Annotated in this window: 107 protein-coding genes, 1 tRNA gene and 1 pseudogene; 53 read left to right on the top strand and 56 right to left on the bottom strand. The window is 70.5% G+C overall.

What is annotated here, in order from left to right:
• The first annotated feature begins 41 nt into the window (after positions 1-41).
• On the top strand, positions 42-1,091 hold the full coding sequence (locus BIV03_RS06375) for a biotin/lipoate A/B protein ligase family protein (protein ID WP_071295058.1): 1,050 nt from the start codon (positions 42-44) through the stop codon (positions 1,089-1,091).
• A gap of 44 nt (positions 1,092-1,135) precedes the next feature.
• Positions 1,136-1,648 (top strand): hypothetical protein, encoded by a 513-nt coding sequence (locus BIV03_RS06380; RefSeq protein ID WP_139201881.1) that lies wholly within the window; start codon positions 1,136-1,138, stop codon positions 1,646-1,648.
• Here BIV03_RS06380 and BIV03_RS06385 read toward each other — a convergent pair.
• Positions 1,633-3,186, bottom strand: coding sequence for an ATP-binding protein (locus BIV03_RS06385; RefSeq protein WP_071295060.1), 1,554 nt, complete (start codon positions 3,184-3,186; stop codon positions 1,633-1,635). The two genes, BIV03_RS06380 and BIV03_RS06385, sit on opposite strands and share 16 nt — an antisense overlap.
• A gap of 242 nt (positions 3,187-3,428) precedes the next feature.
• On the opposite strand from BIV03_RS06385, the gene BIV03_RS06390 reads away from it, so the two are divergent.
• The gene (locus BIV03_RS06390) at positions 3,429-3,758 is read left to right on the top strand and encodes a hypothetical protein (protein ID WP_139199469.1); all 330 of its coding nucleotides are present in this window, start codon (positions 3,429-3,431) and stop codon (positions 3,756-3,758) included.
• 39 nt (positions 3,759-3,797) lie between these two features.
• On the opposite strand, the gene BIV03_RS06395 is transcribed toward BIV03_RS06390, so the two are convergent.
• Complete coding sequence (locus BIV03_RS06395) at positions 3,798-4,085, bottom strand: GNAT family N-acetyltransferase (protein WP_070416961.1); 288 nt, start codon at positions 4,083-4,085, stop codon at positions 3,798-3,800.
• Positions 4,086-4,154: 69 nt separating this feature from the next.
• On the opposite strand from BIV03_RS06395, the gene BIV03_RS06400 reads away from it, so the two are divergent.
• Complete coding sequence (locus BIV03_RS06400; protein ID WP_071295062.1) at positions 4,155-5,537, top strand: hypothetical protein; 1,383 nt, start codon at positions 4,155-4,157, stop codon at positions 5,535-5,537.
• 55 nt (positions 5,538-5,592) lie between these two features.
• Positions 5,593-6,501, top strand: coding sequence for a site-specific DNA-methyltransferase (locus BIV03_RS06405; protein WP_254790770.1), 909 nt, complete (start codon positions 5,593-5,595; stop codon positions 6,499-6,501).
• Positions 6,502-6,509: 8 nt separating this feature from the next.
• On the opposite strand, the gene BIV03_RS06410 is transcribed toward BIV03_RS06405, so the two are convergent.
• The 9 genes from BIV03_RS06410 to BIV03_RS06450 all read right to left on the bottom strand — a co-directional run bounded on the left by BIV03_RS06410 (position 6,510) and on the right by BIV03_RS06450 (position 16,817).
• Positions 6,510-8,996, bottom strand: a complete 2,487-nt coding sequence (locus tag BIV03_RS06410; protein ID WP_071295064.1) for an MDR family MFS transporter — start codon at positions 8,994-8,996, stop codon at positions 6,510-6,512.
• A gap of 187 nt (positions 8,997-9,183) precedes the next feature.
• Positions 9,184-10,119 (bottom strand): hypothetical protein, encoded by a 936-nt coding sequence (locus BIV03_RS06415; protein ID WP_083403249.1) that lies wholly within the window; start codon positions 10,117-10,119, stop codon positions 9,184-9,186.
• Positions 10,120-10,131: 12 nt separating this feature from the next.
• On the bottom strand, positions 10,132-11,751 hold the full coding sequence (pgm, locus tag BIV03_RS06420) for a phosphoglucomutase (alpha-D-glucose-1,6-bisphosphate-dependent) (protein ID WP_071295065.1): 1,620 nt from the start codon (positions 11,749-11,751) through the stop codon (positions 10,132-10,134).
• 153 nt (positions 11,752-11,904) lie between these two features.
• Positions 11,905-12,150 carry a hypothetical protein gene (locus BIV03_RS06425; protein ID WP_071295066.1) on the bottom strand — a complete coding sequence of 82 codons (246 nt, stop codon included), beginning with the start codon at positions 12,148-12,150 and terminating at the stop codon, positions 11,905-11,907.
• Between the two features lie 118 nt (positions 12,151-12,268).
• Positions 12,269-12,931, bottom strand: a complete 663-nt coding sequence (locus BIV03_RS06430) for a class I SAM-dependent methyltransferase (RefSeq protein WP_071295067.1) — start codon at positions 12,929-12,931, stop codon at positions 12,269-12,271.
• Positions 12,928-13,560 (bottom strand): DUF2064 domain-containing protein, encoded by a 633-nt coding sequence (locus tag BIV03_RS06435; RefSeq protein WP_071295068.1) that lies wholly within the window; start codon positions 13,558-13,560, stop codon positions 12,928-12,930. Before BIV03_RS06435 ends, BIV03_RS06430 begins: the two co-directional genes overlap by 4 nt.
• Positions 13,557-14,303 carry a glycosyltransferase family 2 protein gene (locus BIV03_RS06440; protein ID WP_071295069.1) on the bottom strand — a complete coding sequence of 249 codons (747 nt, stop codon included), beginning with the start codon at positions 14,301-14,303 and terminating at the stop codon, positions 13,557-13,559. The genes BIV03_RS06435 and BIV03_RS06440 overlap by 4 nt, the downstream gene beginning before the upstream one ends.
• Before the next feature lie 547 nt (positions 14,304-14,850).
• Entirely contained in the window at positions 14,851-15,921 is a 1,071-nt protein-coding gene (locus BIV03_RS06445; protein ID WP_071295070.1) for an NAD(P)-dependent oxidoreductase, read from the bottom strand.
• Positions 15,918-16,817 (bottom strand): MTAP family purine nucleoside phosphorylase, encoded by a 900-nt coding sequence (locus tag BIV03_RS06450; RefSeq protein WP_254790772.1) that lies wholly within the window; start codon positions 16,815-16,817, stop codon positions 15,918-15,920. The genes BIV03_RS06445 and BIV03_RS06450 overlap by 4 nt, the downstream gene beginning before the upstream one ends.
• A 119-nt stretch (positions 16,818-16,936) precedes the next feature.
• Between BIV03_RS06450 and glp the strand changes: the two genes are divergently transcribed.
• The 7 genes from glp to BIV03_RS06485 all read left to right on the top strand — a co-directional run bounded on the left by glp (position 16,937) and on the right by BIV03_RS06485 (position 22,737).
• Complete coding sequence (gene glp / locus BIV03_RS06455; RefSeq protein ID WP_071295071.1) at positions 16,937-18,166, top strand: gephyrin-like molybdotransferase Glp; 1,230 nt, start codon at positions 16,937-16,939, stop codon at positions 18,164-18,166.
• Entirely contained in the window at positions 18,163-18,657 is a 495-nt protein-coding gene (gene moaC / locus BIV03_RS06460) for a cyclic pyranopterin monophosphate synthase MoaC (RefSeq protein WP_071295072.1), read from the top strand. The genes glp and moaC overlap by 4 nt, the downstream gene beginning before the upstream one ends.
• A complete protein-coding gene (locus BIV03_RS06465; protein WP_071295073.1) occupies positions 18,654-19,166 on the top strand; it encodes a molybdopterin-binding protein in 513 nt (170 codons plus the stop codon). The genes moaC and BIV03_RS06465 overlap by 4 nt, the downstream gene beginning before the upstream one ends.
• Positions 19,163-19,606, top strand: coding sequence for a molybdenum cofactor biosynthesis protein MoaE (locus BIV03_RS06470; RefSeq protein ID WP_071295074.1), 444 nt, complete (start codon positions 19,163-19,165; stop codon positions 19,604-19,606). Before BIV03_RS06465 ends, BIV03_RS06470 begins: the two co-directional genes overlap by 4 nt.
• A 34-nt stretch (positions 19,607-19,640) precedes the next feature.
• Complete coding sequence (locus BIV03_RS06475; protein WP_071295075.1) at positions 19,641-20,285, top strand: hypothetical protein; 645 nt, start codon at positions 19,641-19,643, stop codon at positions 20,283-20,285.
• A 22-nt stretch (positions 20,286-20,307) separates the two neighbouring features.
• Positions 20,308-20,706, top strand: coding sequence for a PLDc N-terminal domain-containing protein (locus tag BIV03_RS06480; protein WP_071295076.1), 399 nt, complete (start codon positions 20,308-20,310; stop codon positions 20,704-20,706).
• A gap of 159 nt (positions 20,707-20,865) precedes the next feature.
• On the top strand, positions 20,866-22,737 hold the full coding sequence (locus BIV03_RS06485) for an ABC-F family ATP-binding cassette domain-containing protein (RefSeq protein ID WP_071295077.1): 1,872 nt from the start codon (positions 20,866-20,868) through the stop codon (positions 22,735-22,737).
• A gap of 6 nt (positions 22,738-22,743) precedes the next feature.
• Here the strand turns inward: BIV03_RS06485 and BIV03_RS06490 are convergent, their stop codons facing one another.
• The 4 genes from BIV03_RS06490 to BIV03_RS06505 form a co-directional block, all read right to left on the bottom strand.
• The gene (locus BIV03_RS06490) at positions 22,744-23,184 is read right to left on the bottom strand and encodes a VOC family protein (RefSeq protein WP_071295078.1); all 441 of its coding nucleotides are present in this window, start codon (positions 23,182-23,184) and stop codon (positions 22,744-22,746) included.
• A 10-nt stretch (positions 23,185-23,194) separates the two neighbouring features.
• Positions 23,195-24,520: a D-alanyl-D-alanine carboxypeptidase/D-alanyl-D-alanine-endopeptidase gene (gene dacB / locus BIV03_RS06495; protein WP_254790774.1), complete on the bottom strand. Its 1,326-nt coding sequence runs from the start codon at positions 24,518-24,520 to the stop codon at positions 23,195-23,197.
• 123 nt (positions 24,521-24,643) lie between these two features.
• Positions 24,644-25,138 carry a MarR family winged helix-turn-helix transcriptional regulator gene (locus BIV03_RS06500; protein ID WP_070416944.1) on the bottom strand — a complete coding sequence of 165 codons (495 nt, stop codon included), beginning with the start codon at positions 25,136-25,138 and terminating at the stop codon, positions 24,644-24,646.
• 60 nt (positions 25,139-25,198) lie between these two features.
• Positions 25,199-26,101: an NADP-dependent oxidoreductase gene (locus tag BIV03_RS06505; RefSeq protein ID WP_071295080.1), complete on the bottom strand. Its 903-nt coding sequence runs from the start codon at positions 26,099-26,101 to the stop codon at positions 25,199-25,201.
• A gap of 160 nt (positions 26,102-26,261) precedes the next feature.
• Here BIV03_RS06505 and BIV03_RS06510 point away from each other — a divergent pair.
• A tRNA-Gln gene (locus BIV03_RS06510) sits at positions 26,262-26,333 on the top strand.
• 242 nt (positions 26,334-26,575) lie between these two features.
• On the opposite strand, the gene BIV03_RS06515 is transcribed toward BIV03_RS06510, so the two are convergent.
• Together BIV03_RS06515 and BIV03_RS06520 are read right to left on the bottom strand one after the other, a co-directional pair.
• The gene (locus tag BIV03_RS06515; RefSeq protein WP_071295081.1) at positions 26,576-28,390 is read right to left on the bottom strand and encodes a hypothetical protein; all 1,815 of its coding nucleotides are present in this window, start codon (positions 28,388-28,390) and stop codon (positions 26,576-26,578) included.
• Positions 28,387-29,367: a hypothetical protein gene (locus BIV03_RS06520; RefSeq protein WP_175475743.1), complete on the bottom strand. Its 981-nt coding sequence runs from the start codon at positions 29,365-29,367 to the stop codon at positions 28,387-28,389. Before BIV03_RS06520 ends, BIV03_RS06515 begins: the two co-directional genes overlap by 4 nt.
• Before the next feature lie 373 nt (positions 29,368-29,740).
• Here BIV03_RS06520 and BIV03_RS06525 point away from each other — a divergent pair, with 373 nt between their 5' ends.
• Complete coding sequence (locus tag BIV03_RS06525; protein WP_071295083.1) at positions 29,741-30,310, top strand: helicase associated domain-containing protein; 570 nt, start codon at positions 29,741-29,743, stop codon at positions 30,308-30,310.
• Positions 30,311-30,315: 5 nt separating this feature from the next.
• On the opposite strand, the gene BIV03_RS06530 is transcribed toward BIV03_RS06525, so the two are convergent.
• Positions 30,316-31,218, bottom strand: a complete 903-nt coding sequence (locus BIV03_RS06530) for a hypothetical protein (RefSeq protein WP_139201883.1) — start codon at positions 31,216-31,218, stop codon at positions 30,316-30,318.
• A 439-nt stretch (positions 31,219-31,657) separates the two neighbouring features.
• Between BIV03_RS06530 and BIV03_RS06535 the strand changes: the two genes are divergently transcribed.
• Entirely contained in the window at positions 31,658-32,149 is a 492-nt protein-coding gene (locus BIV03_RS06535) for a hypothetical protein (protein WP_071295085.1), read from the top strand.
• Between the two features lie 1,054 nt (positions 32,150-33,203).
• Here BIV03_RS06535 and BIV03_RS06545 read toward each other — a convergent pair.
• The 3 genes from BIV03_RS06545 to BIV03_RS06555 form a co-directional block, all read right to left on the bottom strand.
• Complete coding sequence (locus BIV03_RS06545; RefSeq protein WP_071295087.1) at positions 33,204-34,040, bottom strand: hypothetical protein; 837 nt, start codon at positions 34,038-34,040, stop codon at positions 33,204-33,206.
• Positions 34,037-34,696 (bottom strand): DedA family protein, encoded by a 660-nt coding sequence (locus BIV03_RS06550; RefSeq protein ID WP_254790776.1) that lies wholly within the window; start codon positions 34,694-34,696, stop codon positions 34,037-34,039. Before BIV03_RS06550 ends, BIV03_RS06545 begins: the two co-directional genes overlap by 4 nt.
• A 92-nt stretch (positions 34,697-34,788) precedes the next feature.
• Positions 34,789-35,589, bottom strand: coding sequence for a hypothetical protein (locus BIV03_RS06555; RefSeq protein ID WP_071295089.1), 801 nt, complete (start codon positions 35,587-35,589; stop codon positions 34,789-34,791).
• 158 nt (positions 35,590-35,747) lie between these two features.
• Here BIV03_RS06555 and BIV03_RS06560 point away from each other — a divergent pair, with 158 nt between their 5' ends.
• From BIV03_RS06560 to BIV03_RS20095, 3 genes and pseudogenes are all read left to right on the top strand, one after another.
• Positions 35,748-36,914: a HAMP domain-containing sensor histidine kinase gene (locus BIV03_RS06560; protein ID WP_175475745.1), complete on the top strand. Its 1,167-nt coding sequence runs from the start codon at positions 35,748-35,750 to the stop codon at positions 36,912-36,914.
• Positions 36,911-37,570 carry a response regulator transcription factor gene (locus tag BIV03_RS06565; RefSeq protein WP_071295091.1) on the top strand — a complete coding sequence of 220 codons (660 nt, stop codon included), beginning with the start codon at positions 36,911-36,913 and terminating at the stop codon, positions 37,568-37,570. Before BIV03_RS06560 ends, BIV03_RS06565 begins: the two co-directional genes overlap by 4 nt.
• Before the next feature lie 67 nt (positions 37,571-37,637).
• A pseudogene (locus BIV03_RS20095) lies at positions 37,638-37,760 on the top strand (low molecular weight phosphatase family protein); the annotation flags it as partial.
• Here BIV03_RS20095 and BIV03_RS06570 read toward each other — a convergent pair.
• Positions 37,743-38,717: an arsenic resistance protein gene (locus tag BIV03_RS06570; RefSeq protein ID WP_071295092.1), complete on the bottom strand. Its 975-nt coding sequence runs from the start codon at positions 38,715-38,717 to the stop codon at positions 37,743-37,745. The pseudogene BIV03_RS20095 and the gene BIV03_RS06570 sit on opposite strands and share 18 nt — an antisense overlap.
• A gap of 95 nt (positions 38,718-38,812) precedes the next feature.
• On the opposite strand from BIV03_RS06570, the gene BIV03_RS06575 reads away from it, so the two are divergent.
• Both BIV03_RS06575 and BIV03_RS06580 read left to right on the top strand, forming a co-directional pair.
• Complete coding sequence (locus BIV03_RS06575) at positions 38,813-39,214, top strand: MerR family transcriptional regulator (protein ID WP_071295093.1); 402 nt, start codon at positions 38,813-38,815, stop codon at positions 39,212-39,214.
• Positions 39,215-39,291: 77 nt separating this feature from the next.
• Positions 39,292-39,735, top strand: a complete 444-nt coding sequence (locus BIV03_RS06580; protein ID WP_071295094.1) for a hypothetical protein — start codon at positions 39,292-39,294, stop codon at positions 39,733-39,735.
• 47 nt (positions 39,736-39,782) lie between these two features.
• Here BIV03_RS06580 and BIV03_RS18680 read toward each other — a convergent pair whose 3' ends face one another.
• Positions 39,783-40,370 carry a uracil-DNA glycosylase family protein gene (locus tag BIV03_RS18680; protein WP_083403252.1) on the bottom strand — a complete coding sequence of 196 codons (588 nt, stop codon included), beginning with the start codon at positions 40,368-40,370 and terminating at the stop codon, positions 39,783-39,785.
• Entirely contained in the window at positions 40,367-41,524 is a 1,158-nt protein-coding gene (locus BIV03_RS06590; protein WP_071295096.1) for a TDT family transporter, read from the bottom strand. The genes BIV03_RS18680 and BIV03_RS06590 overlap by 4 nt, the downstream gene beginning before the upstream one ends.
• Positions 41,525-41,593: 69 nt before the next feature.
• On the opposite strand from BIV03_RS06590, the gene BIV03_RS06595 reads away from it, so the two are divergent.
• Positions 41,594-42,520, top strand: a complete 927-nt coding sequence (locus tag BIV03_RS06595) for a LysR family transcriptional regulator (RefSeq protein ID WP_083403253.1) — start codon at positions 41,594-41,596, stop codon at positions 42,518-42,520.
• On the opposite strand, the gene eno is transcribed toward BIV03_RS06595, so the two are convergent.
• From eno to BIV03_RS06625, 6 genes are all read right to left on the bottom strand, one after another.
• Complete coding sequence (gene eno / locus BIV03_RS06600) at positions 42,505-43,839, bottom strand: phosphopyruvate hydratase (RefSeq protein ID WP_083403254.1); 1,335 nt, start codon at positions 43,837-43,839, stop codon at positions 42,505-42,507. The two genes, BIV03_RS06595 and eno, sit on opposite strands and share 16 nt — an antisense overlap.
• A 136-nt stretch (positions 43,840-43,975) precedes the next feature.
• Entirely contained in the window at positions 43,976-44,461 is a 486-nt protein-coding gene (locus BIV03_RS06605; protein ID WP_071244473.1) for an inorganic diphosphatase, read from the bottom strand.
• Between the two features lie 32 nt (positions 44,462-44,493).
• Positions 44,494-44,865: a CrcB family protein gene (locus BIV03_RS06610; RefSeq protein WP_071295098.1), complete on the bottom strand. Its 372-nt coding sequence runs from the start codon at positions 44,863-44,865 to the stop codon at positions 44,494-44,496.
• Complete coding sequence (locus tag BIV03_RS06615; RefSeq protein ID WP_175475747.1) at positions 44,862-45,365, bottom strand: CrcB family protein; 504 nt, start codon at positions 45,363-45,365, stop codon at positions 44,862-44,864. The genes BIV03_RS06610 and BIV03_RS06615 overlap by 4 nt, the downstream gene beginning before the upstream one ends.
• Positions 45,362-46,108 carry a 2,3-diphosphoglycerate-dependent phosphoglycerate mutase gene (locus tag BIV03_RS06620; RefSeq protein ID WP_071295099.1) on the bottom strand — a complete coding sequence of 249 codons (747 nt, stop codon included), beginning with the start codon at positions 46,106-46,108 and terminating at the stop codon, positions 45,362-45,364. Before BIV03_RS06620 ends, BIV03_RS06615 begins: the two co-directional genes overlap by 4 nt.
• Complete coding sequence (locus BIV03_RS06625) at positions 46,105-46,611, bottom strand: universal stress protein (RefSeq protein WP_071295100.1); 507 nt, start codon at positions 46,609-46,611, stop codon at positions 46,105-46,107. The genes BIV03_RS06620 and BIV03_RS06625 overlap by 4 nt, the downstream gene beginning before the upstream one ends.
• A gap of 295 nt (positions 46,612-46,906) precedes the next feature.
• On the opposite strand from BIV03_RS06625, the gene BIV03_RS06630 reads away from it, so the two are divergent.
• From BIV03_RS06630 to BIV03_RS06640, 3 genes are all read left to right on the top strand, one after another.
• Entirely contained in the window at positions 46,907-47,416 is a 510-nt protein-coding gene (locus BIV03_RS06630; protein WP_139201884.1) for a hypothetical protein, read from the top strand.
• Between the two features lie 108 nt (positions 47,417-47,524).
• Entirely contained in the window at positions 47,525-48,124 is a 600-nt protein-coding gene (locus BIV03_RS06635; RefSeq protein WP_071295102.1) for a DUF305 domain-containing protein, read from the top strand.
• Positions 48,125-48,224: 100 nt separating this feature from the next.
• Positions 48,225-49,421 (top strand): permease, encoded by a 1,197-nt coding sequence (locus tag BIV03_RS06640; RefSeq protein WP_217637350.1) that lies wholly within the window; start codon positions 48,225-48,227, stop codon positions 49,419-49,421.
• Between the two features lie 142 nt (positions 49,422-49,563).
• On the opposite strand, the gene BIV03_RS06645 is transcribed toward BIV03_RS06640, so the two are convergent.
• The 9 genes from BIV03_RS06645 to BIV03_RS06685 form a co-directional block, all read right to left on the bottom strand.
• A complete protein-coding gene (locus tag BIV03_RS06645; protein ID WP_071295103.1) occupies positions 49,564-50,166 on the bottom strand; it encodes a hypothetical protein in 603 nt (200 codons plus the stop codon).
• 100 nt (positions 50,167-50,266) lie between these two features.
• Positions 50,267-50,917 carry a hypothetical protein gene (locus BIV03_RS06650; RefSeq protein WP_139201885.1) on the bottom strand — a complete coding sequence of 217 codons (651 nt, stop codon included), beginning with the start codon at positions 50,915-50,917 and terminating at the stop codon, positions 50,267-50,269.
• Between the two features lie 406 nt (positions 50,918-51,323).
• Entirely contained in the window at positions 51,324-52,349 is a 1,026-nt protein-coding gene (locus BIV03_RS06655; protein ID WP_071295105.1) for a hypothetical protein, read from the bottom strand.
• Entirely contained in the window at positions 52,349-52,597 is a 249-nt protein-coding gene (locus BIV03_RS06660; protein ID WP_139201886.1) for a hypothetical protein, read from the bottom strand. Before BIV03_RS06660 ends, BIV03_RS06655 begins: the two co-directional genes overlap by 1 nt.
• Positions 52,594-53,445: an antitoxin VbhA family protein gene (locus tag BIV03_RS06665; protein ID WP_139201887.1), complete on the bottom strand. Its 852-nt coding sequence runs from the start codon at positions 53,443-53,445 to the stop codon at positions 52,594-52,596. The genes BIV03_RS06660 and BIV03_RS06665 overlap by 4 nt, the downstream gene beginning before the upstream one ends.
• A 52-nt stretch (positions 53,446-53,497) precedes the next feature.
• Positions 53,498-53,773: a hypothetical protein gene (locus BIV03_RS06670; protein ID WP_071295108.1), complete on the bottom strand. Its 276-nt coding sequence runs from the start codon at positions 53,771-53,773 to the stop codon at positions 53,498-53,500.
• Positions 53,773-54,828 carry a hypothetical protein gene (locus BIV03_RS06675; RefSeq protein WP_139201888.1) on the bottom strand — a complete coding sequence of 352 codons (1,056 nt, stop codon included), beginning with the start codon at positions 54,826-54,828 and terminating at the stop codon, positions 53,773-53,775. Before BIV03_RS06675 ends, BIV03_RS06670 begins: the two co-directional genes overlap by 1 nt.
• Positions 54,794-55,111, bottom strand: coding sequence for a hypothetical protein (locus BIV03_RS06680; RefSeq protein ID WP_058741009.1), 318 nt, complete (start codon positions 55,109-55,111; stop codon positions 54,794-54,796). The genes BIV03_RS06675 and BIV03_RS06680 overlap by 35 nt, the downstream gene beginning before the upstream one ends.
• Complete coding sequence (locus BIV03_RS06685; RefSeq protein ID WP_071295110.1) at positions 55,104-55,697, bottom strand: hypothetical protein; 594 nt, start codon at positions 55,695-55,697, stop codon at positions 55,104-55,106. The genes BIV03_RS06680 and BIV03_RS06685 overlap by 8 nt, the downstream gene beginning before the upstream one ends.
• A gap of 408 nt (positions 55,698-56,105) precedes the next feature.
• Between BIV03_RS06685 and BIV03_RS06690 the strand changes: the two genes are divergently transcribed.
• Together BIV03_RS06690 and BIV03_RS06695 are read left to right on the top strand one after the other, a co-directional pair.
• The gene (locus BIV03_RS06690; protein WP_071295111.1) at positions 56,106-56,906 is read left to right on the top strand and encodes a hypothetical protein; all 801 of its coding nucleotides are present in this window, start codon (positions 56,106-56,108) and stop codon (positions 56,904-56,906) included.
• A 36-nt stretch (positions 56,907-56,942) separates the two neighbouring features.
• Entirely contained in the window at positions 56,943-57,500 is a 558-nt protein-coding gene (locus tag BIV03_RS06695) for a hypothetical protein (protein ID WP_139201889.1), read from the top strand.
• A 194-nt stretch (positions 57,501-57,694) separates the two neighbouring features.
• On the opposite strand, the gene BIV03_RS18685 is transcribed toward BIV03_RS06695, so the two are convergent.
• Together BIV03_RS18685 and BIV03_RS18690 are read right to left on the bottom strand one after the other, a co-directional pair.
• A complete protein-coding gene (locus BIV03_RS18685) occupies positions 57,695-59,503 on the bottom strand; it encodes an ATP-dependent helicase (protein WP_083403255.1) in 1,809 nt (602 codons plus the stop codon).
• On the bottom strand, positions 59,500-61,257 hold the full coding sequence (locus BIV03_RS18690; protein WP_083403256.1) for an ATP-dependent endonuclease: 1,758 nt from the start codon (positions 61,255-61,257) through the stop codon (positions 59,500-59,502). Before BIV03_RS18690 ends, BIV03_RS18685 begins: the two co-directional genes overlap by 4 nt.
• Before the next feature lie 355 nt (positions 61,258-61,612).
• On the opposite strand from BIV03_RS18690, the gene BIV03_RS06710 reads away from it, so the two are divergent.
• Complete coding sequence (locus tag BIV03_RS06710) at positions 61,613-63,364, top strand: hypothetical protein (RefSeq protein WP_368086572.1); 1,752 nt, start codon at positions 61,613-61,615, stop codon at positions 63,362-63,364.
• A 353-nt stretch (positions 63,365-63,717) separates the two neighbouring features.
• Complete coding sequence (locus BIV03_RS06715; protein ID WP_175475751.1) at positions 63,718-64,665, top strand: hypothetical protein; 948 nt, start codon at positions 63,718-63,720, stop codon at positions 64,663-64,665.
• A gap of 188 nt (positions 64,666-64,853) precedes the next feature.
• Here the strand turns inward: BIV03_RS06715 and BIV03_RS06720 are convergent, their stop codons facing one another.
• A complete protein-coding gene (locus tag BIV03_RS06720; RefSeq protein WP_071295117.1) occupies positions 64,854-65,234 on the bottom strand; it encodes an ester cyclase in 381 nt (126 codons plus the stop codon).
• A gap of 145 nt (positions 65,235-65,379) precedes the next feature.
• Between BIV03_RS06720 and BIV03_RS06725 the strand changes: the two genes are divergently transcribed.
• The 4 genes from BIV03_RS06725 (at position 65,380) to BIV03_RS06740 (ending at position 68,866) form a co-directional block, all read left to right on the top strand.
• On the top strand, positions 65,380-66,198 hold the full coding sequence (locus tag BIV03_RS06725) for an enoyl-CoA hydratase/isomerase family protein (RefSeq protein ID WP_071295118.1): 819 nt from the start codon (positions 65,380-65,382) through the stop codon (positions 66,196-66,198).
• A 153-nt stretch (positions 66,199-66,351) separates the two neighbouring features.
• The gene (locus tag BIV03_RS06730) at positions 66,352-66,807 is read left to right on the top strand and encodes a MarR family winged helix-turn-helix transcriptional regulator (RefSeq protein ID WP_254790778.1); all 456 of its coding nucleotides are present in this window, start codon (positions 66,352-66,354) and stop codon (positions 66,805-66,807) included.
• Positions 66,804-67,577 (top strand): SDR family oxidoreductase, encoded by a 774-nt coding sequence (locus BIV03_RS06735; RefSeq protein ID WP_071295120.1) that lies wholly within the window; start codon positions 66,804-66,806, stop codon positions 67,575-67,577. The genes BIV03_RS06730 and BIV03_RS06735 overlap by 4 nt, the downstream gene beginning before the upstream one ends.
• Before the next feature lie 11 nt (positions 67,578-67,588).
• A complete protein-coding gene (locus tag BIV03_RS06740; RefSeq protein ID WP_071295121.1) occupies positions 67,589-68,866 on the top strand; it encodes an FAD-binding oxidoreductase in 1,278 nt (425 codons plus the stop codon).
• On the opposite strand, the gene BIV03_RS19490 is transcribed toward BIV03_RS06740, so the two are convergent.
• Entirely contained in the window at positions 68,859-69,689 is an 831-nt protein-coding gene (locus BIV03_RS19490; protein ID WP_175473757.1) for a helix-turn-helix transcriptional regulator, read from the bottom strand. The two genes, BIV03_RS06740 and BIV03_RS19490, sit on opposite strands and share 8 nt — an antisense overlap.
• 150 nt (positions 69,690-69,839) lie before the next feature.
• Between BIV03_RS19490 and BIV03_RS06750 the strand changes: the two genes are divergently transcribed.
• Together BIV03_RS06750 and BIV03_RS06755 are read left to right on the top strand one after the other, a co-directional pair.
• Entirely contained in the window at positions 69,840-71,180 is a 1,341-nt protein-coding gene (locus BIV03_RS06750) for an MBL fold metallo-hydrolase (protein ID WP_071295122.1), read from the top strand.
• A 42-nt stretch (positions 71,181-71,222) separates the two neighbouring features.
• Positions 71,223-73,424: a helix-turn-helix domain-containing protein gene (locus BIV03_RS06755; protein ID WP_071295123.1), complete on the top strand. Its 2,202-nt coding sequence runs from the start codon at positions 71,223-71,225 to the stop codon at positions 73,422-73,424.
• Between the two features lie 31 nt (positions 73,425-73,455).
• Here the strand turns inward: BIV03_RS06755 and BIV03_RS19065 are convergent, their stop codons facing one another.
• A complete protein-coding gene (locus BIV03_RS19065; RefSeq protein WP_071295124.1) occupies positions 73,456-74,307 on the bottom strand; it encodes a helix-turn-helix domain-containing protein in 852 nt (283 codons plus the stop codon).
• 121 nt (positions 74,308-74,428) lie between these two features.
• Here BIV03_RS19065 and BIV03_RS06765 point away from each other — a divergent pair, with 121 nt between their 5' ends.
• From BIV03_RS06765 to BIV03_RS06780, 4 genes are read left to right on the top strand one after another with little or no spacing between them, the layout of a single operon-like run.
• Positions 74,429-76,636, top strand: a complete 2,208-nt coding sequence (locus BIV03_RS06765; RefSeq protein WP_071295125.1) for a helix-turn-helix domain-containing protein — start codon at positions 74,429-74,431, stop codon at positions 76,634-76,636.
• Between the two features lie 60 nt (positions 76,637-76,696).
• The gene (locus tag BIV03_RS06770; RefSeq protein ID WP_071295126.1) at positions 76,697-77,440 is read left to right on the top strand and encodes an ABC transporter ATP-binding protein; all 744 of its coding nucleotides are present in this window, start codon (positions 76,697-76,699) and stop codon (positions 77,438-77,440) included.
• Complete coding sequence (locus BIV03_RS19495; protein ID WP_071295127.1) at positions 77,437-78,771, top strand: hypothetical protein; 1,335 nt, start codon at positions 77,437-77,439, stop codon at positions 78,769-78,771. Before BIV03_RS06770 ends, BIV03_RS19495 begins: the two co-directional genes overlap by 4 nt.
• Before the next feature lie 20 nt (positions 78,772-78,791).
• Positions 78,792-81,536 carry an AAA family ATPase gene (locus tag BIV03_RS06780; RefSeq protein WP_175475753.1) on the top strand — a complete coding sequence of 915 codons (2,745 nt, stop codon included), beginning with the start codon at positions 78,792-78,794 and terminating at the stop codon, positions 81,534-81,536.
• 16 nt (positions 81,537-81,552) lie between these two features.
• Here the strand turns inward: BIV03_RS06780 and BIV03_RS06785 are convergent, their stop codons facing one another.
• A complete protein-coding gene (locus BIV03_RS06785) occupies positions 81,553-82,428 on the bottom strand; it encodes a helix-turn-helix domain-containing protein (RefSeq protein WP_071295128.1) in 876 nt (291 codons plus the stop codon).
• Positions 82,429-82,610: 182 nt separating this feature from the next.
• Between BIV03_RS06785 and BIV03_RS06790 the strand changes: the two genes are divergently transcribed.
• On the top strand, positions 82,611-83,159 hold the full coding sequence (locus BIV03_RS06790; protein WP_139201892.1) for a hypothetical protein: 549 nt from the start codon (positions 82,611-82,613) through the stop codon (positions 83,157-83,159).
• Between the two features lie 80 nt (positions 83,160-83,239).
• Here BIV03_RS06790 and BIV03_RS06795 read toward each other — a convergent pair whose 3' ends face one another.
• Complete coding sequence (locus BIV03_RS06795) at positions 83,240-84,274, bottom strand: zinc-binding alcohol dehydrogenase family protein (RefSeq protein WP_071295130.1); 1,035 nt, start codon at positions 84,272-84,274, stop codon at positions 83,240-83,242.
• 230 nt (positions 84,275-84,504) lie between these two features.
• Between BIV03_RS06795 and BIV03_RS20230 the strand changes: the two genes are divergently transcribed.
• Together BIV03_RS20230 and BIV03_RS19500 are read left to right on the top strand one after the other, a co-directional pair.
• The gene (locus tag BIV03_RS20230) at positions 84,505-84,633 is read left to right on the top strand and encodes a hypothetical protein (protein WP_261645759.1); all 129 of its coding nucleotides are present in this window, start codon (positions 84,505-84,507) and stop codon (positions 84,631-84,633) included.
• On the top strand, positions 84,630-84,788 hold the full coding sequence (locus tag BIV03_RS19500; protein ID WP_175473759.1) for a hypothetical protein: 159 nt from the start codon (positions 84,630-84,632) through the stop codon (positions 84,786-84,788). Before BIV03_RS20230 ends, BIV03_RS19500 begins: the two co-directional genes overlap by 4 nt.
• 59 nt (positions 84,789-84,847) lie before the next feature.
• Here the strand turns inward: BIV03_RS19500 and BIV03_RS06800 are convergent, their stop codons facing one another.
• The 3 genes from BIV03_RS06800 to BIV03_RS06810 form a co-directional block, all read right to left on the bottom strand.
• The gene (locus BIV03_RS06800; RefSeq protein ID WP_071295131.1) at positions 84,848-85,726 is read right to left on the bottom strand and encodes an aldo/keto reductase; all 879 of its coding nucleotides are present in this window, start codon (positions 85,724-85,726) and stop codon (positions 84,848-84,850) included.
• A gap of 44 nt (positions 85,727-85,770) precedes the next feature.
• Positions 85,771-87,939 carry an MFS transporter gene (locus BIV03_RS20030; RefSeq protein WP_217637351.1) on the bottom strand — a complete coding sequence of 723 codons (2,169 nt, stop codon included), beginning with the start codon at positions 87,937-87,939 and terminating at the stop codon, positions 85,771-85,773.
• A 122-nt stretch (positions 87,940-88,061) separates the two neighbouring features.
• Positions 88,062-88,880: an alpha/beta fold hydrolase gene (locus BIV03_RS06810; RefSeq protein ID WP_071295132.1), complete on the bottom strand. Its 819-nt coding sequence runs from the start codon at positions 88,878-88,880 to the stop codon at positions 88,062-88,064.
• Between the two features lie 204 nt (positions 88,881-89,084).
• On the opposite strand from BIV03_RS06810, the gene BIV03_RS06815 reads away from it, so the two are divergent.
• Together BIV03_RS06815 and BIV03_RS06820 are read left to right on the top strand one after the other, a co-directional pair.
• Positions 89,085-89,489 carry a heme-binding protein gene (locus BIV03_RS06815; RefSeq protein ID WP_071295133.1) on the top strand — a complete coding sequence of 135 codons (405 nt, stop codon included), beginning with the start codon at positions 89,085-89,087 and terminating at the stop codon, positions 89,487-89,489.
• A 79-nt stretch (positions 89,490-89,568) separates the two neighbouring features.
• Positions 89,569-90,090, top strand: coding sequence for a hypothetical protein (locus BIV03_RS06820; RefSeq protein ID WP_071295134.1), 522 nt, complete (start codon positions 89,569-89,571; stop codon positions 90,088-90,090).
• 14 nt (positions 90,091-90,104) lie between these two features.
• On the opposite strand, the gene BIV03_RS19510 is transcribed toward BIV03_RS06820, so the two are convergent.
• Positions 90,105-90,251 (bottom strand): hypothetical protein, encoded by a 147-nt coding sequence (locus BIV03_RS19510; protein WP_175473760.1) that lies wholly within the window; start codon positions 90,249-90,251, stop codon positions 90,105-90,107.
• Between the two features lie 68 nt (positions 90,252-90,319).
• On the opposite strand from BIV03_RS19510, the gene BIV03_RS06825 reads away from it, so the two are divergent.
• From BIV03_RS06825 to BIV03_RS06845, 5 genes are all read left to right on the top strand, one after another.
• Entirely contained in the window at positions 90,320-91,894 is a 1,575-nt protein-coding gene (locus BIV03_RS06825; RefSeq protein WP_071295135.1) for a sodium:proton antiporter, read from the top strand.
• Positions 91,895-92,020: 126 nt separating this feature from the next.
• Positions 92,021-92,902 (top strand): alpha/beta fold hydrolase, encoded by an 882-nt coding sequence (locus tag BIV03_RS06830; RefSeq protein WP_071295136.1) that lies wholly within the window; start codon positions 92,021-92,023, stop codon positions 92,900-92,902.
• 12 nt (positions 92,903-92,914) lie between these two features.
• On the top strand, positions 92,915-93,652 hold the full coding sequence (locus BIV03_RS06835; RefSeq protein WP_071295137.1) for a hypothetical protein: 738 nt from the start codon (positions 92,915-92,917) through the stop codon (positions 93,650-93,652).
• A gap of 11 nt (positions 93,653-93,663) precedes the next feature.
• A complete protein-coding gene (locus tag BIV03_RS06840; RefSeq protein ID WP_071295161.1) occupies positions 93,664-94,326 on the top strand; it encodes an NAD(P)H-binding protein in 663 nt (220 codons plus the stop codon).
• Between the two features lie 46 nt (positions 94,327-94,372).
• Positions 94,373-95,065: an SDR family oxidoreductase gene (locus BIV03_RS06845; protein WP_071295138.1), complete on the top strand. Its 693-nt coding sequence runs from the start codon at positions 94,373-94,375 to the stop codon at positions 95,063-95,065.
• A 55-nt stretch (positions 95,066-95,120) separates the two neighbouring features.
• Here the strand turns inward: BIV03_RS06845 and BIV03_RS06850 are convergent, their stop codons facing one another.
• From BIV03_RS06850 to BIV03_RS06865, 4 genes are read right to left on the bottom strand one after another with little or no spacing between them, the layout of a single operon-like run.
• Entirely contained in the window at positions 95,121-95,414 is a 294-nt protein-coding gene (locus BIV03_RS06850; protein ID WP_071295139.1) for a putative quinol monooxygenase, read from the bottom strand.
• 15 nt (positions 95,415-95,429) lie between these two features.
• A complete protein-coding gene (locus BIV03_RS06855) occupies positions 95,430-96,149 on the bottom strand; it encodes an SDR family oxidoreductase (RefSeq protein ID WP_071295140.1) in 720 nt (239 codons plus the stop codon).
• Positions 96,146-96,553 (bottom strand): heme-binding protein, encoded by a 408-nt coding sequence (locus BIV03_RS06860; RefSeq protein ID WP_071295141.1) that lies wholly within the window; start codon positions 96,551-96,553, stop codon positions 96,146-96,148. Before BIV03_RS06860 ends, BIV03_RS06855 begins: the two co-directional genes overlap by 4 nt.
• A gap of 46 nt (positions 96,554-96,599) precedes the next feature.
• Positions 96,600-97,628, bottom strand: a complete 1,029-nt coding sequence (locus BIV03_RS06865; RefSeq protein WP_071295142.1) for a zinc-binding alcohol dehydrogenase family protein — start codon at positions 97,626-97,628, stop codon at positions 96,600-96,602.
• Positions 97,629-97,770: 142 nt separating this feature from the next.
• On the opposite strand from BIV03_RS06865, the gene BIV03_RS06870 reads away from it, so the two are divergent.
• Positions 97,771-98,148, top strand: coding sequence for a helix-turn-helix domain-containing protein (locus tag BIV03_RS06870; protein ID WP_254790780.1), 378 nt, complete (start codon positions 97,771-97,773; stop codon positions 98,146-98,148).
• 116 nt (positions 98,149-98,264) lie between these two features.
• Here BIV03_RS06870 and BIV03_RS06875 read toward each other — a convergent pair whose 3' ends face one another.
• Together BIV03_RS06875 and BIV03_RS06880 are read right to left on the bottom strand one after the other, a co-directional pair.
• Positions 98,265-99,716 carry an amidohydrolase family protein gene (locus BIV03_RS06875; RefSeq protein ID WP_071295144.1) on the bottom strand — a complete coding sequence of 484 codons (1,452 nt, stop codon included), beginning with the start codon at positions 99,714-99,716 and terminating at the stop codon, positions 98,265-98,267.
• Complete coding sequence (locus BIV03_RS06880) at positions 99,713-100,327, bottom strand: nuclear transport factor 2 family protein (RefSeq protein ID WP_071295145.1); 615 nt, start codon at positions 100,325-100,327, stop codon at positions 99,713-99,715. The genes BIV03_RS06875 and BIV03_RS06880 overlap by 4 nt, the downstream gene beginning before the upstream one ends.
• A gap of 101 nt (positions 100,328-100,428) precedes the next feature.
• On the opposite strand from BIV03_RS06880, the gene BIV03_RS06885 reads away from it, so the two are divergent.
• The 4 genes from BIV03_RS06885 to BIV03_RS06900 all read left to right on the top strand — a co-directional run bounded on the left by BIV03_RS06885 (position 100,429) and on the right by BIV03_RS06900 (position 105,776).
• Positions 100,429-101,172, top strand: a complete 744-nt coding sequence (locus tag BIV03_RS06885) for an IclR family transcriptional regulator (protein WP_071295146.1) — start codon at positions 100,429-100,431, stop codon at positions 101,170-101,172.
• Positions 101,173-101,296: 124 nt separating this feature from the next.
• Positions 101,297-104,020 carry an AAA family ATPase gene (locus tag BIV03_RS06890; protein WP_083403262.1) on the top strand — a complete coding sequence of 908 codons (2,724 nt, stop codon included), beginning with the start codon at positions 101,297-101,299 and terminating at the stop codon, positions 104,018-104,020.
• A gap of 138 nt (positions 104,021-104,158) precedes the next feature.
• Positions 104,159-104,875, top strand: a complete 717-nt coding sequence (locus BIV03_RS06895; protein WP_071295148.1) for an alpha/beta fold hydrolase — start codon at positions 104,159-104,161, stop codon at positions 104,873-104,875.
• 64 nt (positions 104,876-104,939) lie between these two features.
• Positions 104,940-105,776: an alpha/beta fold hydrolase gene (locus tag BIV03_RS06900; protein WP_071295149.1), complete on the top strand. Its 837-nt coding sequence runs from the start codon at positions 104,940-104,942 to the stop codon at positions 105,774-105,776.
• Positions 105,777-105,823 lie beyond the last annotated feature (47 nt).

Consider the following 105,823-nt stretch of genomic DNA (forward strand, 5'->3'; position numbering starts at 1 on the left):
CCGCCCCGCGCCTCCCGTCCGACGCGGCGTAGGCTCGTGGTGTGCACGGTGAGTACAAGGTCCCGGGAGGCAAGCTGGTCGTCGTCGACCTCGAGGTCGTCGACGGGGTGATCGACCAGTTCCGGCTCGCCGGGGACTTCTTCCTCGAACCGGACGACGCGCTGCCGCTCATCGACGCCACCGTGGACGGGCTGCCAGCCACGACCGACGCCGCGGGCATCGCCGCCGCCGTCCGTGCCGCATTGCCGGAGGACGCCGTCCTGCTCGGGTTCACGCCCGAGTCCGTCGGGGTCGCCGTCCGCCGTGCCCTGTCGCGCGCGTCGACCTGGCGTGAGTACGACTGGGAGATCATCCACGAGGGGCCGATCAGCCCGAACGAGCACCTCGCGCTCGACCAGGTCCTCACGGAAGAGGTCGGGGCCGGTCGCCGCGGCCCGACCCTCCGCATCTGGGAGTGGGACCAGCCGGCCGTCGTCATCGGGTCGTTCCAGTCCCTCAAGAACGAGGTCGACCCCGAGGGCGCTGCGAAGTACGGCGTCGAGGTCGTCCGTCGGATCTCCGGCGGCGGCGCGATGTTCATGGACGCCGGCGCGATCATCTCGTACTCGCTGTACGTGCCGACCGACCTCGTGCAAGGCATGACCTTCGCCGACTCGTACGCCTACCTCGACGAGTGGGTGATCGAAGCGCTGAAGTCCCTCGGCATCGAGGCCTACTACCAGCCGCTCAACGACATCTCGTCGACCAAGGGCAAGATCGGCGGCGCAGCACAGAAGCGGCTCGGCACCGGATCGCTGCTGCACCACGCCACCATGAGCTACGACATGGACGGCGAGAAGATGGTGCAGGTGCTCCGCATCGGTCGCGAGAAGATGAGCGACAAGGGGACGACCTCGGCTGCGAAGCGCGTCGATCCGCTGCGCTCGCAGACCGGCCTCACCCGTGCGGAGATCATCGACCGGCTCATCGCGACCTTCACGAAGCTGTACGGGGCGCACGAGGGGCACGTGACCGCGGACGAGCGGCTGCGGGCGCAGGAGCTCGTGGCGTCGAAGTTCGCGACGCGGGAGTGGCTCGAGCGCGTCCCCTGATCGGGCGGCTGTCGGCCGCACACGGCACCCCCTAGGGTCGGCAGGTGCGCAGATCACCCCGTCCGTTGTCGGTACTCGTCGGAGTCGGCCTCGTCGCGACCGCCCTCGCGGGGTGCTCGGACGGTGCGCCGGACAACGCCTCGAGTGACGCACAGTCCGGGCTGCAGCGGTGGACGTCGCTGATGGAGACGGCGATCACCGACCCCGAGCACGGTCGCGGTGGGGCCGGGGGCGCCGGCGAGGGCATGGTGACCCTCGAGAACGTCCCGGCCGGCGACTGGGACCTGCTGCTCGCGTGCAACGGTGTCGACGGCGAGTACTTCCGCGCGACGGCCGGAGCCGACGTCGCGGACGTGCTCGGGCGGACGGACGCTCCGTGCGGGGCCACGACGCGGATGTCGATCACCGTGCCGGAGCCCGGCGGACTGACGCTCCGGGCGCGACCGCTCAGCGATGCGCCGGAGGCGGTCCGACGGGGTGACGTGGTGACGTACTGGTACGTGGGCGTCGTGCCGAAGGGGTTCGAGGCCGGACAGCGGACCTACGACCTGGGCTGATCGTCCTCGTCGTCGTCGTCGGCGGGGGCGCGGAGGACGAGGTCGATGCCTCCCGACGACTGGCCCGGGCGGAGGAAGGCCTGGTTCACGGGCGCGACGTACGAGCCACTGAAGGTGACCTCGTGCTCGGCGTCGTCCTCCTCGTCGTCGTCGGGCTCGTCGGTGTCGTCGGCGGAGCGGGTTCCGAGCAGCTTCCGGGTCAGGGCGCTCCGCTCGGTGAGCAGCGAGTCGAGCGCTGCACGCAGGTCGACGTCGGCGGGCTCGGCACCGCGCAGGGCCGCACCGAGGACGCTCCGACGCATGAGCTCCTTGGCGAAGGAGCCCGTCGTGCCCTCGGCACGCTCGGCCGCCTCGGCGAGGGCGGCCTCGGAGAAGGGCAGTGAACCGGCGTACCGGCGGAAGAGCCGGACGCGCTCGGGCAGGGCGGGGAGCGGGATCTCCACGGCGAGGTCGACCCGGCCGGGACGGTCCGCGAGGGCGCGTTCGAGCACGGACACCCGGTTCGTGGTCATCACGAAGGCGACGTCCGCGTCGCCGTCGAGCCCGTCGAGGGCGTCGAGCACCTCGAACAGCAGCGGCTGCGGGGAGCTGTGGCGTTCCATCGCGACGAGGTCGATGTCCTCCATCACGACCAGTGACGGCTGGAAGGTCCGGGCGATCTCGGCCGCGGCACCGATCGCCGCGATGCTCGAGCCGGTGAGCAGGATCGCGGTGACCCCGGTCGTCCGGGTGAGGAGGTGCCGGATCGTGAGCGTCTTGCCCGTCCCGGGAGGGCCGTAGAGGAGCACACCGCGCTTGAGGTGCTGTCCGGCCGCGAGGAGGGCCGCACGCTGCTCGCCGATCCCCACGACGTGGTGGACCACCTCGTCGAGCACGCCCGCGCCGAGGACGACGTCGTCGGCGTCGACCTCGGGCCGGCGGAGGAACGTCGCCCCGGCATCGGACCCGTACTCGGACTGCACGAACGACAGGACCTGCCCGCGCAGGACGCTGCGCTCGATCATCAGGGCACGGAGGCGGAGCAGGAACGCGGTGGCGGCGTCCTGGTCGGGCGACAGGATCTCGAGGCTGGCGCGGCCACGGCCGTACTCCGGCTTGGCCGACCGCTGGACGACCGCGACCGGAGCGCCGTCGAAGGTGAGGAACCGGAGGCCGAACGACACGACCCGACGGGTGGTGTCGGCACCGGTGGCCCGGGTGGCGTAGCTCACGGGGCCGGGCGCCCACCGCATGTGGGGGTTCGCGATGAACTCGCTGACGGAGCTGTGGAACCGGCTGTCGTCGCCCGCGATGCCGACGAGGGCGTCGGGGTCGGTGCCGGCGAGCTCCTCGAGGGCGATGTCCGCGTCGACGAGGCGGTGGTCGGGGAACTCCTCGGTGACCACGGGGACCGACTGCGGGTCGACGCCGAGGTGGGCGCCGATCCGTTCACCGATCGGTGTGGTCACCGCCTGCTGTTCGGCGGCGGCGAGTTCGTTCGCCTTCTCGATGTAGCGGGCGAACGCCCGCATGAGGTCCCGGTCTGCGTCGTCGAGCACGTCGCCATCCTGGCACGCAGCGCTGGAACGCGTCCGGCCGCCCGGTCCGCACGTGGTCGGCCGCCCGGGCGGTCGGGGACACTGTGGGGTTCTGGCCGCACGTGGTCGGCCGCCCGGAGAGGGGGGTTCCGGACGGCCGCAGGACCAGTGTGGGTGTCGTCCTGAAGAACGAGCCATGTGGATCGTGAGAATCCTCCGCGCGGCGGATGTCCCCGTCCGATCGCCGACGTAGCGTCGTGTGCGTGAACTGGTTGATCCTCCTGGGGGCGGTGGCCGCCGCGGCCGTCGTGATGTGGATCGCCGATCGCGTGGGGTGGATCGACCTGTCGAACAAGGCCACGCGCAGCGGCGGATCCGGCGGTGTGGTCTCGATGATGGACGAGGTGTTCGCGCCGACCCGTCACGAGACGCAAGCGGAGTACGAACGGCAGTCGCGCCTCCCGAGGGAGGCACCGACGCCGGCGGACGACGACCACGACCTGCTCAGCGGGAGTGTCCTGATCAAGGTGCCGGCGGTGCGCAGCGCCGGTCGGCACGCGGTGCGGGCCGGGACGCACGACCGGTCGTACTGACGACTCGTCCTGGCGGGAACCGGCAACGCGCGGGCCGCGTCAGCGGGTCGTGAGCTCCTGGTAGTCCGGGTGCCGCTCGATCCACGCCGCGACGTAGCTGCACTGCGGGACGACCCGTCGCGAGGACCCCGAGCGGACGTCGTCCAGCGCGTGCTCGACGAGGATCGAGGCGTGACCACCGCCGCGGTGCGCGGGGTCCACCTCGGTGTGGACGAAGCGGATCTCGTCGCCGTCGACCTCGTACGCCGCGAAGCCGATCACCTCGCCGTCCTCGACGAGGGAGTACTGCTGCTTGTCGGTGTCGTTCCGGACCTCGGGTGTCGCCATGGAGCAGACGCTACGCCCCTCCCGAAGAAGGGCCTGTGTGCGCGCTGGACGCCGGGCTAGGGTCTGATCGTGCAGCACGAGACGACCCCGCCGTTCCGCTTCCGGACGCCTCCCGGGTGGCCGACACCCTTCGCTGAGTGGGTGGAACTGCACCAGGCCGCCGAGCCCGCACCGGGGTGGTCGCCCGCACCGGGGATCCCGCCCGCACCCGAGGACTGGCGCTTCTGGGCCCCGGTCCCGCGGTCGTTCCGGGGCTTCGTGCCGGCCGCAGCCCGCCGCCTCCGCGTCGCCCAGTGGATCGGCCTCGTGGTGGCGCTCCTCGCGCTCGCCGCGGTCATCGTCGTCGCGGCGCTCGGTGGTCTGGCCGTGGTCGGACTCCTGCCGCTCGTGGCCGGGATCGCGGTGCTGGTGGTGTGCTCCGCGCGGGCGGGCGAGCTCGCTGACCGGACCGCGGCCTCGATCCGGGACGATGCGGCGGTGTGGCGGCGGACGGAGGTCCCGGCGCGGGCACGGGCGGCGTTCCCGGAGCTCGACGAGGACCGAGCCGTGGCTGCCTGGGAGGCGGCGGCGTGGGGGCTGCCCACCGTGCGGCCGTTCGCCGTGGCGGACACAGCACCGAAGCGTTCGCCGTTGCGCCACCGCACCCGTACGGTCGTCGCCGTGACCGCCGGTGCCGCCGCGCTCGTGCTCGTCGTCGGCGCGACGACGGCCGTCCACCCCGTCGTCCGTGCGCTGCAGAGCAACGGGCAGACGCTCGCGTACGGACTCCAGGACACCGCACCCGACGGCAGCGTCCCGGACGACAGCGGCCCGGACGACGACGCACCGGACCAGAACGCACCGGACGCGGGGGACCCGGCGCCGTGGACCTCGGACGACGGCACGGTCACCGCGTCGTTCATCGGCGACGACGAGACGTGGGATGCGACCTGCGGAGCGATCGACTTCGCGGACGGCTGCTGGTCGTGGCAGATCGACAGCGAGTGCGACGGGCCGGCGCGGGTCACGGTCGGATTCTCCGCCACCGAGGGCGGTGACGACGTGCGCACCGACACCCGCACGGTCGTGCTGACCTCCGGGCGACCGCTCGTCCTCACCGAGCAGGGGTCCGAGGAGTGGGGCGGCATCCGCGACGTCACCTGCTCCACCGCACCGGAGCACGCCGTGGCGCTGACCCGGAGCCCGCTCGACTCCGACGCCGAGGACGCCGACGGCTCGTGGCCGGACGGCTGCGTCGACTACGGTTGCGCCGGGTGGGAGGTCACCCCCGAGGCGTCCTGCGACTCGGCGACCGTGCAGTTCTCCGTCGACGAGGAGGTCGCGACGCTGCCCGGTCCGCACGACCTCGTGGTGGCGACGGCACTGCGCGCGGGCGAACCGGTGGACGTCTGGGCGGGCGGCGCGTGGCTGCCGGACGACGACGCGACGATCTCCCAGGTGACCTGCGGCTGAGCCCGGCCCGCGGGCTCCGCGGGGACGAGACGCCGCGTGGACCAGAATGGTGCACGTGCACAGCGGCGACGATCGAGGACCGGACCGGGTGGTCCTCGGCGACAACCTCGACGTCCTGCCGACCCTGGCGGACGGCTCGTTCACGCTCGTGTACCTCGACCCGCCGTTCAACACCGGCCGCTACCAGCGTCGGCACGCGAGCGCCGCAGTCCGCGAGCCGACGGTCGGCGACGAGGCCGCAGCTGCCGATCGCCGACGTGAGCGGGTGACGGGCTTCCGGGGGAGCTCCTACGAGCGCGTCCGCGGCGACCTCATGCGCTTCGACGACCGGTTCGAGGACTACTGGTCGTTCCTCGAACCGCGGCTGCTCGAGGCGTGGCGGCTCCTCGCCGAGGACGGCACCCTCTACCTCCACCTCGACTACCGCGAGTCGCACTACGCCAAGGTCCTGCTCGACGCCCTGTTCGGCCGGGAGTCCTTCCTCAACGAGATCGTCTGGGCGTACGACTTCGGTGCGAAGTCCCGGTCACGTTGGCCGACGAAGCACGACACGATCCTCGTCTACGTCAAGGACCCGTCGCGGTACTGGTTCGACTCCGAGGCGGTCGATCGTGAGCCCTACATGGCGCCGGGACTCGTCACACCCGAGAAGCGCGAGCGCGGCAAGCTCCCGACGGACGTGTGGTGGCACACGATCGTGTCCCCGACCGGCAGGGAGAAGACCGGCTACCCGACGCAGAAGCCCGAGGGGGTTCTGCGCCGCATCGTGCAGGCGTCGTCGCGCGAGGGCGACTGGGTCCTCGACTTCTTCGCCGGCAGCGGGACGACAGGCGCGGTGGCCCGCGCGCTCGGCCGGCGGTTCGTGCTCGTGGACGACAACCCGGTCGCGGTCGACGTGATGCGCCGACGACTGCCGGGGGCGTCGTTCGACGTGGTCAGCCCGTCGGACGCATCGACGGGCTGACCACGTCGCTACTCGGCTGAGTGACGCCCGTGCCCGTGCTCGTCGGGCCTGGAGGCGCGGCTCGCCTCCGCAGCGTCGCCGCCGGTGGTGTCCGTGGTCGCGTCCGTTGCGGCGTGCGCGGCTCGGGTACGGATCGCGCCCGTGGTGGTGGGCGGCTCGTCGACCGGCGCGGCGGCGGAGTGCGCGCCGTGCGTGGTCGCGTCGGGCAGCGGTGCGCGGGTGCCGTCGAGGGAGACGGTGGAGGCACCGCCGGCTGCTCCGGCCGACCGGGTCGTCGACTGCCCGACACCGACACCGACACCGACCGCGGAACCGGCCGAGCGTGGCTGCGAGACCACGTCCGGCGAGGTCGGGACGACCGCCATCGAGCCGGTGTCCGGCGAGACGAGCGATCCCGTCCGGGCGGCTGCGTGCTGGGCGTCCACGGTCAGGCGGTCCGCGTCGGCGGTCGCCCGCTCGTTGTCCGCGCGCTCGGTGTTCGCCTGCTCCTGCAGTGCCGAGACCTTGCGGAGCGGCGGCACGCGGAAGAACCAGGTGAGCACGAAGGCGAGCAGGATCACGGCGAGGCCGACGTAGTAGACGACCACGGCGGAGTCGCTGAACCCGACGAGGAACGGCCGGGTGAGGCGCTTGTCCGCGCCGTTGAGGAACGACGTGTCGCTCGTCGACGAGCTGGTCGAGGAACTCGCGCTCGAGTCACCACTCTTGAGCTGCTCGACGAGCGTCGGAGCGACCTCGTCGACGACGTTCTGGCGCTGGTCGGCGTTCGAGTAGTCCACCTGCAGCGTGCCGTCCACGACCTCGGCGTTCGCCTTCGACGCGGCGGTCTCGAGTGCCTGCTGCTCGGCCGCGGGCTTCGCGGCGGCGACCTGCTGGGCGATGACCGTGTCCGCCGAGGCCTCGGGGACCGTCCCGGCCGCGACCTGCTGCTGGACGGCAGCGGTGACCTGCTTCGTGACGGCGGCGTCCGCGGCCTCCTTGGCCTGGGCGGCACCCTTGTCGAGACCGTCCTGGACGTTCTGCTGCACCGGGTCGACGATCTTGTTCCAGATCTGGTCCATCACGCCCTTGTTGTCCGACGCGTTCGCGACCGACGGGGTGAGTGCGGCGTTCAGGGCGCTCTTCAGGTCGCCCTCGTTCTGCATCGCCGTCGTGATGTTCGTCGGCATGAGCGTGAACAGGACGGACAGCAGTACGGCGGTGCCCATGGTGCCGCCGATCTGGCGGAAGAACGTGGCGGCGCTCGTCGCGACGCCGATGTCCCGCGGGCTGACGGAGTTCTGCGCCGCCAGGGTCAGGGTCTGCATGAGCTGCCCGAGCCCGAGGCCGATGCCGAACATGCCGAGCATCAGGAACCAGAGGGGGCGGTCGGCGGTGAGGAACGTCAGGACGGTGAACCCGATGGCCGTGAACGCCGTGCCGGTGATCGGGAAGACCTGGTAGTTGCCGGTCCGCGAGATGATCTGGCCCGAGGCGATCGACGAGATCATCAGACCGAGCACCATCGGGAGCATCGCGAACCCGGACTCGGTCGGCGTGACGCCCTTCACGATCTGCAGGTACAGCGGGATGGTGAGCATCGCGCCGAACATGCCGAAGCCGACGAGGACGGACAGGATCGCCGACATCGAGAACACCCGCGAGCCGAACAGCTTTAGCGGCAGGATCGCGTCGTCGCCCATCGCCCGTTCGACGATGATGAACGCGATGAGCCCGAGCGCACCGATCGCGTAGCAGGCGAAGGCGCCGGGGGAGTCCCAGCCCCACTCGCGGCCCTGCTCGGCGATGAGGAGCAGCGGCACCAGGGTCACGATGACGAGCGTCGCGCCCCACCAGTCGATCCGGGGCTTGCCGCGGTCGCCGAACTTCGGCAGGTGCAGGAACGTCAGCACCATGAAGAGCGCGATGATGCCGATCGGCACGTTGATCAGGAACACCCAGCGCCACCCGGCGATGAACAGCAGCTGATCCGCCCCGGCGAAGACGCCGCCGACCAGCGGGCCGATGACGCTCGAGATGCCGAAGACCGCCAGGAAGTAGCCCTGGTACTTGGCGCGCTCGCGCGGGGCGAGCATGTCGCCCATGATGGCGAGCGGCAGGGACATCAGACCGCCGGCGCCGAGGCCCTGCAGCGCGCGGAAGCCGGCGAGCATGAGCATCGAGGTCGAGAACGACGCGGCGAACGACCCGACGATGAAGATGCCGATCGCCGTGAGGAACAGCGGACGCCGGCCGAAGATGTCGGACAGCTTGCCGTAGATCGGTGTCGTGATCGTCGACGCGATGAGGTAGCCGGTCGTCACCCAGGCCTGCTGGTCGAGGCCGTGCAGGTCGTCGCCGATCGTGCGGATCGCGGTGCCGACGATCGTCTGGTCGAGGGCACCGAGGAACATCCCCGCCATCAGGCCGTAGATGACCAGCAGGATCTGCCGGTGGTTCATCACGGCGTTGGACGAGGTGGTGGGTGCCGCGGGTGCGGTCGCGGTCTGGGTCATGTGCAGGGTCTCCCGGAAACTTTGCGCTGGCTGCAAAGTTACATCTGCCGCAAGGTGAAGGGTCGCGCCGGAGTGGGTTCCTGAGTGGATCGGCAGCACCGGCACCGGTTTCGGTGGCGTCTGTCGGAACGTCCTCGCGAGCGCTCCCGACGCCGTCACAGTACGCCCGAGCGTGACGTGCGGTGCGTCAGGACGCTGCGGCGGCCTGTTCGAGGGCTTCTTGGAACCGCTCGTCCACCTCGATGCGCATCGCGCCCGTCTCGTCGTCGAAGCCGGACACCGCGCTGACCCGGCCGTTGCGCGAGAAGTACAGCAGGGGGCTCAGCACCCCGCCGGGCAGGCCGTGCTCGCCGTCCGTGAGCACCTGCACGACCAGGCCGGCGAGCATCTGCACCGAGGTGATGCTCGACGCGTCACGGATCGGGACGGCGAGCAGGAGGTGCCGGTGCGGGATCGCGAACACCGTGCCGAACCCCGCTGCACCGAAGAGCGCCGGGAGGTTGACCGCCTTCGACGCGACGAACAGGGACTCGCCCTCGACGATGAACACCCCGGGGGCGATCTCGGCGTGCTCGTCCACCGGTTCGTCGTCGGTGCCCAGCTGCCCGAAGGCGAAGAGCTCGTCGATGCCGAGGGCGAGCCGCGGCAGGGTCGGACCCGACAGCGTGCTCACCATCGTCGGGTAGTCGACGCACAGCCCGAGCACCAGCCCGGGAGCGAACGGTCGGGCGTAGTCGAGGTCGGTGGGGTCGGACGGGCCGGCGCCGAGGCCCGTGCCGCCGTCCGCGCTGCGGTCCGGCAGGATCCGCAGTCGGATGCGCTGCCGCAGCTCGTCGGCGCCGAGCTCCTCGGGTGCCGGCTCGCTGTACGCCTGGATCATCCGGTCGAAGTGCTCGGCGACCATGTCGGCCTGCACGTCCGGGGCCTCACCGTGCACCTGCGCCGCGAGGTTCTCGAGCAGGAAGACCCGGCCGTCGGTGCCGACCAGGCGAGCCTGCTCGCCGGCCGGCACCTCGACCGTGGTCTCCATGCCGCGCTCGGCGAGGGCCCGTTGGGCGAGCACCACGAGCGTCGGGGCGGGCTCGTCGCGCCGACCGTCCTGCTTCCGGCCGAACCACCCCATCCGCGCGGGACCTCAGGCCCCGAGTGCGGCGTCGACGATCTCCTTGGCTTCGCGCTGCACCTGTTCGAGGTGCTCCTGCCCGACGAAGCTCTCGGCGTAGATCTTGTAGACGTCCTCGGTGCCGGACGGGCGGGCCGCGAACCACGCCTTGTCGGTGACGACCTTCACGCCGCCGACGGCCGCGTCGTTGCCCGGAGCCTTCGACAGCTTCGCCGTGATCGGGTCGCCCGCGAGGGTCTCGGCGGTGATGGCGTCACCGTCGAGCTTCGACAGGCGGGCCTTCTGCTCCTTGCTCGCGGCGGCGTCGACACGCTGGTAGACCGGGGCGCCGAAGCGTTCGGTCAGCTCGTCGTAGAGCTGCGACGGGGTCTTGCCGGTGACCGCGATGATCTCCGACGCCAGGAGAGCCAGGATGATGCCGTCCTTGTCGGTGGTCCACGCGGTGCCGTCCTTGCGGAGGAACGACGCGCCCGCCGACTCCTCGCCGCCGAAGGCCACGGAACCGTCGATCAGGCCCGGGACGAACCACTTGAAGCCGACCGGGACCTCCCACAGGCGGCGACCGAGGGACTCGGCCACGCGGTCGATGATGCTCGACGACACGAGGGTCTTGCCGATCGCGGCGTCGTCGCGCCAGGCCGGACGGTGCGCGTAGAGGTACTCGATCGCCACGGCGAGGTAGTGGTTCGGGTTCATCAGGCCGCCGTCGGGCGTGACGATGCCGTGCCGGTCGGAGTCGGCGTCGTTGCCGGTGAGGACGTCGTAGTCGTCCTTGCGCGCGACGACCGAGGCCATCGCGCTCGGGCTCGACGGGTCCATCCGGATCTTGCCGTCCCAGTCGAGCGTCATGAACGACCAGGTGGGGTCGACGTCGGGGTTGACCACGGTGAGGTCGAGCCCGTAGTGGTCGCGGATGCGGTTCCAGTAGGGGAGCGACGCACCACCCAGCGGGTCGGCGCCGATCTTCACGCCGGCACGCTTGATCGCGTCGATGTCGATGATGTTCTCGAGGTCGGCGACGTAGGCGCCGAGGAAGTCGTAGCGGTCGGGCGAGGCGTGCTCGGTGCGCTGGACCTCGGCGTTGCCGCCGGCGATGATCGCGTTCGCGCGCTCGGCGATCCAGCTCGTCGCGTCACTGTCCGCCGGGCCACCGTGCGGCGGGTTGTACTTGAAGCCGCCGTCGCGGGGCGGGTTGTGGCTGGGCGTGATGACGATGCCGTCCGCCGTGTCCGCGTTGCCGGCACGGTTGTACGCGATGATCGCGTGGCTGAGCGCCGGGGTGGGGACGTAGCCGTTCTCGCTGTCGGCGAGGACGTGCACGCCGTTGGCGGCGAGGACCTCGAGCGCGGTGCGTTCGGCGGGGCCGGACAGCGCATGCGTGTCACGGCCGATGAAGAGCGGGCCGTCGGTGCCCTGCGACGTGCGGTACTCGACGATCGCCTGCGTGATCGCGGCGATGTGGGTGTCGTTGAACGCGGAGTCCAGCGAGGAGCCGCGGTGGCCCGAGGTGCCGAAGACGACCTTCTGCTCGGGGACGGAGACGTCCGGGACGCGCTCGTGGTACGCGGCGATGAGGGCGTCGAGGTCGACGAGGTCGTCTGCAGTGGCAGGGGTGCCGGCGCGGTCGTTCATGCGTCCATCCTGGCATCGCGCGGGTCGGCACGCCCAGGAACGTCGCGCCTGTGGACGACGAGCGCGCCTGTGGACGAGGAGCGAGCGGCCGTCCGCACCGGGGAGAAAGGGGGACACCCCGGGTGGACGACCGCTCGCGGTACGGGGACGGCGTCAGGCCGTGCGGAACGAGCCCGTCGCGGTCCGCAGCGAACCGGTGGCCGTGCGCGTCGAGGACGTCGCGGTGCCGGGCCGACGGGACTGCGTGTCGACGAAGCGGCCGAGCGCACGACCGATCCCGGTTCCGGTGTAGGTGCCGATCGGTCGCCAGGCGGCGTCCACCGCGTAGGCGCCGAGCTCGTCACGGTTCTCGAGGCCGGTCACGTACGCGCCGCCCAGGGGGTTCTGACGGTTCTGCATGGATGCTCCTCGTCGTCGTGCCGAGGGTCGTCGGTCACCGGGCCGGCGACCGCGACGCCGTCGGCTTGATGACCACCACACTACCTCCTTCTTTTGCATGACACAAAAGAAGGAATGCTCAGGCGAGCAGCTCGCAGAAGGTCCGGCCCTCGGCGGTCCAGCTCTGCTTCGCCACGAGGCCAACCGTCTCGGCGTGGTCGAGCAGGGCGTCGACGCCCACCTCGGCCCACGGGAAGCCCGCGCTCTGGTGGCCGTCGGCGTCCACCACGCGGGCGGTGTACACCCGGTCGGCGGTGCGGTCGACGTGGGTCTCGACGACCACGCGGCCGCCGACGCGCACGATCTCGCGGCACCGGGCGAGCAGGGCCGCCGGGTCGCCGCCGATGCCGATGTTCCCGTCGATCACGAGCGCCGTGTCCCAGTGCCCCTCGTCGGGGACGGTGTCGAAGACCGAGCCCTGGATCGCCGTCCCGCCGGAGCGTCGGGCGATCGCCACGGCGTCGGCGGAGACGTCCACGCCGAGCGACGGGATGCCGAGGGTGCTCGCGGCGACGAGCATCCGCCCCGGCCCGCAGCCGATGTCGATCACCGGCCCGTCCGCACCGTCGAGGAGCGACCGGTCGATGCGGTCCGCCGCGGCGCTCCAGCGGCCGACGTCGAGCGTGACCGCCCGGTCCGGTCGGGAGGTGTCCGTCAGCCGGATGCGACCGTCGGTGCGGAGCGCACGCGCGTACGGTTCGCCACCGCCGGCCCCGAAGGAGACGGGTGCTTCCATGGTCATCGGAGTGCCCCCGTGGTCTCGGCCTGCAGCGCGGCGGCGAACGCGGAGTCTGGTACGAGGTCGGCGACGCGCTCGGCGTCCGGCACGGTGTCGACGTCGAGCAGGACCCCGAGGGTGCCCGCGTCGAGGCCGGCGTCGATCAGGCGGGCGAACTGGACCGCACCGGTGTCGTCCTGCGACATCGGCACGCCGCGGAGCAGGTCGCCGTCCGGGTCGCGCAGGTAGAGGGACCAGAACCCGCCGTCCTCGGCCGGGCCGAACCAGGCGTCGCGCTGCGGCTCGTCGAACACCGGTGCGACGTCGGCCGGCCCGAACTGCGGCGTGTCCATGCCGACGAGCAGCGTCGGGCCCTCGACGGTGTCGAACAGTGCACCGAGCCGCTCGTCGAGGCCGCCCGTGGTCTGGTGGATGACGTCGAAGCCCTCGGCGCCGGTCGGCAGCACCGTGCCGTCGTAGAACAGCACCCGTCGGGCGGCGGGCAGCGCACGGACGGTCGCCAGCGTGTCCGCGAGGCTCGCGGCGGCGACCCGTGCGGCACCCTCGGGGGTGAGCGCCGGCGTCAGGCGGGTCTTGACCCGGCCGGGCAGGCACTCCTTCGCGACCACCGCGACGGTGATGTCGGTCGTCATGAGTGGACCTCCTCGGAGTGGGTGGGACCGGCCACGTGGCGGACCGGAGCGGGTGCGACGACGGTGGGTCGCGCCTCCCGTCGGTACTCGCGCAGCAGACGCGACATGTCCTTGACGGCGTTGACGGTGCCGCGGAGCGTGCCGGTGACCTTGCTGTCGCCGATGCGCTGCGCGTACCCGATGTCGGACTCGTCGACGCGCCACCCGGCGGCGTGCGCCGCGAGGACCATCTCGAGCGGGTAGCCGCTTCGGCGGTCCCGCAGGTCGAGGGACACCAGGTCCGCGCGACGCATCACGCGCATCGGGCCGAGGTCGCGCAGCCGGTACCCGGTCGCGCGACGCATGAGGACCGCGAGGACGCGGTTCGCGAACCGGGCGTGCGGTGCCCAGGCGCCGGGCGTGGTCGGCACGCGGCGTCCGAGGGCGAGGTCGGTGTGTCCCGTGGCCACGCGGGCGACGAGCGGGACGAGCTCGGCCGGGTCCATCGAGGCGTCGGCGTCGCAGAAGGCGACGTACTCGGCCGTGGCGGCGGCGACCCCGGCGGCGCAGGCCGAGCCGAAGCCCTTCACCGGTTCGGTCACGACCAAGGCGCCGTGGGCCCGGGCGACGTCGGCGGAGCCGTCGGTCGAGCCGTTGTCGACGACGATCGCGCGGTAGCCGCGCGGGAGTCGGCCCAGGACCTCGGGGAGGGCATCGGCCTCGTCGAGACAGGGGAGGATGACGTCGACGTTCATGTCGCCCATTCGGTGCGGAGCGTCGGAACGACTGGTGTCGGCTCCCGCCGCGCGCGTCGGCGGGGCGGGGCGGTCGGTCTCGTGGGCCGGCTGTCGTTCCATGCCTACGACACAACACGCGATGCGCGGTCGGGGTACAGGATCGGCGTCCCCCGATGGACGTTCCGCGCACTCTCGGTGGCGGGCCACCCCTGATCGGGGGACACCGGGGTGGGGCGTCCGACGGACGCGTCACGCGGTGGACGTGCCGGCCTGGAGGCGCGGCGCCGGTTTCGGGGACCGGCGCCGCGCCTCCAGGCGGTCGCGCTCCTGCCCGCTGGCCCGCCTGCCCGCCCGCCTGCCTGCCCGCCCGCCTGCCTGCCAGCCCGCCTGCCAGCCAGCCCGCCCGCCGGCCAGCCCGCCCGCTTGCTCGCCGAGCGGGCACGAAACGTCCCGTTCGCGGCCGCTGTGCGGCCGGTTCCGCCCGCTCGCCGAACGCGAGCGGCGAGTCGTGCCCCCTCGGCCGCTCAGCCCGGGCGACGCATTCCGCCCGCTCGCCTGCTGACGGCGGCGCGGCCTACTGCACCGCGGCGCGCAGCGGCGCCGTCGCGAACTCCCGCATGCCGCGCTCGAAGTCGACCTCGGCACGCCACCCGAGCTCGGCGGCGATCCGGTCCGACGACGCCGTCACGTGCCGGACGTCCCCGAGCCGGTACTCGCCCGTGACGACCGGTCGCGGCCCCTCGGGACCGGCGATCGCGGCCGCCATCTCGCCGATGGTGTGCACGACGCCGGAGCCGACGTTGTACGCACGGAAGGTCTCCGCCGGGAGCTCCGCCGTCGCGGCGATCGACGCGGCGTTCGCGCCGGCGACGTCGTCGACGTGCACGAAGTCGCGACGCTGGCGGCCGTCCTCGAAGACGCGGGGGGCCTCGCCGCGGGCGAGCGCCGAGCGGAACAGCGAGGCGACCCCGGCGTACGGCGTGTTCGCGGGCATGCCCGGCCCGTAGACGTTGTGGTACCGCAGGGCGATCGCGCGGCCTCCGGTGGCACGGGCCCACGACGACGCGAGGTGCTCCTGCGCGACCTTCGTCTGCGCGTACACGTTGCGGGGGTCGAGCGCGGCGGACTCGTCGATCAGGCCGGGCAGGAGCGGCGTGCCGTCCGGCCCGATCGGGTCGAACTCACCGGCGTCGAGGTCGGCGCGGCGACGTGCGGGCGGGCGCACGGGCTCGCCGGCGGCGGTCGTGTACGACCCCTCGCCGTAGACGACCATCGAACTCGCGACCACGAGCCGGCCGATGCCGTGGCGGTCCATGCCGGCGAGGACGTGGGCCGTGCCGGCGTCGTTCGTCGAGACGTAGTCCGGGGCGTCCTGGAAGTCGACGCCGAGGCCGACCTTGGCGGCCTGGTGGCACACCACGTCCACGCCGTCGAGGGCTGCGTCGAGGGCGACCCGGTCGCGGACGTCACCGTGCACGAACTCGATGCCCTGCTGCTGGTGGGCGGTGACGACCTCGGCGGGGTCGCCGTGCACGTCGTCGCGGAGGGAGTCGAGCACGCGCACCTCGTGGCCCTCGGCCCGGGCGCGGCGGACGATGGCGGAGCCGATGAAGCCGGCGCCGCCGGTCACGAGCAGGCGGGTCACGCGGTGGCTCCCGTGGTCGCTGCTGCAGGCCGTGCGCTCGTCATGGCGCTCGCGCTCGCCTCGGCCGGGACGAGCTCGCGCGGGGTGTAGTCGTCCGGGATCGCCGCCACGATCGAGCCGATCGCGCGGACGATCACCTCGTTCGCACGGGCCAGGCGCTCCATCACCATGCCGTGCGTGACCGGGGCCTCGCCGGCTCCGGCGGCTGCCTGCGCTTCCGCCTCGGCCTCGGACGGGGCCAGGCCGGCGTCGGCGTCGGTCACGAACGAGAGGTTCACCGTCCCGATGCCGAGCTCGGCCGCGAGGGGCACCTCCGGCGTCATCGTCATGTTGATCGTGTGGCCGCCGGCCTCGCGCATCCAGACGGACTCCGCACGCGTCGAGAACCGCGGCCCCTGGATCACCACGCACGTGCCCGTCGGGCGGAACGGCACGTCGAGGCGCTCGATCGCACCGATCGCGACGCGTCGGAGCACCGGGTCGAACGGGTCTGCGAAGGAGAGGTGCTGCACGGCGTCCTCGAAGAACGTGTCCGCGCGGCCCCACGTGCGGTCGATGAGCTGGTCGGTCACGACGAAGGTCCCCGGGGCGTAGTCGGGGTGCAGCCCGCCGACGGCGCTCGACGACACCACGGCGCGGACCCCGAGCGACCGCAGCGCCCACAGGTTCGCGCGGTGGTTGATGCGGTGCGGGGCGACGGAGTGTGCGCGGCCGTGCCGGGTGAGGAACGCGACGCGCTTGCCGGCCATCGTGCCGATGCTGATCGGGCTCGACGTGGCGCCGAACGGGGTGTCGACGTCGATCTCGTCCGCGGTGCCGGGTTCGAACAGCTCGTAGAGTCCCGAACCGCCGATCACCCCGATGCGCGTCTCGTCCACAGCCCCGGTCGTGGTCACGTCGTTCTCCACAGGTCCTCCGAATGGTCCTCGGCGCGTTCTGCGCGCTCGTTACGCTACTGGGACCGCCCCCGGCCGGACCGGGAGCGGGCACACTTCTCACCTGTTCGGAGGCGCACGTGCGAACGATCGGTCAGCACCGCGACGAGATCGCGGCCCTGGTCGCGCCGGTCCTGTCCGCCAGGCGCTCCGCGGTCCCGGAGGCACGGGACATCGACGACCTCGCCACCGGTGCCGGCGGCGGACGGGGGCACCGCGTGCTCGCACGTGCGGTTGTCGCACCCGTGCCGCTCCCACCGTTCGACAACAGCCAGATGGACGGCTTCGCCGTCCGTGCCGCCGACGCCGGTCGCGTGCTGCGGGTGGTCGCCCCGATCCCGGCGGGGACGATGCCACCGGCGCTGGACCCCGGGACCGCTGCTCCGATCATGACGGGGGCGCGCATCCCGCTCGGCGCCGACGCGGTGTTCCCGGTCGAGGCCACCGACCTCGGGGCGTTCCCCGCGGCGCTGGCCTTGGCCGAGGTCAGGGTGCCGGACGACCTCGCCCCCGGGACCTTCGTCCGGGCGACGGGCACCGACCTGCCGAGCGGGGGCCAGCTGGCTCCTGCCGGCGCTGCCGTGACCCCCGCGGTGCTCGGGACGCTCGCCGCGGCCGGGGTCTCGACGGTCGACGTCGTCCGGCAGCTCCGGGTCCTCGTCGTGTCCACCGGCTCCGAACTGCAGGGCGCCGGTGACGCCACGATCGGCGACGCCAACGGGGTCGCACTGCGGGCGGCGCTCGCCGAGGTCGGGGTGGCCTCGCGGTCGGTGCGGGTGCCGGACGACGAGACGACGTTCGTCGCGGCCCTCGACGATGCGGTGGGGCACTGGGCCGACCTCGTGCTCACCACGGGTGGCATCAGCGCCGGGGCGTACGAGGTCGTGCGGCAGGCCCTCGAGCCGCGGGGTCTCGCCGTCACCCCCGTCGCGATGCAGCCAGGCGGCCCCCAGGCGTTCGGTACCGTCGAACTCGCCGGGCGTCCGGTCCCCGTGGTGTCCTTCCCCGGCAACCCCGTGTCGGCCCTCGTCTCGTTCGAGGTCTTCCTCCGCCCGCTCCTGGCGGCGGACGCCGGGATCCCCGACGACCGCGTCGCCGAGGTGCTGCCCGCTGCGGACACCGCGACCTCGCCCGAGGGCAAGCACCAGGTCAGGCGCGGCCGGGTCGAGGACGGCCGCGTGCACTTCGTCGGGGGTCCGAGCTCGCACCTGCTCGCGCACTACGCCACCGCCACGCACCTCGTCCACGTCCCGATCGGCACCGCCACGGTGGCGCCCGGTGACCCGCTGACCGTCTGGAGCCTCCGATGACCGACCCGACTCTGCCCGGCGGCGACGAACTCTCGCACGTCCGCGCCGACGGCACCGCCCACATGGTCGACGTCTCCGAGAAGGACGTCACCGCGCGGTCCGCCACCGCGACCGCGACCCTCGTCACCCGCCCCGACGTCGTCGCCCGCATCCTCGACGGCTCGCTGCCCAAGGGCGAGGTGATCGGCACCGCCCGCATCGCGGCGATCATGGCGGTGAAGAAGACCTCCGACCTCATCCCGCTCTGTCACCCGCTGCCGATCGCCGGGGTCGAGGTCGACATCACCGGCGACGACGACCGCGTCCTCGTCGAGGTGTCCGTGCGGACGACCTCACGGACCGGCGTCGAGATGGAAGCGCTGACCGGCGCGAGCGTCGCGGCCCTGACCGTGTACGACATGGTGAAGGCCGTCGACCGCACGGCCACGATCACGGACGTCCGGGTGCTCGAGAAGCACGGCGGACGCTCGGGGGACTGGAGCAACCGATGACCTCGCAGCCGACCAAGGGCCGGGCGGCCGTCGTGGTGGTGTCGACCCAGGCGTCCGTCGACCCCGCGCTCGACCGGACCGGTCCCGTCATCGCGGGCTGGCTCCGCGAGCGAGCCTTCACCGTGGCCGAGCCGATCATCGTGCCCGACGGCGGCCCGATCGCCGAGACGGTCTCCGCCGAACTCCTGTCGGACGCCCGGGTCGTGATCACCACGGGCGGGACCGGCGTCACCCCGACCGACCGCACGCCCGAGGCGATCGCACCGCTCATCGACCTCGAGCTCCCCGGCATCACCGAGGAGATCCGGCGCCGCGGACTCGCCGGAGCAGGACCGACCGCGCTGCTCAGTCGTGGCATCGCGGGGATCGCCGGCGGCGGCACCCTGATCGTCACGCTCCCCGGGTCCCGCGGCGGTGTCGCCGATGGACTCGCGGTCCTCGACGGCATGCTCGACCACGTCCTCGCCCAGGTCTCGGGCGAGGGCCACACCCCGCGGAGCGCCTCGTGACGGACGCTGCGACGGCTGGCGACCGGGTCGTGGTGGCCGACGTCGTGGACCGCTCGATCACCGTCGACGAGGTCTCGGCCGTCGTCGCCACCGACCAGGACGGCGCCGTCGTCACCTTCGCCGGGGTCGTTCGCGACCACGACGGCGGCAAGGGCGTGACCGCGCTCGAGTACGAACGGCACCCGAGCGCCGGCGACGTCATCGCCGAGGTGGCCCGGACCATCGCGGTCGCCCACCCCGAGGTCCGCATCGCCGTGCTGCACCGCGTGGGCGCGCTCGGCATCGGGGACGTGGCGCTCGCCGCAGCCGTGTCGTCCCCGCACCGGGCCGAGGCGTTCGCTGCCTGCGGTGCGCTCGTCGACCTCGTGAAGGAGCGGGTCCCGATCTGGAAGCACCAGCGGTTCACCGACGGCTCCGACGAGTGGGTCGCCGCCCTCTGACGGATCCTCAGTCGATCTGGTTGCATCGGGGGCGATGACCGACACCGCAGCACGGGCCGCGTCCCGGTGGGCGCTGGCCGAGGAACGCGCACGGCTCGTGCTCGACGCGCAGCCGCCGCGCCGCCTGCCCATCGCCACGCTGACCGTCGCGTTCGCAGCAGCGGTCCTCGCGCTGATCGCCGCTGCACTCGTGTTCGCACCGGACTCAGACGGACGCTGGGTGGCGGCGACCGTCGGCGTCGGCGTCGGCTTCGCGGTCGTCATCCTCGACTCGAGCCGGACGTTCCGATCGAGCCGACACCCCGAGCGACTCCCCGTGACCCGGTCGCTGTCGGGCCGTGAGCGGCATGCCGTCGACCGGGCGATCCGGGGACGTGTGGACGCTCCCGACGAACGGCTGGATGTGGTGCGCGCGACCGCGGTGCAGTCGAGCAGCGGCCGCGCCCTGCTGTCCACCGGCGGCGGGCTCGTCCTCCTGACCTCGGTCGCGGTCTCGAACATCGTCTTCTGGCCGCTCTACCTCGCCGCCGCGATCGCCGCCGCCGTCGCGGTCGGGTTCGCGTTCCGCGACGTCGTCGTCGCGCGTCGGTACCTCGCCGGCGACCCTGTGGATCCCCGCAGCGGACCGTTGCCGGATCGCAACCGCGGCACGCGTTCGGGGCGTAGCGCCGGTTCCTAGCCGATCCATAGAATCCGAGACCATGAGCGTGCTGTTGTACGGGGCCGGCGTGGTCCTGCTGGTCTTCGCCCTGATCGACATCCTGACGAAGACCGACGACCAGATCCGTGGGCTGCCCAAGTTCGCCTGGGTGCTCCTCGTGGTCCTCGTCCCCGTCGTCGGCAGCATCGTCTGGTTCGCCGTCGGACACGACTGGGCGCCGGGCGAGCGGAACCACGGCCGGTACCTCGAGCCGGCTCGCCACGAAGACCGCTACGCCACGCTCGGCGATGCCCGCAACGCCCACGGCGACAAGCGGGTGAACGGCACGGAGCAGGAGCTCGCCGAGCTCGAGCGCGAGATCGAGTACTGGGAGGCCCAGGCGCGCCTCAAGCGGGCGAAGGAAGCCGCAGGCGAGGGCGAGCCGACCACCGGGACCTGACCAGCGCCTCCCGACCCGCGCCGCACCCCTGACGGACGCACGGTGCGAAGTCCCGCCCACCGTGCGACCCGAAGCCCGTCGCACGGAGCCAGGAACCTCGCACGCTGCGGAACGCCCCCCCCGCACCGACCACCCGGCCACGCCGCCTACCCTTGACGGGTGGCTCATCTCCTCGGCGCCGAGAACCTGCATCTCGAGTTCCCCACCAAGGTCGTCTTCGACAACGTCACCCTCGGCATCGACGAGGGCGACCGCATCGGCGTGGTCGGCCGGAACGGCGACGGCAAGTCGACCCTCCTCGCCCTGCTGTCCCAGCGCCTCGAACCGGACGGCGGCCGCGTCACGCACCGCCGCGGCCTGACCGTCGGGTACCTCGACCAGCGCGACATCCTGCCTGCGGGCGAGACGGTCGGCACCGTCGTCGTGGGCGACCTCGCCGAGCACGAGTGGGCCGGTGACCCGAAGATCCGCGACATCATCGGCGGCCTCGTGTCGGACATCCCGTGGGACGTGTCGGTGGACGAGCTGAGCGGTGGCCAGCGTCGCCGCGTCGCCCTCGCGCGCCTGCTCGTCGGCGACTGGGACGTCCTCTTCCTCGACGAGCCCACGAACCACCTCGACGTCGAGGGCATCCAGTGGCTCGCCGAGCACATCAACCGCCGGTGGTCCGCGAACCAGGGCGGCATGGTGGTCGTGACGCACGACCGGTGGTTCCTCGACGCGGTGTCGACCGACACGTGGGAGGTCCACGACGGCGTCGTCGACCCCTTCGAGGGCGGCTACGCGGCGTACATCCTCCAGCGCGTCGAGCGTGACCGGCAGGCCGCCGCGAGCGAGCAGCGCCGGCAGAACCTGGCCCGCAAGGAGCTCGCGTGGCTCCGCCGCGGCGCCCCGGCCCGCACGAGCAAGCCGAAGTTCCGCATCGACGCGGCGAACGCGCTCATCGATGACGTGCCGCCGATCCGCGACACGGTCGCCCTCGCGAAGACCGCCACCGCGCGACTCGGCAAGGACGTCGTCGACCTGCTCGACGTCAGCGTCTCGTTCGACGGCACCGAGATCCTCGACCGGATCGAGTGGCGGATCGCGCCGGGGGAGCGCACCGGCATCCTCGGCCCGAACGGTGCCGGCAAGTCGACCCTGCTGAGCCTCGTCTCCGGGCGCCTGCAGCCCACGAGCGGCCGCGTCAAGACGGGCAAGACCGTGCAGGTCGCCGTCCTCGACCAGCAGCTCGCCGACCTCGCGCAGTTCGCCGATGACCGCGTCCGCGAGGTCGTCGCCCGCAAGAAGACGAGCTACGTCGCCGACGGCAAGGAGATGACGCCGTCCCAGCTGCTCGAGCGGCTCGGTTTCACCTCGGCGCAGCTCTCCACGCCGGTGAAGGACCTCAGCGGTGGCCAGAAGCGCCGCCTCCAGCTCATGCTCATCCTGCTCGACGAGCCGAACGTGCTGATCCTCGACGAGCCCACGAACGACCTCGACACCGACATGCTCGCCGCCATGGAGGACCTGCTCGACACCTGGCCCGGCACCCTCCTCGTCGTGAGCCACGACCGGTACCTGCTCGAGCGCGTGACCGACCAGCAGTACGCCGTGCTCGGCGGGCACCTGCGGCACCTGCCGGGCGGCGTCGACGAGTACATGCGGCTCCGTGCGGCCGGCACCGGTGGCGGGACCGCGTCAGCGGCTGCCGCCGCGTCTGCCGGGAGGCCCGACACGGCTGGCGGGACCGGCTCGGCCGGTGCTGTGGCCGGGTCCAGTGCACCGGCCGGTCCCGGCGCGTCGGCCGCGGCCGCCTCGGGCTTGTCGGGCGCGGAGCGTCGGACGGCCGAGAAGGAGATGTCGGCGCTCGACCGCAAGATCGCGAAGGTCGGTGCCGACCGGAAGCAGCTGCTCGACCAGTTCGCGACGCACGACCAGTCGGACTACGCGGGGCTCGGCGAGCTGCAGGCTCGCCTGGCCGCTCTGGAATCCGAGGTCGAGCAGCTCGAGGAGCGCTGGCTCGAGGTCGCGGAGCAGCTCGGGGTCTGAGCCGGTCTACTCGGCCGGCCGAGGGTCCGACGGTGCCCCGCCGCCGGGGTTCGCGACGACCTCCCACAGGTGCCCGTCGGGGTCCTGGAAGAAGCCGGACCACATGCCCCACGGCCGCGTGTACGGCGGCGCGAGCATCGTCGCACCGGCGGCCCGCGCGCGGTCGAGGAACGCCTCGGCGTCGTCCTGGCTGTCCACGAAGTGCCCGATCGTGCTGCTCGGCGCGGTCGCGAGGGAGACCCCGGAGTCCTTCGCCATGTCGTCGCGGCCGTACACGCTGACGATGAGTCCGTCGTCGAGCGTGAACATCGCCGTGGTGCCGCCCGCCTCGGTGTCGGTCGCGGGGTACTCTGTGCCGATCACCCCGCTGCCGTCGATCCCGAGCAGGGCGCGGTAGAACTCCGCCGAGCGTGCGACGTCGGCGACGGCCAGGGTGATCGCGTGCATGGCCCGGAGGCTACCCCCGCAGCGCCGGAGCGTGTCCGCCGCACCGCCACAACGCCGCTGCCAGGGCGTCGATCTCCTTCCGGGCACCGGGGTCGCTCGTGCCCTCGGCGAAGACGGTGAACACGACGCGGTCCCCGCCGACCTCGTCGGTCACCCCGGTCAGGCCGTACATGTCGTCGAGCGTCCCGGTCTTGCCGCGGACGTGCCCGCGGGCGTCCGCTGCGGCACCGGTGAAGCGGCCGTGGTCGCCGAGCGTGCCCGTCCGTCCCGCGACCGCGAGCCCGGCGTCGACCGGACCGAGGCCGTCCTGCTTCGCAGCGACGGCGCGCATCAGCGTGGTGAGCGCCGAGGCGGGTACCCGGTTGTCGGGGCTGAGGCCCGAGCCGTCGACGAGGCGCAGGCCTCCGGTCGGCACCCCGTAGCGCACCAGGGCCTTCGTGCTCCCGGCCTGCACGGCGTCGAAGGAGCGGCCGGCACCCTCGGCGATGGCGACGTGGCGGGCGAGCACCTCGGCGAGGGTGTCGTCGGAGTCCGTGAGCAGCATCCCGACCAGCTCCGACACCGTCGCCGACCGGACGGTCCCGAGCACCTGCGCGCCGGACGGCGCCGGCACCGAGGTCGTGTCCACCCGGACGTCCGGCCCGAGGAGTGCCGCGAACGCCGTCGCAGCGCGCGCGACCGCCCCGGCGCTCCGCAGCGAGTACGACTCGGTCGGGTCGTCGCGGTCGCCGTCGACCATGAGCGACGTGATGTTCGAGACGCTGCCGCTGGTCCGGGCGCTCTCCGGCCAGCTCGGGTGCCACGCCGGCCCGTCGAACAGGCTGGTGTCGACCTGCACCGAGGTCACCGGCTGCCCTGCACGAGCCTCGAGCACCTGCCGCGCCAGGTCGTCGAGGTGCGGTGCGTGCGGGTAGACGCTGTCCTGACCGGACGGCAGCCGGCTCAGGGTCGGGTCACCGCCGCCGACCAGCACGACCGCGTCCGGATCGGTGCCGGCGACGACCCGGGTCGTGAACCGGTGGTCGGGTCCCAGCGCGGACACCGCCGCGGCTGCCGTCACGACCTTCATCGTGCTGCCGGTCTGCGTGGGCTCGTCACCCCGGTGCGTCAGGACCGTCTTCCCCGTCCGGGCCGATCGCGCGTCGAGGAACAGCACACCGCTGTGCCAGCGCGCGGTGAGGTCGTCTGCGGTGCAGAGCTCGCCCGCCGCCTTCGCCTGGCGCTGCGCACCGATGGCCGAGGTCGTGGCCGTGATGCCCGCCGCCAGCAGCAGGAGCACCAGCACGAAGAGCAGGGTGGAGCGGCGGCGACGGATGAGGGCGCGGAGTCTGGGCACGTCGATCATCGTGGCCGGAGCCGGCTTCGTCGCACATCGACCCGACGACCGAAGCCCGGCCCGTGGACTCGGCCGAACGGATGAAGCCGCGCGGTGGCTGGATGAAGCCGCTCGGCGGTCGGGTCAGTCGCCGAGCCCGAGGATGAGCCGTCGCAGCAGCCCCGACAGCTGGTCCTGCTCGGTGTCGGACACCCCGGCGAGGATGGCCCGCTCGGCGGCGAGCAGGTCCGCGATCGCGGCGTCGACCGCTGCGCGCCCGTCGGCGGTCAACGACACGAGGATGCCCCGGCCGTCCTTCGGGTCGGTCCGACGCGCGACGAGCCCTCGGGCAGCCAGCCGGTCCACCCGGTTCGTCATCGTGCCGCTCGACACCAGCGTCTGCTGGAGGAGCGTCTTCGGGCTCAGCTCGTACGGCTCACCCGCCCGCCGCAGTGCCGACAGCACGTCGAACTCCCACGGCTCGACGTCGCTCGCGTCGAACGCCGCCCGTCGTGCACGGTCGAGGTGTCGGGCGAGCCGGTCGACGCGGGACAGGACCTCGAGCGGGCCGAAGTCCAGGTCGGCGCGCTCGCGACCCCACGCCGCGACGATGCGGTCGACCTCGTCCTCCTGCGGCATCCCACCATCTTGGCGGAAGCAGGGGCTGCACGGCCAGCCGCCGCGGCCCGTGCCCGGGGATCAGTCGAACGCGAGCACGATCTTGTCCCGGGTCTCGCCCGACTCGAGGAGCCGGTGCGCCTCGCGGGCTTCCCGGACCGGCAGCGTCAGGCGTCGCTTGAGGCGGAGCGCTCCGGACGCGAGCAACGGCATCGTGACCGCCAGCGCGTCCGGCGCACGGTCGGGGCTCGGGTGGGACAGGAGCGCTCCGGACGAGGCGACCTCCGGGCCCCCGACGAGGGTGACGACCCTGCCGGGGTCACCGACCACGGACACCGCCTCGGCCAGGCCGCCGCGACCGGCCGCGTCGATGACCGCGTCCACCGTCGTGTCGACGTGGTCGAAGACACCGGGACCGGACGCGACGAACTCGCCGCCGAGGTCGCGGACGAGCGCGGCGTCGTGTTCCCTCGCGACGCCGATCACCCGGATGCCCCGGGTCCGCGCCAGTTGCACGACCATGCTCCCGACCGCGCCGGCGGCACCGAGCACGACGAGCGTCCCTCCGGGCTCGATCCCGACGGCGCGCATCGTGCCGACGGCGGCGTCGGCCGAGGCGGGCAAGGCGGCCGCGGCGTCCCACGGCACCGAAGCGGGCTTCGGGTACCAGACCGGGGTGGCGACGAGCTCGCCGTACCCGCCCTGGGCCGGCAACAGCGCGGCGACCTCGTCCCCGACGCGCGCATCGGCCCCGGCTCCGACCTCCTCCACGACACCGGCCGCCTCGAATCCCAGGACGTCGCCGGGGCGCTGCGGGAAGACCGACGTGAGGTTGCCGGCGCGGATGTGCAGGTCGGTCGGGCCGACCGCCGCCGTCCGGACACGGAGGAGGACCTCGCCCGGCCGGACCACCGGCGGCTGCACTGAGCGCCACTGCAGGACCTCCGGACCTCCGAAGGCTGAGATCACGATCGCGTTCGACATGGTGCTTCCGTTCCTGTGGCCGGCGAGGACTGCTTCCCCGTCCCTGCACCGTAGGCAGTTCTCGGGAGGCCGAGCGTGTCCATGGCGCGGACACCCTGCCCAGGAGTGCGCCGTCGGACTCGTCGGTCGTGGGAGGATGGCCGGGCGCCTCCGTGCGCGTTCCGCCTTGGTGTAATGGCAGCACGACGGCCTTTGGTGCCGTTAGGTCCGGGTTCGAATCCTGGAGGCGGAGCTCGGGACCGATCGGTCTATCGGCGGAATCGCTTCGGTGTATTGCGCTCGAGGCTCTCTTGGGCGCGTTTCGAGGGTCCAGGCGACTTCAGTGGGCGCGGTCGAGTGGCGTGGGGAGCGCCCGCTGGGCTGCGAGCGGATGCAGAAAACCCCCTGGCCCAGATCTGGGCAGGGGGTGTTGGCTCGACGAGACTGATTCTGCGTCGTGCAGGGTTGGTTGTGTTCAGTTCGGAGTGGGCCTGGTCAGGCCGCGGCCGGTATGTCTGGCGGTGCCGTGGACGCGCGGCGGTCTGCCCAGTACTTGGCAGAGTCACGCTGCTTGTACACGGCGGGATGCGAGCGGTTCTTGCGGTTCCTGTGTGCGAGATCGAGGCGTTCCTGGTACCAGTCGACGATGCGGCTGATGTTCTCGCATGCGGCTGCCATCGCCGCGCAGAGCGCAGCGAACCACGGGCCGCGAACAAGGCGCTTCATTGCGATTCCGAGTGCGAGGTGCTCCGGGTTCTTCACGGATGCGTTGCCGGATTCGACCGTGTTGCGCAGCCCGTACATGCGCCGCCACTTTTCGGACTTGTACTCGAACTCCTGGCCGTACTTGAGGTGCTTGACGTTCTCCCCGTCCCGCTTGCTTCCGCCGATGACCCCTGGAATGAGAACTGTCTTACTCGGCACCGTGATTTCGACGAGTTCCGCCGTCTGAGGGTCGATGTCGACGCGGTCTTCGGGTCGAAGAGCTGGGTAGAAGTACTGGCGAGCTCCGTCGGCGCGGTGGCGGCCTCGGGGCTCGAGGCGGAAGCGAGAACGACGTGCGCGCTGGAGAACGACCAGCGCGTGGGCTGCAGCGATTCGCTCCTCTCGGACGGTCTCGTCCTCGATCTTGCTCGCCGCCTTCTTCGCGTCGGCGTAGGTCTTCTCGGCCAGCTGGAGCGCTTCTGGCATCGAACTGAGGTACCAGCTTCCGTCGCACATCACGAGGTTGTGCTTGCCGTCTGGGCTCGCCCAGAACGCCTGCTTCCCCTTCTGATCGATGCCGTAGTCCATGATGAGCTTCACACCGTGCTGCGCGTACGGAAGCTGAAGGTCTTCGACCTTGGCGTTCGGCGTGTAGGCGCGGTCGGCGATGAGTGTTTTGATCTTGATGCCGTTCGCGATGAGCGACTCGAGCATTTTCTGCCCGTGACCGGCGAGCTTTCCCGGCTTGTGATCTCCGATAGCCGTAAACAAGAGCGGGAAGTCTTTGTCTGCGTCGGGGTCGTTCCGCACCCAGATGCAGTACTCGATTTCCTGGCCGTACTTCCGCTTGCCAGGCCCCTCTTTGGAACCGTCGTGGTCGCCGTGCCGAACGTAGAGGCCGCCGCCATGGTTGGTGGGCATCTTGTCGGTCGGCTTCATGTTCTTGAACGTCTTGTGCATGCCGACGAGTTCCGCGATGGTGGCATCGATAGCGTGGACGCCCTCAGATCGGTCCCGAATCTCCTGGGGAAGGAGAAGGACTGAGCCATGGACGATCGCGCTCATGAGTTCGGCTCGTCGCCGGGTTCGGGCGGCCATTTCCTCGGGATCGCGGTTGGCGACCGCCTGCAGGTATTCGCCGAAGAGCATGCCTTCGTGGCGGTCGCCGGGCTCGTCGTCGACGAGGTCCCGGAGCCGCGCCAGTGCGGCCCACACCCGGTCGTACATGAGCTCCTGACGGTTTTCGACAACCTCGGTGATCCCGAGGCGACGGCGCTGCTTCCAATTCATCCGCATGAGCATCTCCACGGCCGCCATCAGGGACATCTTCCCGTTGACGCGGAGTGAGACGAACACGAGCATGAGCGCGCTCGCTTCGCTGAACTTCGCCTTCTGACCGGCGTTTGACTTGCGGGTCTCCGCCTTGGCGCGCTCGATCACCGCTTGCACATCGCCGTGGCGACAAACGAGTGATACTTCACGGACAGCGCGCTTCACTGACTTGCGGCCAAGCTCAACCCATTTGCCGAGGGGCATCTCGAGGCTCTGTTCGAACCACCGGTCGACGTGTTCGGCGTCGTGGTACTTCGAGAGTGCTGCGGTCATCGTGTGACCTCGGCGCGGAGCTGACGGCGGTACGAGGCGGCGTCGAGGGCGGGGACGTGGGCGACGAGCTGGTCGAGGTGTTCAAACTTGGTGACGCCAGCGGCGGTCATGAGGGCGCGCATGTCGGTGCGGGCGATGAGGTGGGTGATGAGCCAGGTGTTCCGCATGCGGGTGGTGACGGGGTCTGGTTCGTTGCCGCGGTCGGTGTCGTAAAGGAAGGTGGTGAGGGTGCTGATGCCGTGCTTGATCCGCTTCGCCGAGCCGAACACCCAGTCCTCGGCGGCGACGTCGGTGATGGAATCGAGCAGCAGGGCTTCGAAGCGAGCAAGCAGCGGCACGGCGCGGCCGGTGGACGCGACGGTGACGAGGATGCCGTCGGTGTCGATGGTGATGTCGCGGCGGCGGACCTGAAGGAGTTCATTGGCTTTCAGGCCGGCGCCGGTGCAGAGAGCGAGGGTGACGCCGGCGCTCCGACGTCGAGCCGCGGTCGATTGGCCCGTCGCCCAGCTCTCGAGGAGGTGCAGGTCGAGGTCGTCGTAGGGTGCTGCGGTGTTCTGCGGAGTCGTCGGTGCGAACTCGAGCGGCACCTCGCCGACGAGGATCTCGGACATGCGCATCAGGGCCGACCGGTATGTGCGACGGGTGGTGTCGGACCAGGTGACGTCAGTCCGTGTGATGTAGCGCCGGACGATGACGGGGTGGAACACGACGGCGGTCTTCGTCGGGTATCCGTTGACGTTGACGACCCAGTCGACGAAGGGTGCCGCGACGACGATGAGCCGGTCGGCGGGCTGAGCGATGGACGTTGCCGCCTCGGCGACTGCGCCGACGACGAAGTCGCGGACAACGCTCCAACGGTCCTCCGCGAAGTTCGGAACGTACTTCACCGGTGTTCCTCCTCGAGTGAGGAACGACAGGATGGCGAGCAGCATCGCGGCGACGTACTGACGCGGTGACCGGAGGATCTGGCTAGGCATGCCCGGCCTATGCAGGCGAAGTGGGATGAGCTGTGGGAACGCGTCCCAGATTTTGATCTCGCTGCCGATCGATCCGCATTCCTGCGCGGATCGGCGGGGGCCGCCGCCGGCGCGAACGGTCGCGTCAGCCCGGGCGTGTCGTCGCTTGCTCGCACATGTGGCGGTGACGTCGGCGTCGTTCGCGTGACGCTGGCGATGTGCATGCGATCCGGGCGGCCTTCTGCTTCGGGGACTCAGAAAACGTAGTGATCTTCGCGGCCGGATTGGTCCTGTTTGTGGACCCCGCTCGTCTGCGACCCGCGCGTCGTTCAAGATCCCGCCCGTTCCGCGCATACCCCCTCCGAGGCCGATCGCCGGCCTCGGAGAGGACCACATGCCCACCTCGACCACGGCGCTCGCAGCGCTCCACGCCGAGTACGCCGACCACGCAGCGCAGTCAGCCCTGACGCTCACCCTCGACCATCGGCGCGGCGTGGCGTTCTACCTCGCCGACACCGATGACTCCGTCGAGGTTGAATCCTTCGTACGACGCTGGACCGACCGAGTGCACGACCTCGACGACTTCATCGACGAGCACGGACGGATGCCCCGTGCCGACTCGACCCGTCCTCGCCCTGCGACCGCCGAGCAGACCCTCGTTGACGCCCTCACGTACTTCCGGCAGGTCGGCGCTGCGGGTGGCTACTGCTCGTACCAGGTTCGACGACTTGAAGCGGTGCCTGGCTTCGCCTGGAACCCCCGTGACGCGCAGTGGTCGTCAATGCTCGCCGCGCACCAGCAGTTCTGGGTCGATCATCAGCGACCGCCGCGTCGTCGCGCAACCGACCCTGCCGAGGTGACGATCGGACGGTGGGTTGCCCAGCAACGAGCCCAGCACGCCCGCGGCCGCCTGCTGCCCGAACGCGAACAGCAGCTCCGGGCAGCACGGTTCCGTGTCCTCTGATGGCGTTACCGAACTTCGCGTGCTTCGCCGAGGATCCGTCGACGGTGCTCGGAAGCGTCCATCGTCGGGATGTGCCGCAGGGACGTGACCAAGTGCTCGGGCTTGCGCAGTCCGCCGGCGGCCATGAGCTCCCCGATGTGCGTGCCGCCAGCGAGGTGCGTAGTGATCCACGTAGCGCGCATTCGCGTGGGGACTGGTTTCGGTTCGTTGCCGAAGTCGGTGTGGTTGATGAACGGCGTGACGAAGTTGTAGGTCGTCTTTCTGTCCTCCCCGCCAAGCACCCATACGTCGTCCGGCACGTCCGCGAGGGAGTCGATGAGGAGCTGCTCCCATCGTTTGAGCACGGGCACCAACCTCGGCGTCCCAGCCCGTACGTCGACGAGCGCTCCGTCACAGTCAACGCGCACGTCGCTGCGCCGGAGGTGCTGCATCTCCCACGGGTCAAGCCCAGCACCTGCTCCCAGGGCGAGGACTGCGCCAGCACCTCGACGTCGCAGTGCCGTTGACTGCCCGCGCGCCCAGGACTCAAGCAGGTTCAGTTCGAGGTCGGTGTACGGGGCGGTAACGGACTGCCCGTTCAACGGCGCAAACTCGATCGGACCCTCGTCGGGGAGGACGACCTCCGAGATCCGGAGCAGGAAGGACCGGTAGTCGCGGAGCGTCTTGTCCTTGAGGTGGAGGTCGACGCGGGATATGTACCGGCGGATCAGCACCGGGTGGAACACGTTCGCGACCTTCTGCATCCCGTTGACGTGGACGACCCAGTCAACGTACGGCGTCACCGCAACCATCAGCCGCTCAGCAAGGTAGGCACACGCGGGCGCGACGAGCGCGACAGCGTCCAGCACGAACGGCTCGATGTTGGCCCACCGGTCGGCGGGAACAGACTGGTTCCGGTACTTCCGCATCGCGTGGAGGGGCTCTGGGCGAAGCTGCGCGACAAGAGTCCCCTTGTCTGCGTTTGAGCTTCGGTCCCCGAGCGTTGAGTCCCCGAGGGTGAGCGGCGCGGGTTCCCAACATTGGACGTGCGAGCAGTGCTCGACGGGACCTTGACGTGGGAACGGACGGCCGAAGGCGGCGCCCATCGGCCGCCCCAGGGCGGTCGCGGACGTGATGGTCTCCTGGTTCGGCACGACGAGGTGCTCGGTTGAACTCGGTGAGCGGAGCGCCGCTCGAACGGCGGTAGGGAGCGAAGGCATGCCACGGCTATGCCTGACGGTCGGACCCTGACGTAAGGAACGCCGAGAGGTAGACCGACACGGCCTTGAAGGACCGCTCCTAGCCGACTTTCCCAGCTGGTTCGGGCGTGCCGGCATAGCTCCAGGACAACGACTCCTGGAGGACCCCTTGGACTACCGCACCGCTACCCGTGAAGAACGAGCCGCCGAGTTCATCAACTTCGCGACGAAGCTGCACGACAGCCGATACGACTACGCGCATGTCCGACGCGGCTACGTCAACGGCGATACCAAGGTCACCATCATCTGCCCCGACCATGGGCCCTTCGAGCAAACCCCGCGCGAGCACCGCCGAGTCCGCGAAACGCCCTGGGGCCCGCAGCGCGGCCAGGGATGCCGAAGCTGCAAGGGCTTCCGCAACGCCAACCAGGAGTTGCGCACGCAGCGTTTCATCCAACGTGCAACCAACCGGCACGGCGACAAGTACGACTACGCGAAGGTCGTCTTCATCGACCAGAAGACTTACGTCACGGTGACCTGCCCGCTCCACGGGGACTTCCAAGAACGCCCCGACAACCATGTGGCGGAGGGCTCGGTCGGCTGCAAAGACTGCCGTCGCCTGGTCCGAAGGGCAACCCGATCGAGGACGAAGCGGAAGTAGCCGGTTCTCGGCCGGAGCCACTTCTACTTCGAGCGAGCACGGTTGCGCAGTTGGCGACGGTCGAGGACCGACGAGTAGAGGCCCGGTTCACTATCTACACCGCGGTTGGCAGAGGCGCGGACGAGGGCCGTCGAAGCTATGTGCTCGAAGCGGTCTACCCCGTCGCAGCGGACACCGAACTCGACCTGCCTTCAGAGACTTGACGGCGGGTCGCCTACCTACAGCGCCCACCTCCCGACGACTGAGAGAACTTGTGGATGCGATACAGGTGAGCAAGGTCCGATCGCGTAGCGCCACCATCCGAGCTTCGGATCTCGCTTTCATGGCGTCCGGTAGCCGGACCAGGGCCCGGTAGCGCAGAGGGAAGCACTCCAGTAACCATCGTCATCCCTCCCGCTCGCCGCTTCGGCAGTACCGAACTGCAATCGACCTAGCGAGTAACGCCGTGCGAGACGGTTCAAAATGGTGTCCGATAGCCGATCCCCTACTGGAACGACCACCATCGGCTGAGGCAGCGGTCGGTAGCCGATCGGCAACTGAGGCGATGGTCGGCCCCATGGCTCCTTACGTCAGCACGTGATCCGAGGTCCGTTGGACTATCCCACCCACACCGGCCAATGCTCCGAAAACTGGGCGATGACCACGACACCCAGGTGCGCCAGCACGTTCGATCGCTGGCGCTGCGACCTTCCGGCCCAGCACACCAGCGACCACACGGCGAGAACCGCCAGCGCGACCACTCGGTGGAACGACGCAGCGACGGGCCGAACCTTCCACACCTTGACCAAGACGCACACGACGGGACCTGCCGCCAAACAAGCTCCGCGCCGATGAGTAGACCGCTGCCCTCCGGGTTCGATTACGTACTGACCGAAGGAATCATGGTTCCCGACGACTGATGCGTAGCTGGCGGCGTCTCGTGGCTTCCTGATTCGATCATGGGGCGCCGTCTCATCACGCAACCCCTACCGCGACGCGGACGTTGGAGTGCTGTGGCTGATGCGCGCAGTGCAGCAGCGTTCTGCACTGATCAGCAGCGATGCGGCATCGGAGATCAGTGACCGGATCGCTGATCACGCGGAGCGGGTTCTCGATCCCGCATCGTGATCCGACTCTTCCCGGTAAGCGATGGGTCAGCGGACAGTCCGGCGGATGGTGCTGGCTGCGTCGAGTTCCAACTCACCGTGAAGGCAATGGCAATGAGGAGGACCGCGCTGACGAGTCCGGTGCCCGCGTCGAGGCCGCCTCGAGAGTGTGGGACGGCGATGTAGTCGGCGAAGGTCGCGCCGATGGGTCGGGTGAGGACGTACGCGGTCCAGAACGCTGTGACAGGGCCGAGGACCGCTGTTGCCCGTGCGAGGACAACGACGATCATCGCGGCGACGAACAGGAGTCCACCGCTGAGGTAGCCGAGGTGGAAGGTGCTGGCGGCGAGATCTCCGGCGGCGGTCCCCATTGCGAACGTCGTGATTACGGCGGCCCAGTAGAACAGCTGCCGGCTGGTGCTGGTGATCGTGTGCACGTCGACGGTTCCCTCGACGTGACGCCACAGGGTGAACACGGCGACGAGTGCTGCGAGGAACACGGGCGTCGACACTGCGTAGGGGATGCCGAGTGCGACGTGGGTGACGTCGGCGACCATGGTGCCGAACACACCCACCATGGACACGGTGCCCCAGTACAGCCACGGTCGGTACCGGTCCGTTCGGAGTTGGACGGCGAGGATCACGGCGAAGAGCACAGCGGTAACGAGCACCGTCGGGACGGGGTCGAAGCGGGTGACGAGGAAGTCGGAGAGCGCTTCCCCCATCCCGGTCGTGAGGACCTTGATCAGCCAGAACGACGCGGCGGGTTCCGGCACGCGGTTCTGCGCGCCTGTGCTGGTACTCACTGCTCGCGGGCCGTCCGCTCGGCGGGTGCGGGTGAAGGTGCGGACGTGTCGCGGTGCTTCCGAGCGACGTGGCGGCGGCGGAGTGCGCCGACGACGATCGGGAGGATCGAGACCAGGATGATGACGATCATCAGTGCGTCGATGTTGTGGGCGATGAGCGGGATTCCGCCGAGGAGCACACCGACGGCGGTCAAGCCGCAGGCCCAGGAGATCGCGCCGATCAGGTTGAACAGCAGGAATCGGCGGTAGTGCATCTGCGCGGTGCCGGCGGCGAGGGGGACGTAGGTGCGGACGATCGGGATGAAACGGCCGAGGACCAGGCTGAGCCCGCCCCACTTGGTGAAGAATGCTTCCGCCTCATCAAGCCGAGCGGTGGTGAGGATGCGGGCATCGTCCTTGAACAGGCGCCGGCCATAGCGTTTGCCGATCCAGTACCCGACCTGGTCGCCGGCGATCGCGGCGACGGAGGCCACGAGGGCGACCTGCCACGGGGTCACGCCGAGGGTGCTGCTGATGATCGCTGCGGTGACCAGGAGCGAGTCTCCGGGGAGGAACGGGAACAGCACCCCGGACTCGATGAAGATCAGGAGCGCGATACCGGCAAGGACGTACGGGCCGAATGCGTGGAGGACGGAGGCCGCGTCGAACAGGCTCACGGCAAGCGGAACGGTGTGGAGCACGAGGTGCCTTTCGCGGAGAGCGCTGGTGCCGCCAGCGTCAAGATCGGGCGCAGCACCAGCTGTAGGGGTCAGACAGTGAGGCGGCTGCGCTGCGCAGGTTCGTCGCGGCGGAGGCGGATCACGAGGAAGCTGATGATCGCGGCGATGATGACGAAGAACACGACGCTCGTGGTGATCGTGCCGATGCCGAGCCCGCCGTCTTTTGTCGACGCGGACAGCAGGTCACCGGTGGAGGCTCCGAGCGGACGGGTGAGACTGTACGCGATCCAGAAGCAGAGCACGGGGCCGCGACGGCCGAGGAACCAGACGGCGGCGGTCAAAGCGATCGCGCCAGCGAACAGCAGCAGGGACGGGAAGTAGCCCAGGCCGGTCTGTTCGGCGATGAGGTCGCCAGCGGCGGTGCCGAGAGCGAAGGTGAACAGGATCGCGAGCCAGTAGAACGCTTCCCGGCGGACGGTGTCGATGCTGTGGATCGAGAGCGTGCCCTCGGTGCGGTACCAGACGGCGAAGACGGCGAGCAACGCGACGCCGAAGACGGTGGTGCTGACGGCGAGGGGGACGCCGAGGCCGTCGGTGAGGTTGTCGGTGACGCAGGTTCCGACGATGCTGATCAGCACCACGGTGATCCAGTACAGCGGCGGCCGGTAGGCCCGGGATCGGAACTGCAGGACCAGGAACACGGCCAGCGCGGCGGCCATGATGAGCGTCGTCAGTGGTAGGCCGAGCCCGACGGTGTCGCTGAGGAGGTCAGCCGCCGTCTCTCCGACGGTCGTGGCGAGGATTTTGACGATCCAGAACGATGCAGTCGGGTCAGGCACCTTGTTCGAGCGCGTCCGGGTCGGCGGCTGCGCTGCAGGCGAGTGGGACATGGCGTTCTCCTCGTCGGGTCCGGCCGTGCCGCGGGATTCGCAGGACCGGCGATGCTCCGACGGTAGGAACGGGCGCGCAAGACTCCACCAAGAATCACCTCTGCCTGCCCAGCCGGGGTTTCTTAGCTGTTTTTTGGCCGACGACGCCGAAGCTCGGCGTGCCGGTGCTGCTCCGAGTGAGGCAGGATCGAGCCAACGCGGTGACGCCGGAACGCCTCCCCCTCGCGTTCCGGCGTCGCTTGCATGGAAGGGGTCACATGTCGGCTGGGTGGCGGTCAGCGATCGCAGAGACGCTGGCTCGATGGTCTTTCCGGTCTGGTGCTGAGACCGACCCGGACCGGTTGGCGTACCGCCGATCGGTGATCGGCATCGCACTCCGGGTGGCCGTCGTGTCAGCTGCGCTCGTGATCGGGATCATCGTCCTCGTCGTGGCGTACGTGCTGTGGCAGCTGACGCCGAACCAGCTCCACGAACGCCCCGGACCGACCGACATCCACATCTACCTCGACACCGTCGACCTCAGCATCGCGGTCATCGGTGTCGGTGGTCTCGCGATCGTCCTCGCGGGCATCGCCGCGTGGCTGATCGCTCGCCGCGCGGTCCGGCCGATCGCGGAAGCCGCCAGGATCCAGCGCACGTTCGTCGCTGACGCCAGCCACGAACTCCGCACTCCGCTGACGGTGCTCCACACCCGGGTACAACGGCTGCAACGTATGACCGCAGCGGACGATCGGCGGCGACCGGTCGTCGACGACCTGCGTGACGACACGCAGATCCTGATCAACATCGTCAACGATCTCCTCGAGGCCGCGGCTGGTTCGGGTGACCCGGACGAGACCGCCGACCTGCGGACAGCGATGGACGCGGTGCATCGCGACATGAGCGTCCTAGCCGGCGGTCGGGACATTCGCCTCGACGTCGACCCGATCGATGCCCTCGTGCGGGTGTCGGAGACCCAGCTCCGCCGATGCCTGATCGCGCTGACTGACAACGCCATCGGCCACACACGAACCGGCGGACACGTTCGCGTCACCGCGACGGCCACCGGAACAAGTGTGACGATTCGCGTCGCGGACGACGGACCCGGTGTCGTCGGTATCGAGCCGGCACGGGTGTTCGACCGCTTCGCCCATGGCACCCCACCCGAAGCAACAGCAACGACGAGCACCCGTACCGGGTACGGCATCGGGCTGGCGTTGGTCCGCGACATCGCTGTCAGAGCTGGCGGCGACGCTGTCGTCGAGCGCACCGACAGCAGCGGGACGGTCTTCGCACTCCACCTCCCGATCACCACCCCGGAACCCGACAGGAACGCTTGCGCATGATGCCCCGCCTCCTCCTCGTCGAAGACGACCCCCGCCTTTGTCCGCTCGTCGCCGACGAGCTCGGTGAGCAATGGACCGTGACGCTCCGCACTGACGGTGAATCCGCGCTCGAGACCGCTACGAAGGAGTACTTCGACGTGATGGTCATCGACCGTCGACTTCCCGGCATCAACGGCATCCAAGTGGTCGCGGCCCTGCGGCAGCGACGCATCAGCACCCCCGTACTGATGCTCACCGCCCTCGGCGAGGTCCACGACCGTGTCTCCGGGCTCGATGCCGGCGCGAACGACTACCTCGTCAAACCGTTCGACTTCGACGAGCTCACCGCCCGGCTCCGCGCCCTCACCCGCGACTACACCGGCGTCGGCACCAGCATCGACATCGGTGGGTGGGCGTTCTACCCAGCCGACAACAGCATCACGTCTCCTTACACCGGCCGGGTCATGCTCACCGAGAAGGAAACCGCGCTGCTGCGGCTCCTCGCGGCCCAGCCGTCCCGCGCGTTCACCCGGCAGCACCTGCTGTCGGCGGTGTTCGACAACGGTGAGCAACTCGGTACCGTCGACACCTACGTCCACTACATCCGACGGAAGACCGACCGCGACCTCATCAGCACCGTCCGAGGAGTCGGCTACCGGCTCGGCACCCCGGCCTGACCGAGGCTCAGTCGTCAAGGAGGGCTTCCTGCTCCACTTCCGATGCCACTGCGAAAAGGTTCCGGGGGTCCGGATCGAGACGTGGATCACAGCCGAACCTTCCGACCGGGGCATCGAAGCCATGGAGCGGATGCGCCTTGTCCGAGACGACATTCGCTCTCGAGTCGCAGACCTACGCAACCGGCTCTGAATCGTTCCGCACGAGGCTTGGGACGAATCGCACGAAGATCACCATGCCGATGAGTTCGACGAGTGTCTGGGTCACGACAACCACCGGAGCAAGCGACAGCGACGCCGGCAGAGCCAGCGCAAGCGGCAAGACCACGAGCGAGTTCCTTGTCGCGCCACTGAACACCAGGGCCCGGGTCGCTGGCACGTCGAGCCGGAAGATTCGGCCGGCACCGATGCCGAGGGCCGCCATGACGACGAGGAAGCCGACGTAGATCGGCACCAGCACGAGCAACTGACCCAGGGAGTCTCCGACAGCGCCGGCTTGCGAGACCACGACCGTGAACAGGGTCGCCATCATCAGCAGCACCATCAGCCCCAGCATCGTCCGCTCGATCAGGACTCCGGTTCGGTGTCGCCGGGCGATTGCCTGCACGAGCGCGGCCGCGGTGAGTGGGACGACGATCAAGAGAAGGAAAGCCCGAGCGAAGGGGCCGACCTCGGCCACGGCGACGCCCTCGCGGCCGATGAACAGCAGCAGGTAGAGCGGCAGGAGCAGGATCTGCGCCAGCATCAGCAGTGGTGCCGCGGCGAGGAGCCGTTCTGACGCGCCGCCAGCAAGGCCGGCGAACACGATCACGTAGTCAATGCATGGGGTCAGCAGCACCAGCAGCACCCCGAACAGCAGTGCTGGCTCGTCCGCGACGAACCGGGACAGCCCGTACGCGACGAGCGGGACGACGACGAAGTTCAGCACCCCGACCGCGGCGAGGAATCGTCCGTCGCGGAGGGACTTCCCGATCGCGGCGAACGGCACCCCGAGGAACGTCGCGAACAGCAGCAGCGCGAGCACGGGCTCAATCGCTGCCTCGAGGTGGTGCGCGCCCGGCAGGGTGAGGCCGACCACGCCGGCAGCCACGATAGCCACCAGGTAGAGGCCGATCTGCCGGTGTTCAAGCCAAGCAACAACCGCGTTCACGGCAGGACCGGTGTGGAGGAGGAAGGCACATCAGCGACCGTAGAGGTTCGAGCCGCTTGAAGGTCAAGCGGCTCCGGCAGCTCTAGGGTCGCGGTGTGCGAATCTCCGAGGTCAGCAAGCGCAGCGGCGTCCCCGCGACAGCGCTCCGGTACTACGAGTCCATCGGGCTGTTGACCCCTGCCAGAACCTCGAACGGGTACCGGGACTACACCCCGGACGTTCTCAGCCGGCTCGACCTGATCGAGGCCAGCAAGGAACTCGGTCTGCCCCTCGATCAGATCGGGTCACACCTCAGCAACATGGAGTCGACGTCTTGCACCGACGTCCGAGAAGCGCTGCGCCCGCTCCTGGCCGAGCAGGTGCGCCTGATCGAGGAGAAGCAGGCCCGGCTCGACCGGCTCCGGTCGCGTCTCGCGCGCGCCGAGCACGACCTCGCCGAGTGCCCCGACCGGTCTGCGCGGTGCTCGACCGAGTGCGTCTTCCGTCGCAGCGCCTAGGTGGCTGCCCGCGCCCGGAGAAGGATCGGTCACCGGACACCCCAGCCGTACGCCGCTTCGACCCGTAGTCTCTGCACGTGACAGACCGGTTCTGGCAGCAACGCGATCCGATGGAGGTGCGCAGCCATGATGGGTCGGGGCGAGCGTCTGCCGGGTGGGTGGCCCTCGCGCTCGTAGCGCTCTACTCGGCGCTGCTGGCGCTCGTGCTCTCGGTCGCGAATACTGTCACGGCGGCGGATCTCGCCAGTGCAGGCGCAACACGGCACCCGTTCGATGACCCTCCGGTCCTGGTTGCTTGGGCGGAGTTCGTGGTCGGGCCCGTCGGTGTCGCCGCGCTCCCCATCGCCCTCGCCGTGATCGCGCTCGGGTACCGCGGCGTGGTCCGAGGCTGGGTCGCCGGTCGACGAGTTGGCTGGGTGGCGCTCATCATCGGCGGGGTTGGTCTGCTCCCCGCCCTCTTCGCCTGCTTATTCGGGATACTGATCTGCGTACTCGACGGAGGAGTGGTCGCCGGTAGCTGACCATCGAAGCGAGCGAGTCTGTCTCGACAGCCGATTTCTCACCGAGCTCATCGCCTGCACGATCCTCGTGCGGCAAGCTGGAGTGCTTGCACGGAACGTCGTTGTTGTTCCGCGCGGTGGTGGCCGTTGGCGGGAGAGGGGTGTGGCGCCGCGATGACGGGTATGAGTTTGGGGTGATCGTCCAGGGTGAGATGCCGCATGACTCCGTCGAGGGCAACGGTCCCGTACGTGACGATGGCGTCGAGCACGGGGAGCGCCTCGAGCAAAGCTCCGAGGGCGCGTCGCCCCTCATCGATGTCCGCAGGTCGTACGCGGCCGGGCACTTCCCAGGGGATTAGGTTCCAGCGGAGGTACTCGTTGCGTGCGAGTCCGGACTCGATCCGGGCTGCGCGGAACGCGGCCGCGGTCGGGCCCGGGTTGTCCTCGCTGCAAACCGCCGCGTGCGCGGCGGCAATGGTCTGCGGGCCGGGCGACTGCATGAGGACCAGCACGCGGCTTGATGTGCCGCCGGATCGTGGGTCGAAGCTCGGGACGAACCGTCGCGAGCCGTCCGGTGCGGTGCGCCATGTCTCGGCGAGGACGTTCAGCGGTCGAACGTCCGCGAGCTCGTCTGCGAGCTCCTCGGCGGTGCTCACGCCGGCTGTGGTGGTGCCAGGAGGGTGCCTCGGATGACGGAGCCGTGGAAGGTGCGGACGGCAACGGTGATCCACGCGGCGACGAGGCCGACGTAGTAGACAACTGCGAGGACGGCGACGACGGTGAGTCCGGAGTGCAGGGCCAGGCCGTTCAGGCCGGTGACGCAGGTGCCGACGGGGAACGTGAAGGACCACCAGGTCAGGCTGAACGGCAAGTGCTCTCGGGCAGTGCGGATGGTGATCGCGAGGGCGATGACGGTCCACAGCAGCGCGAAGCCGAGCATCGCGAACCCGTACACCAGCGCCACGACCAGCAGGGCATGCGCGGTACTCGCATCGACAACGGTGGGAGCGTTCGATGCGAGGAGGTTCACGGCGGTGATCGACTGTCCGACCGGCCCGAGGACGATCCACAGAGTCGGGACCATGCCCGCGGCGCCGACCTTGTGCTGCGCGAGACGGTGCCAGATCAGCGTGATGACGACCAGCGACGTGATGAGGCTGAGGCCGAAGAAGCCGTAGCAGGACCACAGCAGCGTCTCCCGCGCCTGCCCGGCGGGGGCGTACGGCAGCAGGAGCGCACCGGTGGAGGCGGACACCATCGGCGGGACGATCGGCATCAGCCAACCGCCGAACGCGGAGCCGGGCGTGTTCTCGTGGCGGGTGAACGCCAGGTACGGCACGAGCACTGCCGTGAGCAGTCCTCCGATGGTGCCGATGCTCCAGAGGACCCAGTCGACGGTGACGGCAGCCGGGAGGCCGATCCAGTCCTTGCCGAGCAGGACCGTTCCGGCACCAACGGTGAGGAACGCCATCGGCGGTGCCCCGTAGAAGTGGGAGATGACCGGGTGCAGGTGATGCTTCGCTGCGGTGCTCCGGTAGCGCACCGAGTGCAGCACCGTCGCAACGGTGAGGGCGACGAGCAGGACCGCGGCAATCGCCCATACGACCGTCGCCGCAGTGCGCAGACCTGGGAACTGCAGTGGCAACGACGCAGCCGCGACGGCGACGATCCCGGTCCCCATGATCGATGCGAACCAGTTCGGGGTCAGGTTCGACACGATCAGCCCGGGCCGCTCCAACTCCCGGAACAACCGCCGTTCTTGCACACCATGCTCGGAACGTGCGGGTGCGTGGGCGAGGTGAGCGGACATGCACCCAGCGTGCGCGTGTTTCCCATGGTTGGGAACGGCGAACTCGTTGGCGGGGCACAATGTTTGCTTGTGGCACTGCGACGGCTGACCGACCGGACCCTGGACCTCGACACGCTCGAGGTCCTCGTCCGCGTCGCGGAGACCGGTTCGTTGACCCGCGCGGCCGAAGTGTTGGGGGTGACACAGCAGGCGGTGTCTGCGCGACTGCGTGCCGCGGAGCAGGCGATCGGTCAGCCGCTGGCGCACCGGAGAGCATCCGGGACAGCTTTGACCGACGCCGGCCGGGTGGTGCTCGGTCTGGCCGTTCCGGTGTTGGAGGCGTCGCAGCGGCTCGAAGCAGGACTTGTCGCGCTTCGAGAACCGGCGGGATCCCTCGTGGTCGCAGCGTCGCAGACGATCGCCGAACTCTTGCTGCCTGGATGGTTGCTCACCCACCGTGCTGCCGCGCCCGATGCGTCAGTCCGATTGATCGCGGGCAACTCCACCGCTGTGATCGACCTTGTTCGCTCCGGCGCTGCCGACGTCGGATTCACGGAGACCCCTGCTGCGCCACCTGACCTCTCCTCTCTGGTGATCGACGAGGACGAACTCGTGGTTGTCGTCGCTCCGCACCATCCGTGGGCGCGGGCTTCGAGCATCACCGCGGATGACCTCGCAGAGACGCCGCTCCTGCTCCGTGAGGAAGGGTCCGGCACCCGCGCCACGGTCGAGGCGTGGCTCGACGATGCGGGCCGCACCCTCGTTCCGCCAGCGGCGGTACTGGAGACGACGGGCATCATCCGCGCCAACGCTCGAGCGGGCATCGCTCCGGCGGTGATGAGTCTCCGCACCGTCGGCAGGGACCTCGCCGACGGTGCCCTCGTCCGAGTGCCGCTGCTCGGCGCGCCGCTGATCCGGTCGCTGCGTGCGATCTGGTCGGGCCACCCCGGGCCTGCTGTCACGGCGTTCTTGGACACCGCTCGCAGCTCGAGTGCCGGTGGTCAGATCAGTCCGTAGGGCAGATCCGTGTGCTGCTCGGCGATCTCGGTGAGCCGGTTGTACTTCGCGACCCGTTCGCCGCGGGCGGGTGCGCCGGACTTGATCTGCCCAGTGCCGGTCCCGACGACGAGGTCGGCGATGAACGTGTCCGTGGTCTCCCCGGAACGGTGCGACACCTTGCTGGCCATCCCGATGCTGGTGGCGGTGGCGATCGCGCCGAGGGTCTGGGAGACGGTGCCGATCTGGTTCGGCTTGATCAGTGCCGCGTTCGTCAGGTGTTGCTCGCCGCCGTCGCGGATGCGTTGGGGGTCGGTGACGTAGAGGTCGTCGCCGACGATTTGGATCCGGTCACCGAGCGCCGCCTGCATGCGGCGGAACCCGTCATGGTCGTCCTCAGCGCACCCGTCTTCGATGCTGCGGATCGGGTACGTGTCGATGAGTTGCCGGTAGAAGTCGACCAGCCCGTCCCGGTCGAGGCTGTCGTCGAGCATCCGATACGAGCCGTCTCCGAGGGAGAACTCGTTCGCGGCCGGATCGAGGGCGATCGCCACCCGGTCGACGCCCGGCTCGTAGCCTGCGGCGCGGATCGCGGTGACCAGCAGGTCGAGCGCTTCCTCGGGTGCAGCGATCGATGGTGCGAAGCCGCCCTCGTCGCCGAGGCCGAGGCTACCGAACCGGTCCCGCACCAGGCCCGCGAGGGCGTGGTACACGTCCGCGCCGATGCGGACTGCGTCGGCCATCGATGCGGCGTTGACGGGGGCGATCATGAACTCCTGGAAGTCGAGCTTGTTCGCTGCGTGCGCGCCGCCGTTGAGAACGTTGAAGTGCGGGACCGGCATCCGCGGCGTCGAGCCGGTGATCTCGGCGATCCACTGCCAGAGCGGGAGGCCCGCGGCGTGTGCGAGCGCCCGGGATGCGGCGATGGAGGTTGCGACGACGCTGTTCGCGCCGAGCCGGCGGTACCCGGTGGTGCCGTCGAGTTCGGCGAGGGCGGCGTCGACCTGTCCGATTGCGGACCACGAACGCCCGGTGAGGAGGCCCGCAATGTCGGTGTTGATCAGGTGGAGCGCCTGGGTGATGTCGCGGCCGCCGAACGCTGTTCCGCCGTCGCGGAGCTCGATGGCTTCGTGGGCGCCGGTGGATGCGCCCGCGGGGGCGTCGCCGGTGACGGTGCGGCCGTCGTCGAGTTCGAGCAGGACGCGGACGGTCGGGTAGCCGCGGGAGTCGAGGATGCGGGTGCCGTGGACGGCGTCGATGGTGACGGGGTGGTCGTGGTGGGTGACGTACTCGCCCTGGTGGGATCCGTGGTGGTGGATGCCGCTGATGTAGTCGTTCATGGTGACGCTCCTTCTGGTCGGGTCATGCGTCGTGGTCGTGCGGATGGAAGGGAGAGCCGCGGGGAGGCGGAGGGGACGGCCTGCTGGCGATCACTCGGCGCCAGTGCCTCCCCGCGGCGGTCAAGGGGCCCGTGAATCACGGGTGTCGGGTGTGCGCTTCCTGTGCGGTGCGGATGACGGCTTCGGCAGCAGGACGGTTGGCCCATCCGTTGGTGGTGACGTGCTTGCCGTGTTCGATCTCCTTGTAGTGGGAGAAGAAGTGCTCGATCTCGATGAGGGTGTGCTCCGGGACGTCGCTGATGTCCTGCAGGTCTTCGAACCGGTCGTCGCCGGCGGGGACGGCGAGGATCTTGTCGTCGCCGCCGTTCTCGTCGACCATGCGGAGCATCCCGACCGGCCGGACCGTGATGACGACGCCCGGGAACGTCGGTCGGGGCAGCAGCACGAGCGCGTCGAGGGGGTCGCCGTCATCGCCGAGCGTGTCATCGATGGAGCCGTAGTCCTGGGGGAACACCATGCTGGTGAACACGGCCCGGTCGAGCCGGATCCGGCCGGTGGTGTGGTCGACTTCGTACTTGTTGCCGCTGCCGCGGGGAACCTCGATCGTGACGTCGAACAGCATGGGAAGGCCCGTTCCAGGATGTGGGGTGGCGGTCACAGCAGACCGCCGAGGAGGATGCCGGCGATGGCTGCCGCGACCGAGAGGACGAGCATCCCGAGACCGTTGACGGCTGCGGCGGTGATCCGGCCGCTGCGGGCGAGGCGGACCGTTTCGAAGCTGGCGGTACTGAACGTGGTGTAGCCGCCCATCACCCCGGTGCCGAGCACCGCCACGGGGGCTGCGCCGAGGTGACTGGCTGCGCCGACGATGAGCCCGAGCAGCAGGGACCCGGTGATGTTGATCGTCAACGTGCCGACGGGGAGCCGGAACTCCCGGCCGGTGTTGATCAGCCCGTCGAGGAGGAACCGGCCGGCAGCGCCGACGCCGCCACCGGCGGCGACCGCGAGGAGGATGCCGGCGTTCATGCGGACACTGTCCGGGGGCGGAACCAGCCGGCGACCACCAGTCCGACCGCGGTCGCGATCGCACCGGCCATGACGGTCAGGAGCGCGTACCCGGTGCCGGTGAGACCGTGGCCGGTGAGGACCAGTGCGGCGGTGGACTCAGCGAGGGTGCTGTAGGTGGTGAAGCCGCCGAGCACTCCCGTGCCGAGCAGCAGACGCAGGACACGGCGGCGGCCCGCGTCGGGACCGCGATGCGCCAACGCTTCCAGGAGCACGCCGAGCAGCAGCGCTCCGCTGATGTTGATCCAGAAGATCGACCAGCTCACCCCGCCGTCTGCTGGGAGCAGCGCACTGATCACGTCGCGCAGGAGTGTGCCGACCGTGCCTCCGACCGCGACGAGGCCGACGTACCGCCACCGCAGGTGCACGGGCCGCATGCTCGCTGCGGGATCGGAGACGTCCACATCCGGGTCGGAGGGGAGCTGATCGTCGAGCATTGGGATGTCCGTTCGGGTGTTCATGTTCCGCCTTCTGCTGCGACCAGCGCCGCGGCGTGCTGCGCTGCTGCCGGATCCAGATACGTCCCACCCCGTGGGGCGAGGGCACCCGTCGGCGTGAGCTGGTACTGCAGCGGCTGCCCGGTGGGCAGGTTCAGTGCGTGTAGTTCCAGGTCGGTGAGGTCGTCGATGCACGCGCACACGGCGCGGAGCGAGTTGCCGTGCGCGACGACGAGGACGCTCCGACCCGTCCGCACCGTCGGTACGAGCCGGTTCTGCAGCACGGGTCGGACCCGTTTGATGACATCGGAGAGGGCCTCGGTGCGCCGGAGGGCAGCGTCTGGCAGGCCGCGCAGTGCGGAACTCGACCGCAGCGCCGTCCACGCCTGCAGGCTCATTGCCGGTGGAGTGCCGTTCCGGGACCTGCGGAGCCGGGTGTACTCGTCGTCGCCGAGCGTTCGGCGGGCATCGGTCTTCGTCATCCCGGTGAGTGCGCCGTAGTTGCGTTCGTTGAGCTGCCAGACCGTCTCCATCGGGATGACGATGCCGAGGGTGTCGAGGACCAGTTCCGCGGTGCGCACGGTGCGCTGCAACGTCGACGTGAGCACCTGGTCCGGCAAGATGCCTGCCGCCTTCAGGAGCCGCCCCGCGGTCACGGCCTGCCGTTCACCCTCGACGGTCAATGGTTCGTCGCGGAGGCCGGTGAAGGTGCCGGACCGGTTCGCGGTGCTCTCCCCGTGGCGCAGCAGCACCAGCCGGCCCGTCACGACGCATCCCACGGCAGGGCGCTCTCGAACCCGACCGGAGCGTGTGGAACGACCACGACGGGACGGTGCTGCTGGTGCGTCAAGCGGGCGGCGACGGATGCGTTGAAGAACTCCGCAACCCGCCGTCGGCCCGTCTGCGACCCGACGACGATCATTCCCGCGTCACGCTGCTCCGCCACCGCAGTCAACGCCCGGCTCGGATCCCCGACCCGGATGAGAATCTCCACTCGAACAGACCGCGCTGCAGCGAGATCGTGGATGACGGCGACGTCGCGGTCGGGCAGCTGCTGCGGTTCGGCGTCCGCCGTGTCCGGATCGATCGGTTCGATGATCTCCGAACTGTCCCGACGAGCTCCCGCGCTCAGCAGCGCCGGATCCACCGCAACACACACCACCGACGCACCGAAATGCTTCGCGATCAGCGTGGCAACGCCGACAACGCCCTCCACCTGCCCGGACTGCACACCGGCAACAATCGTGCGGGCGGAGTCTGCCTCACCCATGTCATCTCCCTATCTCGGGCACGCTGACGCGCACCATGCTGAGATAGGGACTGTTGTCGACAGATGTCGAGGTTGGGTCCGGCAAGCCCCACTACCGGGTCCGAAGACACCACCAGTATGCACCCACCACCACGCATCACGACAGAAAAATCCTCGGACTTCTTCTGAAGGGGAGTGCCTCTGGCACGGTACGGTCGCGCGATGCCTACCCCTGTGCTGATCGATCGGCTCGCCGCCAGAGACAGCGCATACCCCCAGGGGGTACAGTTCTACTCGGTCGACCTCGCAACGGAACGTGCTTCCGCTGCAGCCCGACGATCCGCCACCCCTCGTCCTGATCGAAGAATCGATGCTCACCACCACCGCTTCCCCGCGTCGCCGGCTGCTGTTGCAGGTCACGGCGACGTTGGCATTGCTGCTGCTGGTCGGGTTCACGGTCCTGATGCACACGATGGCCGGCCACACCGCCGGCCACGAGCACCCGATGGCAGCTCCCGCCGCCACCACCGAGCACGTCCATGCCGTCGGAAACCGCCACGGGGAGCATGCCGCTCCCGCGGCCGCGGTGCTGACGGTCCTCACCGACGCCGGCTGCGACAGCGGCCTGTGCGCGCTGATGTGCTCGCTGATGGGGATGGCGTGCGCGCTGATGATCGCCCTGTTCGCATGGGCGCTACTGCGCGCACGGACCGGCGGCGTCCTCGCGCTGCTGTCGCGACTGCTTGCGCTGACTGACCGGCTGCCGCGCCACATCGCAGCACCGAAACCACCGTCACTGACGGCACTGCAGATCATCCGCATCTGATCCGCCCCCTGCGGGACCACACCGCCGCAGGGCGGCTCCCGCATGCCCAGAACCGGGAGGCATCCGCCTGCCCGGACCAGCTGACGCATCCACGGGAACGGACCTTTCATGCACACCACCACGACCACGCGCACCCTCGCGATCGCCGCCTCGCTCACCCTCGGCCTGACCCTCGCGAGCTGCTCCACCAACAACGGCAGCTCCGACGCGGGCTCGTCCGCCTCGTCGAGCTCGGCCGCGTCGGCGCACAACGACCAGGACGTGATGTTCGCGCAGATGATGCTGCCGCACCACGAGCAGGCCGTCGAGATGAGCGACGTGCTCCTCGCCAAGGGCGACGGTGTCGACCCCGACGTCGCCACCCTGGCGAAGCAGATCAAGGCCGACCAGGGGCCGGAGATCACTCAGCTCACCAGCTGGCTGCACGGCTGGGGTGAGCCCACGGAGTCGGAGCACCCTGGGTCGGGGCACTCCATGTCCGGAATGATGTCCGATTCCGACATGACCGACCTCGACCACGCATCCGCGAAGGACGCCGCGAAGCTGTTCCTGCAGCAGATGGCCCAGCACCACGAGGGCGCCGTCGATACGGCCAGGAACGAAGTCGACAAGGGCAAGAACACCGACGCGGTCGCGATGGCGAAGTCAATCGTGTCGAGCCAGACCGAGCAGATCACGCTGATGAAGGACATGCTCGCGTCCAAGTGACACCGGTCCCAGGTCGAGGTGGGCAACGCAGTCCGCCTCGGCCCGAGACCGGTTCTTCCCCGTTCGTGACCACCCTGTCGCGGCAGAACATGCCCGCGACGTGAAGGAGCAGGTGTACATGTTCGTGATCAACGCAGTCGGTGACGCCCTGGTAGCAGCCGGCTCGATGGGGTGGGAGATCCTCTGGCCCCTCATCCTCGGCTTCACCCTCTCCGGCATCATCCAAGCCGTCGTCCGCACCGACCAGATCACCAAGCTCATGCGCGACGACTCCCCCCGCGCGATCAGCGTCGCAACCGGCATGGGCGCACTGTCCTCGTCCTGCTCCTACGCCGCCGTCGCCCTCGCACGGGCGCTCTTCCGCAAGGGCGCGAGCCTGTCGTCGGCCATGGCGTTCGAGGTCGCCTCCACGAACCTCGTCGTCGAGCTCGGCCTGATCCTCGCGTTCGTCATGGGCTGGCAGTTCACCGCAGCGGAGTTCGTCGGCGGACCGCTGATGATCATCCTCATCGCCCTCGGGTTCCGGCTCTGGATGCGCGGGAAGATCGTCGACGCCGCCCGCGAACAGGCCGACAAGGGCCTCGCTGGCGCGATGGAGGGCCACGCAGCCATGGACATGTCCGTGCAGGGAGACCAGGGCTTCTGGCGGCGACTGTTCTCGCGGCCCGGGCTCACGAGCGTGTCGCAGTACTTCGTGATGGACTGGGCATCCGTCATCCGCGACATCGTCATCGGCCTCCTCATCGCCGGCGCCTTCGACGCCTGGGTCCCGAAGGCGTGGCTGCAAGCACTGTTCCTCGAGGGACACCCGACGCTCGCGTTCCTGATCGACCCGCTCATCGGACCGATCCTGGCGATGGTGAGCTTCGTCTGCTCCGTCGGCAACGTCCCCCTCGCAGCGGTCCTCTGGAACGGTGGGATCAGCTTCGGCGGTGTGATCAGCTTCATCTTCGCCGACCTGATCATCATCCCGATCATCATCATCTACCGGAAGTACTACGGCTCGAAAGCAGCCCTCCGCATCACCGGGATCTTCTACGGCGCCATGGTCCTCGCCGGCTACGCCGTCGAACTGCTCTTCACCCCGCTGCACCTGATCCCCACGAACCGGCACCTCACCATCGTGACGACCTCGATCAGCTGGAACTACACCACCTGGCTCAACATCGTGTTCCTGCTCGTCGCGGCGTTCCTGCTCGTCGTCTTCACCCGCAGCGGCTCATGGCCCATGCTCCGCATGATGAGTGACCACCCCGATACCCACGACCAGGCAAACGCCAAGCACAGCCAGGCCTGACCCGACCGGCCACGCCGACAGGGCAAGCTAGGCCACAGCATTGCCGGAATCACGCCACAAAGCGTTCCCAGCCACAGGTTCGACTGCCACCTGAGAGCGTTCGGTAGCCGATCGGCTACCGGCCATGCACTGACACCGCGGGTCAGCTGACCTTCTTCGCGATGGTCGCAAGGTGATCCTGGATTTTCCGCAGACTCTCGTCGATCGTCTTCATCCGCCCCTTCGTCGACGAGGAGCTCACACTGTACGTCGTCAGGGTTACCGTCTCGATGGTGAGGTCGAAGGAGTCCCGAATCCGAAACCAGCCGAGCCCCTTGTATGAGACATCGACCCGCACCTCATCCGGGGTCGGCTCCCGATTCGTTAGTTCGGCGCCTGAGCCGGCTTCACCGGCCCACCAGGTGTTGGACAGAAGCTGCCCCGGATTGAGAACAGGGATCGCCCGCTGATACCGCTGCACCAAGTACGGCGTGACCAGTCCACTGGTCTCTGCGGGCAAGGTGATCGGGGGTGTGAACCCGACCCGAACGTCGCGCGCGGGAGTCGCGCCGAGGTTGGATACCACGAACTCGATCGATGAATCGTTGTCTGATGCCGGCCGGAACTCTGCCGTCACCATCGGCTGGGACCGCGCCTTACTGTCCGACGCAGCAGAAATCAACGCCAAGATCGCCACGAGCGCTGCCACCACACCTGCTACCGCGCCAATCGCTGACCCGTATTCGTTGATCCAGTCCCACACCATCTACACCCCTGATCGTCGTCCTCGGATGGTACTGGCGACACAGACGAACGGGGCTAGCGAGCCGCCTCGATAGCGGATCGGTTACCGGACGGTGGTCATCTCAGTCGAATTGGTCGAGCTGGTACGGCGCCGATGCGCCAGCATAGAAGATGACCTGGGCGTGCGGCCCGACGTCGCTCTGCAGGCGGCCGGCTGTTCGGAGTCCGAGGGCTCGGGTTCCAGCGTCGCCGAACGGCGTCTCGACTCGCTCGGTGAGGGCTCGCCAGTGGACAATTGCTTTGGCTGTTCCCTCCCGTGCGCGGGCAGCACGCGCCGATCTGACGTCGCGCTTCCCGTTGTGGAAGAACTCGACGTCGTTGCCTGGTCGTCCGTTCGGCAGTACAACGGCCGTCCCTGATTCGGTCAACGTGTCGATGCCGCTGCCTGCGCCGCACCGGACGTGGACGTCGTCGCCGAGTTCGAGCTGTACGCGACTCGCGAGGGTGAAGGACTCGACTCGGTGTGCTTCCAACAGCTCGGGGGACGCCGAGGTCGACGGGACTGAGCTCGACCCGTCACGATCGTCGAACACTTCTTGCCTCACCTGCTCGAAGATGTCGTTCCATGCCTGTAGGTCGTGCCGGAGTGACGCGCTTAGGCCGAGGTCCGTGGCCTCGGCAACTCCGGAGTGTTCTCTAGACCGCGACGCGCGGTACCACAGCGGGGAATCGTCGACCATGTACTCGGCCATCACGAGGATGATCATGCTCACCACTCGCACAGCGTACGACGGCGTCCGGCAAGGGATCCCTCAAAGGCACGGCGCCCGATCAGTCCTTGACGCGCCTGCGCTTGTCTCGGAGGACTAGTCCGGTAATGATCTCGGTGAGGGCCCCGTATGCGAACGTCGGTGCGGGCTTCTACTGTCGCGGTCATGGGTCGTCGTCGTTCCGATCGTTGGGTGCCCGGCTCGCCGTTCTCGCTGGAGGAGGGTGCTCGTGGCATGGAGGTGCGTGAACTGCCTGCACCGTTGCCGGTGCATGCGTGGTTTCAACTGCCTGACCGCCTGATTCGTCGAAGTGACGCCCAGGCGTACCGCCTCACTCGGGACGCGGTTTGGGTGGAAGCCGGTCGCGGCGAGACCAGGTCGGTGCGACACCGACCTAATCGGATGTTTCTCAGCTGGGCAGGTTGTGGCGGAGGTCGTATCCGGTGTCGGCGAGAAAGTGCAACCGATTACGAACTTCTCCGAGTGACGCGGCGTCGTCGTCGTTGCGCAGGTCGGCGCGGAGGAGCGTGTTGGCGGTGATGATGTCGTCGGTGCGGTCTGTGTACTTGGCGGCGGCAGCGGTGAAGAAGATCGTCGGGTCCGCGGGTCGGATGAGTTCGGCGCCGGCGAAGCCGATCGTGTCGGGTTTGAAGCCGAGCGCGGCCATGTCGACTTCCTGCTCGGTGAACGCGACGACTCGGTACGGCATCTCGCGCTTGCTGATTGCGGAGTAGCCGGGGCGGTCGGAGATCGCGCGGCCGGAGATGCGACAGCCCGCGTCGATGAGGCGTTCCGCCTGCTCGGCGAGCGGCAGGTCGGACGTCCATCGGGTTCGGATGCCGCCTGGTCCGGGGTAGCAGGCGATGGCGAAGTCGACGAGACCGCCCACCTGCCGTGACTCCCACCCGATGTCGGTGCGGTGCACGCGCTTCCCAAGGCGGGCGAGGCCGTCGTCAACCTGCCCGGGAGTGAGCCCTGCCCGGACGAGCCGGTCGAAGGTGGCGCCGTTGACGGCGAGCATTCGTGCGACGGCGAAGGTGACGTAGATGGGGGCGGCGTCCTTCCACCGCTCCTTCGTCCCGAGGGTTTGTCTGCCGTCGATCCAGACACGACGTCGGTCGACGTCGACCAGCAGCACCGACGCGGTCTGCTCCGCGAGCGCGATCTGCGTCGCAGTGACAGTCCTAGGCGCCAGCAGGAGCAGTTCCGCGTCATTCGGGTCATCGTCGCGGGGGCGTTGGGTGAGTGTTGGGAAGCGCGCGCGGCGGCCGTCGGCGAGGCGGATCGTTTCGTGCGACTCCACGACCGCGCGAAGCCCAGCGAGCTTGAGGACCGAGAGGGTGTTGGTGAGGTCGGTGGTGTCACCGAGCCCGTACGGCATCGTGAGCTGCGGCCGGCCGGAGTACGCGGAGTTGACCCATTCAAGCCCAGGCATCACCAGCTGCGCTCCTTCAGAGCCTCGGGTTGGGTGAGGGCGATGAGCCAGCGGGTTTCTTCGAGGAAGGGTTCCCACCCACTGCGAGTGTCGCCGTGTGCTGGTTCGCAGATGTTGCCGGTGTCGGTGCTGCGGATGATGATCTGCCGCAGCGCGGTGCTGGGTGGGTCGCGGAAGAACACATGTCCGTGCACGCCGGTGACGTCGAACGCGACGTTGAGGAGGAACAGGTCCGGCCGGCTGGTCATGGTCGCCACCGTCGTCCGCGGAACAGGGCGATGATCGTCGTCAGCGGTCGGCCTTCTCGCATCCAGTCCAACGGTGTCAGGACTCGGTCGTCGACGGTGAGGAAGTCGAGGGGTGTGGTCATGAACTCCGTCATCGCGGCGGCGTCGAGAAGTGGTTGGGGTGCTGCGGCGTAAAGGACGTCGAGCCCTGGCAGCAGCGACGCCGGGTCGCCGAACTCGGGGAGGGCTGGCTTCAAGAGTTGCCAGTCGGGGATGCGTTCTTCCCCTTCAAGGTCGAAGCTCATCAGCCGGTTCGACTCGAACAGCTCACCGACCTCGTCGATGCTGACCTGCAGCGCTGCAGCGACTTCTGGCTCGGTGAGGGTTGTGTTGAGGAGGTGCCGGCGGATGCGTGCCTGTGTGGTCTGCCACCAGTCCTCGGGCACGTCCGCCGGGTCGACGGCACTGGGTTCGGGTGTACGGGGGATCTGTCGGCCTTCGTCGGCGTACGCGGACAGCTGCTCGCGGGTGACTTCCCCGCGGGCGTACATCCACAGCTGCGACTGCCACGGCACATCGTCCGGGAACCCTTCCAAGTAGCCGGAGTGGATCACCGCCCGGACGGCTTTCTCCCTTCGTGCGACCTCGGAGGCGGGGATGAGAAGGGTCTGCACGATACGGTTCGCTTCCCGCACCGCCGGCACCGTCAGGTCCGACAGGACCGCGTTGGTCCTGTCGTAGAGCTCATACCCCGGCTCGACATCCACGGCGCGGACAAGGATCTGCGCCAGGTGTGCGTCCGGGTTCTCGGTGTCCTCGAGGAGGACATGCCCCGAGAGGATCCGGTCGTTCGAGAGATGCAGGGACACCAGATGCATCATCAGCAACTATCTCCAAAGGGACGGGCGTGAGCAGAGCGGATCAGGGCTGGGGGAAGTCGGCGGGAGTGCGGCCGATGCGTTCGGGCGTGTAGCGGAGGAGGAACCGCATGATGCGTTCCGCCTCGACCATCGCCGGGACCGAACGATCCTGCCCGTCCGGGTCCACGTTGGTGAGCCGGAACCAGGGCGGTTCATCCGTGTGGTCCACCAGGACCGCGGCGGGATTGTCGTCCGGGTGGGTGGGGTCGGTGAACATGACGGAGCCGAAGAATCGGGTGTCGTCGTACGCCAACGTCAGTGACAGCAGTTGCAGCATCAGCCCTCCCTGCCCTCACCGCTGCCGGGGTGCCAGCGAAGGTCATGGGCAAGGTCCGACTTGAAGTGCAGCAGCTGCCGCAGCCCGTTCACCGCATCCGTGTTCGCGGCCACCCAGCTGTCTTCGTAGAGAACGTGCGCGGTGATGAAGTCGTCCGCGCAGCACCCCTCAGCGCCGGTCAGGACGGTGGTGTCCTGCGGGATGACGACCGACACTGTCGCCTCATTCATAGTGGCGGGCTCGTAGCCGAGCGCCTGCATGTCGGGATGCTCGGCGAAGAACGCGGTCAATCGGTCTGGCGGGACGAGTACGCCGGACTGCTGCGCCGCCCACCGGTCCGACATCACCCCACCCAACGCAATCAGCTGGTCCGCCTGCTCGTCGATGGTGGTGTCGCGGCGCCAGCAGGTCCGGATTCCACCGACACCGGGGTAGGCCGCCAGCGCCCAATCGCACAGGGCGGCGCGATCGGCTGCTTCCCACCCGATCGGCGTGAAGAACACGTGTGTCCCGAGAGCAGGCATCGCGGCACGCACAACATCAAGTGGAATGCCGATGCGGTCCGCGATTGACTGAGAACCCCCGCCGTGGATGGCGATGGCGCGGGCGATCGCGAACACGGTCCGCCACCCTGGGGTCGCTTCCCGTTGCATCGACGTGCCGGACAGCTGCCGCCCGTCAGCCCACACCCGCCCGCGTTTCCCGTTCACGACCACCAGGTCGGGGTATCGGCGCACCAGTGACAGCACCCCGCCCTCGGACCCGCCGGGCAGGAGGATCACATCATCCACCCGGCCCTCGCCGCCGTCGCCGTCGGTGACGGTGGTGGTCGGGTCCGGGGTGGCGAGAAGCGCCGTGCGGCCGTCGTCGAATCGGAGCCGGTCGAACGTCTCCACGCGTGCGGTCAGCCCGGCAGCAGCGAGGGCGGTGAGGGTCTCGGTGATGTCGATCGTGTAGCCAAGCCCCAACGGCAGCGACAGCATCGACTGCTCATGCCGGATGGTCCGCACCCACTGCCGGTCAGACATCAGCCGCACCAGCCGCTTCAGGACCACGCCCCACCGCACGAAGCTTCGACAGTGCGTCCATCACTTGAGTCGCTGCCTCACGCAGCGGGTCCGCAGGATCCGACAATGGTGTTCCGTTCAGGAGCGTGAACACCCACCCGTCTTCGCTGGTGCGGACGTTGACGGTCCGCTGCAGGATCTTCGGCCCGGTGGAGTTCGTGAACGTCATTCCGGCCAACGTCGGCCAGATCCCGGCGTCGAACTGCGCCGACAACGACAGCAGCCGCAACGGCACCGGCTCGAATCGCAGCGCCGCCCCACGCTCAGGCATCGCCAGCCAACCGTGGGTCGTCTTCGGAGAGCCGCTCGAACCCGAGCCCTGATGCGTCGAGGATGGCGTTCTCTGACTCTTCGGTGGCTACGAGCGACCCGATTTGCGCGTTGATCGCGACAAGAGTCCCGATCCGACTCCGCGCGTCCAACACGACCGCGGCGACCTCCTCAGCCGTGCAGTCAGACGTGAGCTCCGGCTTCGATGGGTGCAGGGCAGGGAACTCGAGTTGCTGCACCGGCGGGTGCCACTTCACACCGATGCGCAGCACACGGCCGTCGGTGTCGTTGCGGTAGAACATCGACCCGAACGGGTGCCCCATGTCGAGCGTGAGGTCCGCACCGTACAGCGTCCAACCCTTGGCCGCGTAAGCGGGATCCCAACGCTGGACGGTGAGAGCACCGAGCCCCATCTTTAGGCCCGGGATCAGCGCCTGGCCGTCCTGCAGTTCGGCGTAGAGGGCCTGGAGGTTCGGGGGACTCTGGTCGCGCAGGTCCGATAACGGGATGCGCGCCATGCCACGAATCGCGGCGAGCTGCTGACGCTGCTTCGCGGTCAGCGCCGTCTCGTCGGGGCTGCCATTCACGAAGCAGACCCGTCACCGGTCTCGGCAGTCCTCTCGGGACGCCCGGTCGGACTGGTGATGGCACTCCTGGTGTGACTCGCGATGCGACGCATGTTGCGCACGTTACGAGGCCCGCGCCACTCATGGGGCCGTTCGAGCGGCGCCGAGTCCACCAGCAGGAAAACCCGTCGCCGCCATGCGCTTCAGCGACTCCTGAGTCCCGGTCCGAACTCCCGGCCCGGACTCCCCACTCCTGGGGTCAGAAAACGCCGAACAGGCAACATTCTGGCCCACGAACGAGGGGCAAAACGGCTCTTAGAGTCCCAAATCAGGTCCGCGAACAGTGTCGGCGCCCCGCTCGCAAGCACGAGCTCGCATAGGGGTGGCGTAAGCGAGCAACCGCCTCGCTCCGACCTGAAGGACACCACCGTGGACCGCAACCTCATCATCAGCAACACCCCCATCACGACCTGCACGCAGACGACGCACCACATCCACAGCGTCGAGGAGCTGCAGCAGCTGCGCATCGCCCTCCGCCGAGCCGGCCGCCGAGGCCGGCAGGAGTTCACCTGCCCGATGATCCGTGCCTGGCGCCGTCAGTTCGTCGACACCTACGCGGTGGACGCCACGTTCATCCCGAGCGATGCGTCGCAGTCGGACAAGACGGAGCTGCACGGCAGCCGCGTGCTGGAGGCCGACATCCAGGTCGGCAACGTCCTGGTGCGCTGGCACTGCGACGGATGGCCCGTCGCCACGCCCCGCACCGCGGGGGAGACCAACCTGGACGGAGATGCGCTGCAGCCGGCCCCGACGCCCGCGCCGAACGACCCGAACTGCTTCGGGTACGCGCACCGTGTCCCCGCCGCGATGCTCCCGCCCACCCGCAAGTACGACCACCTCGAGGGTGCCCAGCGGCGCTCCACGCGGAACCTCATCGAGCAGCAGAACGCCGACCAGCAGAGCGTTGACCACTGGGCCTCGAACGCGTCTACGCCGAGTCAGTGGAGCTACCTGCCGGGTGTCAGCCAGCGCGTCGAGCTCGACCCGACCCCGTCGCACGCTGCGGACAACTCGGCCGGCTCCCGCGAGTCGAACTACGAGCCCGGCTGGTACGACGAGCGACCGGCGACGGCGTTCCGACACGCGCCCTGGGTCATCGAGCTGATCGTCATGAAGCGCGACGCGTCCGAGTCTGAGCCGAGCCTCCTCGACCCTGACCTCCTCGACTGAGTCTCGTCGGCAGCGACGACCGCCTGCGGTAACGGTGTGGCCGCTGTCGGCCAGCCGCGCCGGGCCGTCGAAGCGCCGCTCACCATTGGTGAGCGGCGCTTCGTCATGCCGGCGAAGCGTTACGGCCCGGTCCTGGTTCCTCCAGCTGAGAGTGCAAGATTGAAAGGAGGAGACGTCTGCTCTTGTGGTGATCCTCCGGCTGCTGCACCGACCTCGGTTCCAATGGCGGTGAGATCGACCAGAGATCGCCAGCTTGCGACGTCCCGCGTCGAGCGCACTCAGTTGAAGGATCCACCCGCGGCCGGCAGGTCGCTGCCCATCACCCTGACGCAGCATCTCGCTGACACGCTGTGGCACACCGGCACCACGGGCCCCCAGATCCTCCGGGAGCAGCGAGACCGCTTCGAGAGCGACCCCGCCCTACCCGACCCGGACGACCCCATCTTCGCTCAGTCGTTCATGCGCTGGTGCCGCACCGCCGCCGACGCGGTCCTCCTCCTCGCCTACGAGCAAGCCACCGGCCACGCCACGACCATGCTCTGGGACCTCGACCAAGACGAGCGCGTCGTCCTCAGCACCCGCCTCCACGAGTAACCGCCAACGACGGACCGTGAAAGGCTGCGCCTCGAACCGTCCCACGCTCGATGAACCCGATTGCCGGTGTGGGCGCGCTGGACCCTGTGCATGCGGCCACTATCCGGTTGACCGAATGAGCGTTATCGGCGTCGTCGGGAGGGCCGCACCGGGCGAAGCAGACCCACTTTCAGCTTGCCACTTCAGTCCGTCAGCTACGAACTTTCCGAGACGTACCGGAGGAACGGGGAGGGCGACGTTGCGCGCATGCCGTACCGCGTTCGGCGGCGAAGAGCTCGTGTTAGAACCAGAGCTCGCCGGGCGCGCGTTATCGCAACGTAGAATGTGCGCAGTTCACTCTCCAGGTCTTCAGGTGTTCGAGCCCGAAAGTCGGGCATTTGCCCATCGTTCATTCCGACTATACCGACTGCCTTGAATTCTCTTCCTTGCGCCTTGTGAATGGTGAGTAGCTGAACGCCTTTGAGTGCTGCGCCCCGCTGACGTTGGGAGCAGAAGCGCCTGAAGTTCGACCACGTTCGTGAATCGGCATCGGTGACCGTAACGAAGTCTGCCCAGGCGCTTTCAAGTTCGGCGGCGTCGGATTCCCAGGCAGCCTGGTCGGACACATCGGCGGACTGCGGCACGGCGATCCTGCCCAGACTTTCGATCAGTTCAGAGACGTCCTTCGCGTCGAAAAGCTCGGCGACTGAGGAGATCGTCTGATCTGGATGCCTGACTATCGCCGTCCTAACGTCGGCAACGGTCGTAAGAGATTCCTCCGGCGTGCCCAGCAGCCGGCCCAGTCGCCAACGCGTTGACACCTGATCGGGCGCGGCACGCAGTGCGATGACTTCCAGTACAAGTTGCCCAACGGTGCCCTGCAGCCAGTCGCCCGAGCCGCTCGCTGCTGTGTACGCGATGCTTTGGGCGTCGAGAGCGTCCGATACGGCTCGAAGGGCCGAAGCCGATCGCCCGAGCACTGCGATCTCGTGGTCTCGGACTGTCCCAGCTTCCCCCTGCGCTAGTGTCGCGGCTGGCAGCCCGTTCTCGAGGAGATCAGCTATCCACCTTGCGATGTGCGTCCCTTCGGCGGTTTCATCAGGCAGCTCGCGGGTTTGAAGGAGGCCTGCGGCTGCGTGAGGAGGCACAGGTTGTCGGCGCTGGTCAAGTTCGCTGGCCACCCGCTCGCTCAGAGCGCTCAGCACACGAGCGGAACGGAAGTTCTCGCGCAGTCGGATGACCTTTGCGCTTCGTTCCCGAACGAACTCCTGCAGGAGACGGGGATCGGCACCCGCGAAGCTGACGATTGATTGCTTGTCATCGCCCACGAGCATCGCTGCTGGTCCGTCGACGCCCGCCCCGAGTACTTGGTCCAGTAAACGGTATTGAGCCGGCGTGAGGTTCTGCGCTTCGTCGACAATGATCTGAGAGTAGGTTCGCGTCATTTGGCGCTGAACACTTTGAAGTTCGAGGAGGTCGTGAGCCGCATCGAGAAGGCCTGGATAGTCCAGACCCGGCAAGCTGGCTAGCGCGTTTCGCCAATCCGCGACTTTCTCGCTAGGGCGGAGCCGTGCTCGGGCTAAATCCACATCTCTCAAAAATGCGAGAGCGTCATCTGACGGCGGCAGCCCTTCACTCGCAAGCCATCTCGTCAATAGTTCCACTCTATCTTCATCGCGAGTGAGGAGCTCCGGGTCTACCGGTAGGCCAATCTTCGTACCGTGCTGCTGCACTAGGGCATGCGCGAAACCGTGAATGGTTTCCGTAGTGACGAGGTGAGCGAGGCTTCCCGCCCGAAGGCGGAACCTCTCCCGAAGTTCCTCGGCTGCCTTGTTCGTGTACGTCAGCGCAAGGATGCGATGACCTTCTTCGGACTCCTCGACCAAGCGCAACACGCGACGGGCTACGGTTTCCGTTTTTCCGCTGCCGGCGCTCGCCAATACAACGACCGCGCGGTCATCCGCGTCGACGGCGTTCTGCTGGTCTGCAGTGAGGGTAAACGCGTCAGATGATTCGCTTGTCATGAGGTGATCTCCACGCTTCTCACTAGTTCCTGGACCGAGGTTGGCCAGTCGCTGACTGATGGATAAGAGTGAATAAGTTCTTCCGCAAGGAAACGGCCAGAGCTGCCTTTAATCTGCTTCAGGCGCTGTTTCGTGTTGCCAATGGTTCCCGGGCGTACGCGATCGCACGCGCGTTCACACAACTTTTCGTCGAACTTGAGAAGCATGTCCTCGATCGCGCCGGGAAGAGGGTTGCCTTCCCCGTCTTGACCGTTGATCCATATGATTTCGATCGGGTAAGCCCCCGCGACGCCTTTCAGGTCCGCGACGGCGATCAAGCCCGACTCGTCGCTATCGGCGAACACAACGCACGGCATTTGTGTCATCGCGGAAAACTTGACGATGGCTTTCGCGAGTTCGCCGTTCAAGCTTCCGGCATCGACGGTGGCAACTCCGTGCGAACGATGCTGCAGCGCGTACCGCAACACTACAGGCACAAATCCTCGTTCCGTTGCGCCGTCCCCTAAGACAACCGAGCTTGCAAAAAGGAGTTCGCCGAACGGACGCTCCACAAGCCGTCGAATCTTTTCCATCTCGGCTGTGTGTAGAGCGGGCCGGAACGCACGATGGGTTGCTGCACTCGCATCTGCCGCGGGGCCAAGGTCGACAGGAATTGTCTCCGTGCCGCGCGTCTGGATGAGACGAACCGCCCTCGGTTCCACTGCGGTGACGAGGTGCGCAGAGTGCGTGCTCACTACCTTTTGTCCGCGAAGGTTGCGCAAGAGTTCTGGAAGCTCCATCGAGGCCTGTGGGTGTAAATGCGCTTCCGGTTCCTCAACAAGGGTCACTGGCGTCGGAGCGACCGCGCCACCATCCTTTCCTAGCCGTCGGTTATAGAGCACACCTTGCACCTGGAGGGACGAGAGGCTTCGTGACCCTGCTCCGTGCAGTCGGATCGGCAGCGGGCCGCCTCCGGTGTCGAGATCGATCGAGATGAGGCGGCTGAGTTCGTTCAGGTTGCCGGGGAGCGGATTGAGAGCTGGTTCGCCAACGCTGCCGACTAACTCGTGCATTCGCCCAAGCTCCTCGGATACCGATTTCAACGTCGCGCTTTGCTGCACAATTCGACTGCTTAGCTCTTCGAGATCATTTTCGAGACGCTCCCGTGCTTGCTGTGGGACCTCTAGGTCGGCCAAAATCCGTCGGATGTTCGAACCCTGTCGCCCAAGTTCATCGCGAAGGTCTCGTCCTGTGTTGATGAAGTCGACGGCAAAGGCGCGCCGCTGCCTAGTCGAGACCGAATCCGCGTTGGCGCTAGGCACCCACTTTCGTTCGTTAACGTCGAAGGTCAAGAACCTAGCTTCTGCACGCACACCTGCAGCCTCTGCCGACCTTGCTATGGTCGTTCGCCAGCCAATCCGCTCTCGTAAGGGCTCTTCCGATAGCGTCTGTACCTGGCGCTCGAATAGAGCGGTAAGCGGACGTGAAAACTCTTCGGCTGCGGACTCTTCTTCTGGAGGCGCCGGAGCGACAATCACGTCAATCTGTGGGTCGCCCGCTCCGCCTGCTGTGAAGTCATCGACGTCAGCGGCGCGTCCTCCAAGCGCCAGTTGCAGTGCTGCGATGATTCGCGACTTCCCGGCGTTGTTTCGTCCTGCCAACACAGTCAGATCAGGTTCGAGTTCGAGTTCGAGTTGCTGAATACCCCGGAAGTCATGCAGGACGACGCGTTCGATGTAGGGGTCGCGGGGCGCGTCGGGGGAGAGGGCAGGCACGACCTCAATCTAGCTGGCGAAGCAGACCTCGGGTCGTTTGAGCGAGCGACGCGGGCGTACGCGATGAGCAAGCCCGTGACGGACTGGACGCGGCGCGGAAGGCAGCGGACCGTAGCTGGCGTTCCCCGCGGGCAACGATCGGTCGGGCTCTGGGTGAAATCCGTCGAAGTTAGGAGGCTCCGCGCGGATCGATCGCGGCTCCTCGAACAGCCGCCTGGTGCGCCTCCTGGCCCGTGATAGCTCCAGCATCGCCGGACACGGAACCTTCGCGCCGAAACTGAGCAGGGGTTGGGGCACCATGGGCTGGGACTACCGACGAAAGGCACCTATGTCAACGCGATCGATCCGAGAGTTCATGTGGGGATTTCAGCCACACTTCCGTAGCGCGGCGACGAGCTTCGTCAACGAAGCGTTGTTGCGAATCGGTCTTCCTGCGGCGCCGGAGGTGGTTCTGGTCGGCTTCCGCGAGGCGGGTACGGGGCCGAATCCCATCTGCGTTGAGCCGGAGGACGGCGAGTACCCGTCGAGTTTGTTGACCAGCGCAATGGACGAGGCAGAGCGCAAGTTCGAAGCGAGTTCGGAGAGGGACTCATTCACCACGGATCCGCGGTTGGAAGAGAGTCGGGTCCGGCGTAGTCGAGAGAACTTGCGACGTACGGCTATTGAGTCCGCCCTCGCTGACTCTCCCCGTGGGGCAGACCGGTACTTCTTCGCGGGCCGACCTGCGCGGGTTGCTGACTACCGGGTGTACCCGGTGGTGGCAGCCTTGAAGTCCCGTTGGGACTCCGCGCCTGCCCTCCCCGCCGAGATTCCGCCTGCCGATCCGGTTGTTGGCAGCCGTGGGTACTCCCAATCGTTGCAGCACGCGGTCGTCCGAAGGGCGCTCGGCGAGATGACTTTGGCTCTCGGGTTGACGTCGGAACCGGAAGGACTTCGAGATTGGACTCCCGATCTTGTTCCAGAGACTGTCCGAGTTGCGGCCAACGAACTGCTTCGCGGAATAGTTTCCAGCTACGGCAACGTGTACGGAGGGGACCTTTTCAACACTATGAATGCCGTTTCTGCACAGCCATATGAAGGGCGCACCGGCGTGGGAACGCTCTTGCTCGGCAAGCATCAGAGTGGTCATTTGGAGGTCGATATTCACTTCAAGACCGGAGTGCGGTTGGATCAAACGCGAGCACTCCGAAAGGCGCTTGAGATGACAGGACCGAACCTGGCACTCCTTACCGACGGCTCGGTGGCTACGGGGCTCGGGCATACGCGCACGGATCCGGCAGCTGAGGGCGTTTTCGAGATAACCGTCACCGGCCGAGGGCAGTGGGGCTTTGGAACACGCGAGCTCGGGTTGCTTGCCGTGGACAATGGCAACCCCAGCCTCCCCCGTGACCGGATCAGCAAGGAGACTTTCCTCGATGCTGTCGACCGGGTCTTCAAGGGCGTCGGTGATGGCGATGCCCTTTGGGTCCTGACCGAAGCGGCATCGAGACAGCAACACGGCACGATGCTTGTCGTTCGTGTCGATGCAGACGCGGAGGCTGAGCGTCTTGCGCCACAGGCACTCGCGATCACTCCGCGGCGCCTAGATGCTTCGAACCTCGCCAGCCTCACGGCAATCGATGGCGCCATCCTTGTCGCTCCGGATGCGCAGTGCCACGCCGTCGGCGTGATCCTGGACGGACAGGCCACAGCAGGTGTGGGAGACCCGTCACGTGGTGCTCGGTACAACTCCGCACTGCGCTACCACCAGGGTGCGGCCGAAGGGACCACACTCATAGTGATCGTTAGCGAGGACGGAATGATCAACCTCCTCCCTAATCTTCGTAGAAGAGTGAGTCGCAGTGCGGTGGAGTCCGCCGTCCGCGAGCTCGTTGGCGCAGCAGTCGAACCTGTGGTCTTCGAGAAGGCTGCTAAGGCGTCAGCGCGTGTTCGCTCCCTCGCCTTTTACCTCTCGGAAGAGCAGGCCAAGCATGCCAACGCTGCCTTCGAGGCAATTGAGCGAGCGCGGGAGAAGTCGCTACGTCCTGGTGAGACCGGGATCACGCGTGTCGGGTACGACGAACTAGTTCCTGAGCCTGAGATGAACGACGACTACTTTCTCGACTGACCCGACAAACGGAGAATAGCGCCCACTGCCGACTGGACGGGAGCTCCGAGTAACTTGGTTCGAGGCGATTGCGCCGGTGCCGCTTTCATTCGCCCCACGCCGATGCTCGGCGGACTGGACAGATTGCTGATCTCGGCGGAGCGCGAAATGTTATATATCGAGCTGCTGGGGACGATCGCGGTACCGGCGACCCCCAGCGGAGCAGCGGTCGCGCATGGACGCGCATCCGCCGTGCGTGCCATCGGTTCTGTTCGCGCTACCTCTCCGAGCGCAGACGGGGGCACGCGTAGCGAGGTCTTGGCGGACAACGCCTAGAGTCCTGTCGTCGATATGAGACGGGACGGGGTAACCGGATGGTGCATGTAACGACTTGTGTGATCTGTCGAACAGCGCCGGGCATCGGCAAAGGCGAACATGTCTGGCCAGCCTGGTACCTGGGAGACCGCGACGCTGCAGGACCACCCGGCGGCGGCTGGGCGAAGAACGGTGCACCATTGCTCGGCCGCGGCGACCTGCCGCTGAACCTCGCGGAGCGTCAGCGCGTGTTCGTTCCAGCATGCGAGAGCTGCAATAACGAGATGGACCGGCGAGTCGAGAAGCCGGCGAAGGAGGTCATCCGACGCCTGTACCCGAACGCTTGGGGAGGTCCGGCCACACATGATGAGTTGCAAGCCATCGGGGTCTGGTTCGCGAAGATCATGCTCCTTCTCGGCCATGGGGAAGCGCGGTGGACTCATCCGAAGGTTGATGAAAGCGCGATTCGCTTCGACGGAAAGATGCCGAACTTGGAGTGGCTCGCAGATGAGGGCCAAGCTCTTCCCGATGGCTTGTCTATCTGGGTGTTCCGGACGGACGGGTCACCCGGTGAATCGACCTATCGGGTCGTCATCCCGCGCCGCGTCAAGCATGACGGAGGCGAGGCGGACTTCCACTTCCTCCTCCTGGTGGAGAACGGCCTCTGTGTCACGATGCTGTGGCACCCGGGCTGGGATGTCACTCATCCGCTGGAGGAGAGCGGGTCCGCATGGGAGCTTCTCCATGGTGCTCCGCCCGCAGGCGGGGACCTCTCGACGCTCCCTGTCCTGCCATGGAAGACCATCCAGTGGCCCGCCTACGACATGGAACTTCAAGCTGGACAGCACCTTGACGGATCGCTCGCGCCCCTGGCGGACGGGCGGATCCCGGAGCTGCCGATCGATCTAGTGTCGATGATTAGCCGCACGGTGTCGCCGTCAAGGTCCTCGGATGTCCAGGGGGCTGAGCAGCCCGACGCTAGCCTAGGGCTTGCTAGCGAAGACTGATCGAACGGGGCCGATTAGGGCCGCTCCGTAGGTCCGCTCTTGCCTACCGGGGCCGACCGCGGTGTAGCCGGAAGGCGGTTGCCGTGGAACAGAATCCCGATACGCGTGGAACGCACGTCGGTACGGGGATGCGAGAACCGCGCCACCACTGGCATCCGCGAATAAGCCGAACACCTCGCTCGGCTCGATCAGAACATCGTGTTCGCGTTGGCCGCTTGCTCCGGTACCTGCTGCATCACGTCCCAGTGCTCGACGATGCGTCCGTCCTCGAGCCGCCACAAGTCCGCGACGGCCATGCCGCGGTCGCCCGGTGCGAGGTGGAACGCACTGTGGGTGACGACGAGGTCGCCCTCGGCGACGGTCCGCTTGACGTCCACGTGGAGTCCGGGGAACCGTGTGCGCATGGAGTGCACGTAGGCGATGAATGCCTCCGCACCGTCAGGGGCCGAGGGGTTGTGCTGCACGTAGCTCGTGCCGAGGGCGCGCGATGCCGCGGCCTCGGGCTCGCCGTCGTTGAACGACTGCGTGTAGAAGCCCACGACGGTCTCGGTGTTCTCGGCGGTCGACATGGGTGTTCCTCTCCGCGGTGCGCCCTCTGCGTTCCGCTGACCAGATCTTCGCCGGTCGCGCGGCCCGGCAGCCTGCCCCCGACCGGGACACGCTCCCGGGCCGTCGCCTCCGTACGGTCGCTGGCACCAACCGAACGGAGATCCGATGCCCGCTGTGCAGTTCACCCGCGAGTCACCCGAGGTCGGACGCGTGGTCGTCTCCGATCCACCCGTCGGCCTGATGACGGGGGCGACCGTTCACGGCCTGGCCGACGTCGTCGCGGGGCTCGCGGGCGACTCGGACCTCAAGGTGCTCGTCTTCGAGAGCAGCACCGACGACTTCTTCCTCAACCACTTCGACCTCGCGCGGATCGACGACTTCCCCGGAGGTGCGGCCTGGCTCGATCTCGTCGTCGCGCTGTCGGAGGCCCGGTACATCACGATCGCGGTGATCCGTGGGCGCACGCGCGGCGGCGGCAACGAGCTCGCGCTCGCACTGGATCTGCGGTACGCGAGCCGGCAGCGCGCCCGCTTCGGACAGCCCGAGGTCGGCACGGCGGTCGTCCCTGGTGGTGGCGGGACGGAGCGACTACCCCGACAGATCGGACGTGACCGAGCGCTGGAGGTCATCCTGACCAGCGCGGACTACGACGCAGACACCGCCGAGCGCTGGGGGTGGGTGACGCGTGCGCTCGACGACGACCAGCTCGACGAGTACGTGGCCGGCGTCATCGGGCGCCTCGCTTCCTTCGACGGCGACGCGCTCGCGACCGCGAAGGCGATGGTCAACCGTGCCACCCTCCCGCCGAAGGCCGACCTCGAGTCCGCCTACCGCACCTTCGAGGAACGCATGGCGAGCCCGTCGTACCGCGCACGGGCGGCGGCCGGTGCTGCGCGTCTCGATGACGACCAGCTGCTCGCCCTGGAACTCGAACTCGGTGAGTTCATCGGAGCGGCCGCTCGACGTCGGGTCGCCGACGCGTGAGACGGCGGACGGGAGGCGCGGTGCGGGCCCGACCCGCGCCTCCCGTCCGATCTGCGGTCGCGACGGGAATACCTGACGCGTCAGGTAGTTGTAGCCGCTGTGCAACAGCGACTGAGCGAGCGACAACTGGCCACGTGGCAACGGCTCCAGGTGGTGACGGAGCGGCTGCGCCGCCGTGTCGGCGCCGACCTGCGCGACGGAGCCGACCTGTCGGAGGCGGAGTTCACGGTGCTCGCGCACCTGGTCGACATGGGCGGCGACGCCCGGCCGACGACGTGCGCCGCGGCGATCGGCTGGGACTCCAGTCGCCTCGCCCACCAGCTGCGCCGGCTCGAGCGACGAGGACTGGTCGAACGGCGCGGAGGCCTCCGGGACGCGCGCGGATCGTCGATCGTGATCACCGACTCCGGGCGGTCCGCCCACCGGGCCGCCGTCGGGTCGCACCTCCGTGCTGCGGCGACGTGGTTCGGCGACGCGCTCGACGACGCAGCACTGGCAGGGCTCGACGGCGCACTGCGCGCGCTCGAGGAGCACATGCGCCGATTGGACGGCGACGGACCGGACGACGGACGTCCGGAAGCAGACGAACACGAGGAGCACGGACGATGAGCACCATCGACACATGGACGACACCCACTGCGGACCTGACAGGACGGACGGTCGTCGTGGTCGGCGGCAGCGGCGGCGTGGGGGAGGGCGTGGTCCGGTCGATGCTCGCCGCGGGCGCGACCGTGATCGCGACCGGACGGGACGGCGCGCGACTCGCTGCCGTCGCGGCACGGCTCGCGACGGCCGGGCTCCCCGGCACCCTGCACACGAGGGTGCTCGACGCGATGAACCCCGGGCTGGACGACGACGTGACCGCGATGGCGCAGGAGTTCGGGGCGTTCGACGGCGTGGTCGTGTCGCTCGCATCCTGGGGCGACCAGGGCCGGAAGCCGGCGCTGGCGCTCGACGACGACGAGTGGCAGCGCCTGCTGGACGGCAACCTGACGAGTGTCTTCCGGGTCTTCCGGGCGTTCCTGCCGCGGATCACCGGGACCGGAGTGCTCATGCAGTTGAACGGCATGAGCGCGGACATCCCGTTCCCCGGGAGTGCCGGGGTCGCGCTGAGCGCCGCGGCGACGAAGTCCCTCTCCCTGACGCTGGACGCCGAGCTCGGCGGACGCGGTCCACGCGTCGCGCAGCTCGTGCTCGGGGTGGTCCGGACCCGCGCCCGGCAGGCCGCCGGGATCGACGACCCGCGGTGGATCGACGCGACCCAGGTCGGCGACCACGTCGCGCACCTGGTCGCCGGGAGCAGCCCGCTCGCCCGCACCGCCCTGCAGTACTTCACCGATCGAGCCGAGGGCCCGCGTCCCGGGTCCACCGTGCGCTGAACCGAGGAACCATGGACATCGTCCGACCCAGCGACACCGGGTACGCCGCACTGCAGCACGTCTACTCGAGCACCGGCCGACCGGGATCGATCCTGCTCCCGCGCACGACGACCGAGGTCGCCGAGGCGCTCGCGATCGTGCGCGCGTCGGGGCGCCCGTTCGCGGTGCGCAGCGGCGGGCACGGCATCAGCAGCATCGCCACCAACACCGGTGGCGACGTGATCGACCTCCGTGCCCTCGCGTCCGTCGAGCCCCGGGGAGGCCGGTCGGTCCGCGTCGGGCCCGGCGCGCGCTGGGGCGCCGTGGCGTGGGCGCTCGCCCCGCACGGCCTCGCGATCAGCTCCGGCGATTCCGGTGACGTCGGGGTCGGCGGTCTCGCCACGACCGGTGGCATCGGCCTGATGGGCCGTGCGCACGGCCTCACCATCGACCGCCTGCGAGGCGCGGAGATCGTCACGGCGGACGGAACCGCACGGCGCGTCTCCGGCGACGAGGAACCAGACCTGTTCTGGGCGATCCGTGGCGCCGGCGCCAACTTCGGGATCGTCACGGCGTTCGACTTCGAGGCCTCGGAGACCGCCGACGTCGTGCAGACCACCGCGGTGTACCAGCCGATCGACCTCGCCGCGTTCCTGCAAGCCTGGGGCCGGACGGTGGAGACCGCGGCGCGTCGGGTGTCAGCCTTCCTCTACCTGGGGGCGGGGCCGACGCCCTTCGCGCAGGCGACCATCGTGTACGCCGGCGACGACCTGGAAGCGGCGGCCCCGGAGATCGAACGCTTCCTGCGGATCCCGGGCCTGGCCGGGCAGCGGGCCGCCGTGACGCCGTACGCGGCGGTACCGCTGACGAGCGGTGCGCCGCACACCGGGCAGCAGCGTGCTGCCACCCACACCGGGCTGGCCGTGCACCTCGACCAAGACCTGTCCGACCGGATCGCGGTGTTGCTCCGCAGCGCCGGCGTGGACATGGTCCAGATCCGCTCGGTCGGCGGCGCGATCAACGACGTCGACCCGGCGGCGACCGCCTACGCGCACCGGCACCAGAACTTCTCGGTGACTGCGGTGTCGGTCCGGGGCGGCGACGCGTTCCACGACGCGTGGGAGTCCGTGCACCCTCGGATGGACGGCATGTACCTGAGCTTCGAGACCGATCACGCACCGAGCGCCGTGGCCGAGGCGTTCCCGCCGGCGACGCTCGCGCGACTGCGGGACCTCAAGGCCCGGTGGGACCCCGACGACCTGTTCGACCAGAACTTCGACGTGTCGCGGACATCGGCGGAGCTCAGCTGAGGGCGACGGCGCCCGCGATGCGGTCCGCGAGGTCCGCGAGCGCGGCGGCGCTGTCGGATCCCGGCACGGCGTGGTACGCGCAGAGCAGGTACCCCGGTGTGTTCGGGACCACGAACGTCTGGTGGCGGAGCGTGATCTGTCCGTACCCGTCGACCGAGGGCCGGACATCCCCGTCGTAGTACGGGTCGACCTCGTGGCGCTCCCAGAGCCGGCGGAACACCGGGTCCGCCTCGGCGAGCCTCGCCGCGGTCTCGTGGAGCCGGGGGTCGTACGGGTGCCCGTAGAACCGCATGCGGCGTGCGGTCCGGTCGGCGAGCGCCGGCCAGGTCGGCAGCGCTCGGACCTCCGGGAAGGTGAAGACCACCTCGGGGATGCTCCTGCCGACCTCGAGCCCGAGCGGGACCACCCACCGCGCGAGGGCGTTCGAGAGCACGACCTCGTGGCGGGAGTTGATGATGTACGCGGGTGTGTTCGGCCAGGAGTCGAGGATGGCGGACATCGCCTCGATCGAGACCGCGGCCTCGGCCGCCGCCACGTCCAGCGGCTGCACCGTGCTGAGCCGCAGCAGGTGCTGGACGCCGGCATCGTCGAGCCGCAGTGCCCGGGCCAACGCGTGGAGGACCTGTTCGGACGGTGCGCGGTCGCGACCCTGCTCCAGCCGCAGGTAGTACTCCTGGCTGATCCCCGCGAGCCCGGCGACCTCGTCGCGACGGAGCCCCGGGACCCGGCGGCGCGTGTGCGACCGTACGTCGACGTCCTCGGGGCGGGTCGCCGCTCGACGCGCTCGGAGGTAGTCGCCGAGCGGTGTCCCTGTCGCGATCACGACCCGTCCTCCCTCCCTGCCGGCGCGTCCGGCGCCGTGGTTCCTCCATCCTGGCGCAGTCCCGGTCCCGGGATGCGCCAGGTGTCCCCGACGGGGACACCCTCGCGCCTGCTCGGACCCGTACCGTCGGCGCAGTGCGAAGGGAGTGCCGTGCACGATCCACCGGTCCGCCGGGCGCACGTCACCGTCGCCGCCCGTTTCGACTGCTCGCCGAGCGCGACGTGGTCCCGCTTCGTCGACTTCGCCGACGGGCACGTCGGTCCCGACGGTGCGACCGAGCTCCTCGCGCCCGGTACGAGTCGCTGGATCCGGCGGCTCCCTGGCGACCTGGGCGTCGTCGAGGAGCGTTCCCGCACCGAGGACGGCGTCGTCGCCTATCGCGCTCGCGTCCCCGGCGGTTCGGCAGTCGACGACGTGGACGGCGTCGTCCGCGTGTCCCAGGAGGCAGAGGGGAGCCTCGTCACGTGGACGACCGAGGCGGTCACCGCCCCGTCCGCGTCCGAGCGCGAGCGCGTCCGGCAGTGGCTGGCGGATCGGCTCCGGACCGCGGGGGGCACGGTCCTCGCCCCCCTCACCATGGACGTGTGGCTCGGCGGCTACCGGGACGTCGCCCGCACCGGTCTCGACGGCACGGGCACCGCGACGTGGTCGCCCACGACGGCGACCCTGGTCTCCGGCGAACACGACGCCGTCCTCGTCGACGCCCTGATGACGGCGGACGAGGCCGACGCCCTGGTCGAGTGGATCCGAGGCAGCGGGAAACGGCTCCGGACCGTCGTGGTCACCCAGGGCCAGGCAGACCACTTCTTCGGCCTCGGTCGCGTCCTGCGGGCGTTCCCCGACGCGGTCGCGACGGCCGTCGCCGACGTCGCCACGCGTGCGCTCGACCAGACGGCGCCCGCGCACCGTTCCCGGTGGGAGTCGTTGTTCCCCGGACGGCTCCCCGGATCCCTCACCGCTCCGACCCCCGACCCGGCCGGGGTCGTCGACCTCGAGGGCCATGCACTGCAGCTGTTCGACGTGGGACGGATCGGCGACCGGCCGACGAGCCTGGTGTCGGTCCGGCACCTCGACGCGGTGATCGGCGGCGACCTCGTCTACAACCGCGTGCACCCGTGGCTCGTCGGCACGGACGCGGATTCCCGACGGAGCTGGGCACGGGCACTCGACCTCGTCGAGGCGCTGCGTCCGGCATGGGTGATCGCGAGTCACCGGCACCCGGCTTCCCGTTCCGACGCCGCTCGACCGCAGGTCGCCGCGCTCCGCAGGTACCTCGGCGACGTCGAGACGGTGCTCGCGGACCACGGTGATGCCGGTGGGTTCGTCGGTGAGATGCTCCGGCGGTGGCCGCGGTTCGGCAACCGATCGACGTTGGAGGCCTCCGCGGTGGCCCTGTACACGATGGGCCCCCCGCCATCGGAGGCCGAGTTGCCGGACCTGCTCCCGCGTCGTCCGCAGGACGAGGCGGACGAGCCGACGGACCTCGTCTGAGACGCGACTCAGGTTACGCTGTCCCCGACCGGGAGGAGCGTCGTGGGCGACACGGACCTCGCAGCGCGGCTCCGGACACTCCGGCTCGCAGCCGGCATGACGCTCGAGACTCTCGCGGAACGATCGGGCGTGAGCGTCCGGGGCATCAGCGACATCGAGCGCGGCCGCAGTCGCCACCCGCAGCCCCGCACGATCGAGGCGCTGGTCTCCGGACTCGGGCTCGACGACGCGGCACGTCGATGGCTCCGGGCGCCGCTGGTGGGCGCGGGGCCGGACACCGGACGCACCGATTTCCGCCCGCCACGCGTGGCGGACTTCACCGGGCGCTCGGGTGAACTCGACCGGCTCGTCGCGGACCTCGACCGGCCGTCGGGCCCGCCGGTCGTCGTCGTCTCCGGGCCACCCGGCATCGGGAAGACCGCGCTCGTGACGGAGGCGATCGGACGAGCGTCCGCCGCCGAGCGCCGCGTGTTCGTGGACCTCGCCGGACACGGCCGACCGGCGACGACCGCGTTGGAGGTGCTCCAACGCGTCCTCCGACAGTGCGACCCGGACGATCCGCCCGGCACGTTGGCGGCAGCGAGGGCGCGGTGGTCGGAGCTGTGCTCGGCCGAACGGGTGCTGGTGCACCTCGACAACGTCTCAGGCGAGGACCAGGTCCGACCCGTGCTCGTCGAAGGACGGTCGACCGTCGTCGCGACCTCGCGTCGGACGCTCGCGGGTCTCGACGCGGACCGGATCGTCCTCGACGTGCTCGGACCGGAGGACGGTCGTCGCCTGCTCGAACGCATCGTGCCGGCCGAGCAGCGCGATCCTGCTGCGGTCGACGAGCTCATCGCGCTGTGCGACGGATTCCCCCTCGCGCTCCGCGTCGCCGCCAACCGCATCGCGAGCCGTCCGGCCACGAGCGTGGCGGACCTCGTCGCCCGCATGCGGTCGACCGATCGCCGACTCACGCTGCTCGTGGCCGGCGATGTCTCGGTCGCGGCGGCGATCGCGGTTTCCTACGACGACCTCGACCCGGCGACGGCCGCCGTGTTCCGGGCGACCGCGGCACTCGACGGCGTCACGTTCGGCGCCGACGTCGTCGCGGCGGCGGTCGGCGCGAGCCCAGACGAGACCGAGGCCCGACTCGAGGGACTGGTCGACCTCGGCCTGGTCGAACCCCGGGGCACGCGGTACCGCGTGCACGACATCATCCGGCTGTTCGCGCTCGAGCGGCTCCGCGAAGACGCCCGGACCGAGGCAGCTGCACGCGAGCGGCTCACCCGGTGGTTGCTCGACCGGCTCCTCGCGGCCGGGTCCGCGTTCGTGGTGCCCGGCCGTGCCCCCGTCGCACAACCGGACGCCGATCAGGACGTCGCCCGCGACTGGATCATCGGAGAGGTCGACCACTGGTGGCCGGCCTTCCGTCGGGCCGCCGCGCTCGGGTGGCACGAGATCGTGGTCGCACTCACGACCGTGCTGCAGTGGTTCGGGAACCTCTGGCCGGACTGGGGACGGTGGTACGAGCTCGACCTCGTGGCACAGCGAGCAGCGGACGAGCTCGCGGACGACGCCGCGCGTTCACGAGTGGCGGGACATCTCGCCTGGGCCGCGCACGTCGAACGAGCCGACCACGGACTGGCCACGCAGCACGCGGACGAGGCGCTCGCCGCGGCGGAACGTACCGGTGCCGTCGATCTGATCGCATGGGGGCACTACCACGTCGCCTGGAGCGCACTCGACCGCGGGGATCCGGTCACCGCCGAAGTACACGCACTCGCTGCGGTCGCGGGGTTCGAGAGCGAGGACGACCCGGTCTTCCTGCACCAGGCGCGGGGCATGTTGGGCCTCGCCCTGCAGGCACAGGGTCGGTACGACGAAGCGGTCGCCGCGCTCCGAGCGGCGGTCGACGGCATCGTGGAGGGGCTCGACCCCGTCGACGAACGCGTTCGGTACGCGCAGGCGCTGGCCCGCGCGGCGCTCGCCACCACGCTCCTCGAGTCCGGTGCGCCGAGCGAAGCGCTCGACGTCCTCGACGCCGGGCTCCGGACGCTGCCGGACGACACCGGGACGTCCATCGGGCTGCTGCTCCGTTCGCGGGCGGCGGTGCTGGTGGAGCTCGGACGACCCACCGAGGCGCTGGCCGACGTGGACCGCGCGCTCCGCGCCTTGCCGGCACGCGTTCGTCCCGCCCGCCTGGACGCCCTGCAACGGGAGTTGGCGGCGCTCCGCGACTCGCTCACCGGCCCGAGCGGCTGAGGGCCCGCGGGACGAGGGCGTCGCCCGGCGGTCAGACCTCGACGGCGCGTCGTCCAGGAGCGGTCGTGACCTCGTCTCGCAGCGCCGCCAGCGCCCGCGCACCGTCCGTGCCGTCCGCCGCGTGGAAGGCGGTGAGCACGTACCGCTGCGGGCCCGGGACCTCGAGCGTCTGGCACGTGAGGGTCACCCGGCCGTGGCCGTGCACGTCCTGGTCGATCGAGCCGTTGAGGTACGGGCGGGCGTCGTGCCGTGCCCAGAGCCGCCGGAAATCCGGGTCCCGGACGGACAGGGTGCCGATGATCTCCTGCAGCCGCCGATCGCGGGGATCGCTCCCGTACCGCAGCGTCGCCGCGGTCCGGGCGGCGGCCTCCGGCCAGTCCTCCATCACCGCGCGGCCGAACGGCGAGAACACCGCCAGCGGCAGGTTCACCCCGGGTGTCAGCCCGCCGCCCGTCATCGCCCGTGCCAGCGGGTTCACGACCAGGACGTCCTGGTTGCCGTCCATGATGTACGCCGGCGTCCCGGTCCACTGGTCGAGGAGGCCGCTCAGCGTGTCCATGACGCGAGCCGGCGTCGTGTGGTCGTCGGAACGAGCCTCGCCGGTCTGGATCCGGACGAGGCGGTCCATGTGGTCCACCGCGTCCTGGTCCAGGCGGAGCGCACGGCCGAGGGCGTGCAGCACCTGGTCCGACGGTTGGCGGTCGCGGCCCTGCTCGAGTCGGAGGTAGTACTCCTGACTGATCCCGGCGCGGCGGGCCACCTCGTCCCGTCGCAGCCCGACGACCCGCCTCGGCGTCGACGACACGATGCCGACGTCCTGCGGCTGCACGAGTGCTCGTCGTGCGCGGAGGTACTCACCCAGAGGCGTGATCGCAGTCGGCATGGCATCGCTCCCGCTCGTCCTCGCTGCACCGTCGTGAACGGTGCTGCATGATGTCGGGTACCAGCCCACCAGGCACCCGGCGTCGGCACCATGCAGAACGCAGGCAGGAATCGAGGAGCACGTGCAGGAACGACCCGACGGCGAGCTCCTCCGGCGGCTGCGCACCACGGCGGGCCGGACGCTGGCCGACCTCGCCGACGCCGCCCACGTCGGCGTGCGGACCCTCAGCGACATCGAGCGAGGGGTCGCGCGGCGCCCGCAGCGCGCGACGATCGAGGCGATCGCGGCGGCACTCGGCGTGACGTCGGCAGAACGGGACGCGCTGCTGTCGATCGGTCGGGCCCGTCCGTCGACGCCGGCGAGCGCCCCGGACCTCGTCGGCGACTTCACCGGACGCGACCGCGAACTCGGCAGGGTGCTCGACCGCCTCCGGGGCGCACACACGGGAGCGGTGATCGTGTCCGGCGGCCCCGGTGTCGGCAAGAGCACCTTCGCTGCCGAGGCGCTCCGCGTCCGCGGTGTCCCGTGGATCCACGTCGACCTCGGTGGGCAGACAGCCGCCCCGCTGTCGGCGCTCGACGTCCTCCGCCGTCTCGTCTCCCTCGCCACCGACGGCACGGAAGAGGCACCGGCGGTCTTCGACGCGGCGGCAGCACGGTGGCGCGAACTCAGCGCCGACCACCGGCACGCGGTCCTGCTCGACGATGCCGGCAGCGAGGCGCAGGTGCGTCCGGTGGTCGACGCGGCGGGACCGGGGGTGCCGGTGGTCGTGACGAGCCGGAGTCCGCTGGCCGGACTCGACGCCGGACTCCGCCTCCAGGTCGAGCCGATGCCGCTCGCCGATGGCCTCGCGTTGCTCGAGCGGATCGTGCCCGACGCGGCGAGCGAGCCGGCCCTGGCGGCGGTGGCCGAGCACTGCGCGGGGATCCCGCTGGCGCTGCGGATCGCCGGGAGCCGCATCGCGGCACGGACGGACGACGTCGACGGCTTCCTCGGTGCCATGCGCGCCGAGGAGCAACGGCTCGGCGCCCTCCGGCACGGTGACCGCTCGGTCGAGGCCGCGTTCGCCGTCTCCTACGAGCGGCTCCCGTCCGTCACGGCGCAGGTGTTCCGCTCGCTCGCGGTGATCGACGGGACGAGCTTCGATGCACGGACCGGCGGCGCTCCCCTCGGACTCGACGACGTGACCGCCGAGGACGCCCTCGAGGAGTTGGTGGACCTCGGTCTCGTCGAGCCACGCGGTGGGAACCGGTACCACGTGCATGACCTGCTCCGGGCGTTCGGCGCCGATCGGATCGACGCCGAGGACGGTCCCGGCGCGTCCCGTGCGCTGCGGGAGCGACTGCACCGGTCGGTCCTCTCGTCCCTCGATCGAGCGGCACGGCGGTTCGCTCCCGAGTCCGCCCGCCGTGACCAGGCCGATCCGGAGTTCGCCGACCCGGCAGCGGCGAAGCGGTGGATCACCGGTGAGGTCGACCACTGGTGGGCGGCGTTCCGCGCCGCGGTGTCGGACGGGCTGCACGGCGACGTGATCCGGACCGCGGCCGGTCTCGAGTGGTTCTCCAACCTGTGGCCGGCATGGGGGCACTGGTACGAGCTGTTCGGCGACGCGGTCGACGCCGCGCACGCGGCCGACGACCGAGCGTCGGCAGCGCGGCTCCTCGGTCTGCAGACGTGGGCTGCCCTCATGGAGCGCGGCGACCGGACCGGTGCGCTCGAGCTCGCCACGAGGGGTCTGGCGGACGCCCGTGCGGCAGACGACGACGCCGTGTCCGCGAGCGCCGAGTACCACGTTGCGTGGGCACACCTGGCGCTCCGACAGCCGGAGCTCGCGCTGCCGCACATCGACGCCGCGATCGACGGGAACACGAGGACCGGGGACGACGCCGCGCTCGTCCAGTGTCGCTCGATGGCGGGCGCAGCACTCCACCTGCTCGGCCGGCACGCCGAGGCGATCGCGTCCTTCCGAGCGGTCCTCCGCGACCTCGAGCGGGTCGGGGAGGGCGACCCAGGGGCGGTGTTCACCCGGGTGGTCGCGCTGGAGGAGATCGCGAAGTCGGCCAACGCGCTGGGGCGATGGGACGACGCCCGGGACGCGGCGGACGCGGGGTTCGGTGCGGCGTCGGCGCTGTCGTGGGACACGGGTGCTGCTCGCGCGCTCCGACAGCGTGCCGAGGCGCTGCTCGGTTCCGGGGAGGCCGATGGAGCCCGACGCGACGCCGAGCGGGGGATCGCCCTGGTCGACGCCGATCGGGCGGACGCCCAGGCGGGTGCGGTGCTCGGCGAGCTCCGCGCGCTGCTCGAGCGGATCGACGGCCGCGCGCCCTGAGCGGAGCCTGTCCCCGGCAGAGACAGGCGCACGGCCTTCCTCGCTGGCTAGCCTGCGACGGTGCAGCGAGACCCTGATGACCGACCCATCGTGCGCGCCCGCGACGTCGAGCACGCCTATCCCGGTCGCGCGGCCGAGCCGGTCCTGCGCGGGGTGTCGCTCGACGTCCAGCGCGGCGAGATGCTGGCGGTCGTCGGCCCGAGCGGCTCCGGCAAGAGCACGCTGCTCGCGTGCCTGTCGGGTCTGGGACGCCCGCTCCGGGGCACCGTGGAGATCGACGGCACCGACATCGGCCCGCTCTCGCGGCAGCGGTCGGCCCGGTTCCGACGCGGTCGGGTCGGCTTCGTCTTCCAGTCGTACAACCTGCTCCCGGCACTCACCGCCCGGGAGAACGTGGCGCTGCCGGCACGCCTGGCGAAACGCCCCGCTGATCGCCGGACGGTCGACGCCGCCCTGGACGCCGTCGGCATGCTCGACTCCGCACACCGGTACCCGGATTCGATGTCCGGCGGACAGCAGCAGCGCGTGGCGATCGCCCGGACGCTCGTCGCACGGCCGCAGGTGGTGTTCGCCGACGAACCGACCGGGGCGCTCGACACGGTGGCCGGCGGCGCGGTGCTCGACCTGCTGCGGCACACCGCCTCGGGGCAGCGTTCGGTCGTCATGGTGACGCACGACCTCGCGGCCGCGGCGCGGGCCGACCGCGCGATCGTCCTGCGGGACGGCGTCGTCCACGCGGAGCTGGTCGCACCGGACGTCGACGCGCTCTTCGACTCGATCGAGCGTGCGTCGGTACGCGCATGATCCTCGTCCGACTGGCGGCAGCCGATCTCCGCACGTCGTGGCGCGTCTGGGCCGGCCTGTGCGCGGTGTCCGCGGTCGCCGCACTGGCCGGCAGCGTCCCCGGTGTGCTCGTGGTCGGCGGCCTGCGGACACCCGGGGTCCGGGGGCTGGCGCTGCTGTCCATCGCGGGCACGACCGCCGCGTTCGGGCTCATCGCGATCCTCGTGGTGGTGTCCGCCGTGGTGCGGCTCACCGCGGGGCTCCTGGAGCGGACGTACGCCCTCTGGCAGCTGGCCGGCGTCACTCCTCGAGGGGTCCGTGTGACGGTGCTCGTCCAGACCGCACTCGTCGCCGTGCTCGGCGCCGTGGTCGGAGCGGCCGCGGCTGGCGTCGTCGTCCCGGCCGCCGTCGACGCCGCCCTGGCCGGAGCCTCCGGACTCGACGGGGTCCGGGTGGCCGCTTCCTGGGCCGAGGCCGTCGTCGTCGTCGGGCTGACGGTCACCGCCGCGGTCGTCGCCGGGCTCTCGGGGAGCCGCCGCGCCGCCACGACCCCGACGCTGCTCGGTGTCGGACCGGGTGTGCGCGGACGTCGACCGCCGATCCTCCGTGCCACGGTCGCGGCACTGCTGACGGCGCTCGCGGCGAGCATGCTCGCCGGACTCCCGGCGTCCGTACCGGACGGCGCGGCGTCGGCACTCCTCATCGGTCCGGTGCTGGTCGCGGTGGTCGCCGTCCTCGGCAGGTCGGTCGGTGCACCCGTCGTCCGGCTCTGGACGGCGGCGGTGCCGGCGAGCGCGTCGGTGTCCTTCGCTCTCGCGCGCGCAGCTGTCCGGCGGGCTGCGGCTCGGAGCGACACGACGCTCGCGGCGCTCCTGGTGGCCGTGGCCCTGCCGACGGCGCTCGTCGGGGGTCAGCGGACGGCGGCGACAGCGATCGGAGACAACACGACCGGGAGCGGCTCAGCGGTGACGACCGTCCTCGTCCTCAGCGGCCCGGTCCTGCTCGCCGCCGTCGGGGCCGCGGCGACGGCGGCGATGGCGGCTCGGGACCGCGCGCAGGAGCGCGAGCAGCTCCTGGCCGTCGGCGCGACCCCGGCCCTGCCGGTGGCCGTCGCGGCACTCGAGGGTGTCGTCCTCGGGGTGAGCGGCACGCTCATCGCCGCGGCCACCGTGGGCGTCTCCGTCATCGCGGAGTGGGCGGTGCTCGTCGGGCGGTACCCGTCGACCAGGCCGATCGTCCCCTTCGCGGTCCTGGTGGCGATCGGCGCGCTGTGCACGGCTCTCGTCCTGCTGTCGTCCCTCCTGCCGGCCGTGCCGGGGCGGACACGGAGGAGGACCTCGCCGGGCGACTGACGGCGACGTATGCTCACACCGTGCCCGAACGCGCCTCGCAACTGGTCGGCCGCGACGCCGAACTCCTCGTCCTGGCCGGTGCCCTGGACCACGCCCGGCGGGGGCACGGTACCGCGGTCCTGGTCGACGGCGATCCCGGCATCGGCAAGAGCGCCCTGCTCGAGACCGTCGCCGCGGACGCCACCGCGGACGTCCGGTTCGTCCTCCGTGCCCGTGGGGTCCGCAGCGGGACCGAGATCCCGTTCGGCGGCCTGCACGAGCTGCTCCACCCGCTCCTGCCCTTCGCGGCCGCCCTCCCCGATCGTCAGGCTTCGGCCCTCGACGTCGCCTTCGGCCGTCGTGACGGACCGGCCCCCGACCGGCTCCTGCTCGGCATCGCCGTGCTCGGGCTGTTCGAGGAGGCGAGCAGCCACGGGACCGTGGTGGCGCTCGTCGACGATCTGCACTGGACGGACCGGACCTCGCTCGAGGCGCTCCTCTTCGTCGCATCGCGGGTCCGCGGACTCCCCGTCCTCCTCGTCGCGACGACCCGGAGCGGTACCCCTGTCGGTGACCACGAGGACGCGTTTCCGACCGTGCTCCACGTCGGTCCGCTCGACGACGCCGCGGCGGACCGACTGCTCACCGACGTCGCGGACCACCTGCCGACCGGGGAACGGGCACGGGTGCGTCGGGAGTCGTACGGCAACCCGCTCGCCCTGCTCGAGTTCTCCGCGCCCGTCGCCGGCACTGCGCGCGGACCACTGTCCGAACGCATGTCCGCCCGACTCGAGCGGACGTTCCTCGCCGGTGTCCTGCTGCTCCCGGAGACGACCCAGCGGGCGTTGCTCGTCGCGGTCGCCGGAGAGGACGCCACCGCACGGGAGCTCGAGCAGGCACTCGTGGGTGTCGGACTCGGCGCAGGCGAGTTGGCGACCCTCGAGCGCGAGGGTCTGCTGCGGCGTGACGGCGACAGGTTCGTGCCACGGCACCCGCTGGTGGGGTCGGCGCACTACGACGCCGCCGATCCGGTCCGTCGGCGCGAGGTCCACCACGCCCTGGCACTGGCGGTCCGGTCGCCCAGTCGCCGTGCGATCCACCGGGCCGAGGCGACGACCGGCCTCGACGAGGCGGTCGCCGCCGAGCTCGACGCCGTGGCGAGTGCTGCGCTCCGGCAAGGCGCCCCCGCCGAGGCGGCATCCGCGTGGCGGCGAGCCGCCGACCTCTCGCCCGACCCGACCCAGCAGGCGAACCGGTTGGTGGAGGCCGCCGAGGCAGCCCGACGCGCCGGCGCCTCGGGTGAGGCGTCCGCCTTGCTCGACCGTGCGAAGCCGCTCACCGACCTGTCGGACGGACGCGCACAGCACCGGTTCGCCCGCGCGGAGTGGATGCTGAGCATGACCGCGGACCACCGTGGTCGGACGGCCGAGGAGCTCGTGGCGTTCGCGACGACCCGGGCAGATCCGACCGAGCGTGCCGAGGTCCTGCTGTGGGCGGCGGCGAAGTGCTACATCCACCAGGAGGCGGACGCCGTCCGAGCGCTCGTGGCCGCCACGGTGGAGGACGTCGACCACGCTCCGGTCGGACGCGGGGACGCCGACGACGCGGTGCTCGCCGAGGTGGCACTCGCCCTCGTCCGTCCCGGGCAGCGTCTCGACGAGCGCACCGTGGACCGGTTCCTCGCCCGTGCACAGGCGACCGACGGCGTCATCGTGAACTGCCTGGCGTTCGCCGCCGAGGAGTCCGGCGACATGGCCACGTCGGACCGGTGCTGGACCGCTGGCGTCCGGCTGTTCCACGATGCGGCACGCACGAGCGACGAGACCACCGCTCTGTGCGGACGTGCCTCACCCCGCGTCACGGCGGGCCACCTCACCGACGGACTCGCCGACGCCGATCGCGCGGAGCGTCTCAGCCGCGAGCTCGACCTCCCGGTGGTCGCCGGGATGGCGCTCTCCGAGGCGGCGCGGGCCCTCGTGCGGGCCGGGGACACGGCCACGGCCCGGACACGACTCGCGGCCCTGGACGAGATCCCGGTGGCCGGCGCCTTCGCGCGCATCGTCGCGACCGCCGCGTGGGCGGCGGCACTCATCGCTGTCGACGAGGGGCGCCACGAGGACGCCGTGGCACACCAGGTGCGCACACGGGCGAACGGCGCGGTGGCGCTGTGGGCGGGCGCCGACGTGGTCGAGTCGGCGGTCCGCGCGGGCGACACCGACTCGGTCCGCGCCTGGCTGACGGACGCCGCCGCGGCGGCCGCCACGACCGGCTCGCCGCACCTCGCGCTGCTCGTCGAGCGGACGCGCGGACTCCTCGCACCGGACGACGAGACGGCCCTCGGGCACCTCGCCGCGGCGGTCGACCTCGGTTCGGCGATCGACACACCGTTCGACCTCGCGGTCGCGCGACTGCACCTGGGTGAACGGCTGCGGCGCGTCCGCCGGATCGTCGATGCACGTCAGCACCTGTCCGAGGCGGCCCGGCTGTTCGACCGCATCGGCGCCCGCAACTGGGCCGCGCGCGCCGCGTCCGAACTCCGGGCGACCGGTGGACAGTCGACGGACCGGACGTCGACGGACCGGGCGCCGGCTCGACTCCTCACCGCGCAGGAGCTCCTCGTGTCGCGCATGGCGGCGACCGGGCGCACCAACAAGGAAATCGCGGACGAGGTCTACCTCTCGCACCGGACGGTCGCGGCGCACCTGTCCCGGGCGTTCACGAAGCTCGGCATCAGTAGACGGTCCCAGCTGGCCGGTGCGCTGCGGCCCTCGGACCGTTCCGACTGAGGGCGCGAGCAGACGGTCACGCCACGCGTCCGACCTCGCTGGCGGCCGAGCGAGCGCCGAGACCGCGGCGCATCGCGGTGAACCGCTGCAACGCCAGGGCCGCTGCCGTCCCCGGTTCGGCGGTCAGGGTCATCACCGACCGCCCGCTGCCGCCCGGGACGGCCAGCGAGTGGCACGTGAGCTCGACCGGTTCGGCGGTGGCGAGTCGGATCCGAGCGACCCACGTGACCTGCTGCTCGACGTCGTGCCGGGCCCACAGTTCCCGGAAGGTCGCGTCCCGGATCGCCAGGGTCCCGACGACCTCGCGGTGACGGGCGTTCCTCGGATCACCGTGGAACCGCAGGTTGGCGACCGCCCGTCGGGCGTCGTCCTCCCAGTCGATGACCTCGGCGCGCGCGCGGTCGGTGAACAGGTGGAACAGGAAGTTCGTCCCTGGCAGCAGCCGCGGCCTGATCGCCCGGGCCAACGTGTTCGACGCCAGGACGTCCTGCTCGGCGCTCATGAGCATCGCGGGCACGCCGGACAGTCCGTCGACGAGCTCGAGCAGTGCGGGCTCGACCGGTGCGGGCGGTCCCGCCCCGTCGTCGGTGGTGCTCCCGGTCGGGCCGCCCTCGTCGAGTCGGGCGAGCCGGTGCATGTGCTCGAGCGCGACGTCGTCGAGTCGCAGGGCCCGCACGATCGCGCCGAGCACCTGGTGCGAGGGCCTCCGGTCCCGGCCCTGCTCGAGTCGGAGGTAGTACTCCTGGCTGATCCCGGCCAGTCCCGCCACCTCGCTGCGGCGGAGTCCCGGCACCCGCCGGGCCCGTGAGGAGTCGATGCCCACGTCGGCCGGTCGGACGAGGGCCCGGCGTGCGCGGAGGTACTCGCCGAGGAAGGAGGTCTGAGCGGGCATCGTGTCTCCCGGGTCGTGGCGAGCGTTCCCGGGACGTCCGGCAACCGTGCTCCACGTTGCCGCTGGTCGTCCCCTCCGGGCATCGGTCGAATGACCACATGTCGGCGGCTCGACCGGATCGCGCCGATGGTGTCCCCGCCGGGGACACGATGCCGTCGACGACCGGGCCGTACGCTCCGTCCGTGAGCACGGACGACGGGGTCGACCACCCACGAGCACTGCTCGGCAGGCTCGTGCTGCCGTGGCGGACGGTCCCCGCGGTCGTCTACGACCGACACCTGACCGTCCGGGTGGCGAACGCGTTGGCCGGGGCCGTGCACCCGACGTTCCGGTCCGGTGCGAACCTCGCGCGGGCGACGTTCCTGCGGCCTGAGGGCGACGAGGCGTTCCGCGCGTCGTCGGAGACGGCGGAGGCGGTGCCGCTCGGCGCCCGCGTCGTCGCGGAGCTGCGGCGCTCCCTCGACGAGCACGAGGAGGACCGCGGGTACGTCGAACTGGTCGGGGAGCTCGCGGCCCGGAGCGAGGCCTTCGCTCGACTCTGGGCTGGGCCGGACACTGCGGATCCGGACGGGGTCGTCGGCTTCGACAACCCCGTGGTCGGTCACCTGGCCCTCGCCTACCACCGGTTCGCGGTGCCCGGCCCGGACGGCGACACGCTGCTGTTGTGGCGTGGCGCGGACGAGCAGTCCGCCCGCCGTCTGTCGAGCCTCGCCGACAGCCTGGCCGACTGACAGCCCCCGCCGCGGCCACCCCACCCGGCCCGGCTGACCGGTCCCGCCCGGCCGGCCGGACCCGGCCCACCGCGCACGCCTCAGCGCGCGACGACGACCTTTCCGATCGCGGTCCCGCCCGCCACCTGACGGTGCGCCTCGCGGAGGCCGGCCGGGTCGAGCCCCCGGACGACCGACGTCGCGGTGGTCCGCACGCGACCCGCGTCCACGAGGTCCGCCAGCGCATCGAGGAGCAGGCCCTGCTCGCCCATGTCCGGCGTCCCGAACGCCGATCGGGTGAACATGAGCTCCCAGTGCCAGGCGATCGACTTCCGCTTGAGCGGGTAGAGGTCGAGTCCGCGCGGGTCGTCGATCGCGGTGATCTGGCCGAACGGGCGGACCAGATCGGCGAAGGCGGTGACGTTGCCCGCCGAGTGCGCGGTGAAGACGTAGTCGACCCCGTCCGGCGCGACCGACCGCACGCCGCCGACGAGGTCGTGGTGGTCCACGACGTGGTCGGCTCCCATCGACGACACCCAGTCGCGGCTCTCGGAGCGGCCGGCGGTCCCGAGCACCGTGAGGCCGGTGCGCGCCTTCGCGAGCTGGACGAGCACCGACCCGACACCGCCGGGTGCTCCGACGACGAGCAGGGTGCCGGTACTCGACTCCGTCAGGCGGAACCGGTCGAACAGTGTCTCCCAGGCGGTGATCCCCGTGAGCGGGAGCGCCGCGGCCTCGGCGTGGTCCAGCGTCGCGGGGCGGCGACCGACGAGGCGTTCGTCCACGAGGTGCAGCTCGGCGTTCGTCCCCGGGCGGTCGAGGGTGCCGGCGTACCACACGGCGTCACCGACGGAGAACCGGGTGACCTCCGAGCCGACCGCCTCGACGACGCCGGAGGCGTCCCAGCCCAGTTGCTTCGTCCCGGACCGCAGGCCCTGCCGGGTCTTCGTGTCCACCGGGTTCACCGACACCGCCTCGACCCGGACGAGCAGGTCGTGCGGGCGGACCGGGTGGAGGGGGACGTCGCGGACGACGAACGCGTCCTCGTCGCGGACCGAGCGTCCGCCCTGGGCGAGGAACGCACGGGTCGTGGTCGGGACGTCCCGTCCGGTTCGGTGTGTGGCAGTGTCGGTCATGGCGGTCCTCCGTGCGGGTCGCGTCGGCGGGTGACCGACCGGAGGCGCGGATCGCCTCGTGCAGGCACGGTACGTCCGCACGTGGCCGGTCCGCGTGGCTCCGTCGGGGACACGCTCGCGCCGCCTGTCCCTGCGAGGGGATGGTCCTCGGGGGGACACGTGCGGAGCACCCCACCGGCCGTAGCGTCCTCGGTGTCGCGACGACGTGACCCCGACCGAGGAGACCTGCGATGACGATCTCGTTCCCGCCCCTGCCCGCCGTGCTGCACGTTGGAGCGGGAGCCGCCACCCCTGCCGTGCAGACCCTGCTCCTGCCCGTGCCGACGCCCGCGACCGAACGGCCGGGGGTCCGGCGGTGAACCCGCTGCGGGCGGTCCTGCACGTGCTCAGGGCGGACCCGGACCAGTGGCGTCGACGCGGGCTCCGGTCCCCGCGCGAGATCGCCGTGCTGGTGGCGGAGCGGTCGCTCCCCGACGATCCGTCGTACCGGGACTTCTTCGTCCCGTCCCCGTGACCCGGGCGCACGGCGAATGGCCCGGCCCCGAGGGGCCGGGCCGTCCGACGTACCGGGCGTCAGGCTGCGCCGTCGAGCACCGCGACGTCCCTCGGGGACAGGACGACCGACGCCGCCGCGACGTTCTCCTCGAGGTGGTCCACGCTGGACGTCCCGGGGATCGGCAGCACGTTCGGAGCGTGCTGCAGCAACCACGCGAGGGCCACCTGCGACGGTGAGGCGCCGGCCCGTGCCGCCATCGCCCCGAGTGCTCCGGCGCCGCGCGTGAGGCCGCCGGTCGCCAACGGGAACCACGGGATGAAGCCGATGCCGAGTTCCGCGGTGACCCGGACCAGGTCCTCGGAGGAACGCTCGACCAGGTTGTACAGGTTCTGCACCGTGGCGATCGGCAGGATCCGCTGCGCGGCGAGGAGCTCCGGGACGCTCACCTCGCTCAGGCCGACGTGCCGGATGAGTCCCTCGGCGCGGAGTGCCGCGAGGGTCCCGAGCTGCTCGTCGAGCGGCACCCGCTGGTCGATGCGGTGCAACTGGTACAGGTCGATCCGCTCGAGTCGCAGGCGGCGGAGGCTGCCCTCGACGGCGGCGCGCAGGTGCTCCGGGCGACCGTCGACGACCCATTCGCCCCGTGGTCCCCGGACGAACCCGCCCTTCGTCGCGATGACGACGTCCGATCGGTACGGGGCCAGCGCCTCGCCGATGAGTCCTTCCGCTACCTCGGGGCCGTAGGCGTCCGCGGTGTCGACGAGCGTCACGCCCAGCTCGACGGCGCGGCGGAGCACGGCGCGGGCGCCCTCCGGGTCGCGGGACGGGCCGAACGCATTCCGGCCGGCGAGCTGCATCGAGCCGAACCCGAGTCGGGCGACGGGCAGGTCCCCGCCGATCAGGAAGGTACCGGCGGCGGCGGCTGAGACGCCGTGGAGATCGGTGGTGAGGGTCATGGTGATCCTGTTCGTTGACGTGGAGTGACCGGGAGGAGGGCGGGTCACGCGGTGTGGACTGCCGCGCGCTCCCTGCGGGACCGCGCGGTCAGACCGATCCCGGCGGCGACGGCCGCGATCGCCACGAGCGCGGCGTACGCGGCGCCGACGCCGGCGAGTCCGACGGCGCCGGTGAAGAACCCGGCGACGAGCACCGGAACCCCGTAGGCGGCGTACGCGACCAGGTAGACGGCGGCGAAGAGGCCGCCACGGGTCGCGTTGTCGGCGAGTGGTCCGAGGATCCGCAGGGAGGAGCCGAACGCGGCGCCCTGGCCCGACCCGCCGACGACGGCGGCCGCGACGAGCAGCGGGAGGTCCGCGGAGAGGATCGCCGACCCGGCGCCGATCGCGCCGAGCAGCAGCAGCGCGGCACCGACCGCGGTCGCGATCCGGGCGGTGGCGCGTGAGAAGAGCATGCCGGCCACCGCGGCGGCCGCCGGTTGCAGCGCGACGACGGCCGCGCTGGCGGTCCCGCCGTCGATGCCGAACACGCCGTCGTCGAGACGTGGGCCGAGTCCGAGGAACAGCCCGGAGAACATCCAGCCGGCGACCGTCAGCGGGGCGAGCACGGCGAACCACGCTCGTGCTGCACCGGGCACCGCGAGCACCGGCCGCAGGGACATGAGTGCGCCGGCGTGCCGGTCAGCGGTCTCGTCGGCCGCGAGGACCGCGGCGATGCCGACGAGCAGGACGACCCCGAGGGTCAGGAAGACGGCGGCGGTGGGGTCCGGGGTGAACTGTGCCGCGATCCCGCCTCCGAACGCCCCGAGCGCGAGCCCGCCGACGGGAGCGGCACTGGTCAGCACGGTCATCGTGCGACGGTGTCGTTCGCTCGACAGCTCGATGATGGCCGCCGTGAACGTACTGGTGGCGGCTCCCGTCGCGATCCCCTGCACGGCCCGCGCGGCGATCACCCACCCGATCGAGTCGGCGAGCAGGAACAGGACGCTCGCGATGAGCATGAGCACGAGCGCCCCGATGAGGACGGGCCGACGCCCGATGTGGTCGGACAGCCGTCCGGCCACGAGGAGTGTCCCGAGCAGGGTGACCGCGTACACCGTGAACGCCGTCGTCAGCTGCCAGTCGGGGAAGCCCCACGCCGACTGGTACACGACGAACAGCGGGCTGCCGGCACCCGCTCCGAACGCCACCGCGACGGACGCGACGACGACGCCGATCAGGGCGAGGCGTCGGTACGGGGCTGAGGTGCAGCGGGAGCCACTCGACTCGGACCTGCGGAGCAGCCCCAGCGAGCGGACCGCGATGCTGCCGACGATGCCGGTCGCGACCGCGACGACGACCCAGGCGAGGACGGTCCCCAGGGTGCCAAGGCCGGCGGTGGAGAGCAGTCGCACCGCGTACGTGGCGCTCGCCGCCGTCGTGAACGTCATCGCCCAGAACCCGATCGCGAACCCGCTCCGGACGTACCGGCGCACGAGGAAGGCGTGTGGGAGCAGGAAGGCGACCATGGTGCCCGCGAGGGCGGTGTCGACGACGGAACCCGCGCCTCCCGTCATGGTCCACCAGGCGTTGCCGGCGACCGCCGGCGGCGCGGACAGGATGGCGAGCGTCGGCAGGAGCGGCGGCGGCACGGCGGGTCCGGTGGCGAACCGTGCGATGAGCACCGCGCCCACGAGCAGCCAGAACAGCACCCCGGTCGCGAAGTACCCCATCGCCAGGTCGTGGTGTCCGATCACGGCGAGTGACTGCGCACTGAGCAGCGAGCCGGCCACGGTCGGGAGCAGGTAGCCGCCGTGCAGGGAGGCGGCTTCGCGGGGAGACGTGAGGAGATCGGTGACGAACCAGGCGCCGAAGGCGGTCGTGAGCGCCAGCATCGTCCAGACGCCGACGGCACCGGCGACGGGCGCCCAGGTCGCGAGGTGGGCGGCGAGCAGCGAGCCGACGGCGGGGACGAGCGCGGCGAACGGCCCGAGCACGGGGTGTCGGAGGTCGGCGCCGATGGCACGGAGCCCGCCGGGGCGGTGGAGGTACCGGACGATCGTGACGGCCCAGGCGATCGCGGCGGCGGCCCACAGGACCTCGCCGATCGCCGTGGGCGCACCGAGCAGGCTGCCGGCGGCCGTCCAGGTACCGGCGAGTCCGGCGGTGCCGAACGCGATGCCGAAGGTGTTCAGGGGGAGCCGGGGGTGGTGCGTGGCCGTGGTGTTCATCATGCCTCCTGTGGCGGTGCCGCTGTAACCATCCAGAGTGGTTGCGTATTCCGTGGCGCGAGCGGTGACGGACTGGAGGCGCGGTGCGGGCTGGCGCCGCGCCTCCAGTCCGGTGGTGGGTCGCGTCAGCCCTTGATCCAGGCGAGGACGTCCTGCTGCAGGACCGCGCGGTAGTCGCCGTGGATGCCGTGGGGGGCGCCGGGGTAGGTCTTGAGGGTGCCGTCGGCGACGAGCTCGATGGCCTTGCGTGCGGCGTCGTCGATGGGGACGATCTGGTCGTCCTCGCCGTGGTTGATGAGGATCGGCACGGTGAGCGCCCTCAGGTCCTCGCTCTGCTCGGTCTCGGAGAAGGCCTTGACGCAGTCGTACGCGGCGGACAGGTTCACGTTCTGGCCCTGGCGCCAGAAGTCGAGCTTCGCGCCGTACGAGACGTCCCGGCCGTGGTTGGCGCCGAAGAAGCTCTCGGAGAGGTCGAGCCAGAACTGCGACGCGTCCTCGAGGACGCCGGCACGGATGCCGTCGAACACGTCGATCGGGGAGCCCTCGGGGTTGCTGTCGGACTTCACCATGATCGGCGGGATCGCGCCGGCCGTGACGACCTTCGCGACGCGGCCGTTCGCGTACTGCGCGGCGTAGCGGACGACCTCGCCGCCGCCGGTGGAGTGTCCGAAGACGATCACGTCGTGCAGGTCGAGGTGCTCGATGAGCGCGGCGAGGTCCTTCGCGTACTGGTCGATGGTGTGGCCGACGGCGGTCTTCTCGGAACGGCCGTGGCCGCGGCGGTCGTGGGCGATGGTGCGGTAGCCGTTGTCGCTGAAGAACTTCAGTTCCGGCTGCCAGGCGTCGGAGCTGAGCGGCCAGCCGTGCGCGAAGACGATGGGCTGTCCCTCGCCCTGCTCGGTGTAGTACATCTCGATGCCGTCGGGAGTGGTGAACGTGGGCATTGCAGGCTCCTTGCGTCGTGGTCTGGTGCCGGACGAAGGTCGTCGGCGATCGTCACGCTAGGAGCGGTGCGCGCGGCAGGGCGTGTCCCCGTCGGGACCACCCACGGCCTCCGGTGCGACCGCACGGGTGACCCGGGCGGGGACACGCTGCGACGGTGCGCGGTCCCTAGCGTCGGCTGCGTCCACGACGAAGGGAACCAGCCCATGACCGATCTCACCCTCACCCAGGCGCACGCCGCCATCGCCGCCGCCGAGGCGAAGGCCGCCGAACTCGGCGTCCCCTCGACCGTCACCGTCCTGGACCGGGGCGCACGCGTCGTCGCGGTCGCCCGGCAGGACGGCGCACCGCTGGTGTCCGTCGACGCCAGTGCCGCGAAGGCCCGCACCGCGGTGTCGTTCGGTGCCGCGTCCGGCGACCTGGCCGGCGCCGTCCAGCCCGGTGCACCGCTCTACTCGCTCGGGGCGGCCAGCCACGAGCCGCTCACGTTCGTCGCGGGCGGTGTCCCGGTGACCGACGCAGCCGGTTCCGTCATCGGTGCCGTGGGGTCGAGCGGCGGGTCCCCGGACCAGGACCTCGTGATCGCGGAAGCCGCGGTCGCCGCGCTCTGAACCACCGGTGTCCCCGCCCGCGCTGACTGGCCCGGGCGGGGACACGCACGTCCGGGGGCGGCCGATCTACCGTCCCGACATGCACACCGAGATCACCGAGTACACCGCCGACCGATTCTCCATCCCCATGGCGCAGCCCTTCGACGAGGTCGTCGCGGCGTTCGAGCTGGCCGTGCCGCCGCTCGACCAGACGAGCCTGACCGAAGCACTGGCGCGGCACCGCGACTGGGACACGGTCGAGACCTGGACCGAGCAGCACGCACCCCGTGGCTTCATCCGGTACTGGCGGAACGAACCGACCGCGTTGATGGCCATCGCCGGGCACCGGTCGTCGTGTGTCTCGTACCTGGTGGGGAACCACGTCGTCGCGGAACGGATGTACCGGTTCGACCCGCGCGTGATGGGGCTCGCGCCGTTCCGCATGACCATCTCGCAGCGGCCCGGGGACCCGGTCCTGCTCACCGCCGACGTGCCGAGCGCGTCGTTCGGCTCCTTCGGTGACGGGCGCATCACCGCCGTGGCCCACGGTCTGGACCGCGAGTTCGCGGAGCTGCTCATCGCACTCGGCGCTCCGGTCCCCGAAGTCCTGGCGGAGCTGTGACGGCGTGCCCGTCGTCAGCGGACCTGCTCGACGACGCTCTCGCCGTGCGGTTCCCCGATCCGGACGACGGGATCCGCGAGGATCCGGGCGAGGGGGATCGACACCAGCCCGGTCGCGGGCGGCGTGTCCGGGGCGGAGGGGTCGCGACGGCGGCTGCGCATGGAGGAAGGCTAGGCACCCGCCGTGCCGGGCCGCGTGGCCGCGCCACGGTCACCCTGGAGCCGGCGCCGTGAGCATCGACGAGACCCTCACCTGGGTCGTCGCGTTCCTCGTCGTGACGGTCGCCGTCAGTGCAGCCGCACGGCGCGTGGGGTGGTCGGCCCCGCTGGCCCTCGTCGTCATCGGGGTCGCCGTGTCCTACGTGCCGGGTGTGCCGCGCGTGGACGTCGAACCGGACTTCGTCCTGTCGGTCCTGCTCCCGCCCCTGCTGTTCGCGGCGGCGCTGCAGACCTCGCTGTCGGACGTCCGTGCCCGGCGGGAATCGCTGTTGCTGCTGTCCGTCGGGCTCGTCGCGTTCACCACGCTGGTCGTCGGCGTCGTGACGTGGGCCGTGGTCCCGACGCTGACGCTGGCGGCGGCGTTCGCCTTCGGTGCCGTCGTGGCGCCGACCGACGCGGTGGCCGTCTCAGCCGTCACCCGGCGCGCACCGCTGCCGAGGCTGCTCGCCTCGGTCCTGGACGGGGAGAGCCTGCTCAACGACGCGACGGCGCTCGTCGCGTTGAACACCGCAGTGGTGGCCATCGTCGCGGTGTTCGACCCGGTCCGCGCCGCGGGCGAGTTCGTCCTCGCGGTGGTCGGCGGCATCGGCATCGGGTTGTCGGTCGCGTTCGTCATGGGCGCCGTCCGGAGGCGGCTCTCCGTCGCGGTGCTCGACACGAGCCTGTCCCTCGTCACGCCCTACGTCGCGTTCCTGCTCGCGCACGGCATCGGTGCATCGGGTCCACTCGCCGTCGTCGTCACCGGACTCTTCCTCGGGTACCGGTCGCCGGTCCTGCAGTCGGCCGAAGCCCGCCTGGCCGAGTCGCTCAACTGGCGCACCGTGCAGTTCCTGCTCGAGAACGCGGTGTTCCTGCTCATCGGACTCAGCCTGCCGGCGATCCTGCGCGGGGCCTTGTCGTCCGGGATCGGGCTGGGTCGCGCGCTGCTCGTGATCAGCGTGGTCCTCGTGACGCTGGTGGCCGCGCGGCTCGGCTGGAGCCTCGCCGTGACGGCGGTCTACCGATGGGGGCCGGCGCGGCTCCGACGCCGGAGCTGGCAGTGGCGCCTGGACCTGCCGGTCACCGTCGCGGGCGTCCGGGGGGTCGTCACCCTCGCCGCGGTGTTCCTGCTGCCCGAGCAGACGCCGCACCGGGCGTTCCTGCAGTTCCTCGCGTTCGTGGTCGTCGTCGCGACGCTCCTGCTCGGGCTCTCGCTGCCGTGGGTGATCCGCCGGGTCGCGCTGCCACCACCGAACCTCGACCAGGAACGGATGGAGACCCAGCTGCTCCTCGCCGAGGCCCGCGCCGAGAGCCTGCAGCTCGTCGACGGCCTCGACGACGGTGCCTACGACGACCGGGCCGTCGAACGCGTGCGGATCGACGCCGCCCTGCTGGGCGAGACGTTCGTCGGGGACGACGGGGTCCGAGCCGACCGTGCGGCCTCCTACGCGGAGCTGCGGATGCGCACGATCGCCGAAGAACGTCGAGCGGTCCTGCGCGCGCGCCGGGAGGGGCGCTACGCGGAGACCGCCGTCCGTGCGGTGCTGACCGTCCTCGACATCGAGGAAGCCGCGGTCCGCGCGACGCTCGCCGGCGACGTGGACTGACGGCCGGCCGGTGTCTGACCGTGTCCGGACCATGTCCCTGACGGGAGCACGCGGCGCTGTCCGCACCGCTCCTAGCGTCGACCTCGCCACCGACCACCCGGGTCGGTCGAACCCAGGGAGTCATCGATGAGCACCACGGAGACCACGGCCGGTCACACCGCCACCACCGTCCCGACCAGCACCGTGACCGCGGCGAACGGCACGACCTACGCCTACCGCCGGTTCGGGAGCAGCACCGACGGCGTCCCACTCGTCTTCCTCATGCACTTCCGCGGCAACCTCGACAACTGGGACCCGGCGCTCATCGACCCGATCGCGGCTCGGCGCGAGGTCGTCCTCGTGGACAACGCCGGCGTCGGCGCGTCGACCGGGACGGTCCCGACCACCGTGGGGCAGATGGCCACCGACCTGCTGGCCTTCACCGACGCCCTCGGCATCCGTCGGTTCGACGTCTTCGGGTTCTCGCTCGGCGGGTTCGTCGCCCAGGACCTCGCCCTCCTCCGACCGTGGGCGGTCCGCGCCCTCGTCCTCGCCGGGACGGGCCCCGCCGGTGCGCCGTCGATGCACGGATGGCGGGAGGACATCGAGCGCGAATCACGGCACGACGTCCCCACGGCGGAGAGCCTCCTGTACATCTTCTTCGCGCACACGGACACGAGCCGGGCTCGTGGCGTCGACTTCCTCCGGCGGTTGGGCGCTCGGACCGAGGACCGCGATGCGCCGACCACCCCCGCTGTGCGCGACGCGCAGTACGACGCCGTGCTCGCCTGGGGCGTCCCGGACATCTCGAAGCTCGAGCGCTTGACCGGGATCCGGCAGCCGACGCTGGTGCTCCAGGGGGACGACGACCTGATGATCCGGACGCCCGGGAGCCACACGCTGGCCGGACTCATCCCGGACGCGCGCCTGCACGTGTTCCCCGACGCCGCCCACGCGTCGATCTTCCAGTACCCCGACGAGGCCGCTGCCATCGTCGAGGACTTCCTCACCGCGGCCACCGCCGCCTGACCCGGAGCGATCATGACCACCACCACGACCCTGCTCGACCGCATCCTCGACGCCCACGGCGGCAGCCGCTGGGCCGACGTCTCCACCATCTCGGCGAACCGACACTTCGGAGGCGCCTTCTGGGGCCTCAAGCAGGTTCCGGGGATCGCCGAGGAAGGTCGGTTCACCGTCGACCTCCGCCGCCAGCGCACGTCGCTCGAACACTTCGGTGCCGACGACCTCCGTACGGAGTTCACCGGCGACCACGTCGCGGTCGTCCGCACGACCGCGCACGGCGACGAGGTCGTCGAGGAACTCGCCGATCCGCGATCGTCGTTCCGCGGCCACGTGCTCGAGACGCCGTGGAACCGGCTGCAGCTCGCCTACTTCACCGGCTACGCCATGTGGACGTACAACACCGAGCCGTGGTCGTTCACGTTCCCCGGCGTCCGCGTCGAGGAAGTCGGCCCGTGGACCGAGCCGGACGGAGCCACGTGGGACCGCCTGCGCGTCACCTACCCCGACAGCATCGCGACCCACACCCCCACGCAGACCCTCTACGCCGATGCGGACGGCGTCCTGCGCCGCCGTGACTACGAGGTCGACATCGCCGGTGCCTCGCCGAGCGTCGAGTACATGACCGGCCAGACCTGGGTCGACGGCCTCCTGCTCGCCACCGAGCGCAACATCTTCGTCCGCGACGGGGACGGCCACGCGCTCCCGGAGCCGCTCATCGTCTCCATCGGCATCGACGACGTCGTCGTCGGGTGACCGGGCCCACCATGCGAGTCGTCGTCGCCGGCGCACACGGCAAGGTCGCACGGCTGCTCTCCGCGCAGCTGCGGGCCGGCGGGCACGTGCCCGTCGGCCTCATCCGGAATCCCGACCAGCGCGGGGAGCTCGCACGTGCGGGCGTGATCGCGATCGTGCTGGACCTCGAACACGCCTCGGTCAGCGACGTCGCGGCGGTGCTCACCGGTGCGGACGCCGTCGTCTTCGCAGCGGGCTCCGGGGAGAACAGTCCCAGCAGCCGTTCGCTGTCGATGGACCGGGACGGAGCGATCCTCCTCGCCCAGGCCGCGGTGGTCGCCGGCGTCCGGCGGTTCGTGGTGCTCTCCGGCGCCGGTGCAGACGACTACGAACGCGGCTCGACCGAGCCGTTCCAGGTCTACCTGCGGGCCAAGGCCGACGCGGACGCCGCCGTCCGGACGCTCGACCTCGACTGGGTGATCCTCCGCCCCGACGCGCTGCACGACGGCGCCGGCACGGCACGGTTCTCGGCCGGAGTCCGGGTCGAGCGGCTCGGGATCGCTCGCGAGGACGTCGCGGCGGCGTTGTGCGACGTCGCCGTCGGCCAGGACCCGGGCCGGGTGCAGCTCGAGATCACCACCGGCGACCTGCCGCTCCGTGCCGCGCTCCGTGCCGCGGACGTCGCGGTCGGTTGATGCCCGCACACCCCCGATCGACGGCACGACGACAGGAAGGCCAGACATGACGGAGATCACAGGAGCAGTGGTCGTGGTGACCGGTGCGAACGGCGGCCTGGGACAGGAGTTCGTCCGACAACTGCTCGACCGCGGGGCGGCCACGGTGTACGCCGCAGCACGGACTCCACGCGCTCAGGTCGGCGACCGCGTGGTCCCGATGCGGCTCGACGTGACGGATCCGGCATCGGTGCGGGCGGCCGCGGACGCGGTTCCGGACGCGACGATCGTCGTCAACAACGCCGGAGTGCTGCGCAGCGGATCCCTGGTGGACGGCGACATCGCCGCTGTCCGGGAGCAGATGGAGACCAACTTCTTCGGACCGGTGCAGGTCACCAGGGCGTTCGCGCCGGCACTGCGTCGCGCACACGGTGCGGTCGTGAACGTCGCGTCCGCGCTCAGCTGGCTCGCGATCGGCAACGGGTACAGCGCGTCCAAGGCTGCGCTGTGGTCGGCGACGGACTCCATGCGCCTGGACCTCGCCCCCGACGACGTCCAGGTGCTCGGCGCGTACCTGGCGTTCACGGACACGCCGATGACACCGGGGGACATGCCGAAGAACGACCCGGCAGACGTCGTCGCCGCGATCCTGGACGGCGTCGAGGCAGGGGCGCACGAGGTCCTCGCCGACGACCTCACGCGCGCGGCACGGTCATCCCTCGCTGCCCCGGTCCACGAACGCTACGACGCCCTCCGGTGAACGACGGAACGGCCCGCGGGGACCCTGATCGGGTCCGCGCGAGCCGTTCGTCGTCTCACACGTCCAGCGGTTGGAGCGTCCGGAGCGCGATGGGGACCGCCAGGCGCCCCTCGAGAGCCGAGCCGAGGGCCGCGAACGCGGCGCCCGCTGCGTGGCTCTCGAGGGCGGACTGGTCGGCCCAACGCTCGACCATCACGAACCGACCCGTTCGAGCGTCGTGGTGGAGGTCGTACTGTTCGCAGCCGAGATCCTCGGACCGGACCCGCGCGACCGCGGCGAGCAGGGCCTCCTCGACGGCCGGTTCGTTGTACGGCGCGGGTTCGATCTCCGCGATGACGACGATGCTCATGACTTCCTCCTCGACTCAGGCGACGCGCTGGCCACCGTCGACGTGCACGGTGGTCGCCGTCAGGAACGGGTTGGTGAGCGCGAACACGACCGCGTCCCCGATGTCCGCCGGTGTTCCGACGCGCCGGGCGGGGTTCGTCCGGGCGACCTCGTCGAAGAACGCCGACTTGTCGTCCAATCCGTCCCAGGACCCGGAGTCCACGACACCGGGTGAGATCCCGACGACCCGGATCGGGGCGATGTCCACCGCGAGGGCCGGGACGAGTGCGTCCACCGCGCCGTTCGTCGTCGCCATGACGGCGAGCCCTCCCTGCGGCCGGGCGGAGACGTACCCGGAGAAGAGCACGAACGAGCCCCGCGGTGACATGCGCGGCGCGAAGTGCTTGGTCAGCAGGAGCGGGCCGAGGACCTTCGCCCGGAACGCCTCCTCGATGTCGGCTGCCGCCAGGGTCGTGACGGGGCCGTTGGCGTGGTCGGCCGCGACCGTCACGACGTGGTCCACCGGTCCGAGCACGTCGGCAGCGGCGATGATGCTCTCCTCGTCGCCGAGATCGAGGCGGACGGCCGCCGTCCCGCGTCCGACGATCTCGGCGACCTGTTCCGCGGTGTCGAGTCGTCGGCTGGCAGCGACGACCCGCGCGCCGGCACACGCGGCCGCCTGCGCGATCGCGGTGCCGATGCCTGATCCGGCGCCCACGACGAGGACGGTCGTGCCGTCCAACCCCTGCGTGCTCATCGGATGGCGTCGAGGCCGGCCTGCGCGATGACGGCGTCCTCGTCGGGCGTACCGCCGCCGGAACCGACAGCACCGATGACGGTCCCGGTCGCGTCCGTGATGGGGAGTCCACCGGCGAGGAAGGCGAGGGGCTCGGTGCTCGCTGCGCCGAGCGTGTAGAGCGGGGCGCCGGGCTGGATCGCAGCTGCGAGGTCCCCGGTCGCCGCGCCACCGAAGTACACCGACGTCCGGGCCTTCGCGAAGCTCGAGTCGACGGACACGAGCGGGGCGCCGTCCTGGCGGACCGAGGCGACCATGCGGGCGCCGCGATCGAGGACGGTGATCGACGACGGGACGCCGAGTTCGGTGGCCTTGGCGTCCGCGGCGGCGATGATCTCCTGTGCCTGCGCGAGAGTGATGGTCATGCTGGTTCCTTTCGTTGTTTCGTACTCGGTGGTGGGGGACTCGGGGTCAGAGCGCCGGCTCGTCGGTCACGACGACCTTGCCGATCACGCGACCGCTCTCGACGAGGGCGTGTGCCTCCCGCAGGGTCTCGGCCGAGATCGGTCGGAGCACGGTGGTCGCCGTGTGCCGGACCCGGCCGGCGTCGACGAGGTCCGCGACGGTGTCCAGGAGCTCGTGCTGACGATGCATGTCGGTGGCCTGGTGCAGCGAACGGGCGAACATGAACTCCCAGTGCCAGCTCAGTGCCTTCGACTTCAGTGCTACGACGTCGACCTGTTCGGGATCGTCGATCGCGACGATCTCACCGAAGGGACGCAGCACGCGCTCGTACACGGGGAGCTGTCCTGCCGAGTTCGTGGTCAGGATCCACTCGATCCCGTCCGGCGCGACCTCGAGGACCTGTGCGGCCAGGTCCGCGTGGTGGTCGACGACGTCGTGTGCGCCGAGGTCCCGGACCCAGGACTCGCTCGCCGGACGTGACGCGGTCGCGATGACCCGCACGCCGGGCAGCAGCGTCCGGGCGAGCTGGATGGCCATCGAGCCGACGCCACCAGCGCCGCCGACGACGAGCAGGGTCCCGGTGGCGTCAGCACCGATGCGGAGCTTCTCGAACAGGCTCTCCCAGGCGGTGATCGCGGTGAGGGGAAGCGCTGCGGCCTCGGTGTGCGACAGGGTGCGGGGTCGCCGCCCGACGATGCGCTCGTCCACGACCTGCAGCTCGGCGTTGCTCCCGGGACGGTCGATGGCCCCGGCGTAGAACACGTCGTCGCCCGGAGCGAACAGGGTCACGGCGTCTCCGACGGCGCGGACCGTGCCGGATGCGTCGAAACCGAGCACACGGACGCCGCCGTCGGGTTCGGCACCGCCCCGGAGCTTCACGTCGACCGGGTTGACCGAGACGGCGCGGACCTCGACGAGCAGGTCGTGGGGCCCGGGAACCGGTTCGGGGATGGTCGTCGGCACCAGGCTGCGCGCGCTGGTCACCGGGAGAGCTGCGGTCTGTCCGATCGCTCGGACCTCGTTCGTCGTCGTCATGTCAGCACTCTGCACCCGGTGCTGTGGTTACCCGCAAGGGCCCCTGGTTACCCCGCGGTAACCATGGAATCCCTGATGGGCGGCGGTACCCATCGGGAATCGACCCCTTGTCGAAGGCCGCGGCGCGCGCTACCGTTCCGGTGTGACCCCCTCGACGAGCCACCCTCTCGAAGCGGCGCACGTGCTCGACGCCTGCGACCGGAACGACGTGTACGCAGCCGCTTGCCCCTGCCGCGAGATGCTCGACCTCCTCGCCAACAAGTGGACGGCGCTCGCGATCGGTGTGCTCGAGGACGGCCCGCAGCGGTTCGGGGAACTCCGGCGCCAGCTGCAGGGTGTGAGCCCGAAGGTCCTCTCGGCGTCCCTGAAGCGCATGGAGGGGGCCGGCCTGGTCGACCGCACCGTGTTCGCCGAGGTCCCGCTGCGGGTCGAGTACGCGCTCACACCGCTCGGTCGCGGTGCTGCCGCGCCGCTCGCGCACCTGCGCGACTGGGTGAACGAGAACGTGACGCGGCACTGAGACTCCTGACGGGCGATGCCATCACCCTGACGGAGCGCGCGCTGATGCGTGCCTCTGTCGGGGACACGCTTCGGCGGCCGCACGGCCGCACGGCCGCACGGCCGTGCGGTGTCGGCTCAACGCGCCCCCGGCGCCCCCGCCACCCGCTCGAGGATCCCGTCCAGCGCCGATCGATCCCAGAACGACCCCGCCCGGACCACCCCGTCGATGCGCCCCAGCGCCGTGTGACTCGCCATCGGATCGGCGGCGAGCAGCACCGCGTCCGCCCGTGACCCGGGTGCCAGGCGTCCGGTCTCGGTCTCGAGCCCGAGGAACCGCGCCGCGTCGGACGTCGCCGTCCGGAGGATCTGCAGGGGCCCAAGACCGGCGTCGGCGAGGTACCCGAATTCGTCGTGGAGCGCGAAGCCCGGGATCACCCCCGCGGCACCGTCGGCATCCGTCCCGGCGAGCATCGGGACGCCCGCGGCGGCCAGGAGCCCGACGAGGCGAAGTTGGGCCGCCCAGTGCGACTCGAGGGCGTCCCGGGTCGCCGACGGGAGGCCGGCGAACTTCCGGCCGGACCGGTCCCACGAGCGGAGCTCCCCGGGTGCGATGTAGCGGCGACGGTCGTCGTGTCGGTGCTCCGGCGCGTTCGGGAACTGTTGCGTGTGCAGGCGGACCAGGGTCGGGCACTGCCAGGTCTCGTGCTCGACGAAGAGCGCTGCCAACTCCTGGGCGGCCTCCTCGTCGAACGTGTCGTCGGCGAGCGTGAGCGCGCGGGCGGACGAGTCCGAGGTCCTCGTGGCCGGGTTCACCACGATGCCGCGGATCACCCGACCGATGACGCGGTCCATGCCCGGCAGCCTGACCGTGGGGATCTTCGGCGTGCGAGCCGCTCCGACCGCGGATCGCACCTCGGCCTCGCGGGACGACGTCGCGGCGAACACGGTCGCGCCGGGCCCGAGGTGCTCGATCGCTCGCATGCCCCCTCGGGACGCTTCGCGCGGGTCCACGTCGTTCGGGAGGTGTCCTGCGAGCGGGACGCCGAGCCGACCTGCCTCAGCGAGTGCTGCGAGGAACGCATCGCGCCCGACGAGGGCCGCCTTGACGAAGTCGGCACCCTGGGCGTGCTGGTCACGGACGGTCGCGACGGCGGCCTCCGCGGTCGACGCGTTCACCGGGGTGAGGAGGTCTCCCGGCGTGGCGAGGAGTGCCGGAGCGCCGAGCGGTGCGGGCAGTGCACCCGCGGCACGGGCTGCCAGCAGGGCGGGCGAGCCGGACATCTGGCGGAACCCGACCACCCCGTTCGCGAGCATCAGTGCGTAGGCGCCGTCGACGTCGTCCGGGGAGTTGAGCGGGTGGGCGTGCATGTCCGCGAAGCCCGGCACCAGGAACCGGCCGCGTCCGTCGACGACCTGCTGGCCCGCGGCCGTCCCGGTCTGCGACGTGGCGGCCACCGACGCGATGGTCGCGCCGGTGAACCGAACGTCCTGCCCGGCCGTGGCGGTCCCGTCGAGCGGGTCGACGACGGTGACGTCGCGGATGACGACGTCGTGGTCGGCGGTGGGTGCGGTGACGTAGCGGCTCATGCGCGGTCTCCGTCCCGACCGTCGCGATCGTGGCCGTCGAGCCAGTCCTGTTCGGCGGCTTCCACCGCCTCGACGGACCCGGGCCGGTCCGTGCCGGGCAGGTCGTCGGCGATGCGGTGACCGCTCGCCCCGAGGACCGTCGCGAGCCATCGGTACGACGGCCGACGGTCGTCGACCGCGACGGAGGACAGGTCCGGCACGGTGCCGGGAACGGTCGGTGTCACCGTGTCGGATTCGTAGACGCACGTCATCGCGGCCAGCCGCCAGCCGGTGCCGGTCCGGCGTGCGCGGTACAGCAGTCGAACGCGGGATGCCAGGTCGACCTCGGCGCCGCCCAGTCCGGCGCGGACCTCGATGACCGCCGGTGCGGCGACGATCGCGCGGTCACCGAGGAGGTCGACGACCGGCGGGCTCATCCGGTGTGTGGCGGCCGTCCCACCGGCGGCCATCGCGATCGACCCCGCGACGAAGTCCCGCGCGTTGCCGTCGAACCAGCTGATGCGCACGCGGCCGTCCGGCTCCCACGCGTCACGCATGCGGTCCCACCGCCCGCGGTCCCGCCCCTGGCGTTCGCGCAGCACGAGCTGACTGATGTCGGTGACGTCGTCCACGATCTGCTCCTTCGTCCGGGGGCCGAGCGTAGGACGGCGCGAGAGCGGTTCGGCGAGGGTTTCCACTCAGCGGAAGACGGCGTCGGCGGTAGGGTGCAGCGGTGGGCGACACTCGCACGGGGACGGTCGGTCGGGCCTTCGCGATCCTGGGGTGCTTCGACGACCGCCATCCGACGCTGACGCTGAGCGAACTCGCGCGTCGCTGTGGCCTGCCCGTCAACTCGACGCTGCGGATCGCACGGAGCCTGGTCGCCGAGGGCGCCCTCGAACGCCGGGGCGACGGCCGGTTCACGATCGGGCTGCGCCTGTACGAACTGTCGTCCCTCGCCCCGCGGGGCGTGGGGCTCCGCCAGGCCTCCCTGCCGTACCTCCAGGACCTGCACGACCTGACGGGACAGCACGCCATGCTCAGCGTCCGTGAGGGGGACGAGGCGGTCCTCGTCGAGCGCGTCTCCCCCAAGCGCGGAACCCGGAGCGTCGACTACCGGGTCGGCGGCCGGATGCCCCTCGCGGCGACCGGCGGCGGACTCGTCCTGCTCGCGTTCGCGCCCGACGAGGTCCAGGAGCGTGCGATCACGATGTTCGACGTGCGGACCTCGGTCGACGAGGTGACGTCGGCGGTCGAGCTCCGCCGGTACCTGTCGGCCGTCCGTCGGACGGGTGCCGCCGTCGGTTCGCAGCGGTCCCCGCGTGCGCTCGTCGCGGCGGGTGCGCCGATCCGGAACGCCTCGGGCGTCGTCGCGGCCCTCTCGATCGTGATGCCGGCCGGGCACGCCGAGCCGAGCACCGTCGTGCCCGCGTTGCACGCGTGCGCACGGGCGATCACGCGCGACGCGACGCGCTGACCCGCTCGCGCCGCGCCGTGGTCCGGCACCGCGTCGGACGGGAGGCGCGGTGCCGGCCCGCACCGCGCCTCCCGTCCGATGCCGGGCCCTTCGCCGGCGCCCCCCCCGCTGCCATACTGGCGACATGACGATGGCGCAGCCCGTCATCGGGCGCGAGCGGGAGGGCTCCGCCCTGCGGGACGCCCTCCGCGACGTCCACGACGGCGGCTCCGCGTTCGTCATCGACGGCGAGGCCGGGATCGGCAAGTCGACGCTGGTCGCCGATCTGGTCCGCCACGCGACCGACCTCGGCGTCCGACGGCTCTCGACCGCGGGGACCCTCGCCGAGTCGGCCGAGCCCTACGCCGCGCTCCACCTGCTCCTGTACCCGTTGCGCAGCGGGATCGCCGACCTGCCCGCACCGCAGCGTCGTGCCCTCGAGGTCGCGTTCGGTCTCGCGACGGGGATCCAGCCCTCGCCGCTGCTCGCCGGGCTGGCGGCGCTGACACTGGTCTCCGACGCCGCCTCGGAGGGCCCGATCTTGGTCGTCGCCGAGGACCTGCACTGGATGGACGCCGCGTCCGAGTGGGCGATCCGGATGATGGCCCGGCGGGTCGACCAGGACCCGATCGTCATGGTGATCACGACCCGGAACACCGAGACCGCGGACGACCCCGCGGTCCGGCGCCTCCACCTGACGCCGCTCGACGAGTCGGACGCCGGCCGCCTGCTGGACGCCGTCCCCGGGGCGCCGATGGGCCAGGCGCGACGTGACCTGGTGCTCCGCGCCGAGGGGAACCCGCTCGCGCTGCACGAACTCAGCCGCACGACACCGGGGGACCGGACCCGCGACCGTCCCGTGGTGGGCCGGGTGGAGCAGGAGTTCGCCGCGCGGTACGCGGAGCTGGACCACCCCGTCCGGCTGGCCATCCTCGCCGTCGCCCTGTCCGGTGGCACCGGCGCCGAGGAAGCCGCGCGGGTGGCCGCCCGGACGCTCGGGAGGTTCCCGCCGCCGACGTGGACGGAGCAGGCCTCGGCGTCGTCGCTGCTCGAGTGGGTGGCGCCCCGCGCGATCCGGTTCCGGCACCCGCTCGTGCAGTCGGCGGTCCTCACCGCCGCGTCGCCGACGGAGCGCACCGCGGTCCTGCGTTCCCTGGTCCTCGAGCACGACCACGACCCCGCGCGCACGGTCTGGTGGCGGGCCGAACTGGCGACCGGCCACGACGACGACCTCGCGGACGAGATCGCCGCGATCGGCGACGAGCGGTCGGCGATGTCCGATCCGTTCGTCGCGAGCCGGGCGTACGAGCGCTCGGCCGAGCTGACCTCGGACGTCGCCCGACGCGTCGGCCGGCGGATCCTCGCGGCGGAGCACGCCGGGCTGTCCGGACGGCTCGCGGACGCCTCGCTCCTGGTGCAGCGAGCGTGCGACGAGGCACCCGACCGGCTCCTCGCAGCACGCGCGGCCTTCGTCGCCGAGACCCTGCCCACCGGTCGGACCGGGCTCGCGGTGGGCGACCTCGGGCCGGCCCTGCACGCCGTCTCCGAGATGCAGCAGGGCGGCGGGGTCGACCACGCCACCGCGGCGCTGCTGCACCTCGCCGCGATCGCCTGGGACCACACCGCCGAACCGGACCCGGGCGACCCGATGCTCGTCGTGGTCGAGGCGCTCGCCCTGCCGGACGACGACCCCCGGTCGATCCTGCTCGCGGCCCGGACCGAGCCGGTGGTGCGTGGCGACCGTGTGCTGGAACGCGCGCTCGCCGCCGCACCGACCGCCGAGGACGAGGGCTCCGCCTGGTACCTCGGGTACGCGCTCAACCTCGTCGGGGAGATCGAGACGGCACGTGTCCTCCTCGACCGTGCCGTCCGGAGCATGCGGGCGCGTGGTGACCTGCGCACCTTCCCGCAGGCGCTCATGGGGACCTCGATGACCACGTTCCTCGGTGGGGACCTCGGGCGGGCGCGGGTCCTCGCCGAGGAGGCCTCCTCGCTCGGACGGGACCTCGGTGACGACGGCTTCACCGCCGCGACCCGGTGCGCGCTCGCGTGGTTCGACGCCCTCGACGGCAAGCAGCCGGACCCCGAACGGATCGCGGGCGGGACGGCTGCCGGGGCGCAGGTGCTCCGGTCGAGTGCGATGCGCGCGACCCTGCTCGGCGCTGCGGGGGCGGCGTCCCTGGTGTCCGGTCGCGCGGCCGAGGCACTCGAATCCGTCCGGGCACTGGCCGATCCGGACCACGACGCGTTCAACCCGACGTTCGCCGTCATCACCTCGCACGACTTCGTCGACGCCGCGCTGGAGTCGGGCAACCGGGCCGACGCCGAGCAGCGGGCGGCGGACCTCGAGCGGCTCCACGCCCGCTGGCACGCGCCGATCGTCCGCGCCGCGCTCGACCACGCGCGGCTCGCACTCGTCCCCGACGCCGACCTCGAACCGGCGTGGGCGTCCGTGCAGCACGAACGGTGGCCGGTGCCGTACGTGCAGGCCCGTGCACTGCTCCGCCTCGGCGGCCGCCTGCGCCGGGCGGGTCGGCGGGACACGGCCCGTGCCGCCCTGCACGCCGCCCTCGAGCTGTTCGAGTCGATGCCCGCGCCGGCGTGGGCGGACCGGACCCGTGACGCCATCCGGGCGACCGGGCAGCGGGTGGCAGCGGCGGGGCACGGCGGCGTCGAGCTGCTCACGCCCCAGGAACTCCGGGTCTGCACGCTCGCGGCACGGGGACTGAGCAACCGGGCGATCGGCGAGCACCTGTTCGTCTCACCGCGGACGGTGGGGGCGCACCTGTACGCAGCGTTCCAGAAGCTCGGGATCTCGGCCCGGCAGGAACTCGCCGCGGCCCTGGCGGCCGGCTCGTCCGCCGACTAGGTCATCCGGCAACGCATCTCGGTCACCGTGACCGATGTGCAGCTCCACCGCGCGCCCCTAGCGTCGTCAGCGCCACCCGGCACCGCCCTCGACGAAGCAGGTCCGCGCCTCCCGCTGCGGACCCGGAAGGACCGCACCATGCCCGGATCACCCACCATCGTCCTCGTCCACGGAGCGTTCGCCGACGCCTCCAGCTGGGCCCCGGTGACGAGGCTCCTCCTCGACCAGGGTCACCACGTCCTCGTCCCGCCCGTCTTCAACCGCAGCCTCTCCGGCGACGCGGCCTACATCCGGTCCTTCGTCGAGCAGATCGACGGACCGGTCCTGCTCGCCGGGCACTCGTACGGCGGCGCGATCCTGACCGTGGCCGGTGTCGCCGAGAACGTCGTCGGCCTCGTCTTCGTCGCCGCGTACGCGCTCGAGGAGGGCGAGAGCCTCGGGGCCCTGCAGGGCGGCTTCCCGGACAGCGACCTCGCCGCGAACCTCGTGTACGCGCCCTACCCCGTGGACGGCGGCGAGCCCGGCACGGACGTCTCCGTCGCCGTCGACGCCTTCCCCGCCGTCTTCGCGGACGGGCTCGCACTGGCCGAGGCGCAGGTGCTCGCGGTGTCGCAGCGTCCGCTCTCCGCCGTCGCGTTCGGCGAGCCGGCATCGGCGGCCGCGTGGAAGACCAAGCCGTCCTGGGGCATCGTCTCCAGCGCCGACCACACCATCAACCCCGACGTCGAGCGCTTCGGGTACCAGCGCGCCGGCGTCCGCGAGGTCGTCGAGATCGACGCCCCCCACCTCGTGATGCAGACCCACCCCGCCGAGGTCGCCGCGGTCATCACCACCGCCCTCGCAGCGGTCAGCTGACCCCGGCCCCTCGACCGACCGACCGAGAACCACCGAACAACCGAACCACCACAGGGAGACCACCATGGGATACGTGACCACCGACGACGGTGCAGAGATCTACTTCAAGGACTGGGGGAGCCACGACGCGCAGCCGATCGTGTTCCACCACGGCTGGCCGCTGTCCTCGGACGACTGGGATGCGCAGATGCTGTACTTCCTGGCCGAGGGCTACCGCGTCATCGCCAGCGACCGCCGCGGCCACGGACGTTCGTCGCAGATCGGCACCGGCCACGACATGGACCACTACGCGAGCGACGTCTCCGCCGTGGTCGAACACCTCGACCTGCACGACGCGATCCACATCGGCCACTCGACCGGTGGCGGCCAGGTCGCCCGGTACGTCGCCCAGTACGGCCAGCCGCAGGGCCGGGTCGCCAAGGCCGTCCTCGTCGCGGCGGTGCCGCCGCTCATGGTCACGACCGAGGCGAACCCCGACGGCACCGACATCTCGGTCTTCGACGGGTTCCGCGAGGCGCTCGCCGCCAACCGTGCCGAGTTCTTCCAGGCCGTCGCCTCCGGCCCGTTCTACGGCTTCAACCGTGACGGTGCGACGCCGTCGGAGCCGGTCATCGCGAACTGGTGGCGTCAGGGCATGACGGGCAGCGCGCTCGCACACTACGAGGGCATCAAGGCGTTCTCGGAGACCGACCAGACGGAGGACCTCAAGGCCATCACCGTCCCGGTCCTCGTCCTGCAGGGCGACGACGACCAGGTCGTGCCGTACCGGGACGCGTCGCTGAAGCAGGCGGAGCTCCTCAGCGATGCCACGCTCAAGATCTACGAGGGGTACCCGCACGGCATGCTGACGACCCACGCCGACGTCGTCAACCCGGACATCCTCGCGTTCCTCCGGAGCTGAGCGCACCGACGCTGCGGACGCAGCGTCCCGGACTGGAGGCGCGGTGC

The organism is Curtobacterium sp. MCBA15_016 (assembly GCF_001865105.1).
In the GTDB taxonomy this organism is placed as follows: Bacteria; Actinomycetota; Actinomycetes; order Actinomycetales; family Microbacteriaceae; genus Curtobacterium.

Coding starts and splice junctions, on each gene's coding strand:
- BIV03_RS06410 (WP_071295064.1), bottom strand. CDS start 8,996: ATGACCCAGACCGCGACCGCACCCGCGGCACCCACCACCTCGTCCAAC.
- BIV03_RS06835 (WP_071295137.1), top strand. CDS start 92,915: ATGACCACCACCACGACCCTGCTCGACCGCATCCTCGACGCCCACGGC.
- BIV03_RS06830 (WP_071295136.1), top strand. CDS start 92,021: ATGAGCACCACGGAGACCACGGCCGGTCACACCGCCACCACCGTCCCG.
- BIV03_RS06590 (WP_071295096.1), bottom strand. CDS start 41,524: ATGTCCGCTCACCTCGCCCACGCACCCGCACGTTCCGAGCATGGTGTG.
- BIV03_RS06735 (WP_071295120.1), top strand. CDS start 66,804: ATGAGCACCATCGACACATGGACGACACCCACTGCGGACCTGACAGGA.
- BIV03_RS06490 (WP_071295078.1), bottom strand. CDS start 23,184: ATGCACGCGATCACCCTGGCCGTCGCCGACGTCGCACGCTCGGCGGAG.
- BIV03_RS06660 (WP_139201886.1), bottom strand. CDS start 52,597: ATGACCAGCCGGCCGGACCTGTTCCTCCTCAACGTCGCGTTCGACGTC.
- BIV03_RS06795 (WP_071295130.1), bottom strand. CDS start 84,274: ATGACCGACACTGCCACACACCGAACCGGACGGGACGTCCCGACCACG.
- BIV03_RS06500 (WP_070416944.1), bottom strand. CDS start 25,138: ATGCCGCAGGAGGACGAGGTCGACCGCATCGTCGCGGCGTGGGGTCGC.
- BIV03_RS06890 (WP_083403262.1), top strand. CDS start 101,297: ATGACGATGGCGCAGCCCGTCATCGGGCGCGAGCGGGAGGGCTCCGCC.
- BIV03_RS06520 (WP_175475743.1), bottom strand. CDS start 29,367: ATGCCTAGCCAGATCCTCCGGTCACCGCGTCAGTACGTCGCCGCGATG.
- BIV03_RS06465 (WP_071295073.1), top strand. CDS start 18,654: ATGACCTCGCAGCCGACCAAGGGCCGGGCGGCCGTCGTGGTGGTGTCG.
- BIV03_RS06820 (WP_071295134.1), top strand. CDS start 89,569: ATGCACACCGAGATCACCGAGTACACCGCCGACCGATTCTCCATCCCC.
- BIV03_RS06845 (WP_071295138.1), top strand. CDS start 94,373: ATGACGGAGATCACAGGAGCAGTGGTCGTGGTGACCGGTGCGAACGGC.
- BIV03_RS06415 (WP_083403249.1), bottom strand. CDS start 10,119: ATGGGGTGGTTCGGCCGGAAGCAGGACGGTCGGCGCGACGAGCCCGCC.
- BIV03_RS19065 (WP_071295124.1), bottom strand. CDS start 74,307: ATGCCGACTGCGATCACGCCTCTGGGTGAGTACCTCCGCGCACGACGA.
- BIV03_RS06435 (WP_071295068.1), bottom strand. CDS start 13,560: ATGACGACCGACATCACCGTCGCGGTGGTCGCGAAGGAGTGCCTGCCC.
- BIV03_RS06635 (WP_071295102.1), top strand. CDS start 47,525: ATGCACACCACCACGACCACGCGCACCCTCGCGATCGCCGCCTCGCTC.
- BIV03_RS06425 (WP_071295066.1), bottom strand. CDS start 12,150: ATGCAGAACCGTCAGAACCCCCTGGGCGGCGCGTACGTGACCGGCCTC.
- BIV03_RS06440 (WP_071295069.1), bottom strand. CDS start 14,303: ATGGGCGACATGAACGTCGACGTCATCCTCCCCTGTCTCGACGAGGCC.
- BIV03_RS06860 (WP_071295141.1), bottom strand. CDS start 96,553: ATGACCATCACTCTCGCGCAGGCACAGGAGATCATCGCCGCCGCGGAC.
- BIV03_RS06505 (WP_071295080.1), bottom strand. CDS start 26,101: ATGTCGAACGCGATCGTGATCTCAGCCTTCGGAGGTCCGGAGGTCCTG.
- BIV03_RS06720 (WP_071295117.1), bottom strand. CDS start 65,234: ATGTCGACCGCCGAGAACACCGAGACCGTCGTGGGCTTCTACACGCAG.
- BIV03_RS06395 (WP_070416961.1), bottom strand. CDS start 4,085: ATGGCGACACCCGAGGTCCGGAACGACACCGACAAGCAGCAGTACTCC.
- BIV03_RS20030 (WP_217637351.1), bottom strand. CDS start 87,939: ATGATGAACACCACGGCCACGCACCACCCCCGGCTCCCCCTGAACACC.
- BIV03_RS06740 (WP_071295121.1), top strand. CDS start 67,589: ATGGACATCGTCCGACCCAGCGACACCGGGTACGCCGCACTGCAGCAC.
- BIV03_RS06645 (WP_071295103.1), bottom strand. CDS start 50,166: ATGGTGTGGGACTGGATCAACGAATACGGGTCAGCGATTGGCGCGGTA.
- BIV03_RS06785 (WP_071295128.1), bottom strand. CDS start 82,428: ATGCCCGCTCAGACCTCCTTCCTCGGCGAGTACCTCCGCGCACGCCGG.
- BIV03_RS06625 (WP_071295100.1), bottom strand. CDS start 46,611: ATGGGTGAGGCAGACTCCGCCCGCACGATTGTTGCCGGTGTGCAGTCC.
- eno (WP_083403254.1), bottom strand. CDS start 43,839: ATGAACGACTACATCAGCGGCATCCACCACCACGGATCCCACCAGGGC.
- BIV03_RS06475 (WP_071295075.1), top strand. CDS start 19,641: ATGACCGACACCGCAGCACGGGCCGCGTCCCGGTGGGCGCTGGCCGAG.
- BIV03_RS06895 (WP_071295148.1), top strand. CDS start 104,159: ATGCCCGGATCACCCACCATCGTCCTCGTCCACGGAGCGTTCGCCGAC.
- BIV03_RS06855 (WP_071295140.1), bottom strand. CDS start 96,149: ATGAGCACGCAGGGGTTGGACGGCACGACCGTCCTCGTCGTGGGCGCC.
- BIV03_RS06725 (WP_071295118.1), top strand. CDS start 65,380: ATGCCCGCTGTGCAGTTCACCCGCGAGTCACCCGAGGTCGGACGCGTG.
- BIV03_RS06865 (WP_071295142.1), bottom strand. CDS start 97,628: ATGACGACGACGAACGAGGTCCGAGCGATCGGACAGACCGCAGCTCTC.
- BIV03_RS06480 (WP_071295076.1), top strand. CDS start 20,308: ATGAGCGTGCTGTTGTACGGGGCCGGCGTGGTCCTGCTGGTCTTCGCC.
- BIV03_RS06610 (WP_071295098.1), bottom strand. CDS start 44,865: ATGAACGCCGGCATCCTCCTCGCGGTCGCCGCCGGTGGCGGCGTCGGC.
- moaC (WP_071295072.1), top strand. CDS start 18,163: ATGACCGACCCGACTCTGCCCGGCGGCGACGAACTCTCGCACGTCCGC.
- BIV03_RS06680 (WP_058741009.1), bottom strand. CDS start 55,111: ATGCCTGAGCGTGGGGCGGCGCTGCGATTCGAGCCGGTGCCGTTGCGG.
- BIV03_RS18685 (WP_083403255.1), bottom strand. CDS start 59,503: ATGACAAGCGAATCATCTGACGCGTTTACCCTCACTGCAGACCAGCAG.
- BIV03_RS06715 (WP_175475751.1), top strand. CDS start 63,718: ATGGTGCATGTAACGACTTGTGTGATCTGTCGAACAGCGCCGGGCATC.
- BIV03_RS19495 (WP_071295127.1), top strand. CDS start 77,437: ATGATCCTCGTCCGACTGGCGGCAGCCGATCTCCGCACGTCGTGGCGC.
- BIV03_RS06530 (WP_139201883.1), bottom strand. CDS start 31,218: ATGCGGAAGTACCGGAACCAGTCTGTTCCCGCCGACCGGTGGGCCAAC.
- BIV03_RS06555 (WP_071295089.1), bottom strand. CDS start 35,589: ATGTCCCACTCGCCTGCAGCGCAGCCGCCGACCCGGACGCGCTCGAAC.
- BIV03_RS06605 (WP_071244473.1), bottom strand. CDS start 44,461: ATGCTGTTCGACGTCACGATCGAGGTTCCCCGCGGCAGCGGCAACAAG.
- BIV03_RS06430 (WP_071295067.1), bottom strand. CDS start 12,931: ATGACCATGGAAGCACCCGTCTCCTTCGGGGCCGGCGGTGGCGAACCG.
- BIV03_RS06670 (WP_071295108.1), bottom strand. CDS start 53,773: ATGCTGCAACTGCTGTCACTGACGTTGGCGTACGACGACACCCGATTC.
- BIV03_RS06900 (WP_071295149.1), top strand. CDS start 104,940: ATGGGATACGTGACCACCGACGACGGTGCAGAGATCTACTTCAAGGAC.
- BIV03_RS06710 (WP_368086572.1), top strand. CDS start 61,613: ATGTGGGGATTTCAGCCACACTTCCGTAGCGCGGCGACGAGCTTCGTC.
- BIV03_RS06810 (WP_071295132.1), bottom strand. CDS start 88,880: ATGCCCACGTTCACCACTCCCGACGGCATCGAGATGTACTACACCGAG.
- BIV03_RS06815 (WP_071295133.1), top strand. CDS start 89,085: ATGACCGATCTCACCCTCACCCAGGCGCACGCCGCCATCGCCGCCGCC.
- BIV03_RS06525 (WP_071295083.1), top strand. CDS start 29,741: ATGCCCACCTCGACCACGGCGCTCGCAGCGCTCCACGCCGAGTACGCC.
- BIV03_RS06655 (WP_071295105.1), bottom strand. CDS start 52,349: ATGCCTGGGCTTGAATGGGTCAACTCCGCGTACTCCGGCCGGCCGCAG.
- BIV03_RS20230 (WP_261645759.1), top strand. CDS start 84,505: ATGACGATCTCGTTCCCGCCCCTGCCCGCCGTGCTGCACGTTGGAGCG.
- pgm (WP_071295065.1), bottom strand. CDS start 11,751: ATGAACGACCGCGCCGGCACCCCTGCCACTGCAGACGACCTCGTCGAC.
- BIV03_RS06615 (WP_175475747.1), bottom strand. CDS start 45,365: ATGAACACCCGAACGGACATCCCAATGCTCGACGATCAGCTCCCCTCC.
- BIV03_RS06850 (WP_071295139.1), bottom strand. CDS start 95,414: ATGAGCATCGTCGTCATCGCGGAGATCGAACCCGCGCCGTACAACGAA.
- BIV03_RS06565 (WP_071295091.1), top strand. CDS start 36,911: ATGATGCCCCGCCTCCTCCTCGTCGAAGACGACCCCCGCCTTTGTCCG.
- BIV03_RS06875 (WP_071295144.1), bottom strand. CDS start 99,716: ATGAGCCGCTACGTCACCGCACCCACCGCCGACCACGACGTCGTCATC.
- BIV03_RS06800 (WP_071295131.1), bottom strand. CDS start 85,726: ATGACCCTCACCACCGATCTCCACGGCGTCTCAGCCGCCGCCGCCGGT.
- BIV03_RS06840 (WP_071295161.1), top strand. CDS start 93,664: ATGCGAGTCGTCGTCGCCGGCGCACACGGCAAGGTCGCACGGCTGCTC.
- BIV03_RS19510 (WP_175473760.1), bottom strand. CDS start 90,251: ATGCGCAGCCGCCGTCGCGACCCCTCCGCCCCGGACACGCCGCCCGCG.
- BIV03_RS06515 (WP_071295081.1), bottom strand. CDS start 28,390: ATGACCGCAGCACTCTCGAAGTACCACGACGCCGAACACGTCGACCGG.